104 protein-coding genes and 1 pseudogene (2 of these 105 only partly in view) are annotated in these 115,343 nt (G+C 58.8%); 47 read left to right on the forward strand and 58 right to left on the reverse strand.

The window, feature by feature from the left end; genetic code table 11:
• Window positions 1-172: the 3' portion of a heme o synthase gene (gene cyoE, locus CXF97_RS17980; protein WP_101159653.1), read on the forward strand. 728 nt of this gene lie to the left of the window's left edge; only the last 172 of its 900 coding nucleotides appear in the window; the start codon falls outside the window, past its left edge; it ends in the stop codon at window positions 170-172.
• Window positions 169-804, forward strand: a complete 636-nt coding sequence (locus CXF97_RS17985; protein ID WP_101159654.1) for an SCO family protein — start codon at window positions 169-171, stop codon at window positions 802-804. The genes cyoE and CXF97_RS17985 overlap by 4 nt, the downstream gene beginning before the upstream one ends.
• 174 nt (window positions 805-978) lie before the next feature.
• Here CXF97_RS17985 and CXF97_RS17995 read toward each other — a convergent pair whose 3' ends face one another.
• The 3 genes from CXF97_RS17995 to CXF97_RS18005 form a co-directional block, all read right to left on the reverse strand.
• Window positions 979-1,749, reverse strand: a complete 771-nt coding sequence (locus CXF97_RS17995) for a MetQ/NlpA family ABC transporter substrate-binding protein (RefSeq protein ID WP_101159656.1) — start codon at window positions 1,747-1,749, stop codon at window positions 979-981.
• 65 nt (window positions 1,750-1,814) lie between these two features.
• Window positions 1,815-2,489, reverse strand: coding sequence for a methionine ABC transporter permease (locus CXF97_RS18000; RefSeq protein WP_101159657.1), 675 nt, complete (start codon window positions 2,487-2,489; stop codon window positions 1,815-1,817).
• Window positions 2,489-3,496 carry a methionine ABC transporter ATP-binding protein gene (locus CXF97_RS18005; protein ID WP_101159658.1) on the reverse strand — a complete coding sequence of 336 codons (1,008 nt, stop codon included), beginning with the start codon at window positions 3,494-3,496 and terminating at the stop codon, window positions 2,489-2,491. Before CXF97_RS18005 ends, CXF97_RS18000 begins: the two co-directional genes overlap by 1 nt.
• Window positions 3,497-3,758: 262 nt before the next feature.
• Between CXF97_RS18005 and katE the strand changes: the two genes are divergently transcribed.
• Entirely contained in the window at window positions 3,759-5,900 is a 2,142-nt protein-coding gene (katE, locus tag CXF97_RS18010; RefSeq protein WP_101159659.1) for a catalase HPII, read from the forward strand.
• A 46-nt stretch (window positions 5,901-5,946) separates the two neighbouring features.
• On the opposite strand, the gene CXF97_RS18015 is transcribed toward katE, so the two are convergent.
• Genes CXF97_RS18015 through CXF97_RS18030 form a run of 4 tightly spaced genes read right to left on the reverse strand, consistent with a single transcriptional unit; the run spans window position 5,947 to window position 8,746 of the window.
• The gene (locus tag CXF97_RS18015) at window positions 5,947-6,660 is read right to left on the reverse strand and encodes a PA5502 family lipoprotein (protein WP_101159660.1); all 714 of its coding nucleotides are present in this window, start codon (window positions 6,658-6,660) and stop codon (window positions 5,947-5,949) included.
• A 37-nt stretch (window positions 6,661-6,697) separates the two neighbouring features.
• Window positions 6,698-7,486 (reverse strand): zinc ABC transporter permease subunit ZnuB, encoded by a 789-nt coding sequence (gene znuB / locus CXF97_RS18020; RefSeq protein ID WP_101159661.1) that lies wholly within the window; start codon window positions 7,484-7,486, stop codon window positions 6,698-6,700.
• On the reverse strand, window positions 7,479-8,264 hold the full coding sequence (znuC, locus tag CXF97_RS18025) for a zinc ABC transporter ATP-binding protein ZnuC (RefSeq protein WP_101159662.1): 786 nt from the start codon (window positions 8,262-8,264) through the stop codon (window positions 7,479-7,481). The genes znuB and znuC overlap by 8 nt, the downstream gene beginning before the upstream one ends.
• Window positions 8,264-8,746 (reverse strand): Fur family transcriptional regulator, encoded by a 483-nt coding sequence (locus tag CXF97_RS18030; protein ID WP_024014990.1) that lies wholly within the window; start codon window positions 8,744-8,746, stop codon window positions 8,264-8,266. The genes znuC and CXF97_RS18030 overlap by 1 nt, the downstream gene beginning before the upstream one ends.
• A gap of 66 nt (window positions 8,747-8,812) precedes the next feature.
• On the opposite strand from CXF97_RS18030, the gene CXF97_RS18035 reads away from it, so the two are divergent.
• A complete protein-coding gene (locus tag CXF97_RS18035; RefSeq protein ID WP_178081211.1) occupies window positions 8,813-9,733 on the forward strand; it encodes a zinc ABC transporter substrate-binding protein in 921 nt (306 codons plus the stop codon).
• A gap of 101 nt (window positions 9,734-9,834) precedes the next feature.
• Here CXF97_RS18035 and CXF97_RS18040 read toward each other — a convergent pair whose 3' ends face one another.
• Both CXF97_RS18040 and CXF97_RS18045 read right to left on the reverse strand, forming a co-directional pair.
• Window positions 9,835-10,788 (reverse strand): homoserine kinase, encoded by a 954-nt coding sequence (locus tag CXF97_RS18040; RefSeq protein WP_101159664.1) that lies wholly within the window; start codon window positions 10,786-10,788, stop codon window positions 9,835-9,837.
• Window positions 10,789-10,841: 53 nt separating this feature from the next.
• Window positions 10,842-11,132 carry a DUF2782 domain-containing protein gene (locus CXF97_RS18045; protein ID WP_101159665.1) on the reverse strand — a complete coding sequence of 97 codons (291 nt, stop codon included), beginning with the start codon at window positions 11,130-11,132 and terminating at the stop codon, window positions 10,842-10,844.
• Between the two features lie 74 nt (window positions 11,133-11,206).
• On the opposite strand from CXF97_RS18045, the gene polA reads away from it, so the two are divergent.
• Window positions 11,207-14,011, forward strand: coding sequence for a DNA polymerase I (gene polA, locus CXF97_RS18050; protein ID WP_101159666.1), 2,805 nt, complete (start codon window positions 11,207-11,209; stop codon window positions 14,009-14,011).
• A gap of 419 nt (window positions 14,012-14,430) precedes the next feature.
• Here the strand turns inward: polA and yihA are convergent, their stop codons facing one another.
• Entirely contained in the window at window positions 14,431-15,075 is a 645-nt protein-coding gene (gene yihA / locus CXF97_RS18055; RefSeq protein ID WP_039757139.1) for a ribosome biogenesis GTP-binding protein YihA/YsxC, read from the reverse strand.
• Window positions 15,076-15,266: 191 nt separating this feature from the next.
• On the opposite strand from yihA, the gene CXF97_RS18060 reads away from it, so the two are divergent.
• The 7 genes from CXF97_RS18060 to CXF97_RS18095 all read left to right on the forward strand — a co-directional run bounded on the left by CXF97_RS18060 (window position 15,267) and on the right by CXF97_RS18095 (window position 22,537).
• Window positions 15,267-15,572, forward strand: coding sequence for a cytochrome c5 family protein (locus CXF97_RS18060; protein ID WP_101159667.1), 306 nt, complete (start codon window positions 15,267-15,269; stop codon window positions 15,570-15,572).
• Window positions 15,573-15,602: 30 nt separating this feature from the next.
• Complete coding sequence (locus CXF97_RS18065; protein ID WP_101159668.1) at window positions 15,603-16,214, forward strand: cytochrome c; 612 nt, start codon at window positions 15,603-15,605, stop codon at window positions 16,212-16,214.
• 199 nt (window positions 16,215-16,413) lie between these two features.
• Window positions 16,414-17,055 carry a thiol:disulfide interchange protein DsbA/DsbL gene (locus tag CXF97_RS18075; protein ID WP_039757142.1) on the forward strand — a complete coding sequence of 214 codons (642 nt, stop codon included), beginning with the start codon at window positions 16,414-16,416 and terminating at the stop codon, window positions 17,053-17,055.
• Window positions 17,056-17,069: 14 nt separating this feature from the next.
• The gene (locus CXF97_RS18080; protein WP_101159670.1) at window positions 17,070-17,948 is read left to right on the forward strand and encodes an endonuclease/exonuclease/phosphatase family protein; all 879 of its coding nucleotides are present in this window, start codon (window positions 17,070-17,072) and stop codon (window positions 17,946-17,948) included.
• Window positions 17,945-19,963, forward strand: coding sequence for a GGDEF domain-containing protein (locus tag CXF97_RS18085; protein ID WP_101159671.1), 2,019 nt, complete (start codon window positions 17,945-17,947; stop codon window positions 19,961-19,963). Before CXF97_RS18080 ends, CXF97_RS18085 begins: the two co-directional genes overlap by 4 nt.
• Before the next feature lie 102 nt (window positions 19,964-20,065).
• A complete protein-coding gene (locus CXF97_RS18090) occupies window positions 20,066-20,848 on the forward strand; it encodes an N-acetylmuramoyl-L-alanine amidase (protein WP_101159672.1) in 783 nt (260 codons plus the stop codon).
• Window positions 20,849-20,923: 75 nt separating this feature from the next.
• Window positions 20,924-22,537, forward strand: a complete 1,614-nt coding sequence (locus CXF97_RS18095) for an EAL domain-containing protein (RefSeq protein WP_178081212.1) — start codon at window positions 20,924-20,926, stop codon at window positions 22,535-22,537.
• On the opposite strand, the gene CXF97_RS18100 is transcribed toward CXF97_RS18095, so the two are convergent.
• Together CXF97_RS18100 and algB are read right to left on the reverse strand one after the other, a co-directional pair.
• Entirely contained in the window at window positions 22,534-24,324 is a 1,791-nt protein-coding gene (locus CXF97_RS18100; protein ID WP_101159674.1) for an ATP-binding protein, read from the reverse strand. The genes CXF97_RS18095 and CXF97_RS18100 overlap by 4 nt on opposite strands.
• A gap of 10 nt (window positions 24,325-24,334) precedes the next feature.
• Entirely contained in the window at window positions 24,335-25,681 is a 1,347-nt protein-coding gene (gene algB, locus CXF97_RS18105; RefSeq protein WP_039757147.1) for a sigma-54-dependent response regulator transcription factor AlgB, read from the reverse strand.
• 428 nt (window positions 25,682-26,109) lie between these two features.
• On the opposite strand from algB, the gene CXF97_RS18110 reads away from it, so the two are divergent.
• The 5 genes from CXF97_RS18110 to CXF97_RS18130 all read left to right on the forward strand — a co-directional run bounded on the left by CXF97_RS18110 (window position 26,110) and on the right by CXF97_RS18130 (window position 30,590).
• On the forward strand, window positions 26,110-26,394 hold the full coding sequence (locus CXF97_RS18110) for a hypothetical protein (RefSeq protein ID WP_101159675.1): 285 nt from the start codon (window positions 26,110-26,112) through the stop codon (window positions 26,392-26,394).
• 74 nt (window positions 26,395-26,468) lie between these two features.
• Window positions 26,469-26,633: a DUF1328 domain-containing protein gene (locus tag CXF97_RS18115; RefSeq protein WP_003177151.1), complete on the forward strand. Its 165-nt coding sequence runs from the start codon at window positions 26,469-26,471 to the stop codon at window positions 26,631-26,633.
• Window positions 26,634-26,635: 2 nt separating this feature from the next.
• A complete protein-coding gene (locus CXF97_RS18120; protein ID WP_101159676.1) occupies window positions 26,636-27,100 on the forward strand; it encodes an inhibitor of vertebrate lysozyme family protein in 465 nt (154 codons plus the stop codon).
• A gap of 711 nt (window positions 27,101-27,811) precedes the next feature.
• Window positions 27,812-29,143: a glutamate/aspartate:proton symporter GltP gene (gene gltP, locus CXF97_RS18125; protein ID WP_101159677.1), complete on the forward strand. Its 1,332-nt coding sequence runs from the start codon at window positions 27,812-27,814 to the stop codon at window positions 29,141-29,143.
• Window positions 29,144-29,360: 217 nt separating this feature from the next.
• Window positions 29,361-30,590, forward strand: coding sequence for a nucleoside recognition domain-containing protein (locus CXF97_RS18130; RefSeq protein ID WP_101159678.1), 1,230 nt, complete (start codon window positions 29,361-29,363; stop codon window positions 30,588-30,590).
• 113 nt (window positions 30,591-30,703) lie between these two features.
• On the opposite strand, the gene CXF97_RS18135 is transcribed toward CXF97_RS18130, so the two are convergent.
• The 9 genes from CXF97_RS18135 to CXF97_RS18175 all read right to left on the reverse strand — a co-directional run bounded on the left by CXF97_RS18135 (window position 30,704) and on the right by CXF97_RS18175 (window position 41,125).
• The gene (locus CXF97_RS18135; protein ID WP_101159679.1) at window positions 30,704-31,327 is read right to left on the reverse strand and encodes an ABC-type transport auxiliary lipoprotein family protein; all 624 of its coding nucleotides are present in this window, start codon (window positions 31,325-31,327) and stop codon (window positions 30,704-30,706) included.
• Window positions 31,324-32,262: an MlaD family protein gene (locus CXF97_RS18140; RefSeq protein ID WP_101159680.1), complete on the reverse strand. Its 939-nt coding sequence runs from the start codon at window positions 32,260-32,262 to the stop codon at window positions 31,324-31,326. The genes CXF97_RS18135 and CXF97_RS18140 overlap by 4 nt, the downstream gene beginning before the upstream one ends.
• 1 nt (window position 32,263) lies before the next feature.
• Entirely contained in the window at window positions 32,264-33,067 is an 804-nt protein-coding gene (locus tag CXF97_RS18145; protein ID WP_101159681.1) for an ABC transporter ATP-binding protein, read from the reverse strand.
• Window positions 33,064-34,212: an ABC transporter permease gene (locus CXF97_RS18150; RefSeq protein ID WP_101159682.1), complete on the reverse strand. Its 1,149-nt coding sequence runs from the start codon at window positions 34,210-34,212 to the stop codon at window positions 33,064-33,066. The genes CXF97_RS18145 and CXF97_RS18150 overlap by 4 nt, the downstream gene beginning before the upstream one ends.
• Before the next feature lie 54 nt (window positions 34,213-34,266).
• Window positions 34,267-35,295 (reverse strand): DUF5924 family protein, encoded by a 1,029-nt coding sequence (locus CXF97_RS18155; protein ID WP_101159683.1) that lies wholly within the window; start codon window positions 35,293-35,295, stop codon window positions 34,267-34,269.
• Between the two features lie 186 nt (window positions 35,296-35,481).
• Window positions 35,482-36,873, reverse strand: coding sequence for a pitrilysin family protein (locus CXF97_RS18160; RefSeq protein ID WP_101159684.1), 1,392 nt, complete (start codon window positions 36,871-36,873; stop codon window positions 35,482-35,484).
• 107 nt (window positions 36,874-36,980) lie between these two features.
• Complete coding sequence (locus CXF97_RS18165; RefSeq protein ID WP_101159685.1) at window positions 36,981-38,639, reverse strand: Na/Pi cotransporter family protein; 1,659 nt, start codon at window positions 38,637-38,639, stop codon at window positions 36,981-36,983.
• A gap of 325 nt (window positions 38,640-38,964) precedes the next feature.
• On the reverse strand, window positions 38,965-39,732 hold the full coding sequence (locus tag CXF97_RS18170) for a TerC family protein (protein ID WP_101159686.1): 768 nt from the start codon (window positions 39,730-39,732) through the stop codon (window positions 38,965-38,967).
• 85 nt (window positions 39,733-39,817) lie between these two features.
• Window positions 39,818-41,125, reverse strand: a complete 1,308-nt coding sequence (locus CXF97_RS18175) for a CitMHS family transporter (RefSeq protein ID WP_101159687.1) — start codon at window positions 41,123-41,125, stop codon at window positions 39,818-39,820.
• Between the two features lie 328 nt (window positions 41,126-41,453).
• On the opposite strand from CXF97_RS18175, the gene CXF97_RS18180 reads away from it, so the two are divergent.
• On the forward strand, window positions 41,454-41,864 hold the full coding sequence (locus CXF97_RS18180) for a GFA family protein (protein ID WP_101159688.1): 411 nt from the start codon (window positions 41,454-41,456) through the stop codon (window positions 41,862-41,864).
• On the opposite strand, the gene CXF97_RS18185 is transcribed toward CXF97_RS18180, so the two are convergent.
• Window positions 41,861-42,187, reverse strand: a complete 327-nt coding sequence (locus CXF97_RS18185; protein ID WP_101159689.1) for a DOPA 4,5-dioxygenase family protein — start codon at window positions 42,185-42,187, stop codon at window positions 41,861-41,863. The two genes, CXF97_RS18180 and CXF97_RS18185, sit on opposite strands and share 4 nt — an antisense overlap.
• Before the next feature lie 81 nt (window positions 42,188-42,268).
• Here CXF97_RS18185 and CXF97_RS18190 point away from each other — a divergent pair, with 81 nt between their 5' ends.
• Window positions 42,269-42,934 carry an NAD(P)-dependent oxidoreductase gene (locus tag CXF97_RS18190; RefSeq protein WP_101159690.1) on the forward strand — a complete coding sequence of 222 codons (666 nt, stop codon included), beginning with the start codon at window positions 42,269-42,271 and terminating at the stop codon, window positions 42,932-42,934.
• Between the two features lie 58 nt (window positions 42,935-42,992).
• Here the strand turns inward: CXF97_RS18190 and CXF97_RS18195 are convergent, their stop codons facing one another.
• The gene (locus tag CXF97_RS18195) at window positions 42,993-43,943 is read right to left on the reverse strand and encodes a LysR family transcriptional regulator (protein WP_101159691.1); all 951 of its coding nucleotides are present in this window, start codon (window positions 43,941-43,943) and stop codon (window positions 42,993-42,995) included.
• A 114-nt stretch (window positions 43,944-44,057) separates the two neighbouring features.
• Here CXF97_RS18195 and betC point away from each other — a divergent pair, with 114 nt between their 5' ends.
• From betC to CXF97_RS18210, 3 genes are all read left to right on the forward strand, one after another.
• A complete protein-coding gene (gene betC, locus CXF97_RS18200; protein WP_101159692.1) occupies window positions 44,058-45,572 on the forward strand; it encodes a choline-sulfatase in 1,515 nt (504 codons plus the stop codon).
• A 16-nt stretch (window positions 45,573-45,588) separates the two neighbouring features.
• Complete coding sequence (gene choX / locus CXF97_RS18205; protein ID WP_101159693.1) at window positions 45,589-46,509, forward strand: choline ABC transporter substrate-binding protein; 921 nt, start codon at window positions 45,589-45,591, stop codon at window positions 46,507-46,509.
• A gap of 90 nt (window positions 46,510-46,599) precedes the next feature.
• On the forward strand, window positions 46,600-48,168 hold the full coding sequence (locus CXF97_RS18210) for a SulP family inorganic anion transporter (RefSeq protein WP_101159694.1): 1,569 nt from the start codon (window positions 46,600-46,602) through the stop codon (window positions 48,166-48,168).
• A gap of 90 nt (window positions 48,169-48,258) precedes the next feature.
• On the opposite strand, the gene aroE is transcribed toward CXF97_RS18210, so the two are convergent.
• Together aroE and hemF are read right to left on the reverse strand one after the other, a co-directional pair.
• Window positions 48,259-49,080 (reverse strand): shikimate dehydrogenase, encoded by an 822-nt coding sequence (gene aroE / locus CXF97_RS18215; RefSeq protein ID WP_101159695.1) that lies wholly within the window; start codon window positions 49,078-49,080, stop codon window positions 48,259-48,261.
• A 9-nt stretch (window positions 49,081-49,089) separates the two neighbouring features.
• Entirely contained in the window at window positions 49,090-50,004 is a 915-nt protein-coding gene (gene hemF, locus CXF97_RS18220) for an oxygen-dependent coproporphyrinogen oxidase (RefSeq protein ID WP_101159696.1), read from the reverse strand.
• Window positions 50,005-50,154: 150 nt separating this feature from the next.
• Between hemF and CXF97_RS18225 the strand changes: the two genes are divergently transcribed.
• A complete protein-coding gene (locus CXF97_RS18225) occupies window positions 50,155-51,132 on the forward strand; it encodes a quinone oxidoreductase (protein WP_101159697.1) in 978 nt (325 codons plus the stop codon).
• A 56-nt stretch (window positions 51,133-51,188) separates the two neighbouring features.
• Here the strand turns inward: CXF97_RS18225 and CXF97_RS18230 are convergent, their stop codons facing one another.
• The 8 genes from CXF97_RS18230 to CXF97_RS18265 form a co-directional block, all read right to left on the reverse strand.
• Window positions 51,189-52,490, reverse strand: a complete 1,302-nt coding sequence (locus tag CXF97_RS18230) for a phenylacetate--CoA ligase family protein (protein WP_256589864.1) — start codon at window positions 52,488-52,490, stop codon at window positions 51,189-51,191.
• Complete coding sequence (locus tag CXF97_RS18235) at window positions 52,480-53,748, reverse strand: aminotransferase class I/II-fold pyridoxal phosphate-dependent enzyme (protein ID WP_101159698.1); 1,269 nt, start codon at window positions 53,746-53,748, stop codon at window positions 52,480-52,482. The genes CXF97_RS18230 and CXF97_RS18235 overlap by 11 nt, the downstream gene beginning before the upstream one ends.
• On the reverse strand, window positions 53,745-54,839 hold the full coding sequence (locus CXF97_RS18240) for a DUF3419 family protein (RefSeq protein ID WP_101159699.1): 1,095 nt from the start codon (window positions 54,837-54,839) through the stop codon (window positions 53,745-53,747). The genes CXF97_RS18235 and CXF97_RS18240 overlap by 4 nt, the downstream gene beginning before the upstream one ends.
• Before the next feature lie 42 nt (window positions 54,840-54,881).
• A complete protein-coding gene (locus CXF97_RS18245) occupies window positions 54,882-55,616 on the reverse strand; it encodes an iron-containing redox enzyme family protein (RefSeq protein WP_101159700.1) in 735 nt (244 codons plus the stop codon).
• Complete coding sequence (locus CXF97_RS18250) at window positions 55,594-56,262, reverse strand: hypothetical protein (RefSeq protein ID WP_101159701.1); 669 nt, start codon at window positions 56,260-56,262, stop codon at window positions 55,594-55,596. The genes CXF97_RS18245 and CXF97_RS18250 overlap by 23 nt, the downstream gene beginning before the upstream one ends.
• A 266-nt stretch (window positions 56,263-56,528) precedes the next feature.
• Window positions 56,529-57,086 (reverse strand): L-threonylcarbamoyladenylate synthase, encoded by a 558-nt coding sequence (locus CXF97_RS18255; protein ID WP_101159702.1) that lies wholly within the window; start codon window positions 57,084-57,086, stop codon window positions 56,529-56,531.
• A 55-nt stretch (window positions 57,087-57,141) separates the two neighbouring features.
• A complete protein-coding gene (gene dprA / locus CXF97_RS18260; RefSeq protein WP_101159703.1) occupies window positions 57,142-58,239 on the reverse strand; it encodes a DNA-processing protein DprA in 1,098 nt (365 codons plus the stop codon).
• Window positions 58,240-58,323: 84 nt separating this feature from the next.
• Window positions 58,324-59,349, reverse strand: a complete 1,026-nt coding sequence (locus tag CXF97_RS18265; RefSeq protein WP_101159704.1) for a LysM peptidoglycan-binding domain-containing protein — start codon at window positions 59,347-59,349, stop codon at window positions 58,324-58,326.
• 157 nt (window positions 59,350-59,506) lie between these two features.
• Between CXF97_RS18265 and def the strand changes: the two genes are divergently transcribed.
• The 5 genes from def to CXF97_RS18290 all read left to right on the forward strand — a co-directional run bounded on the left by def (window position 59,507) and on the right by CXF97_RS18290 (window position 64,201).
• Entirely contained in the window at window positions 59,507-60,013 is a 507-nt protein-coding gene (gene def / locus CXF97_RS18270) for a peptide deformylase (RefSeq protein WP_016772378.1), read from the forward strand.
• 57 nt (window positions 60,014-60,070) lie between these two features.
• The gene (gene fmt / locus CXF97_RS18275) at window positions 60,071-61,030 is read left to right on the forward strand and encodes a methionyl-tRNA formyltransferase (RefSeq protein ID WP_101159705.1); all 960 of its coding nucleotides are present in this window, start codon (window positions 60,071-60,073) and stop codon (window positions 61,028-61,030) included.
• A complete protein-coding gene (gene rsmB, locus CXF97_RS18280; RefSeq protein WP_101159706.1) occupies window positions 61,027-62,337 on the forward strand; it encodes a 16S rRNA (cytosine(967)-C(5))-methyltransferase RsmB in 1,311 nt (436 codons plus the stop codon). Before fmt ends, rsmB begins: the two co-directional genes overlap by 4 nt.
• 22 nt (window positions 62,338-62,359) lie before the next feature.
• Window positions 62,360-63,736: a Trk system potassium transporter TrkA gene (trkA, locus tag CXF97_RS18285; RefSeq protein WP_016772381.1), complete on the forward strand. Its 1,377-nt coding sequence runs from the start codon at window positions 62,360-62,362 to the stop codon at window positions 63,734-63,736.
• A 150-nt stretch (window positions 63,737-63,886) separates the two neighbouring features.
• Window positions 63,887-64,201: a tetratricopeptide repeat protein gene (locus tag CXF97_RS18290; RefSeq protein WP_101159707.1), complete on the forward strand. Its 315-nt coding sequence runs from the start codon at window positions 63,887-63,889 to the stop codon at window positions 64,199-64,201.
• 57 nt (window positions 64,202-64,258) lie between these two features.
• Here CXF97_RS18290 and CXF97_RS18295 read toward each other — a convergent pair whose 3' ends face one another.
• Both CXF97_RS18295 and tag read right to left on the reverse strand, forming a co-directional pair.
• Complete coding sequence (locus CXF97_RS18295) at window positions 64,259-65,146, reverse strand: lysophospholipid acyltransferase (protein WP_024014955.1); 888 nt, start codon at window positions 65,144-65,146, stop codon at window positions 64,259-64,261.
• A gap of 41 nt (window positions 65,147-65,187) precedes the next feature.
• A complete protein-coding gene (tag, locus tag CXF97_RS18300) occupies window positions 65,188-65,745 on the reverse strand; it encodes a DNA-3-methyladenine glycosylase I (protein ID WP_101159708.1) in 558 nt (185 codons plus the stop codon).
• An 81-nt stretch (window positions 65,746-65,826) separates the two neighbouring features.
• On the opposite strand from tag, the gene glyQ reads away from it, so the two are divergent.
• The 4 genes from glyQ to CXF97_RS18320 all read left to right on the forward strand — a co-directional run bounded on the left by glyQ (window position 65,827) and on the right by CXF97_RS18320 (window position 70,238).
• Window positions 65,827-66,780: a glycine--tRNA ligase subunit alpha gene (gene glyQ, locus CXF97_RS18305; protein WP_101159852.1), complete on the forward strand. Its 954-nt coding sequence runs from the start codon at window positions 65,827-65,829 to the stop codon at window positions 66,778-66,780.
• Window positions 66,777-68,831, forward strand: coding sequence for a glycine--tRNA ligase subunit beta (gene glyS / locus CXF97_RS18310; protein WP_101159709.1), 2,055 nt, complete (start codon window positions 66,777-66,779; stop codon window positions 68,829-68,831). The genes glyQ and glyS overlap by 4 nt, the downstream gene beginning before the upstream one ends.
• A gap of 4 nt (window positions 68,832-68,835) precedes the next feature.
• The gene (gene gmhB / locus CXF97_RS18315; RefSeq protein WP_178081215.1) at window positions 68,836-69,375 is read left to right on the forward strand and encodes a D-glycero-beta-D-manno-heptose 1,7-bisphosphate 7-phosphatase; all 540 of its coding nucleotides are present in this window, start codon (window positions 68,836-68,838) and stop codon (window positions 69,373-69,375) included.
• Window positions 69,376-69,458: 83 nt separating this feature from the next.
• Complete coding sequence (locus tag CXF97_RS18320; RefSeq protein WP_101159711.1) at window positions 69,459-70,238, forward strand: 1-acyl-sn-glycerol-3-phosphate acyltransferase; 780 nt, start codon at window positions 69,459-69,461, stop codon at window positions 70,236-70,238.
• Between the two features lie 167 nt (window positions 70,239-70,405).
• On the opposite strand, the gene CXF97_RS18325 is transcribed toward CXF97_RS18320, so the two are convergent.
• Entirely contained in the window at window positions 70,406-71,941 is a 1,536-nt protein-coding gene (locus CXF97_RS18325; RefSeq protein WP_101159712.1) for a HAMP domain-containing sensor histidine kinase, read from the reverse strand.
• A 164-nt stretch (window positions 71,942-72,105) separates the two neighbouring features.
• Between CXF97_RS18325 and CXF97_RS18330 the strand changes: the two genes are divergently transcribed.
• Window positions 72,106-72,825, forward strand: coding sequence for a response regulator transcription factor (locus CXF97_RS18330; protein WP_101159713.1), 720 nt, complete (start codon window positions 72,106-72,108; stop codon window positions 72,823-72,825).
• Between the two features lie 563 nt (window positions 72,826-73,388).
• On the opposite strand, the gene CXF97_RS18335 is transcribed toward CXF97_RS18330, so the two are convergent.
• The 12 genes from CXF97_RS18335 to CXF97_RS18390 form a co-directional block, all read right to left on the reverse strand.
• Entirely contained in the window at window positions 73,389-74,207 is an 819-nt protein-coding gene (locus CXF97_RS18335) for an AraC family transcriptional regulator (protein ID WP_178081216.1), read from the reverse strand.
• A gap of 166 nt (window positions 74,208-74,373) precedes the next feature.
• On the reverse strand, window positions 74,374-75,357 hold the full coding sequence (locus tag CXF97_RS18340) for a quinone oxidoreductase (protein WP_101159714.1): 984 nt from the start codon (window positions 75,355-75,357) through the stop codon (window positions 74,374-74,376).
• Window positions 75,354-75,950: a LysE family translocator gene (locus CXF97_RS18345; protein ID WP_157830911.1), complete on the reverse strand. Its 597-nt coding sequence runs from the start codon at window positions 75,948-75,950 to the stop codon at window positions 75,354-75,356. Before CXF97_RS18345 ends, CXF97_RS18340 begins: the two co-directional genes overlap by 4 nt.
• 20 nt (window positions 75,951-75,970) lie before the next feature.
• Complete coding sequence (locus CXF97_RS18350; RefSeq protein ID WP_157830912.1) at window positions 75,971-76,714, reverse strand: thioesterase II family protein; 744 nt, start codon at window positions 76,712-76,714, stop codon at window positions 75,971-75,973.
• Complete coding sequence (locus CXF97_RS18355; RefSeq protein WP_101159717.1) at window positions 76,707-77,099, reverse strand: cupin domain-containing protein; 393 nt, start codon at window positions 77,097-77,099, stop codon at window positions 76,707-76,709. The genes CXF97_RS18350 and CXF97_RS18355 overlap by 8 nt, the downstream gene beginning before the upstream one ends.
• A gap of 1 nt (window position 77,100) precedes the next feature.
• On the reverse strand, window positions 77,101-77,715 hold the full coding sequence (locus tag CXF97_RS18360) for a LysE family translocator (protein WP_101159718.1): 615 nt from the start codon (window positions 77,713-77,715) through the stop codon (window positions 77,101-77,103).
• Between the two features lie 17 nt (window positions 77,716-77,732).
• Window positions 77,733-79,166, reverse strand: a complete 1,434-nt coding sequence (locus CXF97_RS18365) for a class I tRNA ligase family protein (RefSeq protein ID WP_157830913.1) — start codon at window positions 79,164-79,166, stop codon at window positions 77,733-77,735.
• A gap of 53 nt (window positions 79,167-79,219) precedes the next feature.
• On the reverse strand, window positions 79,220-79,450 hold the full coding sequence (locus tag CXF97_RS18370; RefSeq protein WP_101159720.1) for an acyl carrier protein: 231 nt from the start codon (window positions 79,448-79,450) through the stop codon (window positions 79,220-79,222).
• Window positions 79,444-80,415, reverse strand: a complete 972-nt coding sequence (locus tag CXF97_RS18375; RefSeq protein WP_218239551.1) for a chlorinating enzyme — start codon at window positions 80,413-80,415, stop codon at window positions 79,444-79,446. Before CXF97_RS18375 ends, CXF97_RS18370 begins: the two co-directional genes overlap by 7 nt.
• A gap of 37 nt (window positions 80,416-80,452) precedes the next feature.
• Window positions 80,453-82,003, reverse strand: coding sequence for an amino acid adenylation domain-containing protein (locus tag CXF97_RS18380; RefSeq protein WP_101159721.1), 1,551 nt, complete (start codon window positions 82,001-82,003; stop codon window positions 80,453-80,455).
• A gap of 22 nt (window positions 82,004-82,025) precedes the next feature.
• Window positions 82,026-83,021, reverse strand: a complete 996-nt coding sequence (dmpG, locus tag CXF97_RS18385) for a 4-hydroxy-2-oxovalerate aldolase (RefSeq protein WP_101159722.1) — start codon at window positions 83,019-83,021, stop codon at window positions 82,026-82,028.
• Entirely contained in the window at window positions 83,018-83,908 is an 891-nt protein-coding gene (locus tag CXF97_RS18390) for an acetaldehyde dehydrogenase (acetylating) (RefSeq protein WP_101159723.1), read from the reverse strand. Before CXF97_RS18390 ends, dmpG begins: the two co-directional genes overlap by 4 nt.
• Window positions 83,909-84,044: 136 nt before the next feature.
• On the opposite strand from CXF97_RS18390, the gene CXF97_RS18395 reads away from it, so the two are divergent.
• Entirely contained in the window at window positions 84,045-84,590 is a 546-nt protein-coding gene (locus CXF97_RS18395) for a hypothetical protein (protein ID WP_256589865.1), read from the forward strand.
• A gap of 54 nt (window positions 84,591-84,644) precedes the next feature.
• Here CXF97_RS18395 and CXF97_RS18400 read toward each other — a convergent pair whose 3' ends face one another.
• Window positions 84,645-85,274: an HAD family hydrolase gene (locus tag CXF97_RS18400; RefSeq protein WP_101159856.1), complete on the reverse strand. Its 630-nt coding sequence runs from the start codon at window positions 85,272-85,274 to the stop codon at window positions 84,645-84,647.
• A 137-nt stretch (window positions 85,275-85,411) separates the two neighbouring features.
• Between CXF97_RS18400 and CXF97_RS18405 the strand changes: the two genes are divergently transcribed.
• Both CXF97_RS18405 and CXF97_RS18410 read left to right on the forward strand, forming a co-directional pair.
• Window positions 85,412-86,407, forward strand: a complete 996-nt coding sequence (locus tag CXF97_RS18405) for an AAA family ATPase (RefSeq protein ID WP_101159724.1) — start codon at window positions 85,412-85,414, stop codon at window positions 86,405-86,407.
• Window positions 86,408-86,426: 19 nt separating this feature from the next.
• On the forward strand, window positions 86,427-88,919 hold the full coding sequence (locus tag CXF97_RS18410; protein ID WP_256589867.1) for a S8 family peptidase: 2,493 nt from the start codon (window positions 86,427-86,429) through the stop codon (window positions 88,917-88,919).
• A 161-nt stretch (window positions 88,920-89,080) separates the two neighbouring features.
• On the opposite strand, the gene CXF97_RS18415 is transcribed toward CXF97_RS18410, so the two are convergent.
• Complete coding sequence (locus CXF97_RS18415) at window positions 89,081-89,488, reverse strand: antitoxin Xre/MbcA/ParS toxin-binding domain-containing protein (protein ID WP_101159726.1); 408 nt, start codon at window positions 89,486-89,488, stop codon at window positions 89,081-89,083.
• Between the two features lie 288 nt (window positions 89,489-89,776).
• Between CXF97_RS18415 and CXF97_RS28510 the strand changes: the two are divergent.
• A pseudogene (locus tag CXF97_RS28510) lies at window positions 89,777-89,980 on the forward strand (hypothetical protein).
• 11 nt (window positions 89,981-89,991) lie between these two features.
• On the opposite strand, the gene CXF97_RS18425 reads toward CXF97_RS28510, so the two are convergent.
• On the reverse strand, window positions 89,992-91,038 hold the full coding sequence (locus tag CXF97_RS18425; RefSeq protein ID WP_101159727.1) for a hypothetical protein: 1,047 nt from the start codon (window positions 91,036-91,038) through the stop codon (window positions 89,992-89,994).
• 316 nt (window positions 91,039-91,354) lie between these two features.
• Here CXF97_RS18425 and CXF97_RS18430 point away from each other — a divergent pair, with 316 nt between their 5' ends.
• Genes CXF97_RS18430 through CXF97_RS18445 form a run of 4 tightly spaced genes read left to right on the forward strand, consistent with a single transcriptional unit; the run spans window position 91,355 to window position 99,110 of the window.
• Window positions 91,355-93,727: a class I SAM-dependent DNA methyltransferase gene (locus CXF97_RS18430; protein ID WP_101159728.1), complete on the forward strand. Its 2,373-nt coding sequence runs from the start codon at window positions 91,355-91,357 to the stop codon at window positions 93,725-93,727.
• The gene (locus CXF97_RS18435; protein WP_101159729.1) at window positions 93,727-95,121 is read left to right on the forward strand and encodes a restriction endonuclease subunit S; all 1,395 of its coding nucleotides are present in this window, start codon (window positions 93,727-93,729) and stop codon (window positions 95,119-95,121) included. Before CXF97_RS18430 ends, CXF97_RS18435 begins: the two co-directional genes overlap by 1 nt.
• Window positions 95,108-98,530 (forward strand): type I restriction endonuclease subunit R, encoded by a 3,423-nt coding sequence (locus CXF97_RS18440; RefSeq protein ID WP_101159730.1) that lies wholly within the window; start codon window positions 95,108-95,110, stop codon window positions 98,528-98,530. The genes CXF97_RS18435 and CXF97_RS18440 overlap by 14 nt, the downstream gene beginning before the upstream one ends.
• Complete coding sequence (locus CXF97_RS18445; protein WP_101159731.1) at window positions 98,523-99,110, forward strand: hypothetical protein; 588 nt, start codon at window positions 98,523-98,525, stop codon at window positions 99,108-99,110. The genes CXF97_RS18440 and CXF97_RS18445 overlap by 8 nt, the downstream gene beginning before the upstream one ends.
• Window positions 99,111-99,694: 584 nt before the next feature.
• Here the strand turns inward: CXF97_RS18445 and gyrB are convergent.
• From gyrB to dnaA, 4 genes are read right to left on the reverse strand one after another with little or no spacing between them, the layout of a single operon-like run.
• A complete protein-coding gene (gene gyrB, locus CXF97_RS18450) occupies window positions 99,695-102,112 on the reverse strand; it encodes a DNA topoisomerase (ATP-hydrolyzing) subunit B (RefSeq protein ID WP_024014948.1) in 2,418 nt (805 codons plus the stop codon).
• Window positions 102,113-102,117: 5 nt separating this feature from the next.
• Window positions 102,118-103,221, reverse strand: coding sequence for a DNA replication/repair protein RecF (recF, locus tag CXF97_RS18455; protein WP_101159732.1), 1,104 nt, complete (start codon window positions 103,219-103,221; stop codon window positions 102,118-102,120).
• Window positions 103,222-103,235: 14 nt separating this feature from the next.
• Window positions 103,236-104,339: a DNA polymerase III subunit beta gene (gene dnaN / locus CXF97_RS18460; protein WP_016772390.1), complete on the reverse strand. Its 1,104-nt coding sequence runs from the start codon at window positions 104,337-104,339 to the stop codon at window positions 103,236-103,238.
• 39 nt (window positions 104,340-104,378) lie between these two features.
• Window positions 104,379-105,896: a chromosomal replication initiator protein DnaA gene (gene dnaA / locus CXF97_RS18465; protein ID WP_101159733.1), complete on the reverse strand. Its 1,518-nt coding sequence runs from the start codon at window positions 105,894-105,896 to the stop codon at window positions 104,379-104,381.
• A gap of 567 nt (window positions 105,897-106,463) precedes the next feature.
• Here dnaA and rpmH point away from each other — a divergent pair.
• From rpmH to mnmE, 5 genes are all read left to right on the forward strand, one after another.
• The gene (gene rpmH / locus CXF97_RS18470) at window positions 106,464-106,598 is read left to right on the forward strand and encodes a 50S ribosomal protein L34 (RefSeq protein WP_003213577.1); all 135 of its coding nucleotides are present in this window, start codon (window positions 106,464-106,466) and stop codon (window positions 106,596-106,598) included.
• 16 nt (window positions 106,599-106,614) lie between these two features.
• The gene (gene rnpA / locus CXF97_RS18475) at window positions 106,615-107,016 is read left to right on the forward strand and encodes a ribonuclease P protein component (RefSeq protein WP_039757776.1); all 402 of its coding nucleotides are present in this window, start codon (window positions 106,615-106,617) and stop codon (window positions 107,014-107,016) included.
• Window positions 107,009-107,254: a membrane protein insertion efficiency factor YidD gene (gene yidD, locus CXF97_RS18480; RefSeq protein ID WP_027901580.1), complete on the forward strand. Its 246-nt coding sequence runs from the start codon at window positions 107,009-107,011 to the stop codon at window positions 107,252-107,254. Before rnpA ends, yidD begins: the two co-directional genes overlap by 8 nt.
• 2 nt (window positions 107,255-107,256) lie before the next feature.
• On the forward strand, window positions 107,257-108,936 hold the full coding sequence (gene yidC / locus CXF97_RS18485; protein WP_101159734.1) for a membrane protein insertase YidC: 1,680 nt from the start codon (window positions 107,257-107,259) through the stop codon (window positions 108,934-108,936).
• An 81-nt stretch (window positions 108,937-109,017) separates the two neighbouring features.
• Window positions 109,018-110,385, forward strand: a complete 1,368-nt coding sequence (gene mnmE, locus CXF97_RS18490) for a tRNA uridine-5-carboxymethylaminomethyl(34) synthesis GTPase MnmE (RefSeq protein ID WP_101159735.1) — start codon at window positions 109,018-109,020, stop codon at window positions 110,383-110,385.
• A gap of 40 nt (window positions 110,386-110,425) precedes the next feature.
• On the opposite strand, the gene CXF97_RS18495 is transcribed toward mnmE, so the two are convergent.
• The 3 genes from CXF97_RS18495 to CXF97_RS18505 all read right to left on the reverse strand — a co-directional run bounded on the left by CXF97_RS18495 (window position 110,426) and on the right by CXF97_RS18505 (window position 114,434).
• The gene (locus CXF97_RS18495) at window positions 110,426-112,861 is read right to left on the reverse strand and encodes a TonB-dependent siderophore receptor (protein WP_101159736.1); all 2,436 of its coding nucleotides are present in this window, start codon (window positions 112,859-112,861) and stop codon (window positions 110,426-110,428) included.
• Window positions 112,862-112,980: 119 nt separating this feature from the next.
• On the reverse strand, window positions 112,981-113,928 hold the full coding sequence (locus CXF97_RS18500) for a FecR domain-containing protein (protein WP_101159737.1): 948 nt from the start codon (window positions 113,926-113,928) through the stop codon (window positions 112,981-112,983).
• Entirely contained in the window at window positions 113,928-114,434 is a 507-nt protein-coding gene (locus CXF97_RS18505; RefSeq protein ID WP_101159738.1) for a sigma-70 family RNA polymerase sigma factor, read from the reverse strand. Before CXF97_RS18505 ends, CXF97_RS18500 begins: the two co-directional genes overlap by 1 nt.
• Window positions 114,435-115,005: 571 nt before the next feature.
• Between CXF97_RS18505 and mnmG the strand changes: the two genes are divergently transcribed.
• Window positions 115,006-115,343: the beginning of a tRNA uridine-5-carboxymethylaminomethyl(34) synthesis enzyme MnmG gene (gene mnmG, locus CXF97_RS18510; protein ID WP_101159739.1), read on the forward strand. It continues 1,561 nt past the right edge of the window; only the first 338 of its 1,899 coding nucleotides appear in the window; its start codon is at window positions 115,006-115,008; its stop codon lies beyond the right edge, outside the window.

Raw genomic sequence — 115,343 nt, forward strand, 5'->3', positions numbered from 1 at the left:
GTATCTGGTCTGTGCGCTGGCGTTGGGCGCGAGGTTTCTGCAATGGGCCGTGGTGCTGTACCGTGGCACTCGGCCGCACGCGGCGATCAACACCTTCAAGTACTCTATTTATTACTTGTTCCTGTTGTTCATCGCCCTGCTCGTAGACCACTACTTACTGTTGAACCTATGACCCGAACCCAGAAAACCGTCTTCATCCTCGCTGCCGTGATCGCACTGATTCTCGGGCTTACCGTCAACAAGGTGCTGAGCGGTAAAGGTCAGGGCGACCCGACTGCGCTGATCGACGCCGGGATCATCCTGCTGCCACAGAGCCGCAATCTGCCGGACGTGACCATGACCGATCAGGACGGCAAACCGGTGGCGATCGATGAGTTGAAAGGCAAGTGGAGTCTGTTGTTCTTCGGCTACACCTTCTGCCCGGACATCTGCCCGACCACCCTGGCGCAACTGCGGCAGATCAAGAGTGAACTGCCGAAAGAGGCTGTGGATAAATTGCAGATCGTGCTGGTCAGCGTTGACCCCAACCGCGATACGCCGAAACAGCTGAAGCAGTATCTGGGCTACTTCGATCCGCAGTTCGTTGGCCTGACGCCAACGTCGATCGAAGAGCTGCAAACAGTCGCGAATGCAGTGAGCATTCCGTTCATTCCCGCCGATACCAGCAAGCCGAATTACACCGTCGATCACAGTGGCAACCTGGCCGTGATCGGCCCGGACGGCACGCAGCGCGGGTTCATTCGGGCGCCGCTGAATAACGCCAAACTGGTGGCGCAGTTGCCGGGGATGCTTAACCGCAAGTAGTGACACCACTGATCCAGTGTGGGAGCGGGCTTGCTCGCGAATGCGGTGGCTCAGATGAAGAAATGCTGGCTGATACACCGCTTTCGCGAGCAAGCCCGCTCCCACAGGGACGGTGTTTCAGGCACAAAAAAGGGGACGCTCATGGCGTCCCCTTTTTCATTGCCGCCGCCCCGATCAGAACGCCGGCAACACCGCGCCTTTGTACTTCTCGGTGATGAACTTTTTCACTTCCGGCGTGTGCAGCGCAGCCGCCAGTTTCTTCATCGCGTCGCTGTCCTTGTTGTCCGCGCGGGACACGAGGATGTTCACGTACGGCGAGTCGTTGCCTTCGATCACCAGCGCATCCTTGGACGGATCGAGCTTGGCTTCCAGCGCGTAGTTGGTGTTGATCAGCGCCAGATCGACCTGGGTCAGCACGCGCGGGATGGTCGCGGCTTCCAGCTCACGGAATTTCAGGTCTTTCGGGTTCTGCGCGATGTCCTTGATGGTCGACAGGATGTTGGTCGGGTCTTTCAGGGTGATCACGCCAGCCTTGGCCAGCAGCAACAGCGCACGGCCGCCATTGGTGGCGTCGTTCGGGATCACCACGTTGGCGCCGCCCGGCAGGTCCTTCAGATCCTTGAGCTTGCTCGAGTACGCGCCCAGCGGCTCCAGGTGTACACCCGTCACGGCTACGAGATCGGTGCCCTTGGCCTTGTTGAATTCATCGAGATACGGCTGGTGCTGGAAGAAGTTGGCGTCCAGACGCTTTTCCGCGACCTGTACGTTCGGCTGAATGTAATCAGTGAAGACCTTGACCTTCAGATCCACGCCTTCTTTGGCCAGGGCCGGTTTGACGAATTCAAGGATTTCCGCGTGCGGCACCGGAGTGGCGGCAACGGTCAAGGTTTCGGCGTGGGCCGAGAATGCTGCGACGGCAGCGAAAGCAGCGATCAGTTTTTTCATTCAGCTAACTCCTTTTCCGGCGCCCGCCAGCGTGCGGCCAGCGCCTCATTGATGACCAGAACCGATTATTTGCGCGAGAAATGCACGACCAGACGATCGCCCACCATTTGCAGCACTTGCACAAGGATCAACAGCAGCACAACGGTGACGATCATCACGTCGGTCTGGAAACGCTGGTAGCCGAAACGGATCGCCAGGTCGCCCAGACCACCGGCGCCGACCACACCGGCCATCGCCGTGTAGGACACCAGTGTAATCGCTGTCACCGTAATCGCTGCGAAGATGCCCGGACGCGCTTCCGGCAGCAAGGCGTTCATGATGATCTGCCGCGTGGTCGCGCCCATCGACTGGGTGGCTTCGATGATGCCGCGATCGACCTCACGCAAAGCGGTTTCCACCAGCCGCGCGAAGAACGGCGTAGCGCCCACCACCAGCGGCGGAATCGCACCGGCCACGCCCAGCGAAGTGCCGGTGATCAGCACCGTGAACGGGATCATCACGATCAGCAGGATGATGAACGGCAGCGAACGCAGGATATTCACCGCCAGCGACATGATCGCGTACAGACCACGGTTTTCCAGCAACTGGCGCGGGCTGCAAAGAAACAGCAGCACACCCAGCGGCAAGCCGAGCAGCACGGTGAACAACAGCGAACCGCCGAGCATCAGCATCGTGTCGCCGGTGGCCAGCCAGATTTCGTACCAGTCGATATTGGTGAAGAAACTGATCAGGTCTTCCATTAGCGCAATACCTCCATGTGAACGTCAGCGGCGGTGAAGCGGGCGAACGCCGCTTCCATGTCGCCACCGGTGACGGCGAGGGTCAATTGCCCGTAGGGAATGTCTTTGATGCGGTCGATGCGACCGGCAAGGATGCTGTAGTCGACGCCGGTTTCCCGGGCGACGGTACCGAGCAACGGCGCGTAGGTCGCTTCGCCCTGGAAGGTCAGACGCACGATCCGCCCCGGCACATGGGCGAAATCGTCACGCTGCTCGCTCTCGTCGATCTGCTCGCTTTCCTGCACGAAACGCTTGGTGGTCGGGTGCTGTGGATGCAGGAACACGTCGGCCACCGAACCCTGCTCGACGATCACCCCGGCGTCCATCACCGCGACCTGATCGCAGACGCGACGGATCACGTCCATCTCATGGGTGATCAGGACGATGGTCAGTTTCAGTTCGCGGTTGATCTCGGCCAGCAATTGCAAAACCGAGGCGGTGGTCTGCGGGTCGAGGGCGCTGGTGGCCTCGTCGCACAGCAGAATCTTTGGCTTGGTCGCCAGGGCGCGGGCGATGCCGACGCGCTGCTTCTGGCCGCCGGACAGTTGCGCCGGGTACTTTTTCGCGTGGTCGGACAGACCGACCCGCGCCAGCAACTCGGCCACGCGCTGGTTGATTTCACTGCTCGACAGCTCACCGGCCAGGGTCAGCGGCAAGGCAACGTTGTCGGCGACAGTCTTGGAGGCGAGCAGGTTGAAGTGCTGGAAGATCATCCCGACCTGCTGGCGGAAACGGCGCAGGCCGTTGGCGTCCAGTGCGGTGACTTCTTCGCCATCGACGATGATCTTGCCGCCACTGCAATCTTCCAGGCGATTGATCAGACGCAGCAGGGTACTTTTGCCCGCACCGGAATGGCCAATCAGGCCGAACACCTGACCGTTCTCGATGGCGAGACTGGTCGGGTGCAGCGCGGGAATATCCTTACCGGCGACGCGGTAAGTCTTGTGGACGTTTTGAAACTCGATCACGTAGCGAACCTTGTGGGGCGCGTTGGAAAAGGATCAGCGGTTAGCCGGGCGCGCATTTTAGCCTGTCCGTATAGAGGTTCTTAGCATTTATTTCGCAATTAACCTTCAATTTGGCAATAACGCGATCAAAGGTCAGATAAACGGAACGGCTGAAACGCTCATCAGTCACTAAGTAAGCGACTTGAAACCCTGGGTGCCGTGCCCGGGAATCACTCAAGGGTCTTCGGAAGGCATCCGGGGCCAAACGAGGAGTTTACGTCTGATGAGCATCAAAAAGCCTGCACCCGATAAAAGCGAAATGGCCGGAACCGACACCCCGGATCGCGCCAACACCAACGCCAAGCTCGAGAGTCTTGAAGAATTCCGTTCCGACGCTACCGGTCAGGCACTGCGCACCAATCAGGGTGTGAAGATCGCGGACAACCAGAACACCCTTAAGGCCGGGCCGCGCGGGCCGTCGCTGCTGGAAGACTTCATCATGCGTGAAAAGATCACGCACTTTGACCATGAGCGGATTCCAGAGCGCATCGTCCATGCCCGCGGCACCGGCGCGCACGGTTTCTTTCAGAGTTACGAGAACCATGCAGCGCTGACCAAGGCTGGTTTCCTACAGGATCCGGGCAAGAAAACCCCGGTGTTCGTGCGCTTTTCCACAGTTCAGGGACCACGTGGTTCCGGCGATACCGTGCGTGACGTGCGCGGCTTTGCGGTGAAATTCTTCACCGACGAAGGCAACTTCGACCTGGTCGGCAACAACATGCCGGTGTTCTTCATTCAGGACGCGATCAAGTTTCCCGACTTCGTTCACGCGGTGAAACCCGAGCCGCACAACGAAATCCCGACCGGCGGCTCGGCCCACGATACGTTCTGGGACTTCGTCTCGCTGGTGCCGGAATCGGCGCACATGGTGATCTGGGCGATGTCCGACCGGGCGATTCCGAAAAGCCTGCGCAGCATGCAGGGCTTCGGCGTGCACACCTTCCGCCTGATCAACGCCGAGGGCAAATCACGCTTCGTCAAATTCCACTGGCGCCCTACCGCCGGCACCTGCTCGCTGGTGTGGGACGAGGCGCAGAAGCTCGCCGGTAAAGACACCGACTACCACCGACGCGACCTGTGGGAAGCGATCGAGATGGGCGACTACCCGGAATGGGAACTCGGCGTGCAGATCGTCGAAGAAGAGAACGAACACGACTTCGACTTCGACATTCTCGACCCGACCAAAATCATCCCCGAAGAAATCGTGCCGATCACGCCGCTGGGCAAAATGACCCTCAACCGCAACCCGGACAACTTCTTCGCCGAAACCGAGCAGGTCGCCTTCTGCCCGGGCCACATCGTGCCAGGCATCGACTTCTCCAACGACCCGCTGCTGCAAGGTCGGCTGTTTTCCTATACCGACACGCAGATCAGCCGACTCGGTGGGCCGAACTTCCATGAGCTGCCGATCAACCGTCCGGTGGCGCCATTCCACAACGGCCAGCGTGACGCGCAGCACCGCACCACCATCGACAAGGGCCGTGCCTCTTATGAGCCGAACTCGATCGACGGTGGCTGGCCGAAAGAAACCCCGCCGGCTGCGCAGGACGGTGGTTTCGAGAGCTATCCGGAGCGCATCGACGCAGCGAAGATCCGCCAGCGCAGCGAGTCGTTCGGCGATCATTTCTCCCAGGCTCGCTTGTTCTTCAACAGCATGAGCGAGCACGAGAAAGAGCACATCATCGCTGCCTACAGCTTCGAGCTGGGCAAGGTCGAGCGTGAGTTCATCCGTGCCCGTGAAGTGAACGAGATCCTCGCCAATATCGACTTGACCCTGGCCAAACGCGTGGCGGAGAACCTCGGTTTGCCGGCGCCAGCCAAAGGTACGGTCGAAGTGCGCAAGACTTCGCTGGAGCAATCGCCAGCGCTGAGCCAGGCCAATCTGCTGCCAGGCAATATCAAGACGCGCAAAGTGGCGATCCTCGCGGCCAACGGCGTTGATGCTGCGGCCATCGAGGCAATGAAGAAAGCACTTGAAGCCGAAGGCGCCCACGCAAAACTGCTCGGCCCGACCTCGGCGCCAGTCAAAGCCGCTGACGGCAAGGCATTGCCGGTGGATGCTTCGATGGAAGGTATGCCATCAATCGCTTTCGACGCGGTGTTCGTGCCGGGTGGCGCAGCGTCGATTACCGCGTTGAGCGGCGACGGCGTGGCGTTGCATTACCTGCTCGAGGCCTACAAGCACCTGAAAGCGATCGCGCTGCACGGCGAGGCCAAGCAATTGCAGGACCTGTTGAAGCTGGATGCGGATGCGGGGTTGGTGCAGGGCGCGGATGTGGGGGCGTTGACCAAGCCGTTCTTCGCGGCGATTGGCGAGCATCGGGTCTGGGCGCGGGAGGCTAAGGCCAAGGCGATTCCAGCGTAAAAGCAAAGGATCGTCCGAAGGCTCGGGCCGCGTTCGGACGATCTTTTTATGGTTTACGCGGACTTAAAACCATCTGCGCTGGCACTGTGCGCAGGATCTGCTTCTCGATCTGCAAATCAAAATCAGGATCGAGCTTCTTGACTCGCTTGGTCAGCAAGGTCGCCAGCCACGGATAATCCGCAGTCCGTGGAGCCTGGATGCTGACGGCGCAATCGTAATTCACCACATCGGCGGCGATCGCATCGAGTTGTCGCTGCAACTTGTGAATATCGCCGATGTTCAACGCAACCGTGGTGCTCTCGGCTGTCGGGTCAATGACCTTGGCTTTCGGTCTGGCTTCAGCCGCCAATAACGCCGCTTCAGCCTTCTCCAGCTCGGCCTTGCGCGCTTCGGTGATCGCACCGTTGACCCCACCGGTCAGCGCGGGCGCCTTGGGCATCAAGGCGCGGGCACGGCTCAGCGCGGTGGCCGCAGCGTTGACATCACCTTTCTGCAGGACGATCTGGCTGCGGCGCAGGTACGCCTCGGCCAGCTGCCGCTGGTATTGCTCAAGGGATTGATCATTGGGGGTTGCGGCTTGCAACGCGGCCAACTGGTCTTCGGCGGTGGCCAGTTCGCTGCTGGCCAGGCTTTGCTCCAGCTGTGCGATGGCCGTAGCCCGCGCGTCCGGGACTTCAGCCACCGGCGGCGTGCTTTGGCAGGCGCCCAGCAGCACGGAAAATGCGACAAGGAGCAGATAACGGGAGGCGAACGGCTTCATTCCTGCGACTCTCTAATTGCGCAAAAAGCGGCCAAGTCTACACCCCACGACGGGGCAGAACAAAACTCAACAGAAACAGCGCGGCTGCCGTCACCACGATAGACGGCCCCGCCGGGGTGTCCTTGAACCACGACAACGCCAGCCCGCCGCACACTGCGAGCATGCCCAGCAGGCTCGCGCCCAGGGCCATCTGCTCTGGCGAACGGGCGTGACGCTGTGCCGCAGCCGCCGGGATGATCAGCAGCGAAGTAATCAGCAGCACGCCGACAATTTTCATCGCCACCGCAATCACCACCGCGATCAACAGCATCAGCGCCAAGCGCAAACCTGCCACCGGCAGGCCTTCGACCCGCGCCAGTTCTTCATGCACGGTGACCGCCAGCAGCGGACGCCACAGCGCGACCAGCAACACCAGCACCGCTGCGGTGCCGCCAAGAATCCAGGCCAGGTCGCTCGGACTGATCGCCAGCAGATCGCCGAACAGATAGGCCATCAGGTCGATCCGCACTTCATGCATGAAGCTTAGTACCACCAGGCCGAGAGAGAGCGTGCTCGGCGCAAGAATTCCCAACAGCGTGTCAGACGCCAGTGGCTGGCGTTGTTGCAGAGTCACCAGCAACACCGCCAGCAGCAGGCAGCCGACCGTCACCGCCACCGTCGGGCTGACATCCAGCAAAAAGCCCAGCGCCACGCCGAGCAATGCGGCGTGGGACAGGGTGTCGCCGAAATAGGCCATGCGCCGCCACACCACAAACGAGCCGAGTGGCCCAGCCACCAGCGCCAGCGCCAGACCTGCGAGCAGGGCATACAAAAGAAAATCAGCCATGCTTGCAGCCGTCTCCATGAACATGAGGTTGCCCGCCGAGCGGGCCCTTGACCACCGAACCATGCAGATCGTGGGCGTGGTCGTGATGGTGGTGATAGATCGCCAGGCTCGGCGCGTTCTTGCCGAACAGCTCGACGAATGCCGGATCGCCGCTGACCTGCTCGGGATGCCCGGAGCAACAGACGTGACGGTTGAGGCAGACCACCTGATCGGTGGTGCTCATCACCAGATGCAAATCGTGAGAGACCATCAGCACGCCGCAACCGTGGCGGTCGCGCAGACGCGTAATCAGGCTGTACAGCTCGGCCTGCCCGGCCACGTCGACGCCCTGCACCGGCTCATCGAGCACCAGCAGCTCAGGCTCGCGCAGCAGCGCCCGAGCCAGCAGCACGCGCTGCATTTCACCGCCGGAGACGCTCTGCACGGGGCTGTCGATCACGTGTTCGGCGCCGACTTCCTTCAACGCGGCCAACGCCCGCGGGCGGTCGACGCCGGGCACCAGACGCAGAAAGCGCAGCACTGACAAGGGCAAGGTTGGATCGACATGCAATTTCTGCGGCATGTAGCCGACGCGCAGTTTCGGCTTGCGCCAGACGCTGCCGCTGTTCGGCTTCAACAGCCCGAGCACGGCGCGTACCAGCGTGGTCTTGCCGGCGCCGTTGGGGCCGATCAACGTAACAATCTGCCCCGGCTCGACGCTCAGCTCAATGTTGTCCAGCACGGTCTGCCCGGCAAACGTGACGGCGACCTGCTCCAGACGGATCAGCGCGTTGCTCATCAGGCCCCCTGGCAACCGGCGCACAGGCCAACCACTTCGACGGTCTGCGCTTCGACGATGAAACCCACGTCTTTGGCGCTGCTGATGATCGCGTCGCTGATCACTTTTTGCTCAAGTTCGATAGCGGCGTGGCACTCGCGGCAGATCAGGAACTGGCCCTGATGCGCGTGCTCCGGGTGTACGCAGCCGACGAAAGCATTGAGCGAGGAGATGCGATGAACCAGGCCGTTTTCCAGCAGGAAATCCAGCGCGCGATACACCGTGGGCGGCGCGGCGCGGCGGCCGTCCTGCTCGCTGAGCACGGCGAGGATGTCATAGGCGCCCAGCGGTTTGTGACTCTGCCAGACCAGTTCCAGCACACGGCGGCGCAGGGCAGTCAGACGCAAACCTTTCTGCGCGCACAAGGTATCGGCCTCGGACAGAGCGCTGTGCACGCAATGGGAGTGGTCGTGGGGACGGCTGGCAATCGGGGTAATAGGCATGAGCGGCGACGAGATTTGCTGGAGACGTTATTATGTTACCCGTTCTCGCTTCCTTGAGTGGTCATCGTGTCCCGACTTTTTTCTGTTTTTGTCGCTTTTGTTGCCAGTTTTCTACTGATCGGTTCGGCTCAGGCCGAGGTCAAAGTGCTCACCAGCATCAAGCCGTTGCAGTTGATTGCTGCTGCGGTGCAGGACGGCGTGGCGATTCCGGAGGTGCTGCTGCCGCCGGGCGCCTCGCCGCACAATTACGCCCTGCGCCCATCCGACGTACGGAAGGTGCAGTCGGTCGATCTGCTCTACTGGATCGGCCCGGACATGGAAGGTTTCCTGCCGCGCGTACTCGGCGGTCGCAGCCTGCCGAGCGTCGCGGTGCAGGATTTGCCGGGGCTCAAGCTGCGGCATTTCGGCGCGGACAACCATTCCCACTCCGAAGAGGCCGATGAACACGATCACGATCATCGCCCCGGCTCGCTGGATGCGCACTTGTGGCTGTCACCGGTCAACGCGCGGGTGATCGCCGACAAAATGGCCGCCGACCTCAGCGCCGCCGACCCGGCCAATGCCCAGCGTTATCAGAGCAATGCCAAAGCGTTCGATGAACGTCTGGATGCGCTGGACCAACGCTTGAAAAAGCGTCTGGCCAATGTTGAAGGCAAGCCGTACTTCGTCTTTCACGAGGCCTTTGATTATTTCGAGGACGCCTACGGCCTGAAGCACGCCGGGGTCTTCGCGGTGGCCGCCGAGGTGCAGCCGGGCGCCCAGCACGTCGCGGCGATGCGCAAGCGCTTGCAGGAAGTGGGCAAGACCTGTGTGTTCAGCGAGCCGCCGTTGCGTCCGCGTCTGGCGGAAACGCTGGTGGCCGGTTTGCCGGTGAAACTGGCCGAGCTGGATGCGTTGGGTGGTTATACGCCGGCGACGGCTCAGGGCTACGAGCAGGTGCTGGAAAAACTCGGCAATGACCTGGCCGGGTGCCTGGAATCGTTGTAACCCCAGCACCGGCGCTGCCCCGTTCGCGAGCAAGCCCGCTCCCACATTGGATTTGTGAACGACACAGACCTCATGTGGGAGCGGGCTTGCTCGCGAAGCTTTTAAAGGGCAAAAGGCAACGGGGTGCTGACCCTCTGCCGCTGCGCCAAGCGCTGCTCAAACTCCTGCGGATCGTGAATCAACACGTCCTGCCCGGCGAACTGCTCGGCGGCGATCAGGCGTGACAGCCAGAACCGCACACAAGCGACGCGCAGCATCGTCGGCCACAATTCGGCTTCCGCCGCCGTGAACGGGCGCAGCGCCGCGTAGGCGCCGAGAAACGCTCGGGCACGCGGGCCATCGATTACGCCAGCCTCATCCGAACACCAGTCGTTCAACGCGATTGCCACGTCATACAGCATCGGCCCCGAGCAAGCGTTGTAGAAGTCGATCAGCCCGGTCAGATGGGTGCCTTCGAACATGGCGTTGTCGCGAAACAGATCGGCATGAATGTTCGCCCGAGGCAGCGCGAGGATCTTGTCTTTGCGCTCAGAGATTTCATCCAGCGCGCTTTGCAGCAGCGCACGCGGCTCAACGCTCAGATGCGAGAGAAACTCCGTACCCTCCTCCAGCATCCAGTCCAGACCACGATCGGTCTTGCGCTTGATCATGCGCTCGCCCTGAGTCGCCAGATGCAGATGCGCCTGCAATTCGCCGACCTGTGCGCAATGCTGGGCGTTGGCGACCTTGATGTGCTTGCCCGACAGGCGCGGTTGCAGCAATGCCGGTTTGCCTTTGAGTTCACGCAAGGCGACGCCGTCCGTGGTGCGCAGGGCGTAGGGCACCGGCAGATCGGCTTCGTGCAGCACGTCGAGCAAGTCGATGAAGAACGGCATCTCCTGCACCGGGCCGCGCTCGACGAGGGTCAGGACAAATTCGCCCTGCTCCAGGCTGATGAAGAAATTGGTGTTTTCGCTGCCGGCGGCGATCCCCTGGAAATCAAGCAGGCGGCCGAGCCCATAAGGGGCGAGAAAAGTTTCCAGCTCGGGCCGAGCCAGGGGAGTGAACACAGACATGTCTTAACTGCCAGTACGGGCGCCGCAACGGCGGCGCCGGGTGAATTGAAAACCTACTTCCATTCGAAGATCTTCCATGACGGGATCAGCATATCCGGCTGATCCGAGCGGATGAAATTCGCATCCGTCCCGTCGGCGCGCACCAGAAAATACGGCGGCGCACCCTTGGGCGTGACCTTGATCGCATACAGGAACCCGTTCTGACGGTACTCCTGAATGGTCTTGTCGCCCTCCGTGCGGATGGTGACCTCGGGGTCACCGCCCGGTGCATCATCCGCCGCCATCGCGGTCAGTGGTGAGACAGCGATCAACCCGACCAGCAGCAAGCGATTTAACGTACGCATGATAACCTTGTCCCTTTGTCGTCAACGGTCCCGCTATTCTAGCCCCGGACCCGCCGAAAAGGTTGATCCTGCTCATGAGCCAAGCCCCCCTCGTCCTGGTGGACGGTTCGTCTTACCTGTACCGCGCCTTTCATGCACTGCCACCACTGACCACGTCCAAAGGCCTGCCGACCGGTGCGGTCAAAGGCGTGCTCAACATGCTCAAGAGTCTGCGCAAGCAGTACCCGGACAGCCCGTTCGCCGTGGTGTTCGACGCCAAGGGCGGGACATTTCGCGATGAGATGTACGCCGAATACAAAGCCAACCGCCCGAGCATGCCAGATGACATGCGCGTGCAGATCGAGCCGCTGCACCAGAGCGTGATCGCCCTGGGTTTCCCGCTGCTGTGCGTGGACGGCGTCGAGGCCGACGACGTGATCGGCACCCTCGCCCGCAGCAGCGCGGCGGCGGACCGTCCGGTGATCATCTCCACCGGTGACAAGGACATGGCGCAACTGGTCGACGGCCACATTACCTTGGTCAACACCATGTCCGGTAGTTCGATGGATGTGGAGGGCGTGAAGGAGAAATTCGGCGTCGCTCCGGAGCAGATCATCGATTATCTGGCGCTGATGGGCGATTCGTCCGACAACATTCCGGGCGTTCCCGGCATCGGCCCGAAAACCGCGTCCGGTCTGTTGGTCGGGGTCAATGGCGGCCTGACTGAGCTGTACGCCAACCTCGACATCGTCCCGACCCTGCCGATTCGCGGCGCCAAGACCCTGCCGGCCAAGCTCGAAGAGCACAAGGAAATGGCATTCCTCTCCTACCAATTGGCAACCATCAAGATCGACGTGCCGCTGGATATCGGCCTCGACGATCTGCAGATGGGTCCGGAAGACCCAGCCAAACTGTACGAGCTGTACACCCTGCTGGAATTCAAGAGCTGGCTCAATGATCTGGATCGCGATGCCAAGCGTCTGGAACTGAGCGCGGCAGCCGAGCCTGCGCCCGCGCAGGATCTATTCAGCGCCCCGCCAGCCGAGGCAGCCGCCGCGCCTGCTGAAGCCGCATACGAAACCATCCTCGATCAGGCCCGCTTCGACGTCTGGCTGGAAAAACTGCGCAACGCCAAACTGATCGCCTTCGACACTGAAACCACCGGTATCGACGCGCAGCAGGCGCAACTGGTCGGCCTGTCGTTCGCCGTGCAGGCCAACGAAGCCGCGTACATTCCGCTGACCCACTCCTACATCGGCGTGCCGGAGCAGCTGGATCGCGACACCGTCCTGCGCGCACTCAAGCCGATCCTGGAAGACCCGCACAAGCTCAAGGTCGGTCAGCACGCCAAATTCGACATGAACATCCTGGCCAACTGCGCCATCGGCGGCGATCAAAGTGAAGGCATCAGCGTGCGCGGCGTCGCCTTCGACACGATGCTTGAGTCCTACGTGCTCAACTCCACCGCGACCCGCCACGACATGGACAGCCTCGCGCTGAAATACCTGGACCACACCACGGTGAGCTTCCAGGACATTGCCGGCAAAGGCGCCAAGCAGCTGACCTTCGACCAGATCGCGCTGGAACAGGCCGGGCCGTATGCCGCCGAAGACGCCGACATCACCCTGCGCCTGCATCAGGCGCTGGTAGAAAAACTTAACGCGATCCCGAGCCTGGCCAGCGTGCTGACCGATATCGAGATGCCGCTGGTGCCGGTACTGGCTCGCATCGAGCGTCAGGGCGCCTTCGTCGACGCAGAACTGCTCGGCATCCAGAGCATTGAGCTTGGCAACAAAATGGTCGCGCTGGAGCGTGAGGCCTTCGAGATTGCCGGTGAGGAATTCAACCTCGGCTCGCCGAAGCAACTGGGCGTGATTCTCTATGAAAAGCTCGGCCTGCCGGTGCTGAAGAAAACCGCCAAGGGCCAGCCGTCCACCGCCGAAGAAGTGCTGGCGAAACTCGCCGAAGACGATCACCGCTTGCCGAAGGTGCTGATGGAGCACCGCTCGATGAGCAAGCTGAAAAGCACCTACACCGATCGCCTGCCGGAGCAGATCAACCCGCGCACCGGGCGCATTCACACCTCGTACCATCAGGCCGTGGCCTCCACCGGGCGGCTGTCCTCCAGTGATCCGAACCTGCAGAACATCCCGGTGCGCACCGCTGAAGGCCGGCGCATTCGCCAGGCATTCGTCGCGCCGAAGGGCTACAAACTGCTGGCGGCGGACTACTCGCAAATCGAATTGCGGATCATGGCGCACCTGTCCCGCGACGAAGGCTTGATGAACGCTTTCCGCAACAACCTCGACGTGCACACCGCAACCGCTGCCGAAGTGTTCAAGGTCGAGCTGGATCAAGTGACCTCGGACCAGCGCCGCAGCGCCAAGGCGATCAACTTCGGCCTGATCTACGGCATGGGCGCGCAGAAGCTTGGCAAGGACATTGGCGTCGACACCAAGACCGCCAAGGCTTACATCGATACTTACTTCGCCCGTTATCCAGGCGTCCGTGAATACATGGAACGCACCCGCGCGCAGGCGGCCGATCAGGGTTACGTCGAAACTTTCTTCGGTCGTCGCCTGTACTTGCCGGAGATCAACTCGAACAAGCCACAGGAACGCGCCGCCGCAGAACGCACGGCGATCAACGCGCCGATGCAGGGCACGGCTGCGGACATCATCAAGAAAGCCATGGTCGCTGTGGACGACTGGCTGGCGACGTCAGGGCTGGATGCGCGGGTCATCCTGCAGGTACACGATGAACTGGTGCTGGAGGTTCGCGAGGACCTGGTTGAGCAGGTCAGCGCCGAGATTCGCCTGCACATGAGCGAAGCGGCGAAGCTCGATGTGCCGCTGCTGGTGGAAGTGGGTGTCGGCAACAATTGGGATGAGGCGCACTAAGACTTCAGCGTTGCCGCGACTTGCTGTCGCGGCAAGCCGCGCAGAACGGGCTTAGACCGATAAATGCCTGAAGCTATTCCAAAGCTTTTTGAAAAAAATCTGAACTAATCTGCCGATCCAACACTCAGAGGTACTGAATGGCTGGTGAAGCCCTTCGATGCTCCTATGTTGTGTTAAGTGTTGGCAGATATCTGAACCCCGCCCTAGCGGTTCGGAACTTAAACCCCGGAACTTCTCCCTCCCCAATGAAGTCCGGGGCTTTTTTTGCTAAAAAATCAGCTGTAGCGCGGCCATGCTGCGTTGAAAGCAGGTCTAAAAATGCTCATTTAGGTCCCCTAAAGTCGAGCGCGACCCCGGCCGTTTTAGCCCTACTTTCGCCTTGCCTGGCCACACTACAACCAATTTTTCCCTATTCCGAATTACTCGGCTGCCGCCTCGGCGCCTTTGTCTGCCAGTTCCATCCAGTCGGCCAGTACAGTGTAGGCCTCTTCCAGGCCCATGCGTTTTGGTGCGGAGAACAACTGGATGGTGATCGAGTCGCCCCAGCCTTTGCGGATTTCCGACTGTACTTTCAGCAGAGTATTTTTTGCCGCGCCGTAGGTGAGCTTGTCGGCTTTGGTCAGCAGGATGTGCATCGGCATGCCAGCCGCGACGGCCCAGTCGAGCATCAGCAGGTCGAAGTCGGTCATTGGATGGCGGATGTCCATCATCAGAATCAGACCTTTCAAACTCTCTCGGCCACCGAGGTAAGCCTCGAGGTGGCGCTGCCAGTGTTGCTTGAGCGGGATCGGTACTTTTGCATAACCGTAGCCCGGCAGGTCGACCAGACGGCGATCATCGTCTAGCTTGAAGAAGTTCAATAGCTGTGTGCGACCCGGAGTTTTCGAGGTGCGCGCCAGGCTGGCATGAGTCAGGGTGTTCAGCGCGCTGGATTTGCCGGCGTTGGAACGACCGGCAAACGCCACTTCGAAGCCTTCATCGTCAGGGCATTGATCGACTTTGGCGGCACTGAGCATGAACGTGGACTGTTGGCACAGGCCGAGGATGGGATTCTTGAGTTGCATGGGATTTCCGATGTGGGCGGCGCCGGGATTGGGCGCGGAACGCGGTGTCGCTTCCGTTTCAGTGACGCCAGTATATAATGCCGCAGATTTTGTGTGTGCTTTGTCCCAGCGAAGGATGAAGTTCACGAGAGCGCCAGACTTTGATTGCGCATTAGAACGCAGAACGCTCTCAACCCTGAAAAGGTCGTTTTATGACGAAATGGCTGCTGGCTGCCGGAGTCTTGATGCCGCTTTACAGCGCACAGGCTACACAGGATCCGGAAGCCGTGTACAACCGTGTTTGTGGTGCCTGTCATTCCGGCCAACTACCCATGGCGCCCAAAAGAGGCGATCAGGAAGCTTGGACGCCGAGGTTGGCGAAAGGTATGGGGACGCTGGTGCAACACGTGACCCAGGGTTTCAAGGCGATGCCGCCGCGTGGTTTGTGCATGGACTGCAGTGCCGAGGATTACCAGGCCATCATCCTGTGGATGAGCGAGAGTAAGCCCGGTCCATAACTTAACCCTTAGCCGTAGTTGGATTAGCTGATGAACAAATTGATCGTGAGTCTGCTGTTGACCGTGGGAATTTCAGGCTTCGCCCATGCTGCCGGCGATGCCGCAGCAGGCCAGGCCAAAGCTGCCGTGTGCGGGGCCTGCCATGGCCCGGACGGCAACAGCATGGCGCCGAATTTTCCGAAACTGGCCGGTCAAGGTGAACGTTACCTCGACAAGCAATTGCACGACATCAAGTCGGGCAAGCGCGTGGTGCTGGAGATGACCGGCCTGTTGACCAACCTGAATGATCAGGATCTGGCCGATATTTCCGCCTACTTCGCCAGCCAGAAAGGCAGCGTCGGTGCCGCCGATCCAAAGATCGTCGCTCGCGGTGAAGCTCTGTTCCGTGGCGGCAACCTGGAAAAAGGTCTGCCAGCCTGCACCGGCTGCCATTCGCCAAATGGTGCCGGCAACGCTGCAGCAGGCTTCCCGCATCTGGGTGGCCAGCACGCTCAATACATCGCCAAGCAACTGACCGACTTCCGCAAGGAAGACGGTGGTCGCGCCAATGACGGCGACGCGATGACCATGCGCACCATCGCACGCAAGCTGAGCGATGAAGACATCGCTGCGGTTTCCAGCTACATCCAGGGCCTGCACTGAGGCTCTGATTCGAGGGTTGAACGAGGCGCGCAACGCCTGCCACGTTAACGCTCGATTAATCCTTCGCAGCGAGTATAAAAAGGGTGGCTCAGGCCGCCCTTTTTTGTGGCCGCTGCCGTTACACTACAGCACTCATGCCCGCCAGGATCTGTGTCAAAACAGGTCGAGCGAGGCGACCCAAATTGTTCAGGAGTAAAGCATGCGTAATCTGATCATCAGCGCCGCACTCGTCGCTGCCAGCCTGTTCGGCGTCACCGCCCAGGCCGCTGAAGCCCCTGCCGCCCCTTATGTCGAACTGGCCAATCCGGTGCCGGTGGCAAAGCCTGGCAAGATCGAAGTGGTCGAGCTGTTCTGGTACGGCTGCCCGCATTGCTACGCCTTTGAACCGGTGATCAATCCATGGGTTGAAAAACTGCCATCCGACGTCAATTTCGTACGCATCCCTGCCATGTTCGGTGGTCCATGGGATGCTCATGGCCAAATGTTCCTGACCCTGGAAGCCATGGGTGTCGAACATCAGGTTCACAACGCGGTATTCAACGCGATTCAGAAAGAACACAAGAAGCTCACCGACAAAAACGACATGGCTGACTTCCTCGCCACTCAAGGCGTGGACAAGGACAAGTTCCTCGCCACTTTCGACTCGTTCGCCATCAAGGGTCAGATCGTCAAGGCCCGCGAGCTGGCCAAGAAGTACGAAATCACTGGCGTGCCAACCATGATCGTCAACGGTAAATACCGCTTCGACATCGGCTCCGCCGGTGGTGCCGAGCAGGCACTGAAACTGGCTGACGACCTGGTCGCCAAAGAGCGAGCGGCAACCAAGGCGGCTGCCAACTAAGCGCGGCTTTCGCCATGCGCCGCTGGAAGTCCGAACGCATCGTTGGCCTGCATGATCCGCAGGTCAACGAGCATCACCTGGCGTCTACGGGCCTGCCCGCGGACCAGCGTCTGCGCTTGCTCAGTTTCAACATCCAGGTCGGCATCAGCACCGAGCGCTATCGCCATTACCTGACCCGCAGCTGGCAGCATCTGCTGCCGCACAACGGGCGTTCCGGCAATCTGCAGAAGATCGGTGATCTGCTTGGCGACTTCGATCTGGTCGCTCTGCAGGAGGCCGATGGCGGAAGTCTGCGCTCAGGCTACGTCAATCAGGTCGAACACCTGGCCCACCTCGGCGCCTTTCCCTACTGGTATCAACAACTCAATCGCAACCTCGGCCGACTGGCCCAGCACAGCAATGGCGTGCTCAGTCGCCTCAAGCCGTGGGCGATCGAAGATCATCCGCTGCCCGGCCCGAAAGGTCGCGGCGCGATCCTGCTGCGTTTCGGCGAAGGTCCGCAAGCGCTGGTGGTGGTGATGATGCACCTGGCCCTCGGCGCGCGGACGCGCAGCCTGCAACTGGCCTACATTCGTGACTTGATCAGCGGCTACAAGCATCAAGTGCTGATGGGCGACATGAACACCCATGCCAGCGACTTGCTCGAACATTCGCCGTTACGCGATCTCGGCCTGCTGGCCCCGCAGGTGGAAGCGACCTTCCCCAGCTGGCGCCCACAGCGGTGCCTTGATCATATTCTGCTCAGCCCGACCCTGACTTTGGAAAAGGTCGAGGTACTGGCCCAGCCCATTTCCGATCACCTGCCGGTCGCGGTGGAAATTCGTCTGCCGGGTTCGCTCACGGCCGACGCATTGCCCGCGTTGAGCCCTGCCCCTCGCGGAACCTGTGAATGAGCGACGACGCCCAGCGCTGGAAAGAGAAGTACCTGAAAAGTATCGAGCAGCAGGACAAGCTCGAACGCCGCTGGGCCGCGCGACTCGACCTGCTGCGACGCGGTCTGGTGCGCAGCACGCTGGCGGCCGAAGGCACCGACAAGGCTGTCGATCAGTGCATGAAGGAGATGCGCGAAGTCGTGCGCACCGATGACATGGACGCCGGCCTCGCCGCCCTGCTCCCGCGCCTGGAAAAAGCCGTGCTCGACTCGGAGCAGCGTCGTGAGACCCGTATCGATCAGGTCAGCACCGCGCTGACTGCGCTGGTCACCCAGCTGCAAGCGCTGCCATTGCCGCGCGAAGTTGCGCAGCCGCTGAAGAAATTCGCCAAACAACTGGACAGCCGCGTCGGTCAGGCGCGGGAAATGCCGCTGCTGCTGAGCGAACTCAGTGGCTTGCAGGGCAAGGCCTTGAGTCAGTTGGAGACGCCCGCCGAGCCGGGCCGGCCGGGCTTGTTGCAGCGTCTTTTCGGCAGTCGCGAGCCTGACGAATCCATTGCAGCGCTCGCAGACACTTCAGCCGCACCAGCGCCGCAGCCGGTCGCCACCGCGCAACCTGAACCGGAGCCAGCGCAAATGGCACCGATCGCAGACGCCGAGCCTGCGATTGTTGCGCCCGCCGCGACCGTCGAGGCGCCTGTACAGGACTCGCCCGAAGCGCAAATCGTCGCGTTCGCTACGCCTGTTGTCACCGTCGATGTCGAGCCAATGCCGCTTGAGCCCGCCGCTCCGGCCGCGCCAGACTCAGCTGCGCAACCACTCGTTGCCCAGGCATTCAACCCGGACGAACTGAGCCATCCCGGCGATCCATCGCCGCTGATTCTCGACACTCTGCCCTTGCCCGAGCCGATCGCCCAAGCCTTGGCTGCCATCGACCCGGATCAGTCCGAGCACGACATCCTCTTCGCCCTGCCGGACTCGCCCGAGCCGTCCTACAGCTCCGTGGCCCGGCATATCGAAGACACCTTGATCGGCCTGCTCGACGACCTGACCCTGCCCGAGCGCCACCGGCCGCAAGCCGAAGCCATGCGCGAACGGCTCAAACATGGTCTTAACTGGTACGAATTGCTACCGATCCTCGACGATCTCGCAACCTTGATGCTGGCGATTACCGACAGTGGCCAGCATGAATTCGAAGCCTATCTGCAGCAGCTCAACGAACGCCTCGAAGCGTTTCAGAGCAATCTGCAAGCCGCCAGCGAAGGGCATGCCGACAACAGCTCGGCGGCGCGGGCCATGGACACTCAAATCCGTGAACAGGTCGACGGCTTGCAGAGCAGCGTCCAGCAAGCGGCCGACCTCGATGACCTCAAGCATGTGCTGGAGAATCATCTGGAAGGCCTGCTGGGAACGATGGACCAGCACCAGAAGCAGCGCGACACCCGCGAGCAGGAAGTCGCCGCCAGACTGAAAAGCCTGTCGGAGCGGGTGGCGCATATGGAACAGGAAGCCTTGGGCTTTCGCGAACACCTTGAGGAACAGCGGCAGAAAGCCCTGATCGACCCGCTGACCGGCCTGCCCAACCGCGCGGCGTGGAGTGAACGCCTCGAGCATGAAATCCAGCAATGGCAGCAGCATGGCAATACCTTGAGCCTGGCCATGCTTGACCTCGATCATTTCAAGCGCATCAACGATAATTACGGTCATCTGGCCGGCGATAAAGTCCTCAAAATCATCGCTACGGTACTGCGCAAACGCCTGCGTGGTTCGGACTTCATTGCCCGTTTCGGCGGCGAAGAATTTGTCCTGTTACTGCCAGCAACGCCGCCGGCGGTTGGCGCAAAATTGCTGGAAACCCTGCGCGCAGCGATTGAAGCCTGCCCGTTTCACTTCAAGGGTGAGCGCGTAACCATCACGATTTCCATGGGACTCGCATCGTTCCGAACTGGAGAACATAGCGATCTTGTGCTGAAAAGAGCCGATCAAGCGCTGTATCGAGCGAAAAATGCCGGCCGCAACCGAGTGGAGCTGGGTTGAGGCAATTGTTCCATTTTGTTTAAATTCGCCCGCTGGCGGCCTCAGGTGAAATCCGTACGTTACACTGTTGCATTATCGTCTTCTGCGTACCGTCCTCTGCCTATGAAATTTTTTGCCCTTGTTGCTTCGCTGCTCGTCCTCGCTGGTTGCGCCAGCGGCCCGCGCTACAACACCAGCCATCCGTCAGCCAATTACGACAGTCGCATCCAGTTCGTTGTGGTGCATTACACCTCGGCGTCGCTGGAGCGCTCGCTGCAGCTGCTGACCCACGGCGAGGTCAGCAGCCATTACCTGATCGGCGATGACAAGGGCGGCACGATCTATAAGTTGATGGATGAAAACCAGCGCGCCTGGCACGCCGGCGAGAGTCAGTGGCAGGGCCGGACCTGGTTGAATTCCAGTTCTATCGGCATTGAAATCGTCAATCCCGGCTACAAGGACACCCCGACCGGGCGCCTGTGGTACCCCTACAGCGAAGCGCAAATCCAGTCGCTGATCACGCTGCTCAAGGACATCAGCAAACGCAACGGCATCAGCTCCCGGCACATCATTGGCCACAGCGACATCGCGCCGCTGCGCAAGCTTGATCCCGGGCCGCTGTTCCCGTGGAAGCGTCTGGCTGATGAAGGGCTGGGGCTGTGGCCGAACGAGCAAGCGGTGGCACGTCAGCAGGCAGTATTCGATAGCAGCCCGTTGCCGGAGATCGGCTGGTTCCAGGCGCAACTCGCGCGTCTGGGTTATGACACGCCGCAAACCGGTGAGCTGGACGTCGCCACGCGCCATGTCCTCGCCGCGTTCCAGATGCATTACCGCCCTGCCCGCTTCGACGGCACGCCGGATGCGCAAACTGCAGCACTTCTTCTGGTGCTCAACCAGACAAAATAATGACGCCCGCCCGACGGTCAGGGCGAAATCGTAATCAGCAGCTATAACTCATGGTAATTCTTCGGAAATCCCTTGATGGCTGCAACCCGAGAGACGCTGCGTAGCTGGTTTTATCGCCCTGTTTTTTTGGCGATGATTGCGGCTGTCCTCAGTGCCAGTCTGTTGATTGCCGGCGGTATGTTCGCGGCGATGCGCCAGATGGAAATGCGCGAGAGTCAGGAGATGAACGCCCAGGGCGAGCGCTTTCTCGCCCGTCTCGAACAATTGTTCGGCCAGTTGCGCGAAAGCCTCGACGATCTCGAAGCCCAGCCCTTGCGCGGCTGCGACGAGGAAATGATCGCGACGTTGCAGCAAGTCACCTTCAACTACCGCTTCGTCTATGAAGCCGCATACATGGACGCCTCGCGGTTCTGCTCCAATCGCCCGCATCAGGAAGGCCTGTCATTGAATCGCGCGCCGGACATCCAGGGCCCGACCTACAGTTATTGGCTGAACACCACGACCGAACCGGATGAAAACCGCGCGGCGCTGATGCTCGGCCGCGGCAATTTTCGCGTCGCTACCTCACGCGGGCATTTGACCGACATGGTCGATCTGTCGCCCGGCAGCAGCCTGCTGGTGGTGCTCAATCACGGCACTCGTGCCATCCCGGTGCTGGGCACTGAACAGGCCTGGCCGCCGACCGAACCCTGGCCACCGAAAAGCCGTGATGCCCTGCAAGTGACGCAGACGCGGCTGATTTACCGTATGCCCACCGACAATCCGGAATATCAGCTGGTGCTCATTACGCCGCGCACTGGCATGCATGTCCCGGCTGTGTGGTGGTGGCTGTTGCCGGTGTGCCTGATTGCCGGGGCCATCGTCGGTTTCCTGACCTTCCTGCTGGTGCGCCAGCGCCAGTCCCTGGATGCCGAGCTGCACGGAGCGATCCGCCGGGGTGAGCTGCAGGTGCTGTATCAACCGATCTTCGACCTCGACAGCCGCAACTGCGTTGGTGCCGAAGCCTTGCTGCGCTGGCGCCGCCCGGACGGCACCCTGACCAGCCCCGACCTGTTCATTCCAATGGCGGAGAACACCGGACAAATCCGCCAGATGACGGACTTCGTGCTGCAGCGCCTGCTTGAGCAGTTGGGCCAGTTACTGCGCGCCAATCCGCAGCTGTACATTTCGGTGAACCTCGCCGCCTGCGATGTCATGGTGCCGCGCATCGGCCAGGTGATGGCGCGCCTGCTGGCGCTGCACCGTGTCGCCGCGCGGCAGATTGCCTTCGAAGTCACTGAACGCGGCCTCATCGATGTGGTGGTGGCGAGGGAAAATCTGCAAGCCCTGCGCGATGTCGGCCATCAAGTGCTGATCGATGATTTCGGCACGGGCTATTGCAGCCTCGCCTACCTGCAGACCCTGCCGGTGGACTGCCTGAAGATCGACAAGGCCTTTATCGATGCGCTGGGCCATGACGCGGCGAGCAGCGGCGTCGCGCCACACATCATTCACATGGCGCAGGCGCTGGATCTGAAAGTGATTGCCGAAGGCATCGAGCTGGAATCCCAAGCGACATTGCTCAGCAGTGAGGGCGTCAAATTCGGACAGGGCTGGTTGTTCGCCCATGCGCTGAGCGCCGTGCAATTCATCGAACTGATCACTCGCGGCAGACGCCTCGCCGGACGGCGTATGGACGACGAAGCTTAAACCGCCAGCGCCATGTAGAACTGCGTGCCCTGCCCCGGCCGCGAATAAACACCCATGCGCCCGCCGTGCAACTGGACGATTTCCTTGCACAGCGCCAGCCCGAGACCGGCGCCGCCCTTCTTGCGTCCGACCTGCACGAACGGCTCGAAGATCCGCCCCTGCTGACCGTAGGCAATGCCTTCGCCATTGTCTTCGACGCTGATGATCACCCGCTCGCCATGGCGGCGCGCCTGCAGACGGATTTGCCCGTCGCGGGCGGTGTGGCGCAGCGCATTGTCGATGAGGTTGTCGAGGACGCGGTCGAGTTGCGCCTGATCGGCCTGCAATCTCGGCAATGGCCCTTGAATCTCGACATTCAGCGCTACACCTTTGGCCACCGCCGCGTCGGCAAAACGCAGTTGCGCCTGCTCCAGCAAGTCTTCGATGGAGCATGGCGCCAGGGTGAGTTTTTGCAGACCGTTCTGGTAGCGCGAGAAATTGAGCAAGTCATTGATCAACTGCATCAGGCGCTGCATTTCTTCGTTGACCGTATCCAGCAGGTCAGCCTCGCGCGACTCCGCCGGGAATTTCGCCCGCTCGCGAAACAACCCGAAGGCCATGTGCATGCCCGTCACCGGCGTGCGCAGCTCATGGGAAGCGCGCAAAACAAATTCGCTACGGACGCGCTCGAACGCGCGTTGTTCGGTGACATCGTGCAGCACCATGACCGCGCCGAGAATATGTCCCTGGGTGTGGCTGACCGGCGTCAGGCTGTAGGTCAGCAGACGCGACTCGCCGTCGACTTCGATGCTGAGATCTTCTGGCGCCCGCTCCAGCGTGCCGCCGCGCAGGACCAATTGCAGTTGTGCATCCAGCTCCGGACGACCGAGTGCAGTGCCCAGGCCCTGGCCGAGTCGGTCGTCTTCCCAGCCCAACTGGCGCTGAGCCACCGGGTTGAGGTGTTCGAGCTGGCCCTGGCGATCAATCATCAACAAACCGTCGTCGATACTGTCGAGCACCGCTTGCAAGCGCTGCTGACCGGCCAACAGTTCGTCGACATTCATCGCCTGGTGTTCGCGCAATGCCTCGGCCATCAGGCCGAAGCGCCGCGACAACAGATTCACTTCCATGGCCGTGGAAATCGGCAGGGTCACGTCATAGTTGCCCTGGCCGATGTTGTCGGCAGCTTTGGCCAGCGCTTCGATAGGCGCGCCGAAACGTCGGGCGATGCCTTGAGCGGTGACGAAACCGATGATCAGTACCGCCAGCCCGACCAGGCCAAGCAGCCCGGCAATCAGCAAGGCGCGTTCGCGGGCAGCGTGCTGAACCGCGTTGATGGTTTCCAGCGCGTGTTTGTGCTCAGCGATCAAACCATTACGAAGAATATTGAAGCGCTCGCGGAAATCCGCGCTGGTGCTGGCGTTCCTGGCCGCTTCGGCAGTCACATCGAACGAGGCAAGGAAGTGCAGGTAATCGGCCTTGGCCTGGCGGAAACCGTAAGGCTGGTCATCGCCCTCCTGCTGCTGGGCGATGCCCTGATCGAGCAGCTCGAAATAGTGTTGCTTGGACGCTTCGAACGCAACGGGATCGGGTTTTTCCGCGAGCATGATGATCAATTGATCGCCAAGGGTCTGGCGCAGCTTGAGTCCCAGATCCAGCGTGACGAAATTGCTGCGTACCAGCGCTTCCTGGGACCCGGCCATCTGCATCACGCTGACCAGCCCGAGCAGAAGTCCAAGCAAGGCCACAGTGATCAACGCAGAGATGCTCAGGAACAGGCGCGTACGCAGCTTGATCGCCAGTTTCATCGCGCACTGCTCACAGGTTGTACTGCTTGCGTTTGCGATACAGGGTCGAGGCGTCGATGCCGAGGGTTTTCGCCGCCTGGTCCAGGGTGCCGGCGGTGGCCAGCACCGCGCCAATGTGCGCTTTCTCCAGTTCATCCAGGCTCAGCGCCGCGCCAACCCGTGGCGCGTTGTTGGCCGGTTGTTCGGCCATACCAAGGTGGCTGATTTCTACGCGTTCCTGCGGGCAGATGATGCTGGCCCGCTCGACCACGTTGCGCAGTTCACGAATGTTGCCCGGCCAGCGATAGCCGAGCAGCGCTTCGCGCGCCTCATCGCTGAAGCCGCGCGCCGGGCGTGCGTACTCTTTGACGAAACGTGCGAGGAAGCGATCGGCGAGGGTCAGGATGTCTTCGGCGCGCTCGCGCAATGGCGGCAGGTGCAAAGTGATGACGTTGAGGCGATAGAGCAGGTCTTCACGGAAACGGCCGTCGCGAACCATGTCTTCGAGGTTGAGGTTGGTGGCGGCGAGGATGCGCACATCGGCGCGGCGAGTCACCGGATCGCCTACCCGCTCGTATTCCTTGTCCTGGATGAAGCGCAGCAACTTTGGTTGCAGGGTCAGAGGAAAGTCGCCGATCTCGTCGAGAAACAGCGTACCGCCGTCCGCCTGGTTGACCCGACCCAAGGTGCTTTCACTGGCACCGGTGAACGCGCCACGGCTGTGACCGAACAGCTCGCTTTCCATCAGCTCGGCAGTCAGCGACGGACAGTTGATAGTGACGCAGGACTTCTTCTCGCGTTTGCTCCAGCCGTGGATCGCACGGGCCAATTCGCCTTTACCGGTGCCGGATTCGCCGAGGATCAGAATGTTGGCGTCAGTGCTCGCCACCTGACGGGCCGTCTCCAGCACGACTTTCATCGCCGGGCTGTGGGAATCGAGCCCGTCTTTTGGTTTGCGGATCTCGCCTTCGAGCGCTTCAAGACGCGCGGAGAGCTGGCGCACTTCCAATTGTTTGGCGGTGGCCAGACGCAATTGGTCGGGGCTGCATGGCTTGACCAGATAGTCGGCGGCACCCGCCTGGATGGCATCAACAGCGGTGTCGACCGCCGAATGGGCGGTGACGATCACCACGCGCATCCACGGCGCCTGAATGCGCATTTGCGCGAGGACGTCGAGACCGTTGTCCTCGCCCAGACGCAAATCGAGGAAGCACAGATCGAAGACCTGACGTTGCAGCAGCGCTTCGGCCTGAGCTGCACTGTTGGCCGTGGCTACCGTATAGCCTTCATCTTCGAGGCAATAACGAAACGTACGCAGGATGGCGGATTCATCGTCCACCAGCAGAATGCGGCCTTGTTGCTCAGTGGCAGATTCCATTTTTCCTACGCTCCATAGTGATTAGTCTTGGGTTAGTCCCGGAAAAATCGGGCAAGTTGCATGGTTGATTCTGAACGATACCAGCCATAGGAGGGTAGCTCTCTACTGCCATAACGGCCAATTCATTGATTTCGTTGAGTTTTAAAACATTTTGCGTTTTGCAGGGCAGATCCTGCGTCCTCTTCTGACATCCGCGTACCGGTAGCAATTCCATATCATCGAAATTTCCCACGAAATAATCGTGCATTGCGCACGACCGCAGAAGAGCCATCGTGCAGGATGCGTCGCAGTAAATTTCTCATACGCATACAAACCATTGTTTTTATTGGGTTTTTTAGACTTTAAAAAACTGGCATGCAGACTGCAATACCTCACTCAGCCCGGGCAGAACAGCACTGCCCCAACCGAACAAGCGTGAGGAACACAGGATGACTCGCCCAATCGCCGCCCAAGTAGGTATTTCGCCACTGCAGATCCAGCAGGGTCTGTTCGGTGTACTGGCGTTGTTGATCACCCTGATCGTCTGCCAGCAGTACATGAGCTGGGAAAACAGCCGTAAACCCGAGCCACTGATTTCGATGCAGCACAGCACGCAAAAGCACTTCAGTGCCGTGAGCAGCAGCCAGGCCGAAAACGCTTCGATGCACATGATCGATGTCGACCAGGCGCAACCGCTGGATCAACTGCCTCGCGAAGAACGCTGGGTTTTCTAACCCGCTGAATACATTCGGACGCGCAGCGTCGGAAACCGCAAACACCCCTAAATAGAGAAGTAAGGAGAATCACCATGTTGAGCTGGGCAATTACATTCTTGATCATTGCCATCATCGCCGCCGTTCTGGGCTTCGGTGGTATCGCGGGCACCGCCACGGGTATCGCCAAGATTCTCTTTGTCGTGTTCCTGGTGATGTTCATCGCTTCCTTCTTCTTTGGCCGTCGCGGCCGAGGTTAACGATGATCGGTCTCAAGACATTGGCCGCCGCCCTGCTTCTGGGCGGCAGTGCCATGGCCATGGCGGCCAATGACGGCCAGACCCGGGTCAATGAACTGCTCGCCTCCGACGCGCAGTACCGTGAAACCTGGGAAGGCGTGATCAAAAAGGAAGAGCGCGTACCGGAATGGGTGATCAACCTGTCCGGCACCTCCGAGCAACAGATGCATGCCGTTACGGAAGATGGCGATCAATATCTGGTCGGCCCGCTCTGCGAGAGTCAGGACAAGTGCCTGAATCACCGTTTGATCGTTGCCTTCAGCTTCGACAAGGATGACGCCTACGCCATGCTGGTCGATGTGCCGGAAGGTCTGCCGCAGGACAAGTCGCCGACGCGACATGCGACCTATCGCTTCTTCGGCAAACCTGATGAGGGCATGCAGGATCTGCTGATGGAAACCCTGAAGAAAGATCCGAAGTGGTACTGATGCAGGACGCACAAGGTTTTTGAACACGAAAGCAGCGCCCGCTGCTTTTCATTGCGCCACCCGACGAGGGCGGTGCATGACCAGGGGGCCGGGACGTTCTGATTGATGCAGGGTCGGAGTGACCTACGGGTACAGGGAGTACCTGCGCAAGGGCCGGGTCAGGGTAAAAGCTGCGCCGCAGGTTCGTCGACCCCAGAGTCTGACGAACCTGCGCTGGGCTTTGAACCAGCTCGAATGTTGATCCAGCACGCCAATCCCTTCTCTTAATCGCCCACACTGCGCGCAAAATTGTTTGCGGCGTTTGCGGTGACCGTATATCGACAAAGATCGCGCTCGATCCGTGTGACTTCTAGTCTTGCGATTCAGACTTTTTCCACAAATTTCTGCCGAATTCGCCTGTGAAAAATCCATTCGGCCTACGCTGTAATGGCCGGTTCACGGCGCTTATGCCGGCTTAAATGTCACAATCGAACCGCTTGGGACGCCAGTTTCAATTGAAAAAGCTCATGCCGATTCGGCATAGGGTAGGCGTTTACGGCATTAGACGGCGCCATCTTGCATCGGAATAGTTGCGCCTTTTTTCGCCTGCCGAAGAGCCGTAATTACGCGATTCGGGGCACCTTATACGGAGGCAGATGCACAGACTTTTCCGCTGACCAGCGTTCCAGTTCCTGCATGTGCCTGAGTCAAACGCAAGTAAGGGTAAAGATAATGAAGAAGGCAAAAATCAGCCTCGCCTGGCAGATCCTCATCGGTCTGGTTCTGGGGATTGCACTGGGTGCGTTGCTCAACCACTTCAGCGCCGAGAAGGCCTGGTGGATCAGCAACGTCCTGCAACCGGCAGGCGATATCTTTATCCGTCTGATCAAGATGATCGTGATCCCGATCGTCATTTCCTCGCTGATCGTCGGCATCGCCGGCGTCGGGGACGCCAAGAAGCTCGGGCGTATCGGCCTCAAAACCATCATCTATTTCGAGATTGTCACCACCATCGCCATCGTGGTCGGCCTGGTGCTGGCCAACGTGTTCCATCCGGGCACCGGCATCGACATGAGCACCCTGGGCACGGTGGATATCTCCAAGTACCAGGCAACCGCCGCCGAAGTGCAGCATGAACATGCGTTCATCGAAACCATCCTCAACCTGATCCCGTCGAACATCTTCGCGGCCATGGCCCGCGGTGAAATGCTGCCGATCATCTTCTTCTCCGTACTGTTCGGTCTGGGCCTGTCGAGCCTGCAGTCGGACCTGCGCGAGCCGCTGGTGAAGATGTTCCAGGGCGTCTCGGAAAGCATGTTCAAAGTCACCCACATGATCATGAACTACGCCCCGATCGGCGTATTCGCACTGATCGCGGTGACCGTTGCCAACTTCGGCTTTGCGTCCCTCGTGCCGCTGGCAAAACTGGTGATTCTGGTTTACGTGGCCATCGCTTTCTTCGCCTTCGTGGTGCTGGGCCTGATCGCCAGGCTGTTCGGCTTCTCGGTGCTCAAGCTGATGCGCATCTTCAAGGATGAGCTGGTGCTGGCCTACTCCACCGCCTCCTCGGAAACCGTACTGCCACGGGTGATCGAGAAGATGGAAGCCTACGGCGCGCCGAAAGCGATCTGCAGCTTCGTGGTGCCAACCGGTTACTCGTTCAACCTCGACGGCTCGACCCTGTATCAGTCGATCGCGGCGATCTTCATTGCCCAGCTGTATGGCATCGACCTGTCGATCAGCCAGCAACTGCTGCTGGTGTTGACGCTGATGGTCACCTCCAAAGGTATCGCCGGCGTACCGGGCGTGTCTTTCGTGGTGCTGCTGGCCACTTTGGGCAGCGTTGGCATCCCGCTGGAAGGCCTGGCGTTCATCGCCGGTGTCGATCGGATCATGGACATGGCACGTACCGCATTGAACGTGATTGGTAACGCCTTGGCGGTGCTGGTCATCGCACGCTGGGAAGGCATGTACGACGACGCCAAGGGCCAGCGCTACTGGAACTCCCTGCCGCACTGGCGCAGCAAGGAAAAACTGCCGGCTGGCGAGATTTCCAAGAACTGATGCAAAACCCTGTAGGAGCTGCCGAAGGCCGCGATCTGTTGATCTTGCTGTTAAAAAATAAAATCAAAAGATCGCAGCCTCCGGCAGCTCCTACAGGAAATCAATGCCAGCCCATAACCGGGCGCTGGCAGACCCAGACAAACCCCGGAGCAATCCGGGGTTTGTCGTTTCTGGCGACCCCGTTATCATTCGCCGCATTCTTCGGGGGATTTGACTGATGCTTAATGGCCTGTGGCTTGGCTTCTTCATCGTGGCAGCCGTGTCGGCGCTGGCGCAGTGGCTGATCGGCGGCAACGCCGGGATCTTCGCGGCGATGGTGGAAAGCATTTTCGCCATGGCCAAGCTCTCGGTCGAAGTCATGGTGCTGCTGTTCGGCACCCTCACCTTATGGCTGGGCTTTCTGCGCATTGCCGAAAAGGCCGGCATCGTCGAGTGGCTGGCCAAGGTCCTCGGCCCGCTGTTCCTGCGGCTGATGCCCGAAGTCCCCGCCGGCCACCCTGCCCTTGGCCTGATCACGCTGAACTTTGCCGCCAACGGTCTGGGCCTGGACAATGCCGCCACGCCGATCGGCCTGAAAGCCATGAAAGCGCTGCAGGAGCTCAACCCCAGCGCCACCATCGCCAGTAACGCGCAGATCCTGTTTCTGGTGCTCAACGCCTCGTCGCTGACCCTGCTGCCCGTGACCATCTTCATGTACCGCGCCCAGCAAGGCGCGCCGGATCCGACGCTGGTGTTCCTGCCGATCCTGCTGGCGACCAGTTGCTCGACCATCGTCGGTTTCCTCTCCGTGGCCTTCATGCAGCGTTTGCGCATCTGGGACCCGGTGGTGCTGGCCTATCTGGTCCCCGGCGCGCTGCTCCTCGGCGGCTTCATGGCCCTGCTCGGCACGCTTTCCGCGACAGCGCTGGCGGGATTGTCGTCGATCCTCGGCAATCTCACGCTGTTCGGCTTGATCATGCTGTTTCTGCTGATCGGCGCGCTGCGCAAGGTCAAGGTCTACGAGGCATTCGTCGAAGGCGCGAAAGAAGGCTTCGATGTGGCGAAGAACCTGCTGCCGTATCTGGTGGCGATGCTTTGCGCAGTGGGTGTATTGCGCGCCTCTGGTGCGCTGGACTTCGGCCTGGACGGTATTCGGCATCTGGTCGAGTGGGCCGGTTGGGACACGCGCTTCGTCGATGCGCTGCCGACAGCGATGGTCAAACCGTTCTCCGGCAGCGCCGCGCGGGCGATGCTCATCGAGACGATGCAGACTTCCGGCGTCGACAGCTTCCCCGCGCTGGTCGCGGCGACGGTGCAGGGCAGTACCGAAACCACGTTCTACGTGCTGGCGGTGTACTTCGGCGCGGTGGGGATTCAGCGCGCGCGGCACGCGGTGGGATGTGCGTTGCTGGCGGAGTTTGCCGGGGTAGTAGGTGCGATCGCAGTCTGCTACTGGTTCTTTGGCTAAGCAAAATTTCCATTGTGGGAGTGGGCTTGCTCGCGAAGGCGGCGTGTCCGTCACATAGCGTTGCCTGACGCTCCGCCTTCGCGAGCAAGCCCGCTCCCACAGGTTGTAGGGGATCAGCGGGACTGTGGCGCTAATGTCTGGCCTTGTTCGACCGCCCAAGCGACGACTTCGGCCGTAAGCCGATCACTGGCCTGCCCAAACCCGGCGACCACCGCCGGCACCTGCACATCGCTCAACGGCTGGCGTTCTTCAAAACGGCGGCTGGCGAGGATGCGTTGGTCGTACCCGCGCACCAGCAACGCATCGACCCGCACCACAACGCCGGCCTGCGCGCCCTGATATTCGGTCTGAAAGGCCTGCAAACTGCCGCCCAGTTCCAGATCTGCCTGAAAATTGCTGTCGTCCGTGCTCAAGAGCGTCACGCGACCATCCCGCGCAAAACCGTCGAGCAAGCGATTGCGCAGCAGCACCGGCGCCGGATCGCTCCAGCGCGAGCCCTTGTAGCTGCTGATCACATCGCCCTGCGGGATAACGGCAATGCTCGGCCGGTTCAGCGCTTCGCTGGCCTGCAATTTATTCAGCCGCAACGACCACGACTGCGTCAGCGCATTGGCCGAGGCGGGCGCTGGCGCGGCGGGCAGGCGATAGACGTCCGAGGGTTCCGATTTGGGCAAGATCGAGCACGCGCCGATCAGGGTCAGGCCAGCGCCGAGCAGGGCGATTCGAGTCAGCTTCATGGGGTGAATTCCTTGTTCTTGTCGCTGCCCAGCAGGTAGCCGCTGGGGTTGGCCTCGAGGCGTTGGGAAATGGCGCGCAGTGAGGTCAGCGTCTCGCGCAGTTCGCGAATCGCCGGGGCCAGGCCGTTGAGGCCCTGCATGCCGTTATCCAGCGAATGCTGGTTTTTGCTGAGCAGGCCATTGATGGTCACGCTACTTTGCTCCAGCGACTTCATCGCCTGCTCGGCGCTGCCCAACGCCTGCTTGCCCTGATCGTTGAGCAAGCCGTTCGCGTTGCGCATCAGCAGCGAGGTCTGTTCGAGCATGCTGCCGGCCTGCTTGCCGACCGTCGCCAGTTGCTGCATGGCTTGTTTGATATCGCCGCGCTGGTCGTTGATGGTGCCGGTGGTCTGTTCGAGATGGGCGAGGGTCTTGCTCACGCGCTCGACGTTCTCGGCGGAGAACATGTGATTGGCGTTTTGCAGCAAGGCACTGATGCCGGTCATCAAATCGCTGCTGTCGTTGAGCAGGCGCGAGATAGGCGAGGGCGAGGCGATCAGCGTCGGCAGACTGCCGTCATGGCCGCGCAGTTTCGGGCTCTCGGGCGTGCCGCCGCTGAGCTGGATGATCGAGGTGCCGGTGATGCCGGTCAGCGCCAGTTTGGCCTGGGTGTCTTCCTTGACCGGCGTGTCGCCCGCCAGACGAATCCGCGCCAGCACCCGGCGCGGGTCCTGCGGGTCGAGGCGCAGGCTGACCACATCGCCGACCTTGATCCCGCTGTACTGCACCGAACTGCCCTTGGACAAACCGCTGACCGCCTCGTTGAACACCACTTCGTAATCCTTGAACTCGGTGTCGACGCTGGACTTGGCCAGAAACAGGCCGAAGAGCAGGGCGCCGGCCACGACGATCACCGTGAACAGGCCGATCAACACATGATGGGCTCGGGTTTCCATGTCAGACCTCGTTGAGCAGTTTGGCGGCGTCCAGCGCCGAGCGGCCACGCGGGCCGTGGAAGTATTCGTGAATCCACGCGTCGTCGGTTTCCGAGACCTCGTCGATGGGCCCGGCAACCAGTACCTTTTTCTGCGCCAGCACCGCTACCCGGTCGGTGATGGTGTACAACGTGTCGAGGTCGTGGGTCACCAGAAACACGCTGAGGCCGAGCGCATCGCGCAGGGTCAGGATCAATTGATCGAACTGCGCCGCGCCAATCGGATCGAGGCCGGCAGTGGGTTCGTCGAGAAACAGAATGTCCGGATCCAGTGCCAGGGCGCGGGCCAATGCCGCGCGCTTGATCATGCCGCCGGACAGCGACGCCGGGTACTTGTCCGCCGCCGACAACGGCAGCCCGGCCAGCGCCAGCTTCACCGCTGCCAGATGCTCGGCGTCGTGGCGACTGAGGCCGGCGTGTTCGATCAGGGGCAGGGCGACGTTTTCGGTAACGGTCAGCGAGGAAAACAGCGCGCCTTTCTGAAACAACACACCGAAGCGCCTTTCGATCAGCGAGCGTTCATGCTCGGGCAGATTCGGCAGGTTCTGGCCGAAGACCTTGACCATGCCTTCGCTGGGCCGATTCAGCCCGACGATGCTGCGCAGCAGCACCGACTTGCCGGTGCCGGAGCCACCGACCACGGCGAGGATTTCGCCTTTGTACACGTCCAGATCAAGGTTCTCGTGCACGCTCTGCGGGCCGAAGCGATTGCACAGGCCACGGACCTCGATCACCGCCTCCGAGGGCGCGCGGGGTAAACGACTCACCAGCCCATCTCCATGAAAAACAGCGCAGCCACCGCGTCGAGCACGATCACCACGAAAATTGACTGCACCACGCTGGAAGTGGTGTGCGCACCGACCGACTCGGCGCTGCCGCTGACCTTGAAACCTTCCAGGCAACCGATCGCCGCGATCAGGAAAGCGAAAATCGGCGCTTTCACCATGCCGACCAGAAAGTGCTGTACACCGATGTCCGATTGCAGCAGCGAGAGGAACATCGCCGGCGAGATGTCCAGCGACACCGCGCAGACCACACCGCCGCCAACAATCCCCGAGAGCATCGCCAGAAAGGTCAGCATGGGCAGCGCCACCAGCAGCGCCAGCACCCGTGGCACCACCAGCAGCTCCATCGGGTCGAGACCGAGGGTGCGGATGGCGTCGATTTCTTCGTTGGCTTTCATCGAGCCGATCTGCGCGGTGAACGCGCTGGCGGTGCGCCCGGCCATCAGGATCGCCGTCAGCAACACGGCGAATTCGCGCAGGAACGAGAAGCCGACCAGATCCACGGTAAAAATTGTCGCGCCGAAACTGGCCAGCACCGTGGCGCCGAGAAACGCCACCACCGCGCCGACCAGAAACGTCAGCAGGGCCACGATTGGCGCGGCGTCGAGGCCGGTCTGCTCGATGTGCGCGATCATCGGCGTGATGCGCCAGCGCCTGGGCCGAAACAGGCCACGGGCGATGACTTCGAGAATCAGCCCGACGAAGCCGAGCAGCTGCGTTGTGTCGCTCCAGACTTTATCCACCGCGCGGCCGATGCGCGTCAGCAGTTGCACGCTGACGCTGACTTCCGGCTCTTTGATCGGCACGCAGAAATCGCTCAGCGAGCGGTACACGGTTTGCAGCAAGGCGCGGTCGGCCGTCGAAAGGGTGCAATCGGGGTGTTCGGCAGACTTGCCCAGCCGTTCGGAACCGAGCAGTTCGACCAGCAACGAGGCGCCGGCGGTGTCGAGAGCGCCGAGGCCGTTCAGGTCGATCGGGGTACTGGCGTCGTATTGACCGTGGAGCTTTTCACTCAGGTGCTTGAGCGCCGTGTAATGGGCCAGCGTCCAGTCGCCGGTGACCCGCAGGCGAGCAGGACTGAGCGCGGTGTCCAGGTGGGCACTGCCGGGGGTTGGGCTGCTGGTCATAAGCTCCGTGCTTGTACGGCCGTTACGAGAGCCTACGTAATAGCACGAACCGGATTACTTTTCTTTGGCCGGTGTGCTGTCCGTAATTGCGAAACGCAGCACGCCGATCAACTGGCCATCCTCGGTCAGCACGCGCACCTGCCATTTGCCCGTCGGGTTACCGGGGAAATTCTGCTTGTGCGTCCACGCCCGGTAGCCTTCCTTGCGCCCGCCGTGAATGTCGAGGGCGATGCGGTCAACCTCTTTGCCGTTGAAGGTCCAGACGTGATAGATCCGCTCATCGAGGCCACGCGGCGCGTTGATCGCGGTGTAGGCGTAGAGCCCGCCATTGCGGATCTGCTCGGCGCTGACGGTATCGAGGCTGGCGCCGGGGGTGCGATCCTGCAGCTGCGTGCTGATCGCCACATCGGTCATCCACAGCGTCGCCGGCGGCACCCAGGAACGCAGCGCCCAACCGACGCCACCGATGCCGACGGTAATGAACAGAATCGCCAGGGCGTTGCGCACCGTGCGGATCGGGAAGATCGACGCCAGGCTCGGGAACGACAGCAGCACGGCAATCCCCAGCGCCCATTTGAAACTCTGTGCGGTCGTCAGGTGCATGATCACCGGCAATGCGGTGAGCAGGGCGGCGAACAGGGTCAGGGTGTGCAGCGCGAGAAACGCCCAGCGCCGTGGCGCCAGCCATTTGTAGTACAGCGGATCGACGATAGAGATCAGTGCGGCAATGCCAAGCAGGCCGGTGAAAATCAACTGACCGCTGTTCCAGGTGGTGGTGATGAAGAAGAACGGCAGGACAAAAAACAGGCTTTCCTGATGGATCATCTGCGTCGCGTAGCGCAGCAGCGGCTGGGGAATCTCGCGTTTGAAGATCCGCGTGAACAGCCCGGTCAGGGTGTTTTCCAGCATCAGCCAGATCCAGCTGAGCAGCATGATCACCGTGATCCAACTGGCCAGCCCCTGTTGGCGATCGACGAGGATGAAACTGCCGACCCCGGAAATGAAACCACCCGCCGCAATGACCCCGGGGTAGCGCTTGATCAGCTCGAGAATGCGCTGGACCAGGAGGGTTAATTTCGACATGTGGGCAATTCACTGCAGGGGAAATACCCCGACAGAGTAGCGTCCGCCGGGCGTTGTGGCGAGGTTGCGGGTCACATAAATCCACCACATTCCCTGTGGGAGCGGGCTTGCTCGCGAATGCGGTGGATCATCCGGGAATGCAGTGACTGACCCGGCGAATTCGCGAGCAAGCCCGCTCCCACAGGGTCAGTGTTCGGCCGGTTTGCGGTGGCGATGCAGGCGCCAGCCGATCACGATCAGCAGCAATACGCCGACACCACCGGCGACCAGCCACAACACCTGATCATCACTGATCAAGGGCTTCTCGATCCTGATATACCCCGGCTGCAACAGCAGCTCGCGCATGGCCTTGTTCGCCGCGTCCAGCGTCACCCCTTGCAGCTCCCGCGCGGGATTGGCAAAGCGGCCATCCTGATAGTCGGCCAGCGCGCTCCAGTAATAGTCCGCCAACGCGCTGTTGCCCTGCACGGCCCAGGCCTGATGGGCGATGGCAGCTTGCTTGATGCGGGCGAAGGTGCTCGGGTCAAGGCCGTTTTTCAGCAGGTCGGCCTTGAGGTCCGCCAGCACCTGAATGGCTTCGTCGACGTCATCGCGATCAAGGTCAGCGTTGAGGCTCATAAAGCCGACACCGCCGAACACTTCGCGCTCGGCCCACGGCCCGTATGACAGGCCGTGGTTGAGACGAATCTGCCGATACAGCGCCCAGTCGAGGTAATCCTTGAGAATGTCGAAGGTCTGGTCGTACTGATCGTCAAGCACCGGTTCCGGCACCAGCCAGTGCAGCTTGGCGCTGTCGCCGATGAAGCCACGGGTGAGGGTGCGTTCATGGGCGGCGCTGGTGCGAATGTCCGGCAGCGCCCGATGCTCGCTCGGCTCGACCGGCTCCAGCTCACCCCAGGTGCGCTCCAGATAGGCCGGCAGCAGTTTGTCGAGTTCGCCGACGACGATCAGGGTCATGTTGTTCGGCGCGTACCAGGCCTTGCGCACCTTCTCCAATTGCTCCTGGGTAAGATGGCCGACTTCGGCGCGCTGCGGGCATTTCAATCCCAGTTCGACAGCCAGTTGATTGCTCGCGGTATGCCCGAAGTCCTGACGGTCGAGGAAGCGTTGCAGTTTGGTGTAATGGCCGCCGTCCTCACGCTCGACGACCCGTTTCGCCGCGTTGATCGCGTTGCCGTCGATGCGTGTCTGAGTCAGCAGCGCGAGGAGCAGGTCGAGTACCTTGCGCTGGTTTTTCGCCGGGGCTTCGATGACGAACGTGGTGTCGGCATTGCTAGTGAACGCATTCCAGTCACCGCCCAGCGCCTGCATGCGCTCCTCCAGACCGCCTTCGCCAGTGGCGTCGATACCGCTGAACAGCAGGTGTTCGAGCAAATGCGGCAGCTCTTTCTCGTCGCAATCGAAATCATCGAGGCCGACGCCGACCACCAGCCGGATTGCCACATGCCCACGCTCAGTGCCGGGCTTGAGCATCAACTGCAAACCGTTGGGCAGCGCATAGCCTTCGACTTGAAAACGATCCAGGGCGAAGGCGGGCAGGGAGCCGAGCAACAGGCAGGCGAACAACAGGCAACGCATAACAGGCTTCCATACGGCTGATTTGGAGATCCGTGTCGTCAGTTGCGACCCCAATCGGCGGTCTCAAGGCTGAACCACTGTAACTGACTGACCGCAGCCTCAGACGTTCAAGGCGAATGCGTAATGTCGGCCATGTCATCCACCGCCAGCGCGCCGGTGTCCGCCGTTTCCAGCACCACATAGGCGCTGCTGCAGAACAGCGAGTTGAGCCGCTTCATGTCGGCAATCAATTCCAGATGCAACGAACTGGTCTCCAGACTCTGCACGATCTTGCGCTGCAAACGGCTGACGTGCGCGTGGGCCAGACGCCGCTCCTGCGCACGAAAACGGCGTTTCTCGCGCAACAACTGCCGCGCGCTTTCGCGGTCGCCACTGAGAAACACCGACAGGCCCAGGCGCAGGTTGGCGATCAATTGCTGCTGCAGGCCGGCGAGATCTTCCAGGCCTTCCTCAGAGAACGAACGCCGCTGCGAGGTTTTCTGCTGCTGGATCTTGCGCAGCATGCGCTCGATCAGGTCGGCGGCAAGTTTCAGGTTGATCGCCAGCTCGATGATCTCGGCCCAGCGCCGACTGTCCTGCTCGCCGAGATCCTCGCGAGGCATCTGCGCCAGATAAAGCTTGATCGCGCTGTACAGTGCTTCGACATCGTCGGTCAGGCGGCGCATCTCCTGCGTGACGGCGGTCTGCTTGCCGCGCAGCACATCGAGGGAGGCGTCGAGCATGTTATCGAGCAGATCGCCCATGCGCAGGGTTTCCCGCGCAGCATTGGCCAGCGCCAGGCTCGGCGTGACCAGTGCCGTCGGGTCGAGATGCCGCGGTTTGGCGGTGCCGTTGACCTCCGGCCGCTCCGGCAGCAACCAGGCACATAGCCGCGCCATCGGCCCGACGCTGGGCAGCAGGATCAGGCAGCGCGCGGTGTTGTAGAGCAGGTGGAAGCCGATGACCATTTCCTGGGGGCTGAAATCGAGGCTGTCGATCCAGTGCACCAGCGGGTCGAGCACCGGGATGATCAGCAGCAGACCGATCAGTTTGTACAACAGGCTGCCCAGCGCCACTTGCCGGCCGGCGGCGTTCTGCATGCTGGTGCTCATGAAGGCGAGAATGCCGCTGCCGATGTTCGCGCCGATCACCAGACCGATCGCCACCGGCAGGCTGATCACCGCAGCGCCGGCCAGCGTGGCGGTCAGCAGCACGGCAGCGAGGCTGGAGTAGGAAATCATCGCGAACAGCGCGCCGACCAGGGCGTCGAGGAGGATGTCGCCGGTCAGCGAGGCGAAAATCACTTTCACCCCTTGGGCGTGAGTAATCGGCGCGGCGGCTTCAACGATCAACTGCAGAGCGAGGATGATCAGCCCCAGCCCGATCGACACCCGGCCCATCTGCCCGAGCCGCGTCTGTTTACGTGAGAGAAAGAAAATCACCCCGAGGAAGATCAGCAGCGGCGACAGCCACGACAGGTCAAACGTCAGCACCCGCGCCATCAACGCGGTACCGACATCGGCACCCAGCATGGTCGCCAGCGCCGGGGTCAGCGCCATCAGGCCCTGGCCGACAAACGAGGTGACCAGCATCGCCGTGGCGTTGCTGCTCTGCACCATCGCGGTGACGAGAATACCGGCGATGAACGCCAGCCATTTCTTCGACATGTTCTGGCCGATGACATGTCGCAAATTGGTGCCGTAAACCCGCAGGATGCCGGTTCGGACGATGTGCGTGCCCCAGATCAGCAGGGCAACGGCGGACAACAAATTGAGCAGGGTGAGCATGCAGACCCCCTGTAGTAGCAGCGCCCCAGAGGGGCAAGTGGACGGCACCGCGCGGTTTCTACGTTTTTGATACTTAAGCTGTAGTTGGCTAACGGTCTGGGCGCCAGCATTGCACAGCTAAAGAACGGAATGAAACAAAACTGTCATGAAAGCCGGTGTATCCAGCCCCGGAATTCGACACGTTTTCCCTGCGTGGCCGAAAACGACTGTGGGAGCGAGCTTGCTGGCGAAAGCGGTGGGCCAGCCAACATTGTTGTCGACTGGCACTCCGTCTTCGCGAGCAGGCTCGCTCCCACAGGTTATTGCGCTTGAGCGGACGAGCAGATTATTGGCCCGGCACATCCTTGCGCAGTTTCACCGGATCCTGCTGCTGTTTCTTTTTGGCCATCGCGCCGCGCAGTTTGATGTTGATCGCTTCCACCGTCAGCGAGAACGCCATGGCGAAGTAGACGTAGCCTTTCGGCACATGCACGTCGAACGACTCGGCGATCAGCACGGTACCGACTACCAGCAGGAACGACAGCGCGAGCATTTTCAGCGACGGGTGCTTGTCGATGAATTCGCTGATCTTGCCCGAGGCCAGCATCATCACCAGCACCGCCACGATAATCGCCGCAACCATGACCGGTACATGCGAAACCATGCCGACCGCAGTGATCACCGAGTCCAGCGAGAAGACGATATCGATGATCGCGATCTGAATGATGGTGTAGAGGAAGTTGCCGCCCTTGCCCGATGGCGCGTCGTCGCTTTCGTCTTCGCCTTCCAGCGCGTGGTACATCTCCTGCGAGCTTTTCCAGAGCAGGAACAGGCCACCGAAGAACAGGATCAGGTCACGACCGGAAATGCCCTGACCGAACACCTCGAAGAGGTCGGCGGTGAGGCGCATGACCCAGGTGATCGACAGCAGCAACAGGATCCGCGTGATCATCGCCAGGGCCAGACCGAAGATTCGGGTGCGCGCCTGCATGTGCTTGGGCATGCGGCTGACCAGAATCGAGATCATGATGATGTTATCGATGCCGAGGACGATTTCCAGGGCGGTCAGGGTGAAGAAGGCAACCCAGATTTCGGGGTTGGTCAGCCATTCCATGTGTATTCCTTTGAGCAATTGTTAAACCGAAAAAGGTCCGGGCTTCAAACCGCGAAGCCAGGACCCGAATCGGTGAGTCTTGGGCTTATAGAGTGCTGAACAGCGGGAAAGTCCCCAACAGCAGCGCAGCAATCAGAATGCAGATACACACCAGGATCGCCCATTTCAAGGTAAAACGCTGGTGATCACCGAAATCGATACCAGCCAGCGCCACCAACAGATAGGTCGACGGTACCAACGGGCTCAGCAAGTGGACGGGCTGACCGACGATCGAGGCACGGGCCATTTCCACTGCAGTGATTCCATAGTGACTGGCCGCTTCGGCCAGCACCGGCAACACGCCGTAGTAGAACGCGTCGTTGGACATGAAGAAGGTGAACGGCATGCTCACCAGCGCCGTGATCACCGCCAGGTACGGGCCGAGGAACTCCGGAATCACCGCCAACAGGCTCTTCGACATCGCATCGACCATGCCGGTGCCCGACAGGATACCGGTGAAGATACCGGCCGCAAAGATCAGCCCGACCACTGCCAGCACGCTGCCGGAATGTGCGGCGACGCGATCCTTCTGCATTTGCAGGCACGGGTAGTTGACGATCATCGCAATACTGAACGCCACCATGAACAGCACCGGCAGCGGCAGCAGGCCGCCGATCAGCGTGCACATCAGGCCGAAGGTCAACGCGGCGTTGAACCAGATCAGTTTCGGACGCCGCGCGTCGGGGAATTGCGAGACGCTGATTTCGCTGTGATCGATCTCATCGCCGACCAGATGCAGCTCGCCGAGGCGGGCACGTTCACGTTTGCCGTAGAAGTAGGCAATCAGCAGGATCGCCACTACACCGGCGGCCATCGCCGGGATCATCGGCACGAAAATATCCGACGGGTCGACATGCAGAGCACTCGCCGCACGGGCGGTCGGGCCGCCCCATGGGGTCATGTTCATCACGCCGCCGGCGAGAATGATCAGACCGGCCATGATTCGCGGGCTCATGCCGATGCGGCTGTACAGCGGCAGCATGGCGGCCACGCAGATCATGTAAGTGGTCGCGCCGTCACCATCGAGGGAAACGACGAGCGCCAGTACGGCGGTGCCGACCGAAACTTTCAGCGGGTCGCCCTTGACCAGTTTGAGGATTTTGCGCACGGCCGGGTCGAACAGGCCGGAGTCGATCATCAGGGCGAAATACAGAATGGCGAACATCAACATCACGCCGGTTGGCGCCAGTTTGGTGATGCCCTCTAGCATCATCGGACCGATTTTCGGCGCGAACCCACCAAACAGGGCGAACAGGATCGGGATGATGATCAGGGCGATCAGCGCGGACAGGCGCTTGGTCATGATCAGGAACATGAACGTGATGACCATGGCGAAGCCAAGGAAAGTCAGCATGGGATTACTCCAGGCGTAGCGCGGCTAATGGAATGAGCGGACCGGGCGGGATCAGCGCAGAACGGGAGGCGCGAGGCGTACGAGCGGAGTAACCAGCAGGGAGAGGGAAAAACGGCGGGTTGCAGAAGACATCAGAATCACCATTGTTGTTGTTAATTGGGCCGGGTCTGTGGAACAACCACAGGTCTTGGGCCAACCGGTCTGTTGCCGGGAGTGAGGCGATCCTAATCGGGGAAGCTTTCAGCTACCTTTCGCGATCGAAAGCGATGAATGAACGGTCAACCGGTGGGCGGCTGCAACGAGAGCCAATGAATACGGGAGAAGAGCGGTGGAGACGAACCAGACACATAACGGCGGCTGTCACTGCGCGCACATCCGCTACCGGTTCAGCGCAGCGCTGCAGGACATTGCGCATTGTCACTGTGCGATCTGCCGCAAGGTCAGCGGCGGTATCGTCACCACATGGATCACCGTGCCGGCGGCGAACTTTCAATGGCTGGCCGGAACGCCGGCACGCTATGAATCGTCCGCCAGTTGCGCGCGATACTTCTGCTCAAACTGCGGCGCGCAACTGGCATTGCTGACCTCGCTCAGCCCCGACACCATCGACGTGACCATCGCCACGCTGGATCATCCTGAAATCGCGCCGGCCGAGCGGCACATCTGGACTGACAGCCGATTGCCCTGGCTGCGTCTGGATGAGCATCTGCCGGGCGAAGCCGAAGAAACTCTCGATTAAAACACCGACAGATTCAACGGCCGCAGCGCGCCCATCCAGATGGCGTGTTCGGTGTGATCGAGCAAGTCATCGCCCGTGTCCGGGTGCAGGAATACCACCAGGCCCTTGCGGTTGAGCGCCAGCCAAGGCAGCACTTCGCCGATCAGCTCGGGGCCGAAGGCCAGTTGGCAGCTCCAGTCGGGGTGCGGGCCCACCGGGCGTTCGTGCACGCGGCCCATCTTCAGCGCAAACAGCTGCGCGGCCTGTTCGCACAAGGCCCGCGCCTGGTCGATGGTTTGCGCGTCGAAATAGACATGGGCGTGGTAGCCCTTGATCCCTTGCATCGTGTCGCCTCTCAATCGGTTCGAACCCTTGGCTGTTTCCACCGTCACAGGCCATATGGGCCAACTATAAGGAAAACAGCCATGAAAAATGCCGAAACCCCAGTGGTGAAAGTGGTGCTCTATGGTGCCATGGCCAGCCTGGGGGGTGCGTTGATGGCTGAATTGCTGCGCCGCCAACACGAAGTGATCGCCATTCTCGACGATCTCACTGCGCTCGCGCCGCGACCCGGACTGCGCACTAAAACCGGCGACTTGTTCGATGCCGAGCGGGTCAATCAGAGCGTCGCCGGCACCTCGGCGGTGATCTGTCTGCTGGACGCGCCGGGGCTGCCGTTCAGCAGCGACCATGTCGAGCGCTCGGTCACTCTCGGCCCGGTCGAACAGGTGCTGGCAGTCGACGCACTGGTCGAAGGCTTGCACCTGGCCAGCGTGCCGCGCTTGTTCCTGGTAGGCAACTTCGGTGTACTCGACGAGCCTGACAGTGACGAGCGTCTGCAACGTCACGCCGCTGAAGAAATCCTCGAGGCGGTGCAAAGCAGCTCACTGCGCTGGACCCTGGTCAATGCGCCGCACGGCGTTGCCGGATTGACCATCGAGCATTTCAGTCAGGTTGGCGGCAATCTCGAGCCGGGGCTTGCCGAACCCTTGGAGCGCTTGAACCGCGTGGCAGTGGGGATTGCCGATGAGCTGCGGCTCAATCTGCATGTGGGACAGCATGTGAATTTTGTAGCGGCTTCAGATATTTAAAAGATCGCCTGCAGGAGCTGCCGGAGGCTCGGGCAGCGATCGGACGATCTTTTGCACTTCACACCGCAATCGAGGGCAGGGCCAGACCGTTAAGCGATTCGGCACTGCTGGCCTGTTCCGCCATTAACCAATCAACAAACTCTTGAATCAACGCACCCCGACGTTTGCGCTGCGGCAGCACCACGTAATACCCCAGCCGCGACAGCGTGGTTTGCGCCAGCGGCCGGCACAGCAAACCCTGCATCAGCAAGTTATCCACAAGGTGACGCCAACCAATCGCCACACCTTGCCCGCCAATCGCCGCTTGAATCAGCAACGTGTAATTGTCGAAGCGCAACTGACCCGGCGCCGGCGGCGTGGTCAGGCCAAGTTGACGGAACAGCCCGCTCCAGTCGAACCAGTTGCTGCTGTTTTCGCCGCGCAGGTGCAGCAGCGGAAATTCCAGCAGAGCCTGCGCGGGCAACGGCAATGAACGGTCCTTGAGCAGCAGCGGGCTGCACACCGGGAACACTTCTTCGCTGAACAGCCAGTGGCTCTCGCCCTGCTTGAATCGACCATCGCCAAACAGGATCGCCACGTCGATGTCGGTGCGCAGCATATTGTGGTTGCGCTCGCTCGTGACGAGGCTGACATCGATGTGCGGGTTGGCTTCGTGGAAGCGGTGCAGGCGCGGCATCAGCCAATAGGCGGCGAACGCGAAATCGGTCGCGACCTGCAGCACTTCATGTTGCTGCTGAGCGCTGATTGCGCTCAATCCTGCGTCGATGTTCTGCAAACCCAAGGTAACTTGCTCGAAAAGCAGGGTACCCACCTCAGTCAGCTCAATGCCCCGGTAAATCCGATCGAAGAGGCGTGTTCCGAGTTGTTCTTCCAGGCGTTTGATCTGCTGGCTGATCGCCGGTTGTGTCGTACCAAGCTCAACAGCAGCCGCAGTGAAACTGCGATGGCGCGCCGCCGCTTCAAAGGCACGAAGAAGATCGAGGGACAGGTCGCCGAGGGCCTCATACATAAGCTGTGCTTATCCTAGTCATTGTCTGTGGCGGGCTTTACCGAAGAAAGCATGGGATTCATGCTCGGTTGCAGCACTCTCGCATAAATATTCAACATGGAATGCCGCGATCACATGAAGCGCAAGAACATTCTTTTCATCATGGCCGATCAAATGGCCGCGCCAATGTTGCCGTTCTACGGCCCATCGCCTGTCAAACTGCCAAACCTGTCCCGCCTCGCCGCCCAGGGCGTAGTGTTTGATTCCGCGTATTGCAACAGCCCGCTGTGCGCACCGTCGCGCTTCACTCTGGTCAGTGGTCAGCTGCCGAGCAAGATCGGCGCCTATGACAACGCCGCTGATTTTCCTGCCGATATCCCCACTTATGCGCACTACTTGCGCCGACTCGGCTACCGCACTGCGCTATCGGGCAAGATGCACTTCTGCGGGCCGGACCAACTGCACGGTTATGAAGAACGCCTGACCAGCGATATCTATCCGGCCGATTACGGTTGGGCGGTGAACTGGGACGAGCCGCAGGTACGACCGAGCTGGTATCACAACATGTCCTCGGTGCTGCAGGCCGGGCCGTGCGTGCGTACCAATCAGCTGGATTTCGACGAAGAGGTGGTGTTCAAGGCACAGCAATATCTGTTCGATCACATCCGCGAGGATGGCGACCAGCCGTTTTGCCTGACCGTGTCGATGACTCACCCGCACGACCCGTACACGATTCCCAAGAAATTTTGGGATTTGTATGACGATGCCGATATCCCGCTGCCTACAGCCTTGAACCAGGACGAACTCGATCCGCACTCGCAACGGCTGCTCAAGGTTTACGATTTGTGGGACAAGCCGCTGCCTGTGGATAAAATCCGCGATGCCCGTCGCGCCTATTTCGGGGCTTGCAGCTATATTGACGCCAACGTCGGCAAACTGCTGGAAACGCTGGACGATACCGGGCTGATTGACGACACCATCATTGTTTTCTCCGGCGACCATGGCGACATGCTCGGCGAGAAGGGCCTCTGGTACAAAATGCACTGGTTCGAGATGGCCGCGCGGGTGCCGCTGTTGATCAGCGCACCGGGACAATTCCAGGCGGGCCGGGTCAGCGCCGCTGTTTCCACCGCTGACCTGTTGCCGACGTTCGTTGATCTGGCCGGAGGGAGCCTCGAACCGGGCCTGCCGCTGGATGGCCGCTCCTTGCTGCCGCACCTGCAAGGGCAGGGCGGGCATGACGAAGTGTTCGGCGAGTACATGGCCGAAGGCACCGTCAGCCCGTTGATGATGATTCGTCGGGGCGCCTACAAATTTATCTACAGCGAAAGCGACCCGTGCCTGCTCTTCGACGTGGTTAACGATCCGCGCGAAGAAGAAGAGCTGAGCCAGTCGCCGCAACACCGTCAGGTGTTCGAAGACTTTCTTGCTCAAGCGCGGACCAAATGGGATATCCCGGCGATCCATCGGGACGTGCTGGCCAGCCAGCGCCGACGCCGGTTCGTCGCCGATGCGTTAACCATCGGCAAGCTGAAGAGCTGGGATCACCAGCCGCTGGTCGATGCCAGTCAGCAGTACATGCGCAACCACATCGACCTTGATGATCTGGAGCGCAAGGCCCGTTATCCACAACCCTGCCAAAACCAATAATGTTAAGGGGAAGTCCATGCGCAAGTTATCCACAGCTGTGACCGTTGGCCTGATCGCGTTGAGCAGCGCCTCGGCTTTTGCCGAGCAAGGCTGCGAAATCGTGAAAATGGCCGATCCGGGCTGGAGCGACATCGCCGCGACCAATGCCATCACCGGGTTTCTGCTGGACGGCATGGGCTACAAGGCCAAAGTCGATACCCTTGCGGTGCCGATCACCTTTGGCGGTTTGAAGGACGGCCAGGTTGACGTATTTCTCGGCAACTGGATGCCGGCGCAGCAGGGCTTTTATGACAAATTCGTCGCCACCGGTGATGTGACGCAATTGGCGAAAAACCTCGAAGGCACTGAATTCACCCTTGCTGTCCCCGACTATGTCTGGGAGGCGGGTGTGCATGATTTCGCTGACCTGAACAAATTCGCCGACAAGTTCGACAAGAAAATCTACGGCATCGGCTCGGGCGCCCCCGCAAACATTTCGCTGCAGGAAATCATCAAGAAGAACGACTTCGACATGGGTCAGTGGAAGCTGATCGAGTCCAGCGAACAGGCGATGCTGGCCGAAGTATCGCGGGCAGTGAAGAAACAGAAATTCGTCACCTTCCTCGGTTGGACCCCGCACCCGATGAACGTGCAACTGAAAATGCGCTATCTGAAAGGCGGCGAAAAATACTTCGGCGACACCGGGAACGTCTTCACCCTGACCCGCAAGGGGTACGCCGAGGCCTGCCCGAATGTGGGCAAGTTGCTGACCAATCTGGCGTTCACTCAGGACATGGAAAACAGCATCATGGCCGAGGTAGTGAACAAGAAAATCAGCAATGCCGCGGCGGCGAAGGCGTGGATCAAGGCGAATCCGGCGGTACTGGACAAGTGGCTCGATGGCGTGAAGACGGTGGATGGCAATGATGCACTGGTGGCGGTGAAGGCGAAGCTGTAAATGCATTCGCCGATCGTTCTAACGCTCTGCGTGGGAACGATCGGCGGGAAGGGCTGATACCCTTGTTGAAAACTCCAACCGTGAGGATCCATGGCCTTCCCCAGCCGTCATTCACTTTTTCCTTTCCTGAGCTGGTTGCCACGGCAAACCCGCGCCAGCGTCGGCAGGGACCTGATCGTCGGCCTCAGCGGTGCGATTCTCGCGTTACCCCAGTCGATTGCCTACGCCCTGATTGCCGGTCTGCCACCTGAATACGGTCTCTACGCAGCGATCATCCCGGTGATGATCGCTTGCCTGTGGGGCTCATCGTGGCATCTGATCTGCGGCCCGACGGCGGCGATTTCGATTGTGCTCTACGCCAGCGTCAGCCCCTTGGCCGTTCCGGCGTCGCAGGACTACATCACGCTGATTCTGTTGCTGACCTTTCTGGCCGGGATTTTCCAGTGGTTGCTCGGCCTGCTGCGCTTCGGCGCACTGGTGAATTTCGTCTCGCACTCGGTGGTGCTCGGTTTCACCCTCGGTGCGGCGGTGGTGATCGCCATCGGGCAATTGCCCAATCTGCTCGGGCTGGAATTGCCGGCCAGCACCACGGCGCTCGCCAGTCTGATGGATCTGGTGCGACATCTCGGGGCTGTGGATAAGCCTTCGCTGATCCTCGGCGTCGCCACAGTCATCGTCGGCGTGGCGCTGAAAAAACTCCTGCCACGCTGGCCGACGCTGTTGATCACGCTAGTGCTGGCCAGTCTGCTGGTATGGATCTGGCCGGCGATGTTCGGCCATGTGCATCTGGTCAGCGCTTTCGTCGGTCGCTTGCCGCCTTTCAGCGCCTTGCCGCTGGATCCGGAGGTGATGCTGCGCCTGCTGCCGAGCGCCGTAGCGGTGGGCATGCTCGGGCTGGTCACCAGTCTGTCGATTGCGCGCTCGATTTCCGCCCGGTCGCAGCAGTTGCTTGATGCCAATCAGGAAGTCCGCGCGCAAGGTTTGTCGAATATTGTCGGGGCGTTCTTTTCCGGCTCGCTGTCAGCCGGATCGTTTACCCGCTCGGGATTGAGTTACGAAGCGGGTGCCTGTTCGCCACTGGCCGGGATTTTTTCTGCGGTCTGGGTAGCTTTGTTTGCGATCTTCGGCGCCGGGCTGATTTCGCATATTCCGATTCCCGCCATGGCCGGCAGCATTCTGCTGATTGCCTGGGGCCTGGTCGATCACCGAGCAATTCGGGCATTGCTGCGGGTCAGTCGTGCCGAGTTCGTGGTCATGGCGCTGACGTGCCTCGCAACGCTGCTGCTGGAACTGCAGACAGCCATTTACGCCGGCGTGCTGGCGTCGCTGTTTTTCTACCTCAAGCGCACTTCGCAACCGCGTGTGCAGCATTGGCGAGACGGTGAGGACGATGTTTTACGCGTCGGCGGTTCGATCTTTTTCGGCGCCAGCCATTACCTGCAAGTGCGCCTGCAACGGTTGCACGGAGCGCGGGTGGTGATCGAGGCACAGCAGATCAACTTCATCGATTATTCAGGGGTGGAGATGCTGCATCAGGAAGCGCGGCGTTTGTTGGGCCAAGGCCGCAGCCTGACCTTGCGCCGGGCACGGCCACAGGTCGTGGAAGAATTACGCAAGCTGGAAGGGGCGGAAAAATGCCCGATCCGCTTTGAGGATTGATCCAGGATCAGCTGAGTGGCCATTCGTGAGCAAGCGCGCTCCCACCGTGCAATGCGATCAAATGTGGGAGCGAGCTTGCTCGCGAAGCTCTTAAAGGGCTAATTGTCGGCGCAGTTCGGCGAGCACCGGAGCGGTATCCGGGCGCACGCGGCGCCATAAGTAGAACGCCTCCGCCGCCTGCTCGGCGAGCATGCCCAGACCATCCATTGCCAGCGCCGCGCCGTGCTCGGTGGCCCAGCGACAGAACGCAGTCGGTTCCTTGCCGTACATCATGTCGTAGCACAGCGTCTGGCCCGGCTCGATCAGGCTTGGCGCAATTGGCGGAACGTCACCGGTCAGACTGGCGGAAGTAGCGTTGATGATCACGTCCACCGGTTCGCGCAACCAGTCGAAGCCACTGGCTGCTACCGGCCCCAGGTCGCAGAACAATTCGGCCAGCAGCTCAGCCTTGTCCACCGTGCGATTGGCGATGATCACTGAGGCCGGATTCTCCGCCAGCAATGGCTCCAGCGCCCCGCGCACCGCGCCGCCGGCGCCGAGCAAAAGGATGCGCTTGCCGGTCAGGCTGAATCCGGCATTGACCGTCAGATCGCGGACCAGGCCAGCGCCATCGGTGTTGTCGCCGAGGAGTGAGCCATCGTCCAGTTTGCTCAAGGTGTTCACCGCCCCAGCGCGCTGCGCGCGTGCGGTCAGGCTGTTGGCCAGACGGTAAGCCTCTTCCTTGAACGGCACCGTCACGTTGGCACCGCGCCCCTCCCGAAAGAACGCGGTGGCGCAGCCGGCAAAATCATCAAGCGGCGCCAGCAGCGTGCTGTAATCGAGGCGTTGGCTTGTCTGTTCAGCGAACAGCTGGTGAATCATCGGCGACTTGCTGTGGCCGATCGGGTTACCGAAAACGACGTAACGATCCATCACCAATCCTCAGGCCTCGGCCAGCCAGTCGCGATCCTGCAGGAAGTATTCGGTCAGGCGCGCTTCGGCGCTGCCTGGCTCGGCCTTCCAGTCATAACCCCAGCGCACTTGCGGCGGCAGCGACATCAGAATCGATTCGGTACGTCCGCCCGATTGCAGACCAAAGAGGGTGCCACGATCGTAAACCAGGTTGAACTCGACATAGCGACCACGGCGGAACTCCTGGAATTCGCGCTGCTGTGCAGTGAAGGCATCGTTTTTGCGCCGCTGCACAATCGGCAGGTAGGCGTCGATGTAGGCGTCGCCGATGGCGCGCATGAACGCGAAACTGGTGTCGAAATCCCACTCGTTCAGATCATCGAAGAACAGACCACCAATGCCGCGCGGCTCATGACGGTGCTTGATGTGAAAGTAGGTATCGCACCAGGCCTTGTAGCGTGGATAGACATCAGCGCCGAACGGAGCACAGGCTTGCTCGGCGACGCGGTGCCAGTGGACGCAATCTTCCTCAACGCCGTAATACGGGGTCAGGTCGAAGCCGCCGCCAAACCACCAGACCGGTTCTTCGCCTTCTTTTTCAGCGATGAAAAAGCGCACGTTGGCGTGGGACGTCGGCACGTGCGGGTTGTGCGGATGGATCACCAGCGATACGCCGAGCGCCTCGAAACCACGCCCGGCCAGTTCCGGCCGATGCGCACTGGCCGAGGGTGGCAAGCCGCTGCCGAAGACGTGGGAAAAGTTGACGCCGCCCTTTTCGATCAACGTGCCGTTTTCCAGCACACGGGTGCGCCCACCACCGCCTGCCGGCCGGGTCCAGGCGTCTTCGACGAAGCACTTGCCGCCGTCTTCGGTTTCGAGCGCGGCGCAGATGCGGTCTTGCAGATCGAGCAAATAGGCCTTTACGGCGTCGGTGCGGGTCGTCATGGCTTCACCTTGAATCGGGCGGCGCCCCGGCGGGCGGGCGGCGCAAATGGGCGCGTAGCATACCATCGCAGACCGGCGCGCCGCAGTTGACGAAGATCAAGCAGGGGAGTTGGATAGAGGGCTTAGTGACGACCCAAGGAGAGCAGGCAGATGGCAAAGCGTATCCAGTTCGGTGCCCACGGCGGTCCCGAAGTGCTCGAATATGTAGATTACGAACCCGCTGCGCCCGGGCCGAATCAGGTGCGCGTGGCCAACCACGCGATCGGCCTGAATTTCATTGACACCTACTACCGTAGCGGCCTGTATGCGCCGCCCGCCTTGCCGTCTGGCCTGGGTTCGGAAGGCGCCGGCACCGTCGAGGCGGTGGGCAGCGACGTCACCCGGTTCAAGGTCGGCGATCGTGTGGCGTACGGCAGCGGCCCGCTCGGCGCCTACAGCCAGGTACATGTCCTGCCGCAAGACAATCTTGTACACCTGCCCGACGAAATCAGCTTCGAAACGGCTGCCGGGGTCATGCTCAAGGGCCTGACCGTGCAATACCTGCTGCGCCAGACCTACGAACTGCAGGGCGGCGAAACCATTCTGTTCCACGCGGCAGCGGGCGGCGTCGGCTCGCTGGCCTGCCAATGGGCCAAAGCGCTGGGCGTGAAGCTGATAGGCACCGTCAGTTCCAGGGAAAAAGCCGAACTGGCCAAGGCCAACGGCGCCTGGGCCACTATCGACTACAGCCATGAAAACGTAGCCGAGCGTGTGCTGGCCCTGACTGACGGCAAGAAAGTCCCGGTGGTGTATGACGGCGTCGGCAAGGACACCTGGCTCACCTCCCTGGACAGCGTGGCGCCACGTGGCCTGGTGGTGAGTTTCGGCAATGCCTCGGGCGCGGTCGATGGCGTCAATCTTGGCATTCTCGCCGCAAAGGGCTCGCTTTATGTCACCCGGCCGACATTGGCGACCTACGCCAACAACGCCGAGAACCTGCAGCGTATGGCTGACGAGTTGTTCGAGATGATCATCAGCGGCAAATTGAAGGTGGATGTCAGCCAGAGTTATCCACTGGCCGAAGCGGCGAAGGCGCAAACCGAACTGTCGGCGCGGCGCACCACCGGCTCTACCGTTCTGCACCCCTGAAACACTTCCATCAAACGCAGCACCCGGGCGCGCCTCAAGAGCTTGACCGGGACGCCTCATCTCTCGACAAAAAACGGCGTCTTGCCAGCCGTGGTGATGGCAAAATCACCACGGGGCAGACGCTGAATCTGCATGCCCGATACACCGGGTAATCTGAGTAATGTGCTCGCCTGTGCCTCGCTGCGCAAAGCCTCTTCGATGACCCGTTCCGCAGCGGCGGGAATCCGGTCTTCGGCGATCAGCAGCCGCAGGTGCGCACCCTCGGCCCGCCGATCAATCTGCACTTGCACATCCCAAGCGTACAATTCGGGCAACAGCTCTGCGAGCACGCTCAGAACCTGTCGCTGAGTGATGATCGCGCCGCCCAGTTTGATCGAGGTCTCGACGCGACCCTGCAGTTGCAGTATTGGCAGAGCGCTGCCACAGGCACAACCGGATTGCCCGCCCAAGACTCGCCCACGATCACCAATGCGATACCGCAACAAAGGCACCTGATCGGGCAATAAAGGGGTCAGCAGAAACTCCCCGGGTTCACCTTCCACCACCGCTTGCAGGCTGTGGGGATCGACCACTTCAAGTAGCATGGCATCGGCATGCAGATGGTAGAGACCATGCTCCAGATGCCTGCACTGGAACCCGATAGGTCCGGTCTCCGTCGAGCTGTAACCCAATGATCGTATGTTCAGGGCCGGCCAGGCTCGAGCCAGTTGCTCGCGCAGTGGCTGACGACAAGGTTCTCCGATGTAGTAGAGCCATCTCAAACTGCGCAAATGCGCGCCCTCGACATCAGCATGATTGAACAGGGCCTCGGCGAATGAGGGCGTGCAGATCAGTGCATCGGCCGATTGAGAATGAATCAGCCCGGCTATACGCTGCAGCCCCATCAGCGCACCCGCAGGCAGCAGGCGCGCGCCAATGTGCCGGACAATGGCCGACGCGTATTGAAAGGCACCCTGCATTTCACCGGGCGTCAGGCAGTTGATTACGACACGGGGCAGTTCATCGCTCGCAACGAACATCCGCGCGCCCAAGGGCACGATATTTTCGTTGAATGCCCAAGAGTGAGTGATGTGCTTGCGGTTACCCGTGCTGCCGCCTGAAGTCAGGGTCAGCCCGCCGCCCGGCGCGCAATGTGACGCTTCGCTGAGATGAGTGAACAGCAATCCGTCCTGATCATCCTCCACGGCGAGGATCGGTAACCGATGCAGATCCGCTGCGGTCTGTACGTACTGAATCTGCGGACAGAGCTTACAGAACCATGGCAGTGACCGCGCATAGGCCAGTTTACGCGCGAAGGCCTCCGCGGCCGCACCCTGAACGGTCTTTGCACAGGCCTGGTTCATCAGGTCACCGCGCATGATGCGGATCTTCCTGGCGAATACCCAGCTCAGCGAATCCTTCGTTGACCGCACTGGCCAGATGCTCCAACTGAACCTCGCTGTGATTCGCGCTGATGGCCAGTCGCAGGATGGCTTGACCTTTGGCCACCACTGGAAACAAGGCTGTAGTGACCGCTATGGCGTGCCGACGCAAGTGCAACGCCAGACTGATCGCGTCCCGTTCGGCACCCACCCGGACGAAACGAATGGGCGAAGCAATCTGGTGATTGCCTAAAACCGGTCCTAACAGACTGTCGATGACCTCCACGTTTCGCCAAAGCGCCTCTTGCAACTGACCCAATTGTGCAGAGAGGTGGATCTTTGCCGAGGCAACTGCCGCACCGACACCGCCCATCGATAGCGGGCCGCCAAATGTATAAGTCGACGCATGGCGCCGAATCAGCTCGGCATCGGCCGACGTCAGCACTGTAATTGCTCCGCCGGTGGCACCGAAAGCCTTGGATAATGACGACAGCAGGATCAAACGTTTGCACGACGGCGCAGCGGCGACATCGAGCGCATAACCGCCCCCGGCGTGGCCATGAATGGAAGTGCCGTGAGCGTCATCCGCATACAGATAACCCTCGAAGCGCTCTGCCAGTTGCAGCAATCGGTCGACAGGATAAAGCCCGCGCATCGAGCCGATGCTGTCAGTCATGATAATCGGCGTATTGCCGGCGGCGACGGCTGTGGAGCAAGCATCTTCGACTTGCTGAAGATCACTGCAATCGCAGCGATGGACGGGGCCGAACTGCCACAGAATGCCTTGCAGCACTTGCATTGAAGCATGGGCAGTATGATCAATGATCCAGCCCGGGCCACGGTGCAAGGGATACGACGGCAATTCACCGGAACCCAGCAGCGGCAGACAACCCAGATGGGCGCTGCCCACCGAGTTGAATGTCACCGTATGCCCCTGGAATATGCGGTTCAACTGCTCATCGAGTTCGCGCATCGGCGGGAGCAGCGCTCGGGTGCGAGCGGCAGCGAACTGCACGCCGAAGGACTCGATGGCTTGCACTGCGCCTTGAATCAGACGGGGGTCGCTTTCGAGTCCCAGATAGGAGCATGAGAGAAATTCGGTCAGCCGCTCGCCGCTGCCCAACTCTATGACCTTGCCGTCGCGCTGCACCAGGTGCAGGCCATTGAGACCGGCGTCGAACAATTGCTGTTGATCGTCCCGCGCCTGGCGGACGCGGTTCCTGACCCAATTAACGGTCGGGTGAGGTGTATTCATCGGGATACCTGCGCAGGTGATGTCTGGCGGTAGACCTGCACTCGCCAGAGTTGAGTTTTTTCTCGTGCGATTGCGTCCTGAAATTGCGTAGTAACGTCGCAGAAGCCTTCGCAATCGGGCCTGACCACATGCAAATGGCCACGAATAACCGTCAGCGCATCCTCGCCCAAAGCGGGTCGAAGCCGCTGCAGAACATCAATACCCACCTTCGCCGGCAGGAATGAAGGCACGTCTGAAAATGAGACAAAGTCGACATCCCTGCACCTGGAAGCACAGTCGAAAATATCGCTCTGCTCCACGGTCAGCCGGCATTGCTGCAGTGCCTTGCGTGCCTGTTGAAAGACCTGTTGATCGCACTCCAGCGGAAAGCCTTGGGGATACCGCAACTCACCGAAAAACAGCATTTGCAGGAAAAAGCTCTCGCGCACGACCTGGGTGGTGAACAAGGTATGGAAAATATCCAGATACACCTCGCGGGAACTGATGCCCAGATTGTTGCGGGGGAATGCCCCTTTATACAAAAGCGAGTTGAGCACCGATGCATTGCCCAATAGGGCGATCACGGCCTTCCAGCGCTTGAGGGGAAAACGGCTTTGGTAATAAGTCGATTGTTCTTCCAGATCTCGGACCTGGAAGATCCCTCGTCCCGCCTTGCCAGTGAACAGTCCGTTGACCTTCGCCAACCGCTGCAGGGTCTGCTCGAAGGCGCCGAGGTAAATCGGTGCCTGCCAATGACGGGAATGAAAAAAGTGCTCCAGCCAGCGCCTATCAAGAGAAGGCAGATCCAGCAGGCGAAATATGGATTTGCGGCGTGTCGCCGATATATCGGGCTGGTAGCCCATGAAATCCATGAACGACTGACGATCGGTCTGCTCCAGCAGGGCAAAACGCAAGCGCGTAAAGGCCAGTTGCGGCGCACTGATATCGGCACACGTCATGCGGGCTGGGTGACGGGCCAGCAAAGGCAGAAGCCGACCGCCACAGCCGGCAACGCCCAATACATGTCTGGCATGCTCGGGCAGAATGGCATGTTCGAGCGCTGTGTCTTCATCCCCCAGCGAGTAGTTCAAACGCTCGAAATAATCAGCCATCTCGACCTCCGCCTGCCTGACAGGAAAATGAACGGGAAGGCGTCATGATTTCTCCAGGGCATGAAGAAACTCGTAGCGGGGCGCGAGGCCGTTTTGCCAAGCTTCATACTGGTCATAAACGGCTTCGAGCATGTTACCGGTCAGGCGCAGACTGGTTTCCATCACGGTCGCAACGGCATCCCAGTCAGCCTGACGCTTGCAGGTCCGCTGCAGAATGAGTTTGATCTCATTGAAGTGGTCGACGTCGATATCCGAATGAGCAATGAAGAACGTCAATTGAGCGGGCTTCAACGACAGCGTTTCACTCAGTTTGTTGATCAGCGGAGTGATAAAGTGATAAGCGTTTTCCGCCCAGTAACTGTATCCGAGCCGCTGTAATGGGTTACCGGTAAAAGAAATCCAGTATAAGTAAGCGATCAGCACTTCGGTCTCAGGAAGTGCTGGCGGTATATCAAAAGCTTCATTTTTCAAGCCTAAACTCATGACATCATGCAGGGCCATTTTCTCATGCCCGACTTCTTGCGCCGCATGTTCAAAACAGAACTTCGCATAAACAGGATTATCGGCATGCCGCACCCCAACCAGACCCTGATTTCGAGCATTGTGTGAGGTGTAATGAAAGGTTTCGATCATGTAGATTGCATACAACGCCTTGGAAACACTGCCCTTGCGAATAGCCTTGACCAGCCTGGAGTTGCCCAGAATATCGCTCCATGTTTTGTCGATGCGCTGATCGAGCAGAATCAAATGTTGTTCAAAACTGATGGACGCATTCATTGCGATTCTCCGGATAGTTGCCGTTCATGGGAAATGGTTGTTGTAGTGCTGCAAGGATTTGTCGCCACTGCGCAGACAGCAGCCAGTAATCGCCGCGAGAACGATTTGCGATATGCAGGGGATTGGAGGTGATCAGGGTCAGGCCGAAACGCTGAAATAGCCGCCGTTGTGGCGATCTGCACAACGCAGTGACACCTTCATAACCGCGGTCGATCGCCCATTGCGTGGCGGCCGCAAGCAGCGCATTGGTCGGCACTGGCCGGTGCTGTTGCGAAAGGCTGATCAGGCGACTGAACTCGACATGACGTGCCAGCGCCACGGTCGGAGAAACATATTGGTTTGCCAGCGAAGCCCATTCGAACGGTGATGGGGTGACACGCATGACCGCCGTCAGTTGATCGCGTTGATACAGCAGAAAATGCGTGCTTCGCGATGAGATCGCCAGACTCGTTTCAAGTGCTCGGGCTCTTGACGTCAACATGTAATGTTTTAACCGAAGACGAAACTGACGACCGATGAAGCGTTCAAACTCGCTGGCATCTGACCCTGCTTCAAGAATAACGATACGATAATCAGAACTCTGCTTGTGCAGTGTTTCTCGAAGCCCCTGCAGGTAATCCTTTAATTGTAAGTTTGTAGTATCCATTCCCTCTCCGCAGACGTTAACTATCGAAGTTTTCTGACGCATTGAAATAATGGATGATTCTGCAAATCTCGCCACTGCACGACGTCTGATAATGACGTGGGAAAATTTACCGAAGTTTCTGATTTATAGATTTATCTGACATACAGCGGAGCAACATAAACAACGGATTGTTTAAGTTTTATAATTGACCAAAGATAATATTTCGGGCAGAAAAACTCCCCGCCAAACCATTCGGGGAGCTCAAAAGCAGAAGAGGCAGAAAAGCGTCAGTCGGGACGAATGACCTTGCCCGTCGCCAGATCGCGGATGACACTCGGGTTTTTCCGGCCGCCGAGACTACCGGCCAGCACCAGATCGATCTGCCCACGGAAATATTGCTCTACCCGTAAACGCGTGCGCGCCGCCGGGCGACCTTGCGGGTTGGCCGAGGTTGATATCAACGGCCCGACCATCGAGCACAAATCACGCACTTGCGGGTGATCACTGACCCGCAGTGCCACGGTGTCATGCACGCCTGTGACCCATTCCGGCAACAGATTCTGGTGTGGCACCAGCCAGGTGTTCGGCCCCGGCCAGGTGCTGGCCATGCGGTCGATCCAGTCCTGCGGGAAGTCCTCGAAAAGGAAATCGAACTGGCGGATGTTGTCAGCGACGAGGATCAGTCCTTTGCTCACCGAGCGATTCTTGATCGCCAGCAAGCGGTCCACGGCGTCTTCGTTCCACGGGTCGCAACCCAGCCCCCAGACGGCTTCGGTTGGATAGGCAATCACCGCGCCGGCGCGAACTTCACGCGCGGCTTGTTGCACACGCCAACTGTTGACCATGAAAAAACTCTCCACAAACAGGTTTCGCGCAGTTTACCGATCTTCCTTGTAAAACCTAGCGTGACCGCGCCAACCAGCGACCGTTTTCGCACACCGCACGGCCGTCGATCTCCAGCTCGGTCAGCGTCGCAAGCACTTTGGGCAGCGCCCAGCCACAGCTCGCGGCCAGGGCTTCGCTGGTGTGCGGCGCCGCGTGCAGCAGCGCAAGCAACGGATGATCATCCTGCGGCGAAGCTGTGGATAACAACGGCTGCTGCCAGCCACGCAGGGCTTCGAGAATGTGTTCGATAGTTTCCACGAGCACCGCGCCGTCGCGAATCAACTGGTGACAACCGCGGGCGTCGGGGTGATGGATCGATCCTGGAATCGCGTAAACCTCACGCCCTTGCTCGGCCGCCAGTCGCGCGGTAATCAACGAGCCGCTGGCAACACTGGCCTCGACCACCAGCACGCCAAGGGATAAGCCGCTGATGATGCGGTTGCGTCGGGGGAAGTTGCTCGGGCTCGGCCCGGCGTCCAGCGGAAACTCGGAAAGCACCGCACTGCCCGAGGCAATCATTGCCTCAGCCAGGCCTTGGTTGCGTTGTGGATAAAAATTTTCCAGGCCCGTACCAAGCACACCCACGGTCTGGCCGCCAACGTTCAGTGCGGCCTGATGCGCAGCGGCATCAATGCCCAGCGCCAGACCACTGGTGATGACAAAACCGGCCCCGGCCAGACTGCGGGAAAACGCCGCCGCCGTGTCCATCCCGGGACGCGAAGCGCGGCGGCTGCCGACCATCGCCAACTGCGGTTTCTCCAGAATCGACGGATCGCCGGCAACGAATAAAAGCGGCGGCGGATCGGGAATTTGCGCCAGCAATGCTGGGTAATCCGCTTGATCCCACATCAACAAATGTTGGCCGGGGCGCTCTAGCCAGCGCATTGCGTGGCTGGCGCCATCGCGCACCGTCGGACAACGTCGCGCCTCGGCGCAGGCCGATGGCAACCCCAGCGAGCGCCACGCACTGGCCGGCGCACTGATGGCTTTCGACGCCGAGCCGAAGGCTTCGAGCAGTTTGGCAAAACGCTTGGGGCCGATATCCGGCATGCGGTGCAGGCGCAGGCGCGCCTCCAGTTCCGCCGGGGAAATGGCCGTACTGAGCGACAACATGAATGGATCATCCTTGATCGTTCTATGCTCCGAACCATTCGGAACAAGCTGTGGATAACTCTGTTGGTAACTTGTGAAGCAAGCTTACGGATTTCGCACCTTGTCGAGCACCGCCAACGAACGCGAAGCGTTGAGCACCAGGCCGTAACTGAGTTTGTCGTAGGTGCGGAACACCATCAGCAAGCCGGCGCGCTCATCAGGAATCTTCAGCGGCTGGCCAGTGATCCGGTCACGCACGGTTTCGCCGGTTTTCATCACCGCCAGTACATTGCCTTCGGCCAGACCGTCGCGTTTGCCCCTGTTCAGCGTGACGACGTCCATCACGCCGATCTGGGTGACGCCACGCGGCACGTCGATAATCAGGCCGTCGATGGATCGATTCGGCGCGCTGGGCATGAACGTCGAGTTGATCGAACGTTCTTCGCCGCTGAACAAGCGGTCACCAAGCCGCACTTCCTGGGTGGTGCGCTGCAGGGCGAGGGTGGCGACATCGCCTTCGGCAGCAACGATTTCGCCACCACCGATATCGTCCGCGTTGATACCGAGGAACTCCTTGGTTTGCGGGTCCGTATACACCTTGCCCTGGCGGAAGATGCCGTACACCGGTTGCTCCGGATCGAAATGGCCACGGGCGAAGATGCGGTCACCGGTGCCGCTGAGCACCCGTTCGGCATCGCCGGCGACGATGTACGGCGCCTTGTCGAAGTCTTCGGCGTTGTCGACGATGCGGTTGCTCAGCAGAAAGCTGTTGATCGATTTCAGCGGAATGCTCGGAATCGCCTCGGCCACCGGGCTGGTGCGAATCCGTGGCGAAAGCTTGATGGTGCCGCGCGACTCGCCACGGTTGACAGTTAGTTGCGGCTGGCCGTTGACGTAGCTGAGCGTCAGCGTGTCGCCGGGATAGATCAGGTTGGGGTTCTCGACCTGCGGGTTGGCGCGCCAAAGCTGTGGCCATTGCCAGGGCTCGCGCAGGTATTTGCCGGAAATGTCCCAGAGCGTATCCCCTGAAACCACCGTGTATTGCTGTGGAAAACCATCCCTGAGTTGCACTTGCCCTTGTGCGGCGCCGGCCGAAGCCAGAAGCAGCAGGGCGAGTAGTGTTTTCCTCATGCAGTGAATCCCTTTATCATGTGCATTCGCGTGAATCGTCAGAGCCCCCGTGGCTCGCTTCTGTTTTCAGAAGCTACGCTTCACAACGGTAGCCTGCATCCTCGGACCCGCCAGGCCATCGACCCGACTTTACTCAACGTGTGCAGCAATCGAAGCTATGGCCATTTTAAACATCCTCGAATTTCCGGACCCGCGTCTGCGCACTATCGCCAAACCAGTGGCTGTAGTGGACGACGAAGTGCGTCAGTTGGTCGACGACATGTTTGAAACAATGTATGAAGCGCCGGGCATCGGCCTCGCCGCGACCCAGGTCAACGTGCACAAACGTATCGTCGTGATGGACCTGTCCGAAGACCGTACCGAGCCACGGGTGTTCATCAACCCCGAGTTCGAACCGCTGACCGACGAGATGGACCAGTATCAGGAAGGCTGCCTCTCGGTACCGGGCTTCTACGAAAACGTCGACCGCCCGCAGAAGGTCAAAATCAAGGCGCTGGACCGCGACGGCAAGCCCTATGAGCTGATAGCCGAAGGCCTGCTCGCGGTGTGCATCCAGCACGAATGCGACCACCTCAACGGCAAATTGTTCGTCGATTACCTGTCCACGCTCAAACGCGACCGGATCAAGAAGAAACTGGAAAAGCTGCACCGCCAGAACGCTTGATGCCCCTCTTCAAAGGCTTGCTGCGGCAAGCCTTTTTCTTTTTATGAGACGCCTTTCATGACTGAGCCACTGCGCATTGTTTTTGCCGGTACCCCGGAATTCGCCGCCGAGCACCTCAAGGCTCTGCTGAGCAGCCCGTACGAGATCGTGGCGGTCTACACCCAGCCGGATCGGCCGGCCGGCCGCGGGCAAAAACTGATGCCGAGCCCGGTCAAACAACTCGCTCTGGAGAATAATATCCAGGTGTTGCAGCCGCCGACCTTGCGCAATGCCGACGCCCAGGCGGAACTGGCCGCGCTGAAACCGGACTTGATGGTGGTGGTCGCCTACGGCCTGATCCTGCCGCAAGCGGTGCTGGATATTCCGCGTCTGGGTTGCATCAACAGTCATGCGTCGCTGCTGCCACGCTGGCGCGGTGCGGCGCCGATTCAGCGCGCCGTCGAACATGGCGATGCCGAAAGCGGTGTGACCGTGATGCGAATGGAAGCCGGACTCGACACCGGGCCGATGCTGCTAAAGGTTGTCACGCCGATCAGCTCCGATGACACTGGCGGCACACTGCATGATCGCCTCGCCGAAATGGGTCCGCCCGCCGTGGTCCAGGCAATTGCCGGTCTGGCTGCCGGCACCCTGCAAGGTGAGGTGCAAAACGACGAGCTCGCCACTTACGCGCACAAACTGAACAAAGATGAAGCACGCATCGACTGGAGCCGTCCGGCGGTAGAGCTGGAACGTCTGGTTCGCGCCTTCAACCCATGGCCGATCACCCACAGCACGCTCAATGGCGAAGCGTTGAAAGTGCTGGCCGCGAAAGTCGCCGACGGCACTGGCGCTCCGGGTGAAATCCTCAGCGCCAGCAAGGACGGCCTGATCGTCGCCTGCGGTGCACAAGCGCTGTGCCTGACTCGTCTGCAACTGCCCGGTGGCAAAGCGCTGAACTTCAGCGACCTGTTCAACAGCCGCCGCGAGAAATTCGCCGTCGGCAGCGTGCTGGGTGCAGCGGTGGACGCGCAATGAATCCACGTCTGGCCGCCGCCAAGGCACTCGCCGCCGTGCTCAGCGGCAAGGCTTCGCTGAACAGCTCCCTGCCCCCGCAGCTGGACAAGGTCGAGGATCGCGATCGCGGTTTCACTCAGGATCTGGCCTTTGGCACTGCACGCTGGCAGCCACGCCTGTCGGCATTGGCAGAGAAGCTTTTGCAGAAACCGTTCAAGTCTGCCGACGCCGATGTCGAGGCGCTGCTGCTGGTCGGTCTTTACCAGTTGCTCTACACCCGCGTACCGGCTCACGCCGCCATCGGTGAGACCGTCGGTTGCGCCGACAAGCTGAAAAAACCCTGGGCCAAAGGCCTGCTCAACGCCGTGCTGCGCAATGCCCAGCGCGAAAGCGAGACGATTTTCGCCGAACTCGAACGCGACCCGGTGGTGCGCACGGCGCACCCGCGCTGGCTGCAAAAATCCCTCAAGGCGTTCTGGCCGCAGCAGTGGGAAGCCATCTGTGCAGCAAACAACGCGCATCCGCCGATGATCCTGCGGGTCAACCGCCGCCATCACAGCCGCGACGCCTACCTCGCGCTGCTGAACGATGCCGGGATCGCCGCGACACCTTGCGAATACAGCCGCGACGGCATCGTCCTCGAAGCCGCCGCCGATGTGCGCAGCCTGCCGGGTTTCGCCGAGGGCTGGATCAGTGTGCAGGACGAAGCCGCGCAACTGGCCGCCGACCTGCTCGACCTGGCGCCCGGCCAACGCGTGCTCGACGCCTGCTGCGCGCCCGGCGGCAAGACTTGCCATATCCTCGAAGCCGAACCGGCGCTGGCCGGCGTGGTGGCGGTGGATCTGGAGGCCAAGCGTCTGGTGCGGGTGAAGGAAAACCTTGAACGCCTGGGCCTGAGCGCTGAGCTGATCGCCGCCGATGGCCGCGACACGGCGAAATGGTGGGATGGCAAACCGTTCCAGCGCATCCTGCTCGATGCACCGTGCTCGGCCACCGGGGTGATCCGTCGCCATCCGGACATCAAGCTGACCCGCCAGCCCGACGACATCGTCGCCCTCGCACAACTGCAAGGCGAGTTGCTCGACGCCATGTGGAAAACCCTCGAAGTCGGCGGCATCCTGCTCTACGCCACCTGCTCGACATTGCCGACGGAAAACACTGAGGTGATCGCTGCGTTCCTCGAGCGCACCCCCGGTGCCCGCGAACTGGATCTGGCTACGGCGGCCGGCATCAAACAGCCCCATGGTCGCCAACTGCTGGCCCGGCAAGGCGGGCATGACGGGTTCTACTACGCCAAGCTGATCAAGATCGCTGCCACGCGCGGCTAAACGGAATCAACGGAGTGACTGGATGAAAATCATCATCCTCGGTGCAGGACAGGTCGGCGGTTCGCTGGCCGAACATCTGGCCAGCGAGGCCAACGACATCACCGTGGTCGACACCGACGGCGAGCGCCTGCGCGACCTCGGCGATCGCCTTGACATCCGCACCGTGCAGGGCCGAGGCTCGCTGCCTTCGGTACTGCGTCAGGCCGGTGCCGACGACGCCGACATGCTGGTCGCGGTGACCAACAGTGACGAGACCAACATGGTCGCCTGCCAGGTCGCGCACACGCTGTTCCACACCCCGACCAAAATCGCCCGGGTGCGCGAAGCGTCGTACCTCAATCGCGAGGAACAGCTGTTCCAGAACGAAGCGATTCCGGTCGACGTGCTGATCAGTCCCGAGCAGGTCGTGACCAACTACATCAAGCGCCTGATCCAGCATCCCGGTGCCTTGCAGGTGATCGACTTCGCCGAAGGCGCGGCGCAACTGGTGGCGGTGCGCGCCTACTACGGCGGGCCGCTGGTCGGCCAGCAACTGCGCCAGTTGCGTGAGCACATGCCGAACGTCGAAACCCGCGTCGCTGCGATCTTCCGCCGTGACCGGCCGATCCTGCCGCAGGGCGACACGGTGATCGAGGCCGACGACGAAGTGTTCTTCATCGCCGCCCGTGAGGACATTCGCGCGGTGATGAGCGAAATGCGCCGCCTCGACGAAACCTACAAACGCATCGTTATCGCCGGTGGCGGGCAGATCGGCGAGCGCCTGGCCGAGGCCATCGAAAGCCGCTATCAGGTGAAGATCATCGAGATGAGCCCGGCGCGTTGCCGCTACCTCTCCGATACCCTCGACAGCACCGTGGTGTTGCAGGGCAGTGCCTCGGACCGCGATCTGCTGCTGGAAGAGAACATCGCCGACGCCGATATCTTCCTCGCCCTGACCAACGATGACGAAGCCAACATCATGTCGTCGCTGCTGGCCAAACGGCTGGGGGCGAAGAAGGTCATGACGATCATCAACAATCCGGCTTACGTCGACCTGATTCAGGGCGGCGACATCGACATCGCCATCAGCCCGCAACTGGCGACCATCGGCACCCTGCTCGCCCACGTACGCCGAGGCGATATCGTCAGCGTGCACTCACTGCGGCGCGGCGCGGCGGAAGCGATCGAGGCGATTGCCCACGGTGATGCGAAGTCGAGCAAGGTCATCGGCAAGCCGATCGAAAAGATCGGCCTGCCGCCGGGCACTACCATCGGCGCGGTGATTCGCAACGAGAAAGTGATCATTGCCCACGACGACACGGTGATCGAAGCGGGCGACCATGTGATTCTGTTCCTTGTGGACAAGAAGCATATTCGCGATGTGGAGAAGCTGTTTCATGTGGGGTTGAGCTTTTTCTGACCTGAAAACAACGTTGCCCGAGATGGCCCCTTCGCGAGCAAGCCCGCTCCCACCTTTGGAATGCGTTGCCCTGTGGGAGCAGGCTTGCTCGCGAAAGGGGTATTGCTGAGCAAGACTCACCTCTGACACACCGCAGAAAGGAACGCGCCTATGCTCGAATCCCTGGAAAAAATGCTCGCCAAAGGTGCGGATAACGCTCTGTTGCGTTTCGGCCTGGGCAAGGGTTATCTGGACTTGGGCGAAAACGCCAGGGCTGCCGAGCATTTCCAGCACTGCGTTACGTTCGACCCGAAGTACTCAGCAGCGTGGAAGTTACTGGGCAAGGCGCAGCTGGCGCTAGGCGATCACGCCGCTGCGCGTCAGGCCTGGGAGCAGGGCCTGGAAGCGGCCCGCGCCAAGGGCGACAAACAGGCCGAAAAGGAAATGACTGTGTTTCTGAAGAAGCTCGAGCGGCAGGCGCCTTGAGCTACAGACAGCGCAAGGTGACGCCGTCTGCATCAGCCGCCAACCTGTCGCAGCGGCTCAGTACCAGCGCGCTTCGCCCGGCGGACGCTTCTTGAAGCGCTTCATGCTCCACATGTATTGGCTCGGATACGCCGCCACGTAACGCTCGACCACTTTGCTCATCGCCGCGCAGGACTCGGCGGTATCGGTGCTGTACATGGCTTCGGGTGCGGCTTCGAGGATCACTTTGTAGCCCGAGCCGTCAGGCAGGCGCAGAGCATGCAGGAACACGCCGACCGCTTTGCCGCCGGCCAACATGTTCGGCACGAATTTGCTGGTCAGTGCCTGAGTGGCGAAGAAGGGCACAAAGATCCCGGCGGATTCGGCCGGCTCCGGATCGGCGGGAATGCCCACGGCACCACCTTTGCGCACTTCCTTGATCACGCTGAGAATGCCTTCCTTGGTCGATGCGGCGACCTTGTTGCCCAACTGCACGCGCTGTTTTCGCAGCAATTCATCCACCGCCTTGAGCTTCGGCGGCCGATAGAAAATGATCGGTTTGCACTGACTGCAGTAGAAGTGGTTGAGCACTTCCCAGTTGCCCAGATGGCTGGTGATGCCGACCACGCCTTTGCCCGAAGCGAGCGCATCCTTGAGCACATCGAGGCCTTCAACTTCGCGAACCAGATCGATCGAGCGCTGCGCCGGCCAGATCCACGCGCAGGCGCTTTCGGTCAGCGACTTGCCGATGTCTTTCAGACTCTGCCCGACCAGACGCTCACGTTCGGCCGCATCCATCTGGGGAAAACACTTGGCGAGGTTGATCCGCACCACGTCGCGGGAACGGTTGGGGGTTTTCCACATGATCCAGCCAATCGCCGAACCCACGGCCTGCACGGCCCGCCATGGCAGCAGGGCAAACAGCCGCAGAGCGCCTACCAGCAAGGCGCCTTTAAACTTTTCCACAGGTCACTCCTGATCTTTGTGCTGTGCGCGAGGCGGGCATTCTAACCGGCGTTGACCAACTGCGCGTAGCGGTCGCAGTCCTGGGTGTGGTCCATGACCATGCCCGAGGCCTGCATCAGCGCGTAGCAAATGGTCGGGCCGACGAACGTGAATCCGGCTTTTTTCAGCGCTTTGCTCATCGCCAGCGCTTGGGGGGTGATCGCCGGAACTTCGCTGCGATCCTTGAAGTGATTGATGATTGGCTGGTCGCCTACAAACGACCAGAGCAACGCCACCGGATCCTCCAGCGCCAGCCACGCCTGGGCATTACGCCGCGCGGCGTTGAGCTTGAGACGATTGCGGATGATCCCCGGATCGAGCATCAGTTCGTCGATTTCGGCGTCGCTCATCTGCGCGACACGCTGCACATCGAAGCCGAACAGCACCTGGCGATACCGCTCGCGCTTGCGCAGCACAGTGATCCACGACAGCCCGGCCTGGAACCCTTCGAGCAAAAGCAACTCGAACAAACCCTGCGCATCGCGTAGCGGCGTGCCCCACTCCTGATCGTGATAGGCCATGTACAGCGGATCTTCGGTACACCAAAAGCAGCGTGGCATAAGGCTCCAGGGGGCGTGCGCAGCAACGAATCGGGTATACTCCCGCTCTTTAAATCGCAGCCCAAGAAACAGGTGAATTTCGTGAGCCAGCCTACGCCAGCCGTGCGTACCTTCCAAGACTTGATCCTCGCGCTCCAGCAATACTGGGCCGAGCAAGGTTGTGTGGTACTTCAGCCCTACGATATGGAAGTAGGCGCCGGCACTTTCCACACCGCGACCTTCCTGCGCGCCATCGGCCCGGAAACCTGGAACGCCGCGTACGTGCAGCCAAGCCGCCGTCCGACTGACGGCCGCTACGGCGAAAACCCGAACCGTCTGCAGCACTACTACCAGTTCCAGGTGGTTCTGAAGCCGAACCCGGACAACTTCCAGGAACTGTACCTGGGCTCGCTCAAGCACGTCGGCCTCGACCCGCTGGTGCACGACATCCGCTTCGTCGAAGACAACTGGGAATCGCCGACCCTCGGCGCCTGGGGTCTGGGCTGGGAAGTCTGGCTCAACGGCATGGAAGTCACCCAGTTCACTTACTTCCAGCAGGCGGGCGGCATCGAGTGCTACCCGGTAACCGGCGAGATCACCTATGGTCTCGAGCGACTGGCGATGTACCTGCAAGGCGTGGATTCGGTGTACGACCTGGTCTGGGCTGACGGCCCGTTCGGCAAAGTCACTTACGGCGACGTGTTCCACCAGAACGAAGTGGAGCAGTCCACCTACAACTTCGAACACGCCAACGTCGACAAACTGTTCGAACTGTTCGACTTCTATGAAAGCGAAGCCAAGCGCCTGATCGAGCTTGACCAGCCGCTGCCGTTGCCGAGCTATGAAATGGTGCTGAAGGCGTCGCACACCTTCAACCTGCTGGATGCGCGCCGGGCGATCTCGGTGACTGCGCGTCAGCAATATATTCTGCGCGTGCGCACCCTGGCGCGTTCCGTTGCGCAAGCCTATCTGCTGGCTCGCGCCAAGCTGGGCTTCCCGATGGCGACCCCGGACCTGCGTGACGAAGTACTGGCCAAGCTGGAGGCTGCACTATGAGTGCGCAAGATTTTCTGGTTGAACTGGGCACCGAAGAACTGCCACCCAAAGCTCTGAACACTCTGGCTGAAGCGTTCCTCGCCGGTATCGACAAGGGCCTGCAAGCCGCCGGCCTGAGCTACGAAAGCAAAACCGTCTATGCCGCGCCACGTCGTCTGGCCGTGCTGATCACTGCGCTGGCCACTCAGCAGCCGGATCGCAGCATCAACCTCGATGGCCCGCCACGTCAGGCGGCGTTCGACGCTGACGGCAATCCGACGCAGGCCGCGCTGGGCTTCGCCAAGAAGTGCGGCGTCGAGCTGAGCGAAATCGATCAGAGCGGGCCGAAACTGCGCTACAGCCAGAACATCGCCGGCAAGCCGACCGCGAGCCTGCTGCCGACCATCGTCGAAGATTCGTTGAACGACCTGCCGATCCCGAAACGCATGCGTTGGGGGGCGCGCAAGGAAGAATTCGTGCGTCCGACCCAATGGCTGGTGATGCTGCTCGGTGATCAGGTCATCGACTGCACGATCCTTGCGCAGAAGGCTGGCCGTGATTCCCGCGGTCACCGTTTCCACCATCCGGACGCCGTACGCATCGGTTCGCCGTCGAGCTACCTCGCCGACCTGCGTGCCGCTTACGTACTGGCCGATGCCAACGAACGTCGCGAAATCATCAGCAAGCGCACCGAAGAACTGGCGACCCGTCAGGAAGGCACCGCGATCGTGCCGCCGGCGCTGCTCGACGAAGTGACCGCGCTGGTTGAATGGCCGGTGCCGCTGGTGTGCTCGTTCGAAGAGCGTTTCCTCGACGTACCGCAGGAAGCGCTGATCACCACCATGCAGGACAACCAGAAGTACTTCTGCCTGCTGGATGCCGACGGCAAGTTGCTGCCACGTTTCATTACCGTGGCCAACATCGAGAGCAAAGACCCGCAGCAGATCATCGCCGGTAACGAGAAAGTGGTACGCCCACGTCTGACCGACGCCGAGTTTTTCTTCAAGCAGGACAAGAAGCAGAAGCTCGAAAATTTCAACCTGCGCCTGCAGAACGTGGTGTTCCAGGAAAAACTCGGCAGCGTCTACGACAAGGCCGAACGTGTTTCCAAACTGGCCGCCTACATTGCCGCGCGCATCGGCGGCAACGCCTCGTGGGCGGCCCGCGCCGGCCTGCTGTCGAAGTGCGACCTGGCCACCGAAATGGTCGGCGAGTTCCCGGAGATGCAAGGCGTCGCCGGTTACTACTACGCCCTCAATGACGGCGAGCCGCAGGACGTCGCGCTGGCATTGAACGAGCAGTACATGCCACGCGGTGCGGGTGCCGAATTGCCGGCGACCCTGACCGGTGCAGCTGTGGCCATCGCCGACAAGCTCGACACCCTGGTCGGCATCTTCGGTATCGGCATGCTGCCAACCGGCAGCAAAGACCCGTATGCCCTGCGTCGTGCCGCGCTGGGTGTGCTGCGTATCCTGATCGAAAAGAAACTCGATCTCGACCTGAACGACGCCGTGGCTTTCGCCGTGACTGCGTTCGGCGGCAAGGTCAAGGCTGCCGGCCTCAACGAAGCCGTGCTGGAATTCATCTTCGACCGTCTGCGGGCGCGCTATGAAGACGAAGGCGTGGACGTCGCCACTTACCTGTCGGTGCGTGCTCTGAAGCCAGGCTCGGCGCTGGACTTCGACCAGCGTGTACAAGCGGTGCAGGCCTTCCGCAAATTGCCGGAAGCAGCAGCGCTGGCGGCGGTGAACAAACGTGTGTCGAACCTGCTGAGCAAAGTCGAAGGCTCGGTGCCGACCGTGGTCGAGGCCAAGTATTTCGACAACGCCAACGAGTTCTCGCTGTACTCGGCGATCCAGCAAGCGGATCAGGCGGTTCAGCCAATGGCCGCGGCGCGTCAGTACAACGAATCGCTGGCGCGCCTGGCAGCACTGCGCGAACCGGTCGACGCGTTCTTCGACGCGGTGATGGTCAATGCCGACGACGCCAATGTGCGGGCCAACCGTTACGCGCTGCTGGCACGTCTGCGAGGTCTTTTCCTCGGCGTTGCCGACATTTCGCTGCTGGGTTGAGGGACTGCTGTTGAAACTGCTGATTCTCGATCGAGACGGGGTGATCAATTACGACTCCGATGCCTATATCAAGTCGGTAGAGGAGTGGATTCCGCTGCCCGGCTCGATCGAAGCGATCGCGCAGTTGAGCAAGGCTGGCTGGACGGTGGCGGTGGCCACCAACCAGTCAGGCATTGCTCGTGGCTATTACGACCTCGCCACCCTCGAGGCCATGCACGCGCGCCTGCGCGAGCTGGTCGCGGAGCAGGGCGGTGAAGTTGGCTTGATCGTGTACTGCCCGCATGGCCCGGACGAAGGTTGCGATTGCCGCAAACCGAAACCCGGAATGCTCAAAGCCATTGCCGCGCATTACACGGTGCCGTTGACTAACGTCTGGTTTGTGGGCGACAGCCTTGGTGACCTGGAGGCCGCCAAAGCCGTCGATTCACAGCCAGTTTTGGTGAAGACCGGAAAAGGCGAAAAGACTCAGGGCAAAACCCTGCCGGTTGGCACACTGATTTTTGACGATCTGGCGGCGATTGCCGCAGAACTTATCCACAACTAGAGTACTTCTGAATTTCCTGGCCAGGGATTGCTCGGGAGTGCGCTTGAACAGTCGGGCATTGCCCCGTAACGGTAACCGTCGCCATGTCGATACTGCGGGCCTTCAGAATTTTTCTTTTTTATCTGCTGCTGGGCACAACAGCGTTGCTGTGGTGCAGCCTGAGCTTTTTCATCGCGCCTTTTCTGTCCTTCAAGGCGCGTTATCGTTTCATCAACGTATATTGGTGCCGTTGCGCCCTGTGGCTGACCAAGGTGTTCCTGGGCATCCGCTACGAAATCAAAGGCGCGCAAAACGTGCCAGACCGGCCCTGCGTGATTCAATCGAACCACCAGAGCACTTGGGAGACATTCTTTCTCTCCGCTTATTTCTCGCCATTGAGCCAAGTGCTCAAGCGCGAATTGCTTTATGTGCCGTTCTTTGGCTGGGCCATGGCCATGTTGCGCCCGATCGCCATCGACCGCGACAACCCCAAAGCCGCACTCAAACAAGTGGCGGCCAAAGGCGACGAACTGCTCAAGGACAACGTCTGGGTGCTGATTTTCCCGGAAGGCACCCGAGTCCCTTACGGTACCGTCGGCAAATTCTCCCGCAGTGGCAGCGCATTGGCAGTGAATGCGGCACTTCCAGTGCTGCCGATTGCACACAATGCCGGCAAATTCTGGCCGAAAATCGGCTGGGGCAAACAGGCTGGAGTGATCACCGTAGTCATCGGCGAACCGATGTACGCCGAAGGCAGCGGGCCGCGCGCCATTGCAGATCTGAATGACCGTGTACAAGCGTGGAACGAGAAAACCCAACGCGAAATGGGCTCACTGCCCCCGGCGCCCCAGGCACCGGTCGCGAACGATCGACTGGCTGTCTGATTTTTGTGGATAACCTGTGTACGCTTTCGTCGCAATTGGCCGCAATCGCTCCATAACTTATTGATTTTTCTCTATATTTCTAAATCGAAAAGTTAGGCTGAATCCGTGCATAAGTTTTATTCGGATGTAAAAAAACCGGCTGTTATAGCCGGTTTTTTTGTGCCTCTTCATTCTGCAATCAGCGGCAAATCGATCCGGAACGTGGTGCCCGTATCAACCACGCTGTGGCACTCGATCACGCCACCATGATGATCAATAACAGCCTTGACCATCGACAGACCCAAGCCCACGCCGTCAATGCCCTGGGCCGAGGAGAAGCGTCGATACTGGCTGAACAGGTCAGGCAATTCATCGGCGGCAATTCCTTTGCCCTGATCCGTCAACTCGCAGCGCAGCCACTGCCCGTGACAACTGACCTTCAGTTGCACAATGCTGTCTGCCGGGCTGTATTTGATTGCGTTCTCCAGCAGGTTGAACAGCGCGCGCGTCAGCAAACCCTGATCGGCCAGAAGCAGCCGCTCCTGACATTCTTCATCGACATGATTGAGCAGCTCGATGCCTTTCTGCTGTGCGATGGGCAGGGCTTGATCCAGTACGTCCAATACCAGCATCGCGAACAGCGTCGGTCGGAACTGATAGGTTTCGGACTCGGCCCGTGCCAGCAGGACAAACCCATCGGTCAGATCCAGCGCGCGACGAACCTGGCGCTCGATCTGCTCGAATAAAGGCGCATCGGCGCCCGCCTGGTGACGGTGGACATCGAGCAGAGCGAGGATGGCCGAATGAGGCGCGCGCAGGTCATGGGAAAGAAAGCGCAGCAGAACGCCGCGTTGTTCCTCGGCGGCACGTTCGGCACTCAAGTCCGTCAGGCTGAGCAACCAACCAATCGGCGTATCGCCGTCCACCGGCAGCAGCGCCGCTCTTTCGAGACGCAGACTGCGCTCCTTGTGATCGCGAAATTCCAGCAGCGCCAGCGTCGCCAGCGCCGGTCGCGGGGCTGTGGATAATTCCGGATAACCGAGCCGTGCCAGTTGATCGAGTACGTCATCGCCCACCAAGGGATCTTCGAACAACTCGCGCGCCTTGCGATTGCCCAGCAGGATCTTGCCCTGCGGATCGCTGATCAGCGTTGCCACCGGCAGATATTCCAGGCCATCGGCAATGAAGCGTCGGGTATCGCGGGTGCGGCTCATGGCTTGTTCGAGCGCCATGATCTGGCCCTGCAACCGGTCAGCGCCGGTGAAGCGGGTCCGGCGTCGCTCCGGGAAGACTTTCGGTTCGCTGTCCAGACGTGCCAGCTCCCAGCCGAAGTAGGTCAGCACCACACTCAGGCGCCGCCAGTTCCAGATCAGGTAACCGAACAACATGCCCAACGCCGCAGACGTGGGCGACCACCAGTAACGGATCTCGGCAAGCAGGGCGCTGCCAATCAGCGCACAGGCCATGCCGATCAAGGTCACCCACAGCGCCCAACGCGGGCGCCACAGCAATAACCCCAGCACACACGCGACCATCACCACCGACAACAGCGCGCCGAGCACCGGCGATGGATTGTGCAGATTGACCTGAGCGCGATAAGACAGCAAGGCAGTCAGCGGCAACAGCACCAGACTTATCCACAACCATTCCTGAACCAGCCGCCGGAACAGCCGCTGTACCTGGCTCGGCACACGACTTTCAGGTCGACGTTGAGGCTTATGCATGGCGCAAACGGCAGGGCAGGGTGGATGATTTCATAGGTCTCAGGTCTGAGGCTCGGACTCGAAGAATCATAGCGGACACCGACCATCGACGGGCCGCTTCTTTCATAGCGGCTGTAGAGTCGTTATTGTCGACATCCCAGCCCCAGCGACAAGGAACACCGCCGATGCGCGTTGCCATTCTGGACGACGAACCCGCCGAACTGCGCCGGGTCGAGCAGACCCTGGAGCAAATGGCCGAGGTTGGAGAACAGCCGTGGTCACTGCACAGCTTCGAGCGCGGCGAAGACTTGTTGCGCTATCTGCGCCGGGAGACGTTTGACCTGCTGATCCTCGACTGGCAACTTCCCGACCTCACAGGTCTGGCGCTGCTGCGCTGGACCCGCGAACACATGGACGCGCCACCGGCGGCGATCATGCTCACCAGCCGCGACGGCGAGAACGATATCGTTCAAGCCTTGAATGCCGGAGCGGACGACTATGTCAGCAAGCCGTTTCGACCCAACGAGTTGAAGGCGAGGGTGGCAGCGGTATTGCGTCGGCATAGCCAGCCACGCAACGCGGCGGGAGAAGTACAGACGTTTCACGATCTGACTTTTGACGACGCCGAGTTAACCGTCACTCGGGAAGGCAAACCGATCCTCATGACGGAGCGCGAATACCGGCTGGCGCGGTGTCTGTTCAGCAATCTGGGTCGGCCGTTGTCGCGGGACTATCTGTATGAACGCTTCTGGCCGAACGAAGAGACGACGTCCTCGCGGCCGCTGGATACGCACATCTACCGGCTGCGCAACAAGCTGGGGCTTACGGCGGATCGGGGTTGGCAGTTACTGACGATTTATGGGTATGGGTATCGGTTGGAAAGTGTGGCAACCGGGAATGAATAAGCGGCAACGACCGGTAAGCTTATCAATCATGGAGAAGGTTTCGAGGCACTGACTGTGCACGCCGAGATCAATCGGGCCGGACGCTTATTGGCTTGCGCCATGTGTAATAGAGAAACACCACGGCCAGCAGGGTGAAGGGGACGGCAGTGACGGGAGCAAATCCTGAGACTATGTAGCCCGCTGTTCCACCCACGCCAATTGCCAATGCAAGAAAGAAGAAATCACTCTTTATATGTGAGCTTCGGATAACACTTTTTAGCATCTTCGTTTTCCTCCGCGAAGTTATACATCGCGATACTGTGCGCGCCGCGTGAATATTGTTTTGGCAGTAGTGACGTCGCTCGACGACAAAGCCCCCCGATTACCGAAGCGTAGGAGAACTTTTAAATTCTGGTTGATTCCAGAGGAAGTGGAAAAGCTGTGGGGCACTGGCTGCGACTGCGACTGCGACTGCGACTGCAACTGCAACAATATCGCAATTTGTGCAGTCACCATTTTGCGTGAGTATTCGCGAAATAACGGATCGAGAAAATCACAGTGCCCTCACACTCAGACCAACCTACTCAAATCAGATCCCTGTCCCTCGAGCGGCACCAGCGCGCAGGTGATACTCCGAATGCTTTTTTGAACTGCTTGGTCATATGGCTTTGATCAAAAAAACCTGCTTCAACCGAGGCTTCCACCAGCGACCTACCTGCAAAGATTGCGGCTTTTACTCGATCCAGTCGCCGCATTGTCAGGTAGCGGTGTGGACTTGTACCGAAGTAGACCCGATAGTCCTTGGATAAACTCCATTTGTCTCGCCCAGTACACTCGGCAAGATCATCCAGGCTGACTGGTTGCTGCAGATTATCGTTCATGTATTCACGAGCTCTATCGGCCGCCGTGAAACAACTGGCACCTGTAGCTGCACGCTCGCCACATACAGCCTGCAGCGTGGTGAAGAGTTGAAAGATAGCGTCATCTTCCTCCAGCGGATCAAGGGGGTCATCCAGCGCAGAGAGGATATTGTCAGTCGCAGCAGCGAACCGCGGATCATTTGAAATGCCCCCTTTCAGGAACGGCAGGGGCTTACCGTGCAGTACCTGTTGAGCCAGCTCTGGGGTGATATAGAGCATTCGATAACGGAACCCCGAATCGCTACCGGCATGGCCGTCATGCTCTTCATCGGGATGCAGGACAAGGGTTTCCCCTGGCAGGCTATTTCGATTTTCCCCACGATAGCGAAAGCTTTGCACGCCCGACAGCGTCCGGCCAATGGCGTAAGTGTCATGCCGATGAGGGTCAAAACCATGGGCGCTGAAAAATGCTTCCAACCGCTCGAGTTTTGAGGTGTGAGGCGAATGTCGTACCCAATCCTTTGGAGATGGAAGCTCAATCATGGCCGGTTCACCTGGCTTTTGAATATTCCTGACATAGTGCTGATCCTTAGCTGAATGGTCTAACGTCTGACGATTGGCAGGAAAACAAGCGTTTCCAGCTTTCAGGAAGCTAGCACCGCGCTGTCTTTTTTTGAAGAGCAGACTACTTCCCATCCGCAGCTTCAACCTAAGGTATGAGTACGATAGACCCCGTCGTGTTACGACTCTCCAACAACGCGTGTGCTCGCTCGGCTTCTGAAAGCGCAAAGGTAGTACCCACTCGAACCTTCATACCCTCACGCAGGCATTGGAAAAACTCTTCTGCAAGGCTTCGCAATACCGCCGAATCGCTGATGTAGTCGAACAATATGGGCCGACTGACCGTAAGTGACCCAGCGCGGGCCAGTTGCGCCAACGCCACGTTTTCAACGGGCCCTGATGAGTTGCCAAAACTGATGAGATGTCCGCATGGAGCAGTGGAGTCCAGCGAGGCCTGCCAAGTAGAGCGTCCGACTGAATCGTAGACGAATTTCGCCCCTTGAGCGCCTGTTAACTGCCGCGCCTGGTGAGCGATGTCTTCGCCAGCAAGGATCGTCGCCCAGGCTCCCGCCGAACGCGCCAATTGCGCCTTGGCTTCAGTTGAGACTACGCCTATCAGGCGGATGCCTTTGCGCTTGGCGTATTGGCATGCCAGCAAGCCCACACCGCCGGCTGCGGCATGAAAAAGAACCGTATCGCCGCTCTTCGGCTGACTGACCTTATTAAACAGGCAGATCGTTGTAAGCCCCTTCAGCAACCCGCCCGCGGCGGTTGTGAAACTGACATCGTCCGGCAGGTGAACCAGTCGGGTTTGATCTACACAGAGTTGCGTAGCATAAGCACCAAGCGACGATTGAACGTAAGCAACCCTGTCCCCGACCCGAAAGTGCGTCACATCCTCTGCGCATTCGATCACTGTACCGGCGCCCTCGGTTCCCAATCCTGAGGGCAATGCCGGAGGGGGATACAAGCCGGAGCGAAAATAGGTGTCGATAAAATTCACACCGATCGCCTGATTGCGGATTCTCACTTCTCCCGGGCACAACGGGTTGACGGTCGAAGACTGGTACTCAAGTACGGAAGGCGACCCGTGGGAATGGAAGATCACTCGTAATGCTTCATCAGTATTCATTCAAGTGCCGATAAGGTCAGGTAAATGGAAAACGAAAGCAGTGACAGCCCGATCAGCTTGGGCACGCAGAGCTGCATGGCATGGCTTGGTGCTGTCCGCACGACCTGCCCCAGCCAGGCCCAGGCAAGCCCGATCGGTACCACGATCAGGACAAAGGACAGCAGCGCCCAACTATAGAGTTGCGCCGTTCCATAAACTTCTCGTGGGAATACCGCAGAGGCAAACAGGAGGGCCTTGGGATTAAGCAGCGTGGCGGTCAGCAGTGACTTTGGGCTCACTGCCGGGCGGCGGGACCCGCTCGCCATTAGCTTCGTTGTAGCAATGCGCGCAGCCAGGTAAGCGAGGTAAGCCGCGCACAGTAACTTCACGGCTGTTCCCACACCCGGGTACCGTGCGGATAACGCTATGAGTACGAACCCCCAGGCGCTGATTGCAATGCTGTAGCCCAACGCTTCAGTGGCGATCAGCGGCAAAGTTCTGGCTGGGCCGCAGGTGTAACCGGATGTCATCAGCAAAGTGTTGGTAGGGCCAGGCATCATCAAAATCAACGATGCACCTGTGGTGATGTTGAGAAACACGTGAATGAAATCCATTTCAAAGGCAATCCGTTGAGTTACAAGGCGATAAAATTTCGCAGGCTTTCCATGACCTTCGGCAGGTTCTGACGAACGAAAAAGTGGTCGCCGGGAAACATTTGCTGGAAACAATTCCCCTTGGTTTTGCTGGACCATGCTTTTAAACCGGCGATCGGAACAGAAGGGTCGGCATCGCCGCCGATGGCAAGAACGGGTATCGAAACCGGATCAGCGTCAGCGAGATTGATGCTTTCTGAAAGGGCGAAGTCGCTACGCAGGGTCCTCAGGGCAATCGCACGTAAGCCCGGGTTTGCCGCAACTTCATGAGGAAGGCCTCCGAGCCCCATGATGTAGTCCATGAACTGCTCGTCAGTCATCGTTGATGAATGCAGTCGATCGGCGGGAGCTGCGGAACTTGCACACGCCGTAAGCGACACTATCTGCGCATCGGGATAAAGAGTGTCGCAGTGAGTGGTGAATTTATGCGCGATGCCAGCTCCCAGGCTGTACCCGAACAGGTGCAATGGCAGATCAAACAGATCGCTGGCAGCCTGCATCAATGGCGGTAAAAGTTCATTGATATCGGTGATGAACAACTCGCCGAAACGTGCTTCCCGTCCCGGAAGCTGTATGGCGCAAACTTCAATTTGCGGACCTAGTAGCGATTGCCAGTCCCTGTAGAACGAAGCGCTACCGCCGCCAAACGGAAAACAAAGCAATCGACTTTGAGCTGTCGGCTGCACGGTTCTCTGTAACCATCTGGTCGAGGATGGGCTACTCATCGTGCGCCTCGACCGGCGGCTCGAAATAGGCATTGCCATTCGCTGCGAACCAGTCGCGACGGGGCGGCGTAAACACGTCAAGGTCGACGGTGTCCTCCAGGCACTCTGCAGCGTGCGGAATATTGGCTGGAAAGTGCAGAACGTCTCCCGCGCACAAGATAGTGCTTTGTTCCATTTCCAGTCCGTAAGTGAAGCGGATTTTGCCTTTGAGGATATAAGTCATCTGTTCGTTGGGATGACTGTGATGCTTAACGATGGCGCCGGCCTTCATTGTCAGCTTGACCATCATCAATTCATTACCGCCGATGATCTGGCGGGCTATCAGGTCGCTCAACTGCTCTACCGGGACGGTGTCCCAATTGGTCACAGGCTGTTGCTTGTGCATGTCAGAGTCCTTGAGCATGAACGTAAAAGTCGTAGAGCATGAAGGCCGCGCAGATGGCCAGAGCGATGCCCATCAGTCGATTGAAGAAATTGAAGTAAGACTCCTTGGTGATTCGCTTGCCCAGCACTGCACCCAGCAACGAGTAAATTCCCGGTGCGCCGGCGCCGCCCAAAGCGATCATGGTCGATACAACCGCGATGCTGATACCGGTGACATGGGCAGCCGGAAACATCACAGTCGTGATGGGCAGAACCACCATCATCCCTTTGGGATTCAACGCCTGGATCAAAAAGCCGTTCCAGAATGTCAGTGGTTTATCCGCCGCCTGTGTGTCTTCAGTTTTCCCGGGCAAAACCACTTTTGAGGTAAACACCTTGAACGCCAGGTACAAGGTGTAAAGCCCCCCGATGAGCGCCAGATAGGGCAGTACGGAACGAGAAATCAACGCTTCGCCCGTGTAACCAAAAATAAGGAACAACGCGAACATCGCGCAGCCTACGCCGATGAAAAACCCGACGGTGCGGCGAAACTGTCCGGTAAGTCCGGCGTTCAGGCCCATTACATTGACAGGGCCGGGGCTGTACATGACGCTGAACGCGTAGAGGAAGATTTCCATGTCGTGATCTCTTGTTTTCAGGCCGATTCAAGGCCAAATGTAGAAAGAATCGAGGTGTAAGCAGACTGATCAATGACTTCGTCATTAGCGACCATCTGCTTTTGCCATTGGTAGAAGGTCCGGAAGGCCGAGACGGGATCGCCCTGAGTCAGCGCGGTAGTCACTTGAGCGGGGGGCAGGGCGCCGTTCTCTCCCAAACGAGTCGAAAGCTTCTGGCAACCATTGAGGAAGCTGTCGATCTGGTCGATTAACGCCTTGCGAATCACCAACACCTTTTCAGGTTCTTCGCCGACCAACAGCGCGAGATCCACCGCTGGATCGCCATCGCTGCGGCTACCGGCATACTCGACAGACTCGAGTAGCGTCAGCGGGACAAACGCCTCCAGGCCACCCAAATCAAAGATCAGTCCGGCAAGCACGCCTATGTTTTTCTTCTGGATTGCCGCATCGACCTGAAGATGATCCGGCCGGTGTGTAACCGTGGTCACCGCAGCCTGAAAACTCGGACTGAAATCCACCCGAACGGGTAATCCTTGTGTGGCGTCCGGATGAAAAGTCCCGTATTGGGGACTCCAATACAGCTCAGCCCTGTCTGGTGAAGTTTGCTCGATTCGGGCAATCACTTCGCCAGGTATGCGTTTATCTTCATGCAACCGGGCACTACCCTTGCGCAGAAGGACGTTGATCGTGTTGTTGTGGACGTCCATCGCGGGCTTGCCATCAAGCCAACCGGTGCGGATGGCGAAACCAGCTTTCAGCACCGGCGGGGTTGGCATCGAGTGCTCATCGACCTGCGCATCAAGAGAAAGAGCAAAGCGAATCGGCAAACCGACCTGCCTGGCGAACTCAAGATCGGTCTTGTTGTGAGCAGGATTAACCAGAACGGCACCTGTACCGAAGTCGGGTTTCACCCAATCGGCGACCCACACGGACATCAGATCGCCAGTCAATGGATTGCGGACATAGGCACCGGTGAAATAGTTGTCAGCATCGGGGCGTTCGGTCAGCCGTCGTGTGAACCAGTGATATTTGTGTACTGCGATGGCGCAGGCTGCCGTGCAGGAGCTCCAGTCCGTTACGAATACATCGATGGACTCTTGCGAATCGAACAGCTTCAGCGAACAAATTGCGCCTTGGGACTGACGCACACTCTTTCGAATTCGCGCGACGATCTTTTCCGACCAGAATGGAATCTGGGTCGAGATCTGCACCGCGGCATCGCTGGATGGGCCATAGAAGGCTTCGAATGAACCATCTTCGAGTGTATTGAAGTGCACTTGGCCGTTTTCCAGCAGCCGGTTCAGCTGCAGGCCCGCCTCGATCTTGTCGGCGGTGACCGGCGCGCATTGGGTTGCGCGGCTCATGAACGCGGCGAACAGCGAGCTGCGCTTGAAGCTCAAGTCGGCAGCGTCGCCGGTTTGTGGCTGCTCCAGCAATGCAAAGGTTTTCATCATCTTTTCTCCAGTTAAGCCGGTCCACGCAGCTGACGCAGACCGGCCCGGGGTTAGGCCGTTTGCTCGGTCAGCGTTGGTTGAATGGCCTTACTCAATTTGATAACCGAGGAGTTTCGGAACAGTGATTCCATGTTGATGTGAACTTTCAGATCGTCATGCAGTTGGCGTTGGATCTCGGCCATCATCAGGGAGTGACCACCTACGTCGAAGAAGTCCTCATCCACTTTCAGCTGCGGATAGTTCAGGACGTCTGCACAGATCTTGTGAATAGCGTTCAGCATGGAGTTTTCTCCTCTTTCGCAGAGAACGAGAACGCTTGCCCGCGGTTATTGGCGTTGCGAATTTTGTTGTGGTCGTAGGTGTCCTCACCGGAGACAAGCACCGTCGCGTAGTCGGCGAGGTCGAATGTTTCGCCGTGCGCGTTATACGTCTTCAGATCGGGATAAACCCGTACATGGGTCGGAACATAGCGACCGGAAATGGCCAGACGGGTTTGCCGTTCGGTGGTGTTGTCGTGAGAAGCGTGTGCACAGGACGCTGTGAAAATCACGCACTCGCCGGCTTGCAGCTCCATGTCCACCGGGTTTGCACTTTCAGGATCCCAGGATGGGTCGACCTTGAATTCGGAAAAGTCGTAACCGAAGAATCCGGTGTCGGTCTGGGTGTGCTGGTATTCACCGTTACGCCCCGTAGAGACGCATTTCTTCTCGTCGTAGTAATACTTTTTGTGCGATCCCGGCAGGAACCGCATGCATGCAGTCTCCTTCGTCGCGGGTGTGAACGCGGTCCATACCGTCAGATCGATATAGGCATTCCAATCTGTCTGAGTCGGGACAATGAGCGGATTGCCATCGGTGTAGCTGTAGTCACGAACCTGATGCCATTCGGTACCCCGGCCGCCAGGAAACTTCGCGAACCATTCCGAGCGCCAGCACAGCAGATCGGCACCCAGAATGCCGCGAAGGTACTTCAGAATTGTTGGGTGCATGATGTGACGGGACAATTCGGGGATATCGAAATGTCGGTCATAGTTCATGTTGTTGTCGTAAAGAATGTGCGAACGATCATGGTTCGCAGCGCGTAGTGCGCGCAGGATTTCTGCCGCTTCATCCGGTTCGTAAAGTTTGATCGGACCAATGAAGCCATTCTTTTCGAAGAATTCAATATCCTTCTGAATGTCATCAGTGATCACCGCGCTTGCAGGTAATCCAGTCGTTGCAGATATTTTTTGATCCATCTGACTCATGTGATGCTTCCTTTTTTGGATGTTGCGTACGCTTGGTTCAGGCCAGGCTCAACAGAGCCTGCCGATCAATCTTGCCGTTCTGGGTAAGGGGAAACTGTTTGCACGCCACATAGCGGCGCGGATGCATGTGGCGGGGCAGAAGACGCCCGAGCCGATGACCGATATCGCGGATCGGTGGAAGTGCGTCAGCGGTCGCGACGAAGGCAGTCAGCTCGGGATCCTGGTCAGGTACGGCTTGAGTGTTCAGGACAATAGCGTCCTCGGCAGTTGGCAAGGCGTTGCGAACTCCGTTCTCGATCTCGGACAGATTCACCAGCATCCCTCGGATCTTGATCTGGTTATCCCGTCTTCCCAGACACACAGATTTGTCCTCAGACAGGTGCCGAGCGTAGTCACCGGTGAAGTACGCCCGCTGTAGGACGCCATCGATGGATATTTCCCGAAAGCGTTCTGCCTGCAGGGTCGAGTTGTTCAGATAGCCTCTGCCTACCCCAATGCCGGAGATCACGATTTGACCGATATCACCGATCGAAACCTGTCGGTCGTCGTCATCAAGTATGTCTACCCGGCAGTTACCGACGGGGCTTCCCATCGGAATGCCTTCAACCAGATAGGACTCGTAGTTGGACATCGAATAGGACGTAGCCACATCGGTACACTCGGCGACACCATATTGGTGAATCAGCTTGCAGGCTGAGCCTTTTTTCCGCGCCCACTCCATCACCCGGGTGGCAGCCAGTGCTTCACCTCCGATGAACAAATGCCGTAGCGTCGCGAGACGATCACCCGCCTGGCCGGCCTGGATGATTACGTAGAGAGAACTTGGCGCCAGATGAATACTGCGAATCTGGTGACGCTCAATGAGGTCGACGATCTCGTACCCGTCGAACATGGCACTGCTCGTGAGTGAAATCGCCGCACCGCTGTACAGAGGCGTTACAAGGCTGCGCTGGGAAATGTCGAAACCGAATGCCGATACCAGGAGGCCGTTGGCTTCTTGGTCAAGGCGGTATTCGGCAACATGCCAACTGATCAGATTCGCCCAGCTGCGATGGGTGATCGCAACTGCTTTCGGAATACCTGTGGTGCCCGACGTGAATACGGTGTAGCAAAGATCATCTTCCTGGGCAGGCGACACCATCGCAGCGGCGCAAGGGGCTGCCGCCAGTTCCTGGCGCAAGGACTCGATCGCGACGACGGTAAGCGGCAAGTCCTGAAGCAGACCAGCGGCCTTTTCGGATGTAAAAATGAGTTTGAGGTTCGCCAACTGCTGAATCATCAAAGTCAGCCTGGAGGCGGGATTGGCGGTATCCAGTGGTACATAAGCGGCACCGCTTTTGAGAATGCCAATAATGCAGACCAGGGTTGAGACAGAGGGCTGAAGAAATATCCCGACGAGGTCTCCCGCTTGTATTCCTTGTTCACCGAGATAGCGAGCCAAAGCGCTGGTCTCGCGATCCAGTTGCGCGTAAGTCAGTGTTTCATAGGCACTGCGTACAGCAATCGCACTAGGTGTTTCAGTTGCCCAGTACGCTACCTTTTCATGAATCAAGGGCGTGCGAAGACCCTGCTTATCAGTAACAGACATCGACTTAATTCCTGAAATGAAGTCAGCTGGCAGTAGAAAGTCTGGCCGCGGTCTCGACGATGATGTCTTCCTGTCCAGCCACTAACTTGCGTTGACCCAACAATTGATAGAGCTGATATTCATCCACGCTGAACTGTTCCGCGGCGCGCCTTATATGCGGAGCAAACCCTGAGAACAGTCCGTAAATTCCGCTAGCGATATTGGCCGCGCCAATGTGCGGCGTCAGGCAATCGAGATACTGTTCCGAGGTGCGCGCCAGCCTGGCGATGGATTCGAAGGAACACTGGGTCCGATAGCCCAAGCGATTCAGCACGGCGATCAAAGTCTCCAGCTGCGTATTGCCAGCCCCTGCGCCAAAGCCCTTGATGCAAGCATCCAGCAGTTGAGCACCCTCCTCGACAGCAGCGAGCGAGTTTGCAACCGCCATGCCGAGGTTATTGTGCGCGTGGAAGCCAAGCTTGGTGTCGGTAAGCTCCTGTATAGCCTGAATTCGCCAGCGCACATCATCAGGGGTCAGGTAACCCGCACTGTCCATCAGGATAACGGCATCGGCACCATAGCTCGCCATGAGCGACGCCTGCTCGGCCAGCAAATCTGGTTCCGCCATATGACTCATCATCAAGACACCGTAGACGGTCTTGCCCTGATTCTTGACCGACTCGATATAGGGAGCGGTAATGTTGGCTTCCGTGCAGTGACTGGCTATACGGAAAATATCCACACCGACTTCAATAGCCATTTCAAGATCAGTCGACTTACCCAACCCGGGGATGAAGTGAATACCCAGACGTCCGTGTTGGATGGCCGATCTGGCAGTTTCAAGCATTTCCCGATCGTCAATGTTACTCAGCCCCAGAAGGGCCGAAGAACCGCCTAGTCCGTTGCCATGACCCACTTCAATTACATCGATTCCTGCAACGTCGGCCTGCTCGGCATATAGGCGAATCTGTTCTTTGGAGAGTTGGTGGCGGACAGCATGGTTGCCATCACGCAAAGTGCAATCAGTAATGGTAATCATGCGGCGCTACGCTCCCAGCAGGCAGAGTGGAATTCGGCTACTGCAATCGCGGCACAATTGATGATGTCGAGGTTGCCTGCATAGGCGGGAAGGTAATCACCGCTACCGCGCACCGTTACACTCATTGCCAGGTGGCCTTTCGACTCGATTGGTTCCAGTACCATCTGATAGCCAGGCACGTATTGTTGAACACGAGCAACCATCTGCCTGACAGTAGCCCGCACCTTCTCGATGCATTCGTAACGGCCCTTGGCAAATACCGTCGTCTGCATGTCGATGCCAGGTTTGGCCGGATTGATGTTCAGAACTGCCTTGGTTAAACCCGCACCGCTAAAGTGTCGTAACGCTTGCTCGGTGGTCAAAATGTATTGATTAATGTTTTCCCGCGTCGCGAGTCCGGCGCTGTCCGATGCGATGGTCGAAGCAACTTCGATGTACTCCAGAGATTCGAACGATTGAGCAATCGCGTACGCCAACGGAATACTCGCCTGGCCGCCACAAGTAACCAGATTCACGTTGCGTTCACTGGCGATGCTGTCGAGGTTGATCGAAGGCACGCAAATTGCGCCGAGCTTTGCCGGGGTCATATCAATCGCCAGGAGGTTAGCCCTGCGAAATACCTGATCGTTCATTCTGTGCGATTGAGCAGACGTCGCGTCGAAAACAATATCGAGCTCAGTGGCGTGTTGAGCCAGGAACTCAATACCATCTGACGAAGTAGCGATGCCCAATTCGCGGGCCCTAGCCAAGCCTTCGCTATTGGAGCTGCGTCCGATCACCATTCTGAGATCCAGATGATGAGAGCGCATCGCCTTGTACATCAGGTCGATTCCTATGCTTCCCGATCCGATTATCGCTGCGCGCTTGCGAGGTATTACTGATTCCATTTTTGCTGACTCCTGACCTGACATCCATCCCCGTTACCTCGCTCGGGACTCTGTTCCTCAGAGTCCCTAACCCGTTTAGAAACCTTAAGCCAGCAGGTTGGGGGATTGCTTGTACGTTCTTGGGTTCAGAGAGGAAATGGAGAAGATTCATCGGCGCAGGCAACCGAGCGCCCTCGTCCTTTGCAAACAAGGGAGCGGCTGGCGGGATCCTGCCGGTGTTGCTAGGGAGCTGTATGAGCATGCAGCAGCTCGCAGGCACACAGCCCCATCGGTTTGGTATGTCTTTGAAAAAGACAGTGCCGTGCTTCAGCATCTCGCAGAGCTGAGCATATGGTGGGGTGGCTCGCCTACTAGTGACGATCCATGGTTACTCTTGGCATATCTGACCCAATCAGGGAAGCTTGAGGTGCTTTTTGAGGAATACTTCTCCAATCTAATTGGAAGCGTGACAGCGGGCAGAGGTACCTTTCGGCCCAATGATCTGATCGTCACTGGAGAAGCTATGGATGGCAGCAAGGCCTCCGTTACTTCACCTTTAAGGAACATTCAGCCTATATCTGCACCGACGAAGCATCGCCCATACTCGGAAGTACTTCGAGAGCGCTTACTGGCAATTGCCGGGCAAGGAGATGCAACGTCGCCACAAATTGACCAGTTAGCTGCTATTGACCTGGGTCTCTGACCTGCATCGGCTAAACGTTACTGGTGCTGCACAACTGTAGATGTAACTGGGAGATCAAGCCGATCGGCTTTCAAACACGGCGTGCTTGAAAGCCATCAAATCGTGAAAGTCAGATGGCGATCCTGCTCCAGTCCGGTTTAGATAATGCCCTTTGATTCCAAGGGCTATTGGCCCGTCTCGATCACAACGCTGGGAATCCCCGATCATCCACACCTTGCAGGCGTCTACAGCCAGTTCAGTCAGCACTGTCTCGTAGATCCGCCGATCTGGCTTGAGCGTCCCTATCTCATAGCTGAAGCCGTAGCTCTCCAAGCCAGGAAAGATGCGCTTAACAGCCGCGCCATAGGGCCGGGCCAAATTTGAACAGACCGCCACTTTCAGACCACGCGCTTGCAGTGCCTCAATGCAGGCGAGGGCGTCGGCAAAGGGTTGGATACCGGCCAGCTCAGCGTCAAGCTCGGATTGGATACGTGCAAGCTCAGTCGGTGGCACATCAATGCCGAAGTGATCGGCAGCTTGCGCAAGGCTCCAAGGATGGCTCATGAGCGCCGATGCATCATCCGGCCTCGGACGCCGACCTTGCGCGATACCGAGCTTGAGAAGCTGACGAAATGGATGGCGCGCGTTCTCGATCCGTATGACGGTACCGAACGCATCAAAGATGACAGCTTGGACATGGCTCACACGCATACTCCCTCCAGACCATCGAACGTCACAGAATTTATCCCTAGTGAAAGCCAGCCTTTTGCTGTGCAGAAGCTACTTTTCTCCAAGGCAAAGCTAATCAAGCCTATAATGCAGGGCTAGTATGAGGTCAACCTATGGCAAGCGCCGATCAGCTCAAAGCCCTGCTCAAATCCCACATCACTGGTGATGACAGCCACTTCTTCTCCGTTGCGATGCAGGTGGCAGCGCACGAGGCAAAGCTTGGCCACGGAAAACTGGCAGAGGAGCTCAAAGCTCTGATCGATGCAGCGAAGGCTCGGCCCTCTTCAAAAGTACCGAACAAGACGATCCCTATCAGCCAACCACGTGGTGAGCTGGTCGGACTCCTCCAAGCCTCTTATCCACAAGCTCGACTTTCCGACATGATCCTGGATGACCAGGTTGCCATGCGTTTGCATCGGATCATCCAAGAACAGCAGAACCATACGAAGATCCGTGCCCATGGGCTTTCACCTCGCCGGAAACTGTTATTGGTCGGGCCACCAGGCACTGGAAAGACACTGACCGCCTCTGCATTGGCAGGTGAGTTGGGTGTCCCACTGTTTGTTGTGCGACTGGACGCCTTGATTACCAAATTCATGGGGGAGACCGCCGCCAAACTGCGCCAGGTATTTGATGCCATAACGGAAGTACGGGGTGTCTATTTTTTCGACGAGTTCGATGCCATAGGTTCGCAACGTGGCCAAGCCAATGACGTCGGAGAGATACGCCGCGTGTTGAATAGCTTTTTGCAAATGCTGGAGCAGGATCAGTCCCACAGCCTGATAATTGCGGCTACAAACCACCCCGAGATTTTGGACTATGCACTGTTCCGACGGTTTGACGACATGATTCAGTACGGACTTCCTGAAGCCGCTCAGATCATCGCTGTGCTAAAAAATCGTTTATCCATCTTTAAACCGAAACGCTTGGCTTGGTCGAAGCTCGCCGATAGGGCAATAGGTCTGAGCTATGCCGACATCGCACGGGCGGCAGACGACACCCTCAAAGATGCAATTATTCATGATCGGGTATCAATTACGGATGCTGATATTTTTAAGATGTTGGAAGAGCGGAAGCTGATCAGTAAGAAAATACTAATCGACAAATAATTCAAAGAGCGGTATCGCGATGACGGATCAACGCAGAGAAAACCTCCCGCACCTGTTTCCCCAGAATACTTCATCCCCAGAGCCGTTCACTTCCCATCGCGTTCCAGTAAAGCCTCCACCGCTACCTGTTCGTGACCGTGCCCTACACGGCAATGCTTTGCGCGAACAACTCCAGCAGATCCGCCCAATTGCGGAACAGGCAAAAGAAGAACAAGCGGCACTTGGCATTCCAGACGGCGTAGGCCTTCGCATTCAATTTGAAAGCTTTGCTGATGTCAAACTAGCCTTTGAAAGTTTGGCGAATAAACCCAATGGGATCGAGCTTCTCAATTATAAAGAAGAAGGAGACAAAGGCTTTGCGACCGTGTTCGTCCCGGATGGCAAGCTCGATTATTTTGAACGGGTCATCATCGAGTACCTCGATGATCGTAAAGGTTCTACAGGTCGAAGCCTTGACCATAAAGCCCTAGTCAACACGATTCAATCCATCCACGTGGCTCAACTAGAGGCGCTGTGGACGGATGCTCCAGCATTTTTTCCTACAGACGAAAACGAGATTATATGGTGGGAGGCTTGGTTACCCGTCAGGGATAATCGCGACCTGGTAGCTGCAGGCTTCATGCAGGCCGCTCAGCTACTTGGTATTCGAGTACTGGAGGGAAGGCTTAATTTCCCAGAACGAACAGTGCTGACAATACAATGCAGCAAAGCACAACTACAGCAGTCAGTTCTGACTCTTAACAGCATCGCTGAACTACGCAGGGCAAAGGAAACGGCAGATTTTTTTGATTCGTTTACACCTGCAGAGCAGCACGAATGGGCTGCTGAACTTCTAGGCAGAACAACCTTCACCGCCTCAGAGCATACTCCGCACATCTGCATCCTTGATACGGGTGTGAACCACGGGCACCCACTTTTAAATCCAGCACTTGTGGAACCAGACCTTCACACTATCGAGCCGGATTGGGGTATTGATGATCGCCATGGCCATGGCACCAGCATGGCTGGACTAGCCCTTTATGGTGATTTAACCCATACATTAAAATCAGCGGAACCTCTGATCATTGAACATCGCCTTGAGTCTGTGAAGCTGCTACCAAGCGACGGAGCAAATGCTGGAGATGAGAAGAATTTCGGGTTCAATACAGTCGAAGCTGTATCCAGGGCTGAGATAACTGCGCCCCGAAGAACACGATTGTTCAGCATGGCAGTTACTACCGTGGACGGTCGAGATCGGGGCCGCCCGTCATCCTGGTCATCGGCTCTCGATCGGCTTGCCTTCGACGCAGATGCACAGGGAGCAAGCCCACGACTATTCGTTGTATCGGCAGGTAACATTCGAGAATCCAACAAATGGATGGACTACCCAAGTAGCAATACATTGATGGGTATTTGCGACCCTGCACAGGCTTGGAATTCATTAACTGTCGGAGCGTTTACCGATCTAGTAGAGCTCGCACCAGGCTTGAGAGCTGTCGCCGCACAGGGAGGCCTGAGCCCATTCAGCACAACGTCGCAGAACTGGATCAGCCATTATCCCCTGAAACCAGATGTGCTCTTCGAGGGAGGCAATCTGATCCATGATGAGCTGCTTGGCCCTGCCACCGCAGGGGAGCTGTCACTGCTGACCACTCATAATCGCCCAGTCGACCGCCATCTGACATTGGCCACTGCCACCAGCGCCGCGACCTCGCTTTGCTCCCGGATGGCAGCTCAGCTAATGGCTGCGTACCCAGGGCGCTGGCCTGAAACCATCAGGGCATTGATCGTTCATTCTGCTGAATGGACTGATGCGATGAAGCAGATGTTTCTTCCGCAAAATCGTAATCCAACAAAACAGGATTACGAACGTCTGGTTAGGCATTGTGGCTTTGGCGTGCCCAGCCTGGATCGAGCTAAATGGAGCGCATCAAACTCGCTGACGCTGGTTGTCGAGGACACCCTCCAACCCTTTAAAAAGTTGAGAGGGAAAGACCCCTCTCCACGAGAAATGCACCTGCACGAGCTACCCTGGCCCAAGGATGAACTTGAAGCATTGGGGGCAACCGACGTTGAAATGACCGTTACGTTGTCCTACTTCATCGAACCTAATCCATCCGCCCGTGGAAGGTCTCGCTATCGATATGAATCCCACGGTCTTCGCTTCGACGTAAAACGTCCGACGGAAGATGTGCCTCGGTTCAGAGCCAGGGTAAATGCCGCTGCGCTTGATGATGAAAATGGAGTGCCGAACCAAGACAATGATCCGGCATGGATTCTAGGCAAACAGAAACGCCATCGTGGTTCACTTCATCAGGACACTTGGAATGGCACTGCAGCTGAGCTGGCAAGCCGTGGCTATCTTGCCGTGTACCCGTCATTGGGATGGTGGAAAACCAGAGGAGCCTTGGAGCGGTATGACAGCCCGGCACGGTATGCGCTGATTATTTCGATCAAAGTCCCGGAGGTTGATACTGATATTTATAGTGTAATCGCCGCGAAGATCGCTCCCGAAAATGTCGTTCTGGTGTGACGATATAATCCGCGAAGGCTCGTGAAAGGAGCCTTTTGCCTAGTTGGACGAATTTTGGGCTCAGCCCAAGCTCTGTGGGCCGAAATTTGAGTCACTGTGAATTACGACAGCGTTGTTGCCATAGGTGCTCTTGAGCTCAAACAGCGACCAACCTCGTTCACTCAAGCAAAAAACCCCTGGTGGATGCGTTCTAAACTGTCGAGCACAGCGGCATAGCCCGGCGTAGTCGCCACAGCCTCCCACGCCGTCATGCCATCCAAGAAGCTGTGAACGGTGCTGAGCCAGAGAGACGCCTTGTCGGGGTGGCCAAACACTTGCTCGGATCGGAGGAAGATCATGCTCACTCGGTATAGCCGATCCCCTTCCGCGCGGGAAAGCTGTTCCCGTTTGACGCGTCGGCGGTGCAGAGTCCGAGACGTGAGCACGCCGACAGCGACGGCGCTGACACCGCGTTGCGCTAGGTACTCAAGGGCTATGAGCGGCACCCCTTCTCGAATAAACGTATCCAAGGATTTACGCTGCGGCGCTCCCATTATCTCTAAGACTTGTGCTTGCAATTGCGGGTTCATGACGCTCTCCGGACGTAACCACGAACAAGTGTAGGCCAATACCCGTGATCGCCTCGCTGGCCTCGATCCGCCGCATCGGCTTACGCGTAACTGGACGTTATGGTCAATCGACCCCCTCATTCAGGTCGCGCTTGGCGTTAGTCCCGCTGGGGACTGGTGACCACACCCCAGCCGCTGGTCGCCCAGAAGGGGGGAACTGGTTGCAGCGCGTTTCGTCCACTAGCCTGAGTCCTCAAGCCGAGCGCTGTTGGGACTAAAAAATGAATAAAAACGGTGGAGTAGGACACCCTGGTAGCGCTGGTCGAGAGCGAGGCTGCGCGGGAATTTCGCGTGCTGCCTGAAGGCGAGGCCTGGCGGTTGGAACTGCGCCTTGGGGTGAAATGGCTACCGGTGCGCTCGCGGCGTGAGCCGGTGAGACTATAACGCTCGCTGCCAGCGGTGGGGCGGTTTTGCGCAGGGGTGGGGATCAATGCGCTGACGGTGGAGCTTTAAGCTTGCGCGGCCTATCGCGGACGCGCCCGCCAGAGCTCATCGATGTCGAGGTTGTCCAGAGCCTCGCGCATGCGGCGAAATGCGTTGTCCGAAAAGCACTGAATCTTCGTCGATCCAAACTCAAAGACATGGCGACAGCTGACGTCATCGTCTATCCCCAGGTGGGCTCGCAATGCCTTGGCCTTGGGCTGCGTCAGACCCAATTTGTCCGCCAGCTGTGCCGCTCGTAAGTAGAACTTTTTCTGAAGATCCAGCTCACGCACTGCCGCCGCGTCGGCAGGGTCATCGCCGCCGATATAACGCACAGGCGCACCTTCCTTCCTAGAGAAATGAACGACTAGGTTTACTCCCTCACCATCAGTGCGCGTACCCACAGTGGATAGCCGAGGAAAAACCTCTAGGATGTCTTGCCCTGCACGCACTGCCCGCTCGATACGGTCAATGTCGCGCTCGGATATGACAACCTCCTCCACAGCAATCGACTCCATGGCGAGCAGGGAACGAATCCGGGCACGAGCTTCGTCCCGATGCCGCCGACCAGGCACTAGCAAATCCCGGATCAAGCGATATTCACGATCTACCAGGAACTCGAAATCTCCTGGGGGCATGGTCGAGACCGGCAGAACCCGAGCAGGAATGTGCTTGATCAGGGCATCCTCCAAGGCACGCTGAAGGTAAGCATCAAAAGCCGTGATCAATGCGCGCGTGTTGAGATACAGCAGATCCTCGGCGACGACGACAAACCAGTGCTGAGCCGCATCGCGCAAGCTATCAATCGCACGCATTGCACCGGCTTCCTCAGCCGTCAGGCCAAAGTGCGCGGTGCAGAGCCCAAGGCATTTATCGAAGCTAATCGAGCGCCCCGCCTCCTTGTCGAAAACCTTGGCTTGGTTCTGCACCAATATGGACTTCAGCAACATCTCACAGGCATGTTGAAGATGCAGTAGCACCGTGGTGATACGGCCATCGTCGTCAAAACTATTGAAAGCCTGCATCCCTTTGCGAAGAGAGCAGAGGGCCTTATATTTAAGGGTTCTTGCGTCCCGAACCAGCTTCATAAATCGTCCCAATCACACACAATTGTAGCTACCAATCCATCGCCAAGACGTATCAGTGGCTTCGCCACATTTCATAGCCAACATCTATGAAGGTATGGATGTACGTCAACCATTAAAATAGGCAGACTCCTTTCATATGTGCTACTAAACCCAAGTGTATTTCTTTACAGCAACGGATATGCGTACCCTACCGGGCCAAAATGACAAGGACTGTTCCAGCCACCAGACAGACGCATCACATCAATGATTTTAATACCTATCGGCAACGCTACACCTTGCCGACCGATAGCTATTAGCCACGAATTCAAGGCCAACAATGAGCCCCGCAAAGATTCAAGACCAAAGCCAGATCAAGTGGATTTCTGACTTCATCTGGAACATTGCTGACGACCGCCTTCGCGACGTCTACGTGCGCGGCAAGTACCGCGATGTGATCCTGCCGTTCACAGTGCTGAGACGGCTCGATGCCGTGCTACAAGCTACTAAGGACTCCGTGTTGGAGCGCAAGAAGCTCCTCGATATCCACAACGTGGCAGAGCAGGACGGTGCACTACGTGATGCTGCCAATCAGGCGTTCTACAACGTCTCTGAATTCACCCTGGCCAAGCTGAAGGCCAGCGCGGCAGGCCAGCGCCTGCGCGATGATTTCATTGCATATTTGGACGGCTTTTCGCCCAACGTGCAGGAGATCCTCACCAAGTTCAACTTCCGCAACCAGATTCAGAAGCTAGTGGATTCCCACGTCCTCGGATACCTGATCGACGACTTCCTCGACCCCGAGATCAATCTCGCGCCGATGCCGGTGAAGGATGCCGACGGAAGAATCAGGCTGCCCGCAATGGACAATCACGGCATGGGGACGGTGTTCGAGGAGTTGATTCGACGATTCAACGAAGACAACAACGAAGAGGCAGGGGAGCACTTCACCCCGCGCGACGTAGTGCAGCTCATGGCCAAGCTGCTTTTCCTACCGGTGGCTGACCGGATCGAATCCAGCACCTATTCGCTCTACGACGGCTCCTGCGGCACAGGCGGAATGCTGACCGTTGCTGAAGAAACGTTGCACGAACTGGCCGAGGAGCACGCTAAGGAAGTTTCCATCCACCTGTTCGGCCAAGAGATCAGCGACGAGACATACGCCATCTGCAAGGCTGACTTGCTCCTTAAAGGCGAGGGTGCAGAGGCCGAGAACATTGTTGGTGGCGCAGATAAGTCCACCTTGTCCGCCGACCAGTTCCGCTCGCGCGAATTCGATTTCATGATCTCCAACCCGCCCTACGGCAAGAGTTGGAAGACCGATCTGGAGCGCATGGGCGGCAAAAAGGAATTCAACGATCCGCGCTTTGTTGTTAACCACGCGGGGGAGTCTGAGTTCAAACTCCTTACCCGTTCCAGTGACGGTCAGCTCATGTTCCTAGTGAACAAGCTGCAAAAGATGAAGCACAACACGCCGCTGGGCAGCCGCATCGCGCTGGTGCATAACGGCTCGGCGCTATTCACCGGCGACGCGGGCCAAGGTGAGAGCAACATCCGCCGCTGGGTACTGGAGAACGACTGGCTAGAATCGATCATCGCACTGCCGCTCAACATCTTCTACAACACCGGCATCGCTACTTATATCTGGGTGCTGGCCAACAAGAAGGCTGAAGCGCGCCGTGGCAAAGTGCAGCTGATAGACGCATCGCAGTGGTTTCAGCCGCTGCGCCGCAACCTCGGCAAGAAGAACTGCGAACTGAGTGGTGGTGACATTGCCTGCATCCTCGACCTCTACCTCGGCGAGGCACAGGAGACCGCCCAGTCTAAATGGTTCGACACCCAAGACTTCGGCTATTGGAAGATCACCGTCGAGCGCCCGCTGCGCTTAAAAAGCCAGCTCTCCGACGAACGCATCGAGCCCATGCGTTTTGCCACCGGCGACGAAGCACTGCGCGCCGAGATCTACGCCACCCACGGTGAGGCGCTCTATAGCGAGTTTGCCAAACGCAAATCAGCCATCGAGGCGTGGCTGAAAGGCGAGGACGAGAACGAAGACGACGAAGACAGCGATGACAGTGAGTCCACTGCCGCCCGCAAAGCAGTGCCTGCCAAACGCCGTAAGAAGCTGCTTGACGCTTCAACCTGGCAACGCGACAAGGGGCTGATGGAAGTGGCGCGACGGGCGCAGCAGGCATTGGGCAGCGCCGTTTTCGACGACCACAATGAGTTCCGCAACCGCTTCGATGCCGCACTCAAGACGCAGGGCGACAAGCTCGGCGCGCCGGAGAAGAAGGCCATCTACAAGGTTGTAAGCTGGCGAGATGAAACAGCTCCGCCCGTTATTGCCAAACGAATAAAACTCAAAGCCTCTGACCCTTTTGTGGGAAATAACGATGGCCGTTATTTGTTGGATGAACACAACCACCGCGAAGTTGTGGAGTATGAATCCGACACCGAACTACGCGACACCGAGCAGGTGCCGTTGAAAGAGCCTGGCGGTATCGATGCCTTCTTTGCGCGCGAAGTGCTGCCGCATGCCCCAGATGCCTGGATCGCCAGGGAAAAAACCCAGATCGGTTATGAAATTTCGTTCACCCGCTACTTCTACAAGCCCGTGGCCTTGCGCACGCTAGAGGAAATCCGCGCTGATATCCTCGCGCTGGAGCAGCAGAGTGAAGGTTTGCTGCATAAAATCGTAGGGGCAGAGACGTAATGTTTAGCCCCTATCCGAATTACCAGCGAACTGGTCTGAAATGGTTCGAACATTTACCAGAGTCGTGGGCTGTCCTGCGCACAAAGCAAATGTTCCGCTTAATAATTGAAAAAGCTCCAGCTAATAACCGGATGGAGTTGCTATCTGTTTACACTCATATTGGCGTGAGGCCGAGAAAAAGCCTTGAGCAACGCGGTAACAAAGCCTCTACTACCGATGGATACTGGGTTGTCAAAAAGGGAGACATAATTTGCAACAAGCTCCTCGCTTGGATGGGTGCTATCGGTGTGTCCCATTACGAAGGGGTTACCAGTCCAGCCTATGACATTTTGAGACCAATAAAGTCATGCAACACTGACTATTACCATTTTCTATTTAGAACGAAAAAATATCTACAACAGTTCAAATTGAGATCGAGGGGCATAATGGATATGCGCCTCAGGCTATATTTTGATCAGTTTGGACAGATAGCAATTCCAGTGCCGCCGCCAGCAGAGCAAGACCAGATCGTCGCCTATCTGCGCGCGCAGGATACCCAAATCGCCCGTTTCATCAAGGTTAAGCGCGATCTCATCAAGCTACTCACCGAACAGAAGCTGCGCATCATCGACCACGCAGTCACGCGTGGCCTCGCCCCTTCAGTTAGGCTGAAGCCTTCCGGCATCAAATGGCTGGGCAATGTGCCGGAGCATTGGGAAGTGAAGCCACTCAAACGTTGGGTGAGGCTAAATACCAGCACTCTGGGCGAAAAGACCAATCCGGATTTTGAATTCCGCTACGTGGACATCGGCTCGGTGCAAACCGGGCGATTAGCGAAGGAACTTGAACGTATCCGTTTCGAGTCCGCCCCGTCCCGAGCGCGTCGCGTCCTACGCCGAGGCGACACAATCATCTCGACTGTGCGGACGTACCTGAAGGCCATTTGGTATGTCAGTGAGGACGCGGATGACCTGATCGCATCTACCGGCTTCGCGGTGCTCACGCCTGGCACAAGTGTTGAGCCCGAATATCTCGGTTACGTCATCCAGAGCAGTGCCTTTGTGAACCGGGTGGTGGCGAACTCCATCGGTATCGCGTATCCCGCCATCGCAGAAACTGTACTGGGACGCTTCCCTGTGGCGTTGCCATCGACCGTAGATGAGCAGCAGGCCATCGTTGCGCACATCAAGACAGAGAGCGCGCCGCTGGATGACGCCATCGCCCGCACCGAACAAGAAATCAAACTGATCCGCGAATACCGTGACCGTCTAATTGCCGATGTCGTCACCGGCCAAGTGGACGTGCGCGGCTGGCAGCCCGGCCCTGACGACGTGATGGACGACGCGGCGCTGGGCGTGCTGGGCGATGCACAGGAAGATGTGACCGAAGAGGAGGATAGCGATGGCGAAGACTGACACCAGTGAGCGCTGGTTCGAGGCGCGCGTTGTGCGGGGCTTGACCGGCGTGCCGCAGCCTGAGTACAGCCATGAGCTGGCTCCCACGGACTTCGCCGCCACCCACAACGGCTACGTGCAGGGCAAGCCCATCGACTACAACCGCGACGTGGCGCTGGATGTGACGCAGTTGCTCGCCTTCTTGCAGGCCACTCAGCCCAAGGCAGTAGAGACTCTGGAACTGGCAGCGGACGGCATCAAGCGCACCCAGTTCCTGCACCGGCTGCAAGGCGAGATCACCAAGCGCGGCGTCGTGGACGTGCTGCGCAAGGGCGTGAGCCACGGGCCGGTGCACGTAGATCTCTACAAGCTTCTGCCCACACCGGGCAACACCGCCGCAGCGGACGCCTTCGGCAAGAACATCTTTAGCGTCACTCGGCAGGTGCGCTACAGCAACGATTCCGGTAACGAGCTGGACTTGGCTATCTTCATCAACGGCCTGCCGGTACTGACCTTCGAGTTGAAGAACTCGCTGACCAAGCAAACCCTGGCCGACGCCATCGTCCAGTACCAGACCACACGCAGCCCGCAGGAACTATTGTTCCAGTTGGGCCGTTGCGTGGCGCACGTCGCGGTTGATGACTCGGAAGCTGCGTTCTGCACCGAGCTGAAGGGCAAGGCATCATGGTTCCTGCCCTTCAACCAGGGCTGGAACAGCGGCGCGGGCAACCCGCCCAACCCGGAGGGTCTGAAGACCGATTACCTGTGGAAGCAGGTGCTGACCCGCGAGTCGCTGGCCAACATCATCGAGAGTTACGCGCAGGTGGTGGAGGAGGAAGAAGCGGACGCTGGTGGCAAGAAACGCAAGAAGCGCAAGCAAATCTTCCCGCGCTTCCATCAGTTGCGCACGGTGCGTGCTCTGCTGTGCCGCGCCCATAGCGACGGAGTGGGCAAGCGCTATCTGATCCAGCATTCGGCAGGCAGCGGCAAGAGCAACACGATTGCCTGGCTGGCGCACCAGTTGGTGGAGCTGCGCCGCAAGGATGACCCGATGACGGCGCAGTTCGATTCCATTATCGTCATCACCGACCGACGCGCGCTGGACACGCAGATTGCCCGCACCATCAAGGGTTACGACCACGTGGCGGCGATCTTCGGCCACTCCGACAACGCGCAGGAGCTGCGAGAGTACCTGCGCCGGGGTAAGAAGATCATCGTTACCACGGTGCAGAAATTCCCGTTCATCCTCGATGAGCTGGGCGACCTCTCCGGCAAGAGCTTCGCGCTGTTGATTGACGAAGCGCATTCCAGCCAAGGCGGAAAGACTACGGCGCGCATGCACGAAGCCCTCGGCGGCAAGGTCGCCGAGGAGGAGTTCGAGGAGGACAGCACGCAGGATGCGGTCAACACGGAGATTGAGAAGCGCATCGCTTCGCGCAAGCTGCTCGCCAACGCCAGCTACTTCGCGTTCACTGCCACGCCCAAGAACAAGACGCTGGAGTTGTTCGGCGAGAAAACCCTAACCGGCGACAAAATGCAATTCCGCTCGCCAGAGGAGCTGACCTACACCACCAAGCAGGCCATCCAGGAGAAGTTCATCCTCGACGTGGTGGAGAACTACACCACCTACAACAGCTTCTACCAAGTGGCCAAGAAGGTGGAGGACGACCCGGAATTCGACAAGGTGAAGGCGCTTAAAAAGATCCGCCACTACGTCGAGTCGCACGACAAGGCCATCCGCCGCAAGGCCGAGATCATGGTTGATCATTTCATCGCTCAGGTCGCGGGCAAGCAGAAGATCGGCGGCAAGGCGAGGGCGATGATTGTGTGCAACGGCATCGCGCGTGCCATCGACTACTGGCGCGAGGTATCGGACTACCTCACGCAGATCAAGAGCTCGCATAAGGCCATCGTGGCGTACTCTGGTGACTTTGAGATCAGTGGTCAAAGGAAGACCGAGGCTGATCTCAATGGGTTTCCGAGCAAAGACATTCCGGCCAATCTCAAGCAAGACCCGTATCGCTTCCTGATCGTTGCCAACAAGTTTGTCACCGGCTTCGATGAGCCCTTGCTGCACACGATGTACGTGGACAAGCCGCTGGCGGGCGTGCTGGCTGTTCAGACCCTGTCACGCTTGAACCGAGCCCATCCGCAGAAGCATGACACTTTCGTGCTCGACTTCGCCGACAATGGCGAGGCAGTGAAGACGGCGTTCCAGGACTACTACCGCGCCACCATCCAGACAGGCGAAACCGATGCCAACAAGCTGCACGACCTGAAGGCCGAACTCGACGGGCAACAGGTGTATAGCTGGCAGCAGGTAGAGGAATTGGTGGCGCTCTACGTGAGCGGTGCAGACCGGGACAAAATCGACCCCATCCTTGATTCTTGCGTGGCCGAATACACGGACGAGCTCGGGGAGGACGATCAGGTCAAGTTCAAGGGTAAAGCCAAGGCCTTCGTGCGCAGCTACGGCTTTCTTGCTGCAATCCTGAGCTACGGCCACCCCACGTGGGAGAAGCTCTCGATCTTCCTGAACTTCCTAATCCCCAAGCTACCCGCACCCAAAGAGGAAGACCTCTCCAAGGGAGTGCTGGAGACCATCGATATGGACAGCTACCGGGTGGAGGCCAAAGCGGCGCTTATGATGGCTATGGCCGACGTAGACGCCACAGTCGATCCAGTACCGCCTGGAAGCGCTGGCGGCAAGGGCGAGGCAAACACCGACAAGCTTTCCGCGATCATCAAGACCTTCAACGACTTGTTCGGCAACATCGAGTGGAAGGACGAAGACAAGATCCGCATGGTCATCGCCGAGGAAATCCCGGCGCGCGTGGCGCAGGACAAGGCCTACCAGAACGCGCAGGCGAACTCCGACAAGCAAAACGCCAAGCTGGAGCACGACAAGGCGCTAAACCGCGTGGTACTGGAGCTGCTGTCTGACCACACAGAGCTGTTCAAGCAGTTCAGTGACAATCAAAATTTCAAACGCTGGCTGACTGACATGGTGTTCGATGCTACCTATCAACCCAGAGATGCTGTTGAAGCACGCCGTGGTGGGATGACAAGGGAACGCTCCCGTAAAGTCATACAGGAGAAGTTCGGTTTTGCAGGTATCTGGTCGCAAGCGGTAGACGCTCTTTTTGATCATTTAGAGCGAGGCCGAAACAAGTTAGGACTCTCTGATTTGGTTGAAATAGAGCAATCAACTGGGCTGTCCGTCAGCAACATCTTGTTCCCTATATTGAACGTACTGTCCACTAACGACGTGGGTATTCTGCGTCGCGAGTTCCTTAATGATGCCCGACTGCCGATGGATTTCGACGCGGTAAATAATCTTGCTAACGCGCACCGAGAAGAAAGTGATTGGGCAGAGCGTCTGTCAATCCGATGGACACTCCAGGATGTTAGGGGAAATATGCATGGGTGATACCCTACAAACACTGTTCAGTTGGTTTCCAGTTATGCGGATGCTGTACCAATCTAAATCTGAGCAGGAGTTTGATGACTTTCTAGATCGTCACATTGAAGAGTCCGTACAGCGCATGGAAGCTGAAGCACAGCACTTGTCGGAAGATTGTGAAGAGAAATTGTCCGCATTTTTTGCTGCCGCTTTGAGCATGCCGGGGCTTTCTGTAGAGCGCGAGAGCTATAGCAATGGTCACGTCGACCTGACAATTAGATCAGAGAGTATTAAGCGTCCACAGCGACGCCTGGCCGAAGCAAAGATATATGCAGGGCCCGCTTACCATGCACAAGCTATCGAACAACTGGTTTCCCGCTACTCCACTGGGCGACAAAGCCGTGGGTATGTTCTCGAATATGTCAAGAAGCCAGGTATCTCCGACATCGTTGTTAAACTGCGCGCCAAAGCTGATCTCGATTTTCCCGTGCATCAACAAGGTGCGACATGCGATCACCAGATGAAATGGGCGTATATCAGCGACCATCGACATACGAGTCAAGAGCTAATTAGAGTTGTCCACATTAATGTGAATCTTTATCGATGATTTAGAGCCAGGATAGAAATGAAAGCCCCTGGAGGGCTGCTGTTTCACTGATCCTTGATTGGCTTCCTGAGGTGTCAGACACGATCGCTGCTCATCCCACCTCAAGAACCCCCCAGCAGGCACATGACCAACTGGGGTTTCTTTTTTGTTCTAGCCACTAACTTTGGCTATTACGCTTAACTCTGGCCGAAATGGCAAATAACTTTGCCCATCTACACCTACAGCTGGCTGGCTGGCTGGCTGGGTCAGCAGCCGGTTTGTTTTAATGAATCCGCAGCCGTATCTCAATAGGCCGCCCATCAGCGGTGGTTTAGGGGTCTGATGGGCGATGCTGTTTTGATTTCCATAAATTGCCTCGTATCAGATGCTCCTAAATCTCCCAGATTTTTTGCCTTCATCAATACCAGATTTTCCGAACAATCTTTGTAGCTTCGCTACAAAATGGACTCCACGGATACTGCCCAGCCATCCCTAAAGCTCTCAGCGAAAAAGAAAAACCCCGGCGTTAAGCCGGGGTAGTGACGCTTTTTGTCATGACAATAACCTGCACGAACATGACAATTAACTTGCCCGTCGACAACGGATCAGAAATCCAGGTTGGACACCGCCAACGCGTTGCTTTCGATGAAGTCCCGGCGAGGTTCGACCGCATCACCCATCAGGGTGTTGAAGATCTGGTCTGCACCGATGGCGTCTTCGATGGTGACTTTCAGCATGCGGCGCACGCTTGGGTCCATGGTGGTTTCCCACAGCTGATCCGGGTTCATTTCACCCAGACCTTTGTATCGCTGAATGGTGTGGCGCTTGGTACTTTCGGCCATCAGCCAGTCGAGGGCTTCCTTGAACTCAGTAACAGCTTTCTTGCGCTCGCCACGCTGGATGTACGCGCCTTCGTCGAGCAGGGTGCTCAGCTGCGCGCCCAGGGTGACCACAGTTTTGTAGTCGTTGCTGCCGAAGAAGTCGCGGTTGAAGGTGACGTAGTTCGACAGGCCGTGGGAGATCAGTTCGACCTCCGGCAGCCAGACGCCACGTTCACGGTCTTCGCGCAGGCTGGCTTTGTAGACCAGGCCGGACTTCTCGTTGGTACGCAGACGAACTTCATACTGGGCCAGCCACTCTTGCATTGCTGCATGATCGCCCAGGGTTTCCAGGCTGACGGCTGGCAGGTAGATGAAGTGCTCGGTCAACTCCTGTGGGTACAGGCGCGACAGACGCTTGAGCGTCTTCATGACCATACGGAAGTCATTCACCAGACGCTCCAGCGCTTCACCGGAAATGCCGGGGGCTTCTTCGTTCAGGTGCAGGCTCGCATCTTCCAGAGCCGACTGAGTCATGTACTCTTCCATGGCGTCGTCGTCTTTGATGTATTGCTCTTGCTTGCCTTTCTTGACCTTGTACAGCGGCGGCTGGGCAATGTAGATGTAGCCACGCTCGATCAGCTCCGGCAACTGACGGAAGAAGAAAGTCAGCAGCAGGGTGCGGATGTGCGAACCGTCGACGTCAGCGTCGGTCATGATGATGATGTTGTGATAGCGCAACTTGTCGATGTTGTACTCTTCGCGACCGATGCCGCAGCCCAGCGCGGTGATCAGCGTGCCCACTTCCTGGGAAGAGATCATCTTGTCAAAGCGAGCTTTCTCGACGTTGAGGATCTTGCCCTTCAACGGCAGGATCGCCTGGGTCTTGCGGTTACGTCCCTGCTTGGCAGAGCCGCCCGCGGAGTCACCTTCCACCAGGTACAGTTCGGACAGCGCCGGGTCTTTTTCCTGGCAGTCAGCGAGTTTGCCCGGCAGGCCGGCGATGTCCAGCGCGCCTTTGCGGCGGGTCATCTCACGAGCCTTGCGCGCCGCTTCACGGGCACGGGCGGCGTCGATCATCTTGCCGACCACCAGCTTGGCTTCGTTCGGGTTTTCCAGGAGGAAGTCGGAGAAGTATTTGCCCATTTCCTGCTCGACCGCAGTCTTCACTTCGGAAGACACCAACTTGTCTTTGGTCTGCGAGCTGAACTTCGGATCCGGCACTTTCACCGAGATGATTGCGGTCAGGCCTTCACGGGCATCGTCACCGGTGGTGGCGACTTTGTGCTTCTTCGCCAGACCTTCCTGCTCGATGTAGTTGTTCAGGTTACGCGTCAACGCCGAACGGAAGCCGACCAGGTGGGTGCCGCCGTCGCGCTGCGGAATGTTGTTGGTGAAGCACAACAGGTTCTCGTTGAAGCTGTCGTTCCACTGCAGGGCGATTTCCACGCCGATGCCGTCTTCGCGCTGGATGTTGAAGTGGAACACCTGATTGACCGCAGTCTTGTTGGTGTTCAGGTATTCAACGAACGCACGCAGGCCGCCTTCGTATTTGAACAGCTCTTCCTTGCCGCTGCGCTCATCCTTGAGGACGATGCCGACACCGGAGTTGAGGAACGACAGTTCACGAATGCGCTTGGCGAGGATGTCCCAGCTGAAGTGAATGTTCTTGAAGGTTTCGCTGGAAGCTTTGAAGTGAATCTGGGTGCCGGTGGTTTCGCTGTCGCCAACGATGGCCATCGGTGCCTGAGGTACGCCGTGAACGTAGGTCTGTTCCCAGATCTTGCCGCTGCGGCGGACGGTCAGAACCAGCTCTTCGGACAGCGCGTTCACTACCGAAACACCTACACCGTGCAGACCGCCGGATACCTTGTAGGAGTTGTCGTCGAACTTACCGCCAGCGTGGAGGACGGTCATGATGACCTCGGCGGCGGAAACGCCTTCCTCTTTATGCACGTCTACCGGGATGCCACGACCGTTGTCTTTAACGGTGATGGATTCGTCCGGGTGGATGATGATGCTGATGTCGTCGCAATGGCCGGCGAGGGCTTCGTCGATCGAGTTGTCGACCACCTCGAACACCATGTGGTGCAGACCGCTACCATCGTCGGTGTCACCAATGTACATACCGGGACGTTTGCGTACGGCATCCAGGCCTTTCAGCACTTTAATGCTCGTTGAGTCGTACGTATTTTCTTCGCTCAATGCCTTCACTCCCGATGGTCGTGGGTCTGGGTGATACGGCCCTGTTCCACGTGGAACAAAGCGACTGGCGTTTCCGTCTGCCAGCCTTCCCTCAGTGATTCGTGATCTACACAGGTGATGAACACCTGGCAGCGTAAGTCTTCCAGCAAGCGGCACAGCGCGCGACGATGGCTCTCGTCCAGCTCGGACGGCAAGTCATCCACCAGATAAATACACTGACCGCGGCGGGCCTGGCTGACCAGGTGCCCCTGGGCAATCCGCAGCGCACAGACCACCAGCTTCTGCTGACCCCGGGACAAGATGTCCGCGGCATTGTGTGCGCCCAATCTAAGACGCAAATCAGCGCGTTGCGGGCCGGCCTGGGTGTGCCCCATCTGCTGGTCCCGTTGTACGGAACCGGCAAGTACGGCGCTCAATTCGCGGTCTTTGTCCCAGCCTCGGTAATAGCTGAGGGTCAAACCCTCGAGCTCAACCAGTTCGCTCAAGGTCTGCTCGAAGACCGGTTTCAAGGCTGTGATGTAAGCGCGGCGGTATTCATCGATTTCAGCGCTGGCCTGGCACAGTTCCCTGTCCCAAACCGCTTGCGAAACGGCGTCAAGTGTACCATGCCGCAGCCAGGAGTTTCTCTGGCGCAAGGCCTTCTGCAAACGCTGCCAGGTCCCCATGAACCGAGGCTCAACGTGGAACACACCCCAGTCGAGAAACTGCCGGCGAATCTTCGGCGCGCCTTCGAGCAGGCGGAAGCTGTCGGGGTTGATCAACTGCAGCGGCAGGATTTCCGCCAGTTGCGCAGCGCTGCGCGCATTCTGGCCATCGATACGGATCTGGAATTCGCCCTGACGGTCTCGGGAGATCCCCAGCGCACTGTGTCCGCCCTCTGCCAATTCAACCTGACCGAATACCGTACAGGCGAGTTGCTCGTACTGGATGACCGGCAACAGGCGCGTGCTGCGAAACGAACGGGCGAGCCCCAGCAGGTGAATGGCTTCCAGAACACTGGTTTTGCCGCTGCCGTTGGCGCCGTAAAGAATGTTGATGCGGGGGGAGGGGGAGAAGGTCACCGGGTGCAGATTGCGCACCGCGGTGACCGAAACACGACTTAACGACATTCAGGATCCGCTGATTACAGACGCATCGGCATGACAACGTAAGCCGAGTCGTCATTGTCGGACTCTTGCACCAGCGCACTGCTGTTGGAGTCGGACAGGATCAGGCGAACCTGCTCGGTGGTCATCACGCCCAGCACGTCGAGCAAGTAGCTGACGTTAAAGCCAATTTCCAGCGAGCCGCCATTGTATTCAACGCCCACTTCTTCTTCCGCTTCTTCCTGCTCCGGGTTGTTGGCCTGGATCTTCAGCTGACCGCTGGCCAGTTGCAGACGGATACCACGGTACTTCTCGTTGGACAGAATCGCGGTCCGGCTGAATGCTTCACGCAGTGCCTGGCGATCGCCCAGTACCAGCTTGTCGCCACCCTTTGGCAGCACACGCTCGTAATCCGGGAATTTACCGTCGACCAGTTTCGAGGTGAACGTGAACTCGCCGGTGGTCGCACGAATGTGGTGTTGACCAAGGACAATGCTGACATTGCCATCCGGCTCGGTGAGCAGACGCGCCAGTTCGAGGATACCTTTGCGCGGCACGATCACTTGGTGGCGATCCGGCTGACCGATATCGGCCTGCATCGAACACATGGCCAGACGGTGACCGTCAGTCGCGACCGCGCGGATCACACCCGCAGAAACTTCCAGCAGCATGCCGTTGAGGTAGTAGCGCACGTCCTGCTGGGCCATGGCGAAGCTGGTGCGTTCGATCAGTCGACGCAGCTTGCTTTGCTCCAGGCTGCAGGTCAGCGAGCCCGGGCCTTCTTCGACGGTCGGGAAATCGTTAGCCGGCAGGGTCGACAGGGTGAAACGGCTGCGACCAGCCTTCACCACGAGCTTCTGCTCGTCGACTTTGATGTCGATCAGCGCATCGTTGGGCAGGCTTTTGCAGATGTCCATCAGCTTGCGCGCCGGCACCGTGATGGAGCCCGTTTCGGCAGGCTCTTCAAGTTGCACACGACCAACCAGTTCGACTTCCAGGTCGGTACCGGTCAGCGACAGTTGCTGGCCTTCGACAACCAACAGCACGTTGGAGAGTACCGGCAAGGTCTGTCGGCGCTCGACGACGCCTGCGACCAGTTGCAGGGGTTTCAACAGGGCTTCGCGTTGAATGGTGAAATGCATGGTCTAGTCCCTTGCCTTAATAAGCTGCGCTGGTGTTCATCAAGTGGTCAATGTACGCAGCAGGTTCTTGTAGTCCTCGCGGATGTCCGCGTCGGATTCCTTAAGTTCATTGATCTTGCGGCAGGCGTGCAACACGGTGGTGTGGTCGCGACCGCCAAACACATCGCCGATTTCCGGCAGGCTGTGGTTGGTCAGTTCCTTGGACAACGCCATCGCCACCTGACGCGGACGTGCCACCGAGCGCGAACGGCGCTTGGACAGCAGGTCGGAGATCTTGATCTTGTAGTACTCGGCGACGGTGCGCTGAATGTTATCCACAGAGACCAGTTTGTCCTGCAACGCCAGCAGGTCTTTCAGGGATTCGCGGATCAGCTCGATGGTGATGTCGCGGCCCATGAAGTGCGAGTGGGCGATCACGCGTTTCAGCGCGCCTTCCAGCTCACGGACGTTGGAGCGAATACGCTGGGCAATGAAGAACGCGGCGTCATGGGGCAACTCGACCTTAGCCTGATCGGCCTTTTTCATCAGGATCGCCACGCGGGTTTCCAGTTCCGGCGGCTCGACGGCAACGGTAAGGCCCCAGCCGAAGCGGGATTTCAGACGTTCTTCAAGGCCTTCGATTTCTTTCGGGTAGCGGTCACTGGTAAGAATGACCTGCTGACCACCTTCAAGCAGGGCGTTGAAGGTGTGGAAAAACTCTTCCTGAGAGCGCTCCTTGCGAGCGAAGAACTGAATATCGTCGATGAGCAAGGCGTCCACCGAACGGTAGAAGCGCTTGAATTCGTTGATCGCGTTCAGTTGCAGCGCCTTGACCATGTCGGCCACGAAACGCTCGGAATGCAGGTACACGACCTTGGCATTCGGATTCTTCTTTAATAGGTGGTTGCCCACCGCGTGCATCAAGTGGGTTTTACCCAAGCCGACGCCACCATAAAGGAACAATGGGTTGTAACCGTGCTTGGGGTTGTCCGCCACTTGCCAGGCCGCCGCACGGGCGAGCTGGTTGGATTTACCTTCTACGAAATTCTCGAAGGTGAATGTACGGTTCAGGTAACTGGTGTGCTTGAGCGCACCTTCGACCTGCACGGTGCGCTGTTCGGCGCGAACCGGGGCCTGTTGCGAAGCGGCGCCGGCCATCGGGTCGAAGCTGTCACGGGACGGCTCCTCACTGACTTCAGCAGTTTTCTGCGTGGAACGCTTGGCCGGAGCGGGCGCCGGTGCCAGGTTGTTCGTCGGCACGTTATTGGCCTGCGCCTGGGAAACCTGCGCCGCCGCCAGCGGGGCATTCGGTGCGGCACGCGGTGCGGAGCTGCGTTTGCTGCCTATTAACAAGGACAGCGCCGGCGTCGAGCCATTGCCGTGCTCATCCAGCAATTCAAGAACCCGGCCCAGGTACTTTTCGTTGACCCAGTCCAGCACGAACCGATTCGGTGCGTAGACGCGCAACTCGTCGCCTTCGGCTTCGACCTGTAGTGGACGGATCCAGGTGTTGAATTGTTGGGCAGGCAGCTCTTCGCGCAAAAGCTCTACGCACTGCTGCCAAAGTTCCACTGACACGGATATCCCCTAAGTTGAAAGCCGGTGAGGCAAAAACAAGCGGCCATTGTAGCGGCGAGCCGTTCACTTATCCACATGCAGGTAGCTCCATCGCCATCATTTATCAACGCACAGGCGTCACGAAAGGCGACCAACGGTCTGTGAATAAGCCCTGTGGATAAACACCTCTGAGGGCACTGGACAACTGGGGGCTAAACCCGGTGGATAACTGGCCTGTGGATAACAGGCCCTTTCACGCACAGCTTATCCGATAGCGCAGCACAGGCTGAACACGGTTTTCCCCTGTAGTTGTCATTCTCTGTACATCACATGGAATAAGGCCTCGTGGCGGTTATCCACAGAAGAACCCGTGCCTAGCTTTTACAAGCTTTACAGAAAAGCTTTAAATAATTCCCTTCTTTATTTTTATATCTGGGCGGACAGGCTTTCGAGCTAAAACCCCACTCGGATCTATTTATAAGGAAACGCTGGTTGGAAATTGACCTGAAGGCTTGCTTTCTCTAGAATCCCCGGTCTCTTAAAACGGGGGCCATTCCGGCCCGTTGTGGACGAACCAGGTAACACGACATGAAACGTACTTTCCAACCAAGCACTATCAAACGCGCTCGTACCCACGGTTTCCGTGCTCGCATGGCTACCAAGAACGGCCGCGCAGTCCTGTCGCGTCGTCGCGCCAAAGGTCGTGCGCGTCTGGCAGTTTGATAATCCGGTACTGGAGGTGAGTCAGGACTTCAGTCGGGAAAAGCGTCTGCTTACCCCCCGGCATTTCAAGGCAGTCTTTGACTCCCCTACCGGCAAGGTTCCGGGGAAAAATCTCCTGCTCCTTGCACGCGACAACGATCTTGATCACCCCCGACTAGGGCTGGTTATCGGGAAAAAGAGCGTAAAGCTCTCCGTTGAGCGCAATCGCCTCAAACGTCTAATGCGCGAATCGTTCCGTCTGCACCAGGATTCACTGGTCGGCTGGGACATCGTTATCGTCGCGCGCAAAGGTTTGGGTGATGTAGAAAACCCCGAATTGATTCAGCATTTCGGCAAACTCTGGAAGCGTCTGGCGCGTAACAAGCCCGTTCCGGCAGTCAAAACCGAAACTGTAGGGGTAGACAGTACCGATGCGTAAACTGGCCCTCGTTCCGATCCAGTTTTATCGCTATGCCATTAGTCCTTTAATGGCCAGCCACTGTCGCTTCTACCCCAGTTGTTCCTGCTACGCGTATGAAGCCATTGAAAATCATGGCCTTCTGCGCGGTGGCTGGCTGACCTTTCGTCGTTTAGGTCGCTGTCATCCGTGGAATCCCGGTGGTTATGACCCGGTTCCACCTGTCCCTACCTCCCGTTCTTCTTCGATGGCCGAGTAATCATGGATATCAAACGCACGATCCTGATCGTCGCCCTGGCAATCGTGTCCTACGTCATGGTTCTTAAATGGAACCAGGATTATGGCCAGGCTGCCCTGCCGACTCAGAATGTTGCTTCCAGTACGACTACATCCGGTTTGCCGGACACCGCCACTGGCACCAATGCCGCCAGTGACGATATTCCGCGCGCCGCCAGCGATACCAGCGCACCTGCCGAAACGCCGGTTGCCGCCAGCAAGGACCTGATTCAGGTCAAGACCGATGTGCTCGATCTGGCGATCGATCCACAAGGTGGCGACGTTGCGCAACTGACTCTGCCTCTGTATCCACGTCGTCAGGACCGTCCTGACGTGCCGTTCCAGCTGTTCGACAACGGCGGCGAACGTGTTTATCTGGCGCAAAGCGGTCTGATCGGCACCAACGGCCCGGATGCAAACCCGGCCGGTCGTCCGGTTTATTCCTCGGAGAAGAAGGTTTACCAACTGGCTGACGGTCAGGATCAACTCGTGGTTGACCTGAAATTCAGCAAGGACGGCGTCAACTACATCAAGCGTTTCACCGTCAAACGTGGCCTGTACGACGTTGCCGTTTCCTACATTGTGGATAACCAGAGCGCTCAGCCCTGGAACGGCGCGATGTTCGCTCAGCTGAAACGTGATGCAAGCGCGGATCCTTCGTCCACAACAGCTACTGGCACTGCGACTTACCTGGGCGCTGCCCTGTGGACAAGTTCGGAGCCGTACAAGAAAGTGTCCATGAAGGACATGGACAAGGCGCAGCTCAAGGAAACTGTCACCGGTGGTTGGGTGGCCTGGCTGCAGCACTACTTCGTGACCGCGTGGATTCCGGCCAAGGGCGAAAACAACATCGTCCAGACCCGTAAAGACAGCAAAGGCAACTACATCATCGGATACACCGGTCCTACTCTGACCGCTGCTCCAGGTGCAAAAGTTGAAACCAGCGCTGTGCTGTACGCCGGTCCGAAAAGTCAGGCTGTGCTGAAAGAGTTGTCCCCAGGTCTGGAATTGACCGTCGATTACGGCATTCTGTGGTTCATTGCCCAGCCTATCTTCTGGCTGCTGCAACACATCCACGCGATTGTCGGTAACTGGGGCTGGTCGATCATCTTCCTGACCATGCTGATCAAAGGGATTTTCTTCCCGCTGTCAGCGGCCAGCTACAAGTCGATGGCGCGCATGCGTGCCGTGGCGCCGAAATTGGCTGCGCTGAAAGAGCAACATGGCGATGACCGGCAGAAGATGTCGCAAGCCATGATGGAGCTGTACAAGAAAGAGAAGATCAATCCACTGGGCGGCTGCTTGCCAATCCTCGTGCAGATGCCGGTCTTCCTGTCGCTGTACTGGGTTCTGCTGGAAAGCGTGGAAATGCGCCAGGCGCCGTTCATGCTGTGGATCACTGACCTGTCGATCAAAGATCCGTTCTTCATTCTGCCGATCATCATGGGCGCAACCATGTTCATCCAGCAGCAGCTGAACCCGACTCCTCCGGATCCGATGCAGGCGAAAGTGATGAAAATGATGCCAATCATCTTCACCTTCTTCTTCCTGTGGTTCCCGGCAGGTCTGGTGCTGTACTGGGTAGTGAACAACTGCCTGTCGATTGCACAACAGTGGTACATCACGCGTAAGATCGAAGCGGCAACGAAAAAAGCCGAGGCGTAACTTGCACTGTGGATAACACCACTCAAAACGCCCCCTAGTGGGGCGTTTTGCTATCTGCCACTTTTGTCTGGATGCCGCTTTATGAGCACACCCCGTGAAACCATCGCCGCCGTCGCCACCGCCCAAGGTCGCGGCGGTGTGGGCATCGTCCGTATTTCCGGGCCGTTGGCCAATGTGGCGGCAAAAGCCATCAGCGGCCGAGAACTGAAACCGCGATACGCCCATTACGGGCCGTTTTTCAGCGACGATCAGCAGGTGCTGGATGAAGGTCTGGCACTGTATTTCCCGGGGCCGAACTCGTTCACCGGCGAAGACGTCCTGGAATTGCAGGGCCACGGTGGCCCGATCGTGCTCGACATGTTGCTCAAACGCTGCCTGGAACTGGGTTGCCGTCTGGCCCGTCCGGGTGAATTCAGCGAGCGCGCCTTTCTCAATGACAAACTCGATCTGGCCCAGGCCGAGGCCATAGCCGATTTGATCGAAGCCAGTTCTGCACAAGCGGCGCGCAATGCGTTGCGTTCATTGCAGGGTGCATTCTCGCAGCGTGTGCATAACTTGACCGAACAGCTTATCGGTCTGCGCATCTATGTCGAAGCCGCCATCGACTTCCCCGAAGAGGAAATCGACTTTCTTGCCGACGGCCATGTGCTCGGCATGCTCGACAAGGTGCGCGACGAGTTATCCACAGTCTTGCGCGAAGCCGGGCAGGGTGCGTTGTTGCGCGACGGCATGACTGTGGTGATCGCCGGTCGGCCAAATGCCGGCAAATCCAGCCTGTTGAATGCATTGGCCGGTCGCGAAGCCGCCATCGTGACCGAGATCGCTGGCACAACGCGGGATATTCTGCGCGAACATATCCACATCGACGGCATGCCACTGCATGTGGTCGACACCGCCGGTCTGCGCGATACCGATGATCATGTGGAAAAGATCGGCGTGGAACGAGCCTTGAAAGCCATTGGTGAAGCGGATCGGGTTTTGCTGGTGGTCGATGCGACTGCGCCGGAAGCACTGGACCCGTTTGCCTTGTGGCCTGAATTCCTCGAGAGCCGACCGGATCCGTCGAAAGTGACGCTGATCCGCAACAAGGCTGATCTGTCCGGCGAAGCGATTGCGTTGGAAACCAGTGACGACGGTCACGTAACGATCGGTCTCAGCGCCAAGTCCGCTGAAGGTCTCGACCTGCTGCGTGACCATCTCAAGGCGTGCATGGGTTACGAGCAGACCTCGGAAAGCAGCTTCAGCGCACGCCGCCGGCATCTGGAAGCACTGCGCCACGCCAGCGCGGCGCTGGAACATGGCCGCGCCCAATTGACCGTGGCCGGGGCCGGCGAATTGCTCGCCGAGGATTTGCGCCAGGCTCAGCATTCGCTGGGGGAAATTACCGGAGCGTTCAGCTCAGATGATTTGCTGGGAAGAATCTTCTCCAGCTTCTGCATCGGCAAATAACAGAGGGGGCTGTGGATAATTATCCACAGCCTTTTTGCTGTCACCAATTGTAGGAAACCGTACCAAGCAAAGTACGATCCTCACCCCAGTAGCAGCGGCCGGCGTCGTTGCAGCCCGACACATATTCCTTATCGAACAGGTTCTTTGCGTTCAGGTCGAGACTCCAGTGTGTATCGATCTGGTAGCCAACAGCCGCGTCAACCAACGTAACGTCGCCAGCATTCAGCTTCCCGTATAGCGAAGGGGAGGTGTAAGCAAACGCGCTGTCGAAATAACGCACACCACCCGCGACGTACAAACCTTTCAGATCACCGTCGAGAAAGCGATATTTCGCCCAGGTGGAGGCTTGATTACGTGGCACTCCGGTCATTTGGTGTCCTTTGACCAGCGACGTCGGCGCATCCTTGGTGATCTTTGCATCGGTGTAGGTGTAAGCCGCCGTGACGTTGAGGTTTTGCGTCAGATTACTGTTGAGTTCCAGTTCCACACCTTTGGCGCGGCTCTCGCCCACCTGGCGATAGGTCGAGGTCGTTGCATCGAAATAGGTGTCGTCCTTCTTGCGCAGGTCATACAGCGAGGCCGTGAATGCCGTATCCCAGCCGATCGGCTCGTACTTGAGACCCACTTCATATTGACGGCTGGTGATCGGATCAAGCGGTGCGCCGGCATTGGAAATCTGCTGCACCGGCACGAATGCCGTGGAATAGCTGACATACGGCGTCATGCCGTTGTCGAACTGATACATCACGCCGCCCTGATAGGTGAACTTCTTGTCCTCGGAGCTGATGTTGCTGCCTCGCGCCACTTTGTCGCGAAAGTCACTGTCGACCCAGTCCTGCCGCCCGCCGAGCAGGAACAGCCAGTGGTCGTACTTGCTCTGAATCTGTGCATAAACGCCTTTCATCTGCTGCTCGAGCAACGTGTTCTGCACAGCAATCGGCGTGGTCGGATCACGCAGGTAGACCGGGTTGTAGATGTCGATCGGCCCGACAATGCCGGCATTCCAGTCCTGGTTGAACGAGGTGCGATCGTAGCTGGCGCCAAACAGCACGGTGTTTTCCAGATCTCCCGCCTGGAACTTGCCTTCCAGCTGGTTATCCAGCGAATACACCATGGATTTGTTGTAGCGATCGTAGGCGGTCATGTTCAACCGTGTGCCGAAGCCGGCGTTGTTCAGATTGCCCGGCCAGGTTTCGTGGCGGGTGATGCGCGACTGCATGTAGCGCGAGTTCTGGCGGAACTGCCAGTCATCGTTGAACGAATGGCTGAACTCGTAACCGGTGCTCCAGGTTTCCCGTTCGAAAGTATTCCAGTCCGGGTCGCCGAGCATGGTGTCTTTGGCCAACTTGCCATTGGGGTTGCTCAGCAACGTGCCAGCTGCCGGCAGGCCTAGCTCCATGTTGGTGTGATCCTTCTGGTAGTTGGCCAACAGAGTCAGCGTATTGAAATCGTCGAAATTCAGCGTTAGCGAAGGCGCGATATAAATGCGGTCGTCGGGAACGTGATCGGTCTGGGTATCGGATTTGCGCCCCAGCATCACTACACGCCCGAGGACGTTGCCGCTGTCATTGAGCGGGCCGGAGACGTCGACGCCGATCTGCCGGCGATTGTTAGAGCCATAACCCAACTGCACTTCGCCGTGAGGCGAGGCAGTCGGGCGTTTGCTGACCAGATTGACCAGACCGCCCGGTGCATTTTCGCCATACAGCAGCGAAGACGGGCCACGGAACACCTCAACCCGTTCGAGTCCGTACGGCTCGGTGCTGGTGTCATAGCGATTGCCCTGCACGCGCAGTCCATCGCGCAGCAAACCGTAGCCGTAATCGGTGGCGTTGAAACCACGGATGTAAAACAAGTCTCCCGCCAGACTGTCACCGGCAGCGAACGGTGGGGCGAAGATTCCCGGCACGTAGCCGAGGACGTCGGTGAGTGTCTGAGATTTCTGATCTTTGATACGTTGCCCGGTCACCACTGACACCGAACGCGGTGTTTGCGATAGCGGTGTACTGGTTTTGGTACCGATCCGGCTGTTCTGCGCGTTGTAGCCAACGTCGGCGGCATAATCCAGATCCATTGGATTGGCGAACTGCGCGTTGATGTTGGTCGGGGCCAGTTCCAGGGAATCTCCGTTGGGCAAGGTCTGCAGAATGTAGCTGCCCGGGGCTTGGGGCACGGCCTGTAAGCCTGAGCCTTGCAACAATTGAGCGAAACCCTGTTCGACGCTGAAGTCGCCGTTCAACCCGGCGCTGCGCAAGCGACTGGTCTGCTGCGGCGAGAACGACAGAATCACATTCGCGGCAGAGGCGAACTGGCTCAGGGCATTGTCCAGCGGACCGGCGGCAACGGTGTAACGCTGGGATGCGGTTGCAGCGAAGGCACTGTGGCTGGTGACCAGACAGGTCGCAGCGCTGGCCATCATTAAGCTGTAAGCCATGCAGTGAGGAGAAAAGCGCTGACGGAACGTGGGAAGACGCATAGGTGGATGTGCCCTGAAGGTGGCTAAGAGCCGCGTTTATCGCGATTACCTGTAGGGCCGGGTCAGGGCAAAAAAAGATAACCCTCTTTGCATTTATTTTTTCCCAGGCGTTGTTTCGATCAGATGCTGTGGCTGATCGAGACCCAGTAACGGCTGAAATAGCGGACATTGATCGGCAACGAAGCCTGTAGGTTGGCCAGCACTGCGTCGGTCGAATCAAGCCGGAACGTCCCGGAGACCCGCAAGTCCCGCGAGCGGCGATCGCAATGCAAAACACCGCTGCGATAGCGTCCCAACGCTTCGATGACATCGCCCAAGCGCGCATTCAGAACGATCAATTGACCGTTGATCCAGGCCACTTCCGATGATTGAAAAGGATGAGTCAGGCCGACATGCCGACTATCGAAATCCGTGCTTTCGCCTCCTTTCAGGATGAGCGCAGCAGTGGATGACTGCGCAGGTTGAACGCTGACTCGATCTTCCAGCACGCCGACCCGGGTTGAGCTCGACATTTGATGCACCGAGAACCGGGTGCCCAATGCCTGGATTCGACCGTCGCGGGTTTGCACGTAAAACGGGCGCTGGTCGCCAAGCTTGCCGGTTTGAATGAGGATTTCGCCCGAGCGCAAGCGAATCAGGCGCTGGGCTGCGTCGAAAGCAACATCTATGGCCGAGTCGGTGTTCAGCTGGATCTGGCTGCCATCAGCGAGGCTGACGGTCCGACGCTGGCCAACACCGGTTTTATAGTCGGCCCAGACGTATCCAAGGGATGTGTGTCGTTGGACATTCCAGCCCAGGAAGCCTGTGCCCGCTGCAAGCAGCAACAGCTTCAGTACCTGGCGCCGTTGTTGGCCGCTATTGAACGCGCGACGTTTCAGATCCTGCGGCAGCGTACCGAGGTGGCGCTGCAATTGTTCCATCTGGTTCCACGCCGCCAGATGCGCCGGATCGCTTTCTATCCACAGCTGCCAGGCTTTTTGTTCGGCAAGGCTCGGTGGCTGGGACTGCAATTGCACGTACCAGCTGGCGGCGGTTTCGAATACCTGGCGGTTGGGGGCGATGGCCATTAATGCTGCGCCATCACAACAGCACATTCAGTCAGAGCGCGGATCATGTGTTTCTTGACTGTGGTCAGCGAAACCTTCAGCTGCAGAGCAATCTGTTGATAAGTCATGCCATCCACCTGCGAGAGGATGAATATCTGCCGTGCCCGCGTGCCAAGGCCGGCCAATGCTTTATCCACAGCGACCAGCGTTTCAATAATCAGCGCCTTATCTTCTTCGCTGATGACCAAGCCTTCGGGCCGAGCCGCCAATGTCTGCAAATACGCGGTTTCGATGGAGCACCGTCGATAGCGATCGATGACCAGACCGCGTGCGATGGTCGCCAGGTAATCCCTCGGCTCTCGAATATGCGCCGCATTGCGCGCCGCCAGAATTCTCAGAAACGTGTCATGTGCCACATCGGCTGCATCGCAGGTGTTATGCAGTTTGCCTTTGAGCCAACCATATAGCCACGAATGGTGTTGCTCGTAGATTTGCTCAATCGCAGCGGTGTGGGCGGGTAGGGACATGGGGAGGAACTGGCGAGTTAATGATAATGGCTATTATTAGCCTCTGTTACCTTCTCTCACAATAGACTTTTCACTTCCTGCTATTGGCTTCCCCATGCCTCACCGATCCTTCGCTGAGGCTTTTCTGCGCCTGAAAAAACCCCTTCCGGCAATTTTCTGTGGATTAAGCTCTGTGAATAACTGCCGTTAAGGTCAGTTGATAACAGGGCTCGAAAACTGAATATAACCCGCCCTGTGGATAACCATGCTGTTCATCCACAGGCTTAAACCGGTTATCCAAGGGCCTCATCGGCACCTGAACACAGGGTTTTGAAAGTCTGTACACATTGTAAAATAAGGGCTGTGGCGATCTATCCACAGAAAGCACGCTCAGTAAGAATAAACATAAAAACAAAGGTTTTATAAATTTCTCTCTTTTTTATTCTTTTAACCTCGAGTTCTCCACAGCTGGTTAAATTTTGTTCAAAGGGTTCTTTAGAAAGGGCGAAGTCCCTATACTTGCCGACCAGGTTCAGAAACCTGAGCTCAACTATTTCCTGAATGACCTACTTAAGCAGGCACGAGGTGCGTGGTGGATTTCCCTTCCCGTTTTGAAGTGATCGTCATCGGCGGCGGTCATGCCGGTACCGAGGCAGCACTGGCGTCAGCACGCATGGGCGCAAAAACCCTGTTGCTCACGCATAACGTGGAAACCCTTGGCGCCATGAGTTGCAACCCGGCCATCGGTGGTATTGGCAAAAGCCATCTGGTCAAGGAAATCGACGCCCTCGGCGGCGCGATGGCCATGGCTACCGATAAAGGCGGCATCCAGTTTCGCGTATTGAACAGCCGCAAAGGTCCGGCCGTACGGGCCACCCGTGCGCAAGCCGACCGGATTCTATACAAGGCCGCTGTTCGCGAAATCCTCGA

This window comes from Pseudomonas sp. Choline-02u-1, from assembly GCF_002836515.1.
Classification (GTDB): Bacteria; Pseudomonadota; Gammaproteobacteria; order Pseudomonadales; family Pseudomonadaceae; genus Aquipseudomonas.

Bases quoted from the DNA above. Each gene is read 5' to 3' on its own strand.
- CXF97_RS17985 (WP_101159654.1), top strand. From the start codon at position 169: ATGACCCGAACCCAGAAAACCGTCTTCATCCTCGCTGCCGTGATCGCA.
- CXF97_RS17995 (WP_101159656.1), bottom strand. From the start codon at position 1,749: ATGAAAAAACTGATCGCTGCTTTCGCTGCCGTCGCAGCATTCTCGGCC.
- CXF97_RS18000 (WP_101159657.1), bottom strand. From the start codon at position 2,489: ATGGAAGACCTGATCAGTTTCTTCACCAATATCGACTGGTACGAAATC.
- katE (WP_101159659.1), top strand. From the start codon at position 3,759: ATGAGCATCAAAAAGCCTGCACCCGATAAAAGCGAAATGGCCGGAACC.
- CXF97_RS18015 (WP_101159660.1), bottom strand. From the start codon at position 6,660: ATGAAGCCGTTCGCCTCCCGTTATCTGCTCCTTGTCGCATTTTCCGTG.
- znuB (WP_101159661.1), bottom strand. From the start codon at position 7,486: ATGGCTGATTTTCTTTTGTATGCCCTGCTCGCAGGTCTGGCGCTGGCG.
- znuC (WP_101159662.1), bottom strand. From the start codon at position 8,264: ATGAGCAACGCGCTGATCCGTCTGGAGCAGGTCGCCGTCACGTTTGCC.
- CXF97_RS18030 (WP_024014990.1), bottom strand. From the start codon at position 8,746: ATGCCTATTACCCCGATTGCCAGCCGTCCCCACGACCACTCCCATTGC.
- CXF97_RS18040 (WP_101159664.1), bottom strand. From the start codon at position 10,788: ATGTCTGTGTTCACTCCCCTGGCTCGGCCCGAGCTGGAAACTTTTCTC.
- CXF97_RS18045 (WP_101159665.1), bottom strand. From the start codon at position 11,132: ATGCGTACGTTAAATCGCTTGCTGCTGGTCGGGTTGATCGCTGTCTCA.
- polA (WP_101159666.1), top strand. From the start codon at position 11,207: ATGAGCCAAGCCCCCCTCGTCCTGGTGGACGGTTCGTCTTACCTGTAC.
- yihA (WP_039757139.1), bottom strand. From the start codon at position 15,075: ATGCAACTCAAGAATCCCATCCTCGGCCTGTGCCAACAGTCCACGTTC.
- CXF97_RS18060 (WP_101159667.1), top strand. From the start codon at position 15,267: ATGACGAAATGGCTGCTGGCTGCCGGAGTCTTGATGCCGCTTTACAGC.
- CXF97_RS18065 (WP_101159668.1), top strand. From the start codon at position 15,603: ATGAACAAATTGATCGTGAGTCTGCTGTTGACCGTGGGAATTTCAGGC.
- CXF97_RS18075 (WP_039757142.1), top strand. From the start codon at position 16,414: ATGCGTAATCTGATCATCAGCGCCGCACTCGTCGCTGCCAGCCTGTTC.
- CXF97_RS18080 (WP_101159670.1), top strand. From the start codon at position 17,070: ATGCGCCGCTGGAAGTCCGAACGCATCGTTGGCCTGCATGATCCGCAG.
- CXF97_RS18085 (WP_101159671.1), top strand. From the start codon at position 17,945: ATGAGCGACGACGCCCAGCGCTGGAAAGAGAAGTACCTGAAAAGTATC.
- CXF97_RS18090 (WP_101159672.1), top strand. From the start codon at position 20,066: ATGAAATTTTTTGCCCTTGTTGCTTCGCTGCTCGTCCTCGCTGGTTGC.
- CXF97_RS18095 (WP_178081212.1), top strand. From the start codon at position 20,924: ATGGCTGCAACCCGAGAGACGCTGCGTAGCTGGTTTTATCGCCCTGTT.
- CXF97_RS18100 (WP_101159674.1), bottom strand. From the start codon at position 24,324: ATGAAACTGGCGATCAAGCTGCGTACGCGCCTGTTCCTGAGCATCTCT.
- algB (WP_039757147.1), bottom strand. From the start codon at position 25,681: ATGGAATCTGCCACTGAGCAACAAGGCCGCATTCTGCTGGTGGACGAT.
- CXF97_RS18110 (WP_101159675.1), top strand. From the start codon at position 26,110: ATGACTCGCCCAATCGCCGCCCAAGTAGGTATTTCGCCACTGCAGATC.
- CXF97_RS18115 (WP_003177151.1), top strand. From the start codon at position 26,469: ATGTTGAGCTGGGCAATTACATTCTTGATCATTGCCATCATCGCCGCC.
- CXF97_RS18120 (WP_101159676.1), top strand. From the start codon at position 26,636: ATGATCGGTCTCAAGACATTGGCCGCCGCCCTGCTTCTGGGCGGCAGT.
- gltP (WP_101159677.1), top strand. From the start codon at position 27,812: ATGAAGAAGGCAAAAATCAGCCTCGCCTGGCAGATCCTCATCGGTCTG.
- CXF97_RS18130 (WP_101159678.1), top strand. From the start codon at position 29,361: ATGCTTAATGGCCTGTGGCTTGGCTTCTTCATCGTGGCAGCCGTGTCG.
- CXF97_RS18135 (WP_101159679.1), bottom strand. From the start codon at position 31,327: ATGAAGCTGACTCGAATCGCCCTGCTCGGCGCTGGCCTGACCCTGATC.
- CXF97_RS18140 (WP_101159680.1), bottom strand. From the start codon at position 32,262: ATGGAAACCCGAGCCCATCATGTGTTGATCGGCCTGTTCACGGTGATC.
- CXF97_RS18150 (WP_101159682.1), bottom strand. From the start codon at position 34,212: ATGACCAGCAGCCCAACCCCCGGCAGTGCCCACCTGGACACCGCGCTC.
- CXF97_RS18155 (WP_101159683.1), bottom strand. From the start codon at position 35,295: ATGTCGAAATTAACCCTCCTGGTCCAGCGCATTCTCGAGCTGATCAAG.
- CXF97_RS18160 (WP_101159684.1), bottom strand. From the start codon at position 36,873: ATGCGTTGCCTGTTGTTCGCCTGCCTGTTGCTCGGCTCCCTGCCCGCC.
- CXF97_RS18165 (WP_101159685.1), bottom strand. From the start codon at position 38,639: ATGCTCACCCTGCTCAATTTGTTGTCCGCCGTTGCCCTGCTGATCTGG.
- CXF97_RS18170 (WP_101159686.1), bottom strand. From the start codon at position 39,732: ATGGAATGGCTGACCAACCCCGAAATCTGGGTTGCCTTCTTCACCCTG.
- CXF97_RS18175 (WP_101159687.1), bottom strand. From the start codon at position 41,125: ATGCTGACTTTCCTTGGCTTCGCCATGGTCATCACGTTCATGTTCCTG.
- CXF97_RS18185 (WP_101159689.1), bottom strand. From the start codon at position 42,187: ATGCAAGGGATCAAGGGCTACCACGCCCATGTCTATTTCGACGCGCAA.
- CXF97_RS18190 (WP_101159690.1), top strand. From the start codon at position 42,269: ATGAAAAATGCCGAAACCCCAGTGGTGAAAGTGGTGCTCTATGGTGCC.
- CXF97_RS18195 (WP_101159691.1), bottom strand. From the start codon at position 43,943: ATGTATGAGGCCCTCGGCGACCTGTCCCTCGATCTTCTTCGTGCCTTT.
- betC (WP_101159692.1), top strand. From the start codon at position 44,058: ATGAAGCGCAAGAACATTCTTTTCATCATGGCCGATCAAATGGCCGCG.
- choX (WP_101159693.1), top strand. From the start codon at position 45,589: ATGCGCAAGTTATCCACAGCTGTGACCGTTGGCCTGATCGCGTTGAGC.
- CXF97_RS18210 (WP_101159694.1), top strand. From the start codon at position 46,600: ATGGCCTTCCCCAGCCGTCATTCACTTTTTCCTTTCCTGAGCTGGTTG.
- aroE (WP_101159695.1), bottom strand. From the start codon at position 49,080: ATGGATCGTTACGTCGTTTTCGGTAACCCGATCGGCCACAGCAAGTCG.
- hemF (WP_101159696.1), bottom strand. From the start codon at position 50,004: ATGACGACCCGCACCGACGCCGTAAAGGCCTATTTGCTCGATCTGCAA.
- CXF97_RS18225 (WP_101159697.1), top strand. From the start codon at position 50,155: ATGGCAAAGCGTATCCAGTTCGGTGCCCACGGCGGTCCCGAAGTGCTC.
- CXF97_RS18230 (WP_256589864.1), bottom strand. From the start codon at position 52,490: ATGCGCGGTGACCTGATGAACCAGGCCTGTGCAAAGACCGTTCAGGGT.
- CXF97_RS18235 (WP_101159698.1), bottom strand. From the start codon at position 53,748: ATGAATACACCTCACCCGACCGTTAATTGGGTCAGGAACCGCGTCCGC.
- CXF97_RS18240 (WP_101159699.1), bottom strand. From the start codon at position 54,839: ATGGCTGATTATTTCGAGCGTTTGAACTACTCGCTGGGGGATGAAGAC.
- CXF97_RS18245 (WP_101159700.1), bottom strand. From the start codon at position 55,616: ATGAATGCGTCCATCAGTTTTGAACAACATTTGATTCTGCTCGATCAG.
- CXF97_RS18250 (WP_101159701.1), bottom strand. From the start codon at position 56,262: ATGGATACTACAAACTTACAATTAAAGGATTACCTGCAGGGGCTTCGA.
- CXF97_RS18255 (WP_101159702.1), bottom strand. From the start codon at position 57,086: ATGGTCAACAGTTGGCGTGTGCAACAAGCCGCGCGTGAAGTTCGCGCC.
- dprA (WP_101159703.1), bottom strand. From the start codon at position 58,239: ATGTTGTCGCTCAGTACGGCCATTTCCCCGGCGGAACTGGAGGCGCGC.
- CXF97_RS18265 (WP_101159704.1), bottom strand. From the start codon at position 59,349: ATGAGGAAAACACTACTCGCCCTGCTGCTTCTGGCTTCGGCCGGCGCC.
- def (WP_016772378.1), top strand. From the start codon at position 59,507: ATGGCCATTTTAAACATCCTCGAATTTCCGGACCCGCGTCTGCGCACT.
- fmt (WP_101159705.1), top strand. From the start codon at position 60,071: ATGACTGAGCCACTGCGCATTGTTTTTGCCGGTACCCCGGAATTCGCC.
- rsmB (WP_101159706.1), top strand. From the start codon at position 61,027: ATGAATCCACGTCTGGCCGCCGCCAAGGCACTCGCCGCCGTGCTCAGC.
- trkA (WP_016772381.1), top strand. From the start codon at position 62,360: ATGAAAATCATCATCCTCGGTGCAGGACAGGTCGGCGGTTCGCTGGCC.
- CXF97_RS18290 (WP_101159707.1), top strand. From the start codon at position 63,887: ATGCTCGAATCCCTGGAAAAAATGCTCGCCAAAGGTGCGGATAACGCT.
- tag (WP_101159708.1), bottom strand. From the start codon at position 65,745: ATGCCACGCTGCTTTTGGTGTACCGAAGATCCGCTGTACATGGCCTAT.
- glyS (WP_101159709.1), top strand. From the start codon at position 66,777: ATGAGTGCGCAAGATTTTCTGGTTGAACTGGGCACCGAAGAACTGCCA.
- CXF97_RS18320 (WP_101159711.1), top strand. From the start codon at position 69,459: ATGTCGATACTGCGGGCCTTCAGAATTTTTCTTTTTTATCTGCTGCTG.
- CXF97_RS18325 (WP_101159712.1), bottom strand. From the start codon at position 71,941: ATGCATAAGCCTCAACGTCGACCTGAAAGTCGTGTGCCGAGCCAGGTA.
- CXF97_RS18330 (WP_101159713.1), top strand. From the start codon at position 72,106: ATGCGCGTTGCCATTCTGGACGACGAACCCGCCGAACTGCGCCGGGTC.
- CXF97_RS18335 (WP_178081216.1), bottom strand. From the start codon at position 74,207: ATGATTGAGCTTCCATCTCCAAAGGATTGGGTACGACATTCGCCTCAC.
- CXF97_RS18340 (WP_101159714.1), bottom strand. From the start codon at position 75,357: ATGAATACTGATGAAGCATTACGAGTGATCTTCCATTCCCACGGGTCG.
- CXF97_RS18345 (WP_157830911.1), bottom strand. From the start codon at position 75,950: ATGGATTTCATTCACGTGTTTCTCAACATCACCACAGGTGCATCGTTG.
- CXF97_RS18350 (WP_157830912.1), bottom strand. From the start codon at position 76,714: ATGAGTAGCCCATCCTCGACCAGATGGTTACAGAGAACCGTGCAGCCG.
- CXF97_RS18355 (WP_101159717.1), bottom strand. From the start codon at position 77,099: ATGCACAAGCAACAGCCTGTGACCAATTGGGACACCGTCCCGGTAGAG.
- CXF97_RS18360 (WP_101159718.1), bottom strand. From the start codon at position 77,715: ATGGAAATCTTCCTCTACGCGTTCAGCGTCATGTACAGCCCCGGCCCT.
- CXF97_RS18365 (WP_157830913.1), bottom strand. From the start codon at position 79,166: ATGAAAACCTTTGCATTGCTGGAGCAGCCACAAACCGGCGACGCTGCC.
- CXF97_RS18370 (WP_101159720.1), bottom strand. From the start codon at position 79,450: ATGCTGAACGCTATTCACAAGATCTGTGCAGACGTCCTGAACTATCCG.
- CXF97_RS18375 (WP_218239551.1), bottom strand. From the start codon at position 80,415: ATGAGTCAGATGGATCAAAAAATATCTGCAACGACTGGATTACCTGCA.
- CXF97_RS18380 (WP_101159721.1), bottom strand. From the start codon at position 82,003: ATGTCTGTTACTGATAAGCAGGGTCTTCGCACGCCCTTGATTCATGAA.
- dmpG (WP_101159722.1), bottom strand. From the start codon at position 83,021: ATGATTACCATTACTGATTGCACTTTGCGTGATGGCAACCATGCTGTC.
- CXF97_RS18390 (WP_101159723.1), bottom strand. From the start codon at position 83,908: ATGGAATCAGTAATACCTCGCAAGCGCGCAGCGATAATCGGATCGGGA.
- CXF97_RS18395 (WP_256589865.1), top strand. From the start codon at position 84,045: ATGGAGAAGATTCATCGGCGCAGGCAACCGAGCGCCCTCGTCCTTTGC.
- CXF97_RS18405 (WP_101159724.1), top strand. From the start codon at position 85,412: ATGGCAAGCGCCGATCAGCTCAAAGCCCTGCTCAAATCCCACATCACT.
- CXF97_RS18410 (WP_256589867.1), top strand. From the start codon at position 86,427: ATGACGGATCAACGCAGAGAAAACCTCCCGCACCTGTTTCCCCAGAAT.
- CXF97_RS18415 (WP_101159726.1), bottom strand. From the start codon at position 89,488: ATGAACCCGCAATTGCAAGCACAAGTCTTAGAGATAATGGGAGCGCCG.
- CXF97_RS18425 (WP_101159727.1), bottom strand. From the start codon at position 91,038: ATGAAGCTGGTTCGGGACGCAAGAACCCTTAAATATAAGGCCCTCTGC.
- CXF97_RS18430 (WP_101159728.1), top strand. From the start codon at position 91,355: ATGAGCCCCGCAAAGATTCAAGACCAAAGCCAGATCAAGTGGATTTCT.
- CXF97_RS18435 (WP_101159729.1), top strand. From the start codon at position 93,727: ATGTTTAGCCCCTATCCGAATTACCAGCGAACTGGTCTGAAATGGTTC.
- CXF97_RS18440 (WP_101159730.1), top strand. From the start codon at position 95,108: ATGGCGAAGACTGACACCAGTGAGCGCTGGTTCGAGGCGCGCGTTGTG.
- CXF97_RS18445 (WP_101159731.1), top strand. From the start codon at position 98,523: ATGGGTGATACCCTACAAACACTGTTCAGTTGGTTTCCAGTTATGCGG.
- recF (WP_101159732.1), bottom strand. From the start codon at position 103,221: ATGTCGTTAAGTCGTGTTTCGGTCACCGCGGTGCGCAATCTGCACCCG.
- dnaN (WP_016772390.1), bottom strand. From the start codon at position 104,339: ATGCATTTCACCATTCAACGCGAAGCCCTGTTGAAACCCCTGCAACTG.
- rpmH (WP_003213577.1), top strand. From the start codon at position 106,464: ATGAAACGTACTTTCCAACCAAGCACTATCAAACGCGCTCGTACCCAC.
- yidD (WP_027901580.1), top strand. From the start codon at position 107,009: ATGCGTAAACTGGCCCTCGTTCCGATCCAGTTTTATCGCTATGCCATT.
- yidC (WP_101159734.1), top strand. From the start codon at position 107,257: ATGGATATCAAACGCACGATCCTGATCGTCGCCCTGGCAATCGTGTCC.
- mnmE (WP_101159735.1), top strand. From the start codon at position 109,018: ATGAGCACACCCCGTGAAACCATCGCCGCCGTCGCCACCGCCCAAGGT.
- CXF97_RS18495 (WP_101159736.1), bottom strand. From the start codon at position 112,861: ATGCGTCTTCCCACGTTCCGTCAGCGCTTTTCTCCTCACTGCATGGCT.
- CXF97_RS18500 (WP_101159737.1), bottom strand. From the start codon at position 113,928: ATGGCCATCGCCCCCAACCGCCAGGTATTCGAAACCGCCGCCAGCTGG.
- CXF97_RS18505 (WP_101159738.1), bottom strand. From the start codon at position 114,434: ATGTCCCTACCCGCCCACACCGCTGCGATTGAGCAAATCTACGAGCAA.